Origin of the sequence: Nocardioides aestuarii (genome assembly GCF_039527245.1) — a bacterium.
GTDB classification, from domain to species: Bacteria; Actinomycetota; Actinomycetes; order Propionibacteriales; family Nocardioidaceae; genus Nocardioides; species Nocardioides aestuarii.
This window is the reverse complement of sequence record NZ_BAAAJT010000002.1, coordinates 3,340,026-3,452,576: the sequence shown is the minus strand read 5'-3', so window position 1 is coordinate 3,452,576 and position 112,551 is coordinate 3,340,026. Positions and strand designations below refer to the sequence as shown.

Genomic DNA, 112,551 nt, shown 5'->3' with positions numbered 1-112,551 from the left:
GTTCCTGGAGGGGGCGCAGCGCTGGTGGTCGGTCACCTCACTCGCGGTCCCCGCGTTTGCGACGTTGCTGGCGCGCCGCGCTGGCAACCGCGTCCAGGGGAAGCTCTACAGCGGTTGGGACGGCGCACCGACGACCCGACGGCTCCGGTACTCCTCAGACAGTTCGCCAGAGGAGATCGATCGACGCCACGAAAGGATCCGAGCGCTCCTAGGGGATGTCACCCTGCCCGACCAGGCGGAGGAGACGGCACACCCGGAGGCCAGCGACCGGAGGTACGCCGACGCGGTCAACCGGCTTCGCCCCTTGGTACGGAACCACCCTGAGCTCGGCATGTTGAACCTGGAGAACCGCAACTACGGCTTCGCCAGGAACCTGTTCGGGTTGAAGGGTCTAGGCGTTGCGGGCGCGTGGGCGGGTCTGGCGGCTTCCATCACGATCGCGGTTCTCATGTGGCTGGTTCGTCACGATCCTGCGGCAGCGACGATCGCCGCCCTGCCCGCCGGGGTCTCCCTGGTCACCATCTTGGCGTGGCGCACCGTCGACGAGGACTACGTCCGCCCGAGCGCCGAGGCGTACGCCGACCGGCTCGTCGAGGCGCTCGACATCCTCCCCGCCCGCCAGTCATGAGCTCGCGTGTGTGTCGCGCAAGGCGGCGGCCCGCGCCTCAAGGGTTTCCACCTGGGCAGCTGGCCGGTCGGCCCGGAGCCGGTGAAGCTCGGCGAGTAGCACCAGCACCTCCCCCCGGTCCGGGAACGGCACGACGCTGATCTCGGTCGGCTGGGTCGCGTATCGCCACAACTGCTCTTCGACCCGGTCGAGCCGGTCGCGGTCGTCTCTCAACACCTTCGCAGCCAGCCCGGGACGGCGTGGTCACCCTGGGGGTCTTGGACAGTAGTGACAGAGCCGGACCGTGAGGCGCAGCTGTGCGGAGCGCGTACATGCGGGGTTCGGCTCCTTACAACTGCCACGACTCCTTCGAGATTGAGGAGTTCTCGGCGTCGACCACCTCGTCCAGAAGCATCAACACCGCGGCGGCGAGGTCCTCGACCGCCTCGAACGGGACAGCGTCGTCCTCGGTCAAGCCCAAGTGGGTCACGAACAACGCCCGCTCTCGCCACCGTCGTCGTTCCTCCTCGCTGCTCATGTCACTCAGCGTGGCCTACACCGCTGACACGGTGTCGGCATCGTCAGACCATGCTGTCGGTCAGCAGCCATGCGCCATCAGAGCTGCCACAGCCCTCGTGGTCGTCACGCCTTCAGATTTGGTCATGACCGATCAATCCTGTGCTCCTTTTCCGCTGCTAGCGTACTACCGATGAACTCACCAAGCTCGTTGCCGAACATGGGAGTCCCGGCACGGGACGATCGGGACACGGTTGTCGCGAGGATCGTGGAGCGCCTCCCCGACCGGGTGGCGCGCGCACTCGGAGGAGACCGCGAAGCGCTGATCGGTCTGCTGTTGATTGCCGCGGACGTGGGCTGGCAGAGCCGGGCCGAGATCCTCGGCACAGTCGAAGAGGTCGCTGATGCCGCGCAGCAGTTCGCCGACTCGGTGGCTGACTGCTACTCCTCTCAGCAGCCACCATCCGACCGGCTCTGCGATGTCGGATTCGCGTTGGCATACCGCGTAGACGCCCTGGCGATCGAGGTCCTGCACCGTCGAGCCGGGGCCGGAACCCTAGGCAGTGCAGCACCGGTCCCGCCGATAGGACAGCTGGCACTGGAGGTCCGGCACACCGCTCGAGCACACGTAGCCGCGCTGCGCGATGCCGCCACCGCCGGCCATGTCCCCAACCGACACGATGTCGAAGCGGCCGAGCACCTTTACGGATCGGTGGTGCGACTGACCCGGGCAGCGTTGCAACGCGACATCCGAGCCACGCTCGGCAGCCTCGAGGCGCCGCCTGAACCTCATCGCGACTGACCCCTCCCGAAGCCGAGCGACACCCCTAGCCCTCCTGCGCACACCGCACGGGGGGCACCATGCACGTCGCTGCGACTCCCAATGCTCCGACGCGCTAGCGTCACCGCATGACCACCGCCGACGATGAGCGCCTGGCCACCGGCCGGCTGCTGTTGGGTCGGCGACTGCGCGAAGAGCGCATCCAACGAGATCTGCAGCTGACAGAGCTGGCAGCCAAGGCCGGCGTGTCCGTCGCCTTTCTCAGCGACCTTGAACGTGGCCGACGACTTCCCAGCCTCCAGACTCTGGACGCGCTGGCCCGCGAGCTCGGTACCTCCGCGGCCGCGATGCTGCTCGGCGTGTACCCCTGGGGCAGCGACGAACCCCCCTCAACCCCCCCGACCGCGCCGCCGGACGGTCGAGCTGGGCGCCGGGTTCGCGCTCGGCAGTAGCCCGCAAAGACATCCCTTTCCGGGCTGGTTCTTCTCACCCAGCGAATAACCGGCTAGGGTGGCGGAAGATTCCCCCGCGGATTCGCACTCCTTCCAACCACGTTCATCGGCGTCCGACGATGTCCAAGGAGGTCCGGCAATGACGACCTTGGTCACCTCTCATCCCTATGTGTCTCGGTGGGGCGGGTGGGGCTCGAACCCACGACCCAAGGATTATGAGTCCTCTGCTCTGACCGACTGAGCTACCGCCCCGGGGCGGGGAAAACCCTAGGCGAAGGACACCGGCAGCGGGTCGTCGAGTCGGTCCAACCACGCGTCCACGGCCCCGCCGAAGTCGTCGAGGTCGCCCGAGTCGAGGTGGGGCTCGATGCGGGCCCACGACTCCGCCCGCGCCAGCCGCCCGAGCCGGAGGGCCGGTGCGAGGGCACGGCGGAGCTCCGCGAGCGACGCCCGGTCGGTCCAGACCTCCAGTGCCGCGTCGGCGACACGGCGCATCCGGCCGTCGTCCGGTCCGGGGTCGCCGAGGTGCGAGGCGAGCATGTTCAGGGGCACCAGGAGCCCGGTGAGCGGGTGGTCCCACACGGCGTCGGCGAAGTCGAAGAAGCGCAGCCCAGCGGGGTCGTCGAAGGCGTTGTGCTCGTGGAGGTCGTTGTGCACGAGCGTGTCGGGCAGGCCCGCCGCACCGGCCTCCTCCCGCGCCCGTGCCACCCGGTCGGCGACCGACTCCGGCACCCGGCTCGCGGTCAGTCCCGTGGCGAGCAGGTCGGCGCCGTGGTCGGCGGTCGCCCTCGCCAGCTCCATGGCGCGCTGGACGAGCCGGACCCAGGCGTCGATGTCGTCGTCGCGCACCGTCTCGGCGAACACCTGGCCCTGGTCGGGCGTCAGCAGCAGTCCCCGACGGGTGTCCGCGGCCGCCACCGGCACGACGTACGCCGGGGCGAGGCGCGCCAGGACCGCCACGAGCTCCGCCTCGAAGGCCTGCCCCGGGCAGTTCTGCTTCGCCCACCAGGACCGGTCCCGGTCGTCGGTGGCCTGCCACACGACGGCCCACGGCCGCACCTTGGCGAGCTCGACGGTGACGTCGCTGTCGACCTGCTCCCCCACCCACCTGCCGACCTCGTCGGTGGTGGCCGCCCACTGCGTCATGGGTCGAGCCAACCGAACAAGGGGCTGTGCCAGCAACCCCGTCTGCGCCATGCTCGGACCATGACCACCGACACGCCACCGCCGCTGGAGCCGCTCGCCGAGGACTGGGAGCGCGCACTCTGCGTCGTCGCGCACCCGGACGACATGGAGTTCGGCGCCGCCGCCGCCGTCGCCCGCTGGACCGGCCAGGGCAAGCAGGTCGTCTACTGCATGGTGACCAGCGGCGAGGCCGGCATCGACGGCATGACCCCCAGCGAGGCGGGGCCGCTGCGCGAGGAGGAGCAGCTCGCGGCCTGCCGCGAGGTCGGGGTCGACTCGTGCGACTTCCTGCGGCTGCCCGACGGCGTCCTCGAGTACGGCGTCGCGTTGCGGTCCGCGATCGCCCGCGAGGTGCGGCTGCACCGCCCCGAGATCGTCATCACCGGCAACTTCCGCGACACCTTCGGCGGCCGCAACCTCAACCAGGCCGACCACATCGCCACCGGCCGGGCCGTCCTCGACGCCGTCCGTGACGCCGGCAACCGCTGGGTCTTCAACGAGCAGCTGGTCGGCGGGCTCGAGCCCTGGAGCGGCGTGCGCGAGGTCTGGGCCGCCAACTCGCCCGACGCCGAGCACGGCGTCGACACCACCGACACCTTCGACGCCGGGGTGGCCTCCCTGGAGGCGCACCGCGCCTACATCGACGGGCTCGGCTGGGAGGACTTCGACCCGCGCGAGTTCCTCGAGGGCTTCGGGCGCCAGACCGGCCAGCGCATGGGCGTCGCGATGGCGGCGCCGTTCGAGGTGTTCCCGATGGGCTGGGGCGGCTAGCCGTCCTGACCCGCTGCTCGTCCCCGCCGCGGGTAGCGTCGAGGGCGTGCAGCGCTCGACCCGCCGACGCGCCTACTTCTGGATGATGGGCACCTGCGTGGTGCTCATCCTCCTGGCGTGGAACGTCGTGCGCCTCTGGTCGGTCACCACGGCGGTGGTCATGAGCGTCGTCGCCGCGGTCATCCCGCCGGCGGCGGCGATCGTCGCCAACCTCGGCTCGCTCGCGCCGCCTAGGTCGTACGACGAGGTGTCGGGTAGCCTCGACCACGAAAGGGAGTAGTCCCCAACAGTCGCATCGACACACTGACCTCCGGGTCCGGTGCGGCAGGCCACCTCCGGGCGGCGGACGAGACTTTCGACCAGACACGTGACCGTCAACGACACGGACGCGCCTGGTCGAGGGTGCGTCCACGCGGAGTCCCCCGGCCGGGCCCGCCAGGAGGACCCCCATGGAAGCCTTTCTCATCTCGACCGCGGTGATCTTCGTCGCCGAGCTCGGCGACAAGAGCCAGCTGATGGCGATGACCTTCGCGTCGCGCTACCGCGCACGCGACGTCCTGATCGGCATCACCGCCGCGACCGCGATCGTGCACCTGGCCTCGGTCGCGATCGGGTTCTGGGTCGGCGAGGCGTTCGCCGACTACCAGGGCGTGATCGCCATCGTGGCCGGCCTGGCGTTCCTCGGCTTCGCCGCCTGGACGCTGCGCGGCGACGAGCTGACCGAGGACGAGGCCAGCAAGGCTCGCAACGCCACGGGCGCGGCGATCCTCGCCGTGGGCGTCGCCTTCTTCCTCGCCGAGCTCGGCGACAAGACGATGCTCGCCACCATCACCCTGGCCACCCAGCACGGCTGGTTCGGCACCTGGATCGGCTCCACGGTGGGCATGGTCGTCGCCGACGCGCTCGCGATCGTCGTCGGCGCCGCCCTGGGCCGCAAGCTCCCGGAGAAGGCGATCAAGTACGGCGCGGCCGCCGCGTTCGCCGTGTTCGGCGTGCTGCTGATCGTCCAGGGCGCCCTGGCCTGAGCATGCGAGAAGCCCTGACCGTGACGGTCAGGGCTTCTCGATGGGCTCCCCCGGTTGGACTCGAACCAACAACCCTCCGGTTAACAGCCGAATGCTCTGCCAGTTGAGCTACAGGGGATCGCGCGGTGTTGCGTCGCACAGGTTAGCAACGCGTCGAACCGCCGCGAAATCGAGGGTCCGACAGCCCGGGTCACGCCTGACCGAGCTCCTCGCGGGCGGTCTGCAGGGCGTCCAGGGCCGCCCGCCGTACGTCGGGATCCTGGGGGTCGACGCCCTCGTCGTACTCGTGGAACCAGGCGACCGGCTGGTCGCCGCGCGGCGCGCGGCGGGCGACGACTCGCAGCCCCCGGCGGCCGTGCACGGGCACGTGGCGCTGGAGGACCACGCTCGCGGTCACCCGTTCCCGCACCAGCTGGAGCAGGCGACCGGGCTCGTCGAACGTGAAGGTGTGCTCGACCCGGTCCTCCCCCCAGGTGCCGACCTCGCTGACCCGCAGCCGGTCCTCGTCGCGGTCCCAGTCGGCCGCCTCGACCCGCTCCCACGGCAGGCGAACCTCGCCGAGGTAGAGCGCGTCACGGGACCCGGCGACGACCGTGCCGTCGTGGGCCTCCGCCCACGCCAGCACCGACTCCCCCTTCGCCAGCGGCAGGTCGGGCCGGCGGCGTCGCCCGCTTCTCATCGGGTCCTCACTCCGTCGTCCCGACGGCCTTGTCGTGGAGCGTCCGGCGGTGGTGCTCGAGCGCGACCAGCTCGCCGAACATCCGGTTGTAGTCGGCGGCGTGGTCGACCGGGTTGGTCCGCTGGAGCCGCGACTTGAGGTCGGCGATCCGACGCATGGTGGTCAGCTCCTGGAGCCGGTAGACGTGGGCAGCGACGAAGGCAGCGTCGGGCACCTTGGCCGTCAGCAGCGGCTCGACCGTCAGCGCGCTGAGTGCCGAGGCGACGGACGGGTCGCCCGCGGCGTCGCCCAGCCGGCCGGCCCAGCCGTTGTCGGCTGCCCCTGACGTCGGCCCCCCGGACTCCGCGATGAGCTCCCACACCGCCCGGTAGGTCGGGTGGGTGAAGTCGTTGGCCCCGACGTCGCGCGAGGCGTTGCCGATGGCCGCGGGGTGCTGGAGGACCAGCTTGAGTGTCTCGCGCTCGAGCCGGAACCGCGGGTCGCGCAGGTCGGGCAGCTGCTGCCTCGGGCGCTCGTCACTCGTGGCCTGCTGGGCCGTCGGCGGGGGCGCCTGGCGCGAGGAGCGGTTGGCCGCGCGGCGCACCTCCTCCCGCGCCTGCTCGGGATCGACGCCGACCATGCCGGCGAGCTCCCGGGAGAAGGCGTCGACCTTCGACTTGTCGCGGATCGAGGAGACCAGCCGGGCAGCCTCCCGCACTGCGTCGACGCGACCGTCGGCACGGTCGAGGTCGTACTTGGCGACCACGTTGCCGAGCACGAAGCGGTAGAGCGGCACCCGCCGGGCGACCAGCTCGCGGACCGCCGCATCGCCCTCCTTCTGGCGCAGGTCGCAGGGGTCGAGGCCCGAGGGCTCGACCGCGACGTAGGTCTGGGAGACGAAGTTCTGGTCGCCCTCGAAGGCCCGCAGCGCCGCCTTCTGGCCGGCGGCGTCGCCGTCGAAGGTGAAGATGACCTCGCCGCGGAACTCCTCGTGGTCGTGGAGGAACCGGCGCAGCACCCGCGCGTGGTCGTCGCCGAAGGCGGTGCCACAGGTCGCGACCGCCGTCGGGACGCCCGACAGGTGGCAGGCCATCACGTCGGTGTAGCCCTCGACCACGACTGCCCGCGACGCCTTCGCCATCTCGCGGCGCGCGAGGTCGATGCCGTAGAGCACCTGGCTCTTCTTGTAGATCGCCGTCTCGGGAGTGTTGAGGTACTTCGCGTCGATCCGGTCGTCGTCGTGGATCCGGCGGGCCCCGAACCCGATGGTGTCCCCGGACGCGTCGCGGATCGGCCAGAGCAGCCGCCCCCGGAACCGGTCGTAGGCCGAGCGCCCGACGGCGACCAGGCCGGCCGCCACGCTCTCCTCGTCGCTGAAGCCGGCTCCGCGCAGGACCTTGAGGAGCGCCTCGCCGTCCTTGGGGGCGTAGCCGTTGCCGTAGGTCTGGGCGACGCTCCCGTCGAAGCCGCGGTCGAGCAGGAACTGGCGGGCGACCTGCGCCTCGGGCCCGCGCAGCTGCTCGGCGTAGAACTCCTGGGCGACGCGGTGGGCCTCGACCAGCCGGCTGCGCTGGGGCCCCCGCGGCCGGTCGTCACGGACGTCGCCGTCCTCGCGCCGCAGCTGCACGCCGTACTTGTCGGCGAGCCGCTCGACCGCCTCGGTGAAGGAGAGGCCGTCGATCTTGATGAGGAAGGTGATGACGTCACCGCCCTCCTGGCAGCCGAAGCAGTTGCCGGTCAGGATGTTGTCTTCGAGCGTGAAGGCGTGCCCGCCGGGCACTTCGGCGCAGTAGACCTCCTCCTCGCGCTCTGTCTCCTCGACGGACTGCACCACCCAGCCCCGGCGCGCGAACTGCTTGTCGGCCGCCTCGAACCTCCGACGGTGCTCGTCGATGAGGAAGAAGTCCGCGGGGAGGTCCTCGTTGATGAGGTGTACCCGGTGCAGCTCCGACGGCTCGGGCCCGAACCCGGTACGGACCTGCGTCGTGATGCCGTAGGTGCCGATTCCCAGCCGCGTGCAGACGTCGCGGACGAACTCGAGGTCGTGTCGGTCTGCCGAGTTGAGGATGACCGTGCCATCCGCGGCGACACAGCCGTCGGCGGCGAAGTATCCGGCGAGCCAGCCGAGCAGGTAGGACACCGACTCGTCCTGGTCAGGAAGCTCCTTGAAGAAGCGGGGCAGGTGATGGACCAGCAGGTTGTCGCCCGAGGCCGTGGTGTGGCTGTTGGGAAACCACTTGAGCATGGCCAGGTCTTTCGGCGGGCAGAGCAGCGCCATGGCTCCCGTACCGCTCCTGGTGCCGTCACCGTAGGTGAAGCCGTGTGCGATGCCGAAGGGTGACGGGGTGCTCTGGGCGATGCGGGTTGCCGGGAACTTCGGCACCAGCCGATCCCCACGCTTCAGATCGCGCGTCAACACCTCGCGACGCTTTCGCTGGTCCTTGCCGCTGCGCACGAACCATCGGTGACCGTCAGTGGCGAAGAGCTCCTTGGTCTGGCGGTTGCGGGTCACCGTGATCTTGTGAAGCCGCTGCACGCCGTAGGCCTTGAACGGAGCGTCCACCCAGCGCCCATCGGCCCCCAGCACGCGATGTGTCCCGCCCGCGAGCTCGGCGATCGGCCGAACGCCCTGCCAGGTGAGCACACGAGTCTCCGCGGCCAGGCAGTGGAAGAAGCCGCGGCTGGGGGTCACGTGGAAGGACGGCGACTTCTCGTCGTGGAAGGGGCAGAGCCCCTTCATCGAGCCGCCGCCGGCGTTGCGGAGGGTGACGTAGCCCGAGACGACCTCGTCGATGCGGGCCTTCTCGCGCACCTCGGCGATGTCGTCCTCGCGAATCCTCCCGGCCACGCCCGGAGTCTACGCAGCGACCCCGGAGCCGGGACGGGGGTCCACAGGCCTCACCCGCTCGGGGGTTGAACGCCGGCCTCGGACGCGGAACGGTGGAGGGATGACACCGACGGAGCAGACCGACGGTGCCGCCGAGCCCACTCTCGGGGCGCTGGTCCACGACCTGTCCACGCAGATCCCGGAGCTGGTGCGCTCGGAGCTCCGGCTGGCGCAGGCAGAGCTGGCGGAGACGGGGAGGCGCGCCGGCCTCGGCGCCGGGCTCCTCGGCGCTGCGGGCGTGACCGCGCTCTACGGCGTCGCCGTGCTGCTCGCAGCCGTCGTCCTCGCCCTGAGCCTCGTGCTGCCCGCCTGGGCCGCGGCTCTCGTCGTGGCCGTGGCACTGCTGGCCGGCGCGGGCGTGCTCGCGCTGCGGGGGAAGGGGCAGGTCGAACGGGCCGCGCCCGCGACGCCCGAGCGCGCCATCGCCGGCATCAAGGAGGACGTCGAGACCGTGAAGGGACACCACCCGTGAGCCACCGCCGACCCGAGCAGATCGAGGCCGAGATCGAGGCGCAGCGCGAGCAGCTGGCTGCGACCGTCGACGAGCTGACCCACAAGCTCGACGTCAAGGACCGGATGACCACCGACAACGGGCGACCACGTCCGCAGCTGGTCGCCGCGGCAGGGGCGGCGATCGTCGTCGTCGTGGCCGTGGTGCTCTGGCGACGACGCTGACCCCTCGACCGAAGGAGACCGACGTGAAGAAGCTGACCATCCTGATCGCGGGAGGCGTGGGCTACGTGCTCGGCACCCGCGCCGGGCGCGAGCGCTGGGAACAGATCAAGGGCGCCGCCGTCCGGGTCAAGGACGACCCGCGCGTGCAGGAGAAGGCCCAGCAGGCGGTGGACACCGCCAAGGCGCAGGCGCCCGTGGTGAAGGACAAGCTGGCGGAGGCCGCCGACTCTGCCCGGACCCGGGTCTCGTCGGACGGCGGCGACCCGGCGGCCGACCTCCCGGACGAGAGCCTGGTCAACCAGCAGGACCCCTACCCGAAGGGTGACCTGCCCTAGAGCCGGACGCGTCCCGTCCGGTTCCGGTGGCAGGGTGACGGGGTGAGCATCCCCACCGCCTCCTGGGGCCAGGCGCTCGCCTGGCGGTCGCAGCGCCAGCTCCTCGTGCCCCGGGGGCCGGTCGGGGCGACCGAGGTCGTCACCCGGCTCGGCGCCGTCCTCGCGATGGACGAGTCGCTCGCCGACCTCGCCGTGGCCGCCCGGTCGACCACGGCGCGAGGCGGCGACCTCACGCGGGCACTCGCCGACGGGAGCCTGGTCCAGGTCTTCGCCTTTCGTGGGGCGATGCACTACGTCTCCCCCGCGGAGGGCGGCTCCTACCTCGCCCTCCGCTGTGCGGGCCGCCAGTGGGAGCTGCCCAGCTGGGTCGAGCACTACCGGCTCTCACCCGAGGACTGGCCCGGCTTCCGGGCGACCGTCCGCGAGGCGCTGCGTGGGGGCCCGCTGACGGTGGCCGAGCTCGGCGAGGCGGTCTCCGCCCACCGGGCCTACCGGCACCTCCGCCCGACCTTCGAGGACGGCGCCGGGACGCTCCTGAAGCCGCTGACGTGGCAGGGCGACATGTCGCTGGGGCCGCGACGGGACGGACAGCTGACCCTCCAGTCGCTCGAGGGCAACCCGGCCTGGCGGGGTGTCCCGGACCTCGACGACGCAGGTCCGGACGCGATCCGTGCCTACCTGCGCAGCTACGGTCCCGCCACCCCCGACCACGTCCACCACTGGCTGGGCAGTGGCCTCAGCGCCGGTCGCCGACGCCTCGACCGCTGGTGGGGCGAGCTCGTCGACGAGCTGGCGGCGATCGACGTCGACGGCACCACGGCGTACGTCGTGACCGACGACCTCGAGTCCCTGTTGGCCTCGGCGCCGACGGGGAGCGTCCGGCTGCTGCCGGGGCACGACCAGTGGGTGATGGGACCCGGGACGAAGGACGAGCACGTGGTCCCCGCCGAGCTGCGCGACCTGGTCACGCGGAAGGCCAACCTCGTGGTCGCCGACGGCGTCGTCGCCGGCACCTGGAGCCGACGGGGTGGTGACGTCGAGGTGCGCTGGCTCGGGGACGGCACGCCGCCGCAGGCCGCGATCGACGAGGAGACCGCCCGGCTCAGCGAGTGAGGCGGCGATGCCACGCGACCGCGCTCGCATCGGTCAGCGAGGCGACCTGGTCGACCACGACGCGGGTCCGGGCGGCATCGTCGACGGCAGCCTCCCAGTCGTCGCGGAAGGGACGCTCCAGCTCTCGTGGCCGGTCGAGCAGGACCGCGACCAGCTCGGTCAGCAGCTCACGCTGGCGACCCATCGCGGCCACCCGGTCGTCGGCCTGCATGACGTAGAGGGCGGCGATGCCCTTCAGGACCGCCATCTCCAGCTCCGCCTCCGGCGGCACGACCAGGTCGGCGGCGTGGCGCACCGGCGTCCCCGACCTGCTCCCGACGACCACCGCACCGCAGAACCGGCCGATGAGGTCGCTCGTCAGGTTCTTGAGCGCCGCGAGGGCGGCCCGGGTGCCGTCGTAACGGTCGGTCGGCCAGCCCTCGACGACCCGGAGCCGACCGAGCGTGGCGTCGAGGACGGAGTCGCCGGCGTCAGGGACGTACCAGTCGCGGACGGTGGCCCACACGGCCTCCCGGTCGAGCCGGCTCAGGTCGATCCGCCCGGCGACGACGCCGTCCTCGATGTCGTGGACGGAGTAGGCGATGTCGTCGGCGAGGTCCATGACCTGGGCCTCGACGCATCGGCGTCGTCCGGGGGTGGCGTCACGCATCCACCGGAAGACCGGGAGGTCGTCGTCGTAGACGCCGAACTTCACCACCACCCGGGGCGACCCGTCGGCGTGGACGCCGGACGGCGGCGTGGCCTCCGCGAGCGGCCAGGGGTACTTCGTGCAGGCGTCGAGCGTCGCGCGCGTCAGGTTGAGCCCGGCGCTGCGACCCTCGGCGTCGACCGTCTTCGCCTCGAGCCGGGTGAGGATGCGCAGCGTCTGGGCGTTGCCCTCGAACCCTCCACACTCCCCCGCCAGCGCCGCGAGCGCGCGCTCGCCGTTGTGACCGAACGGCGGGTGGCCCAGGTCGTGGGCCAGCGCGGCGGTCTCGGCGAGATCGGGGTGGCAGCCCAGTGCCCGGGCGAGGTCGCGCGCGACCTGGGCGACCTCGAGGCTGTGGGTGAGCCGGTTGCGGACGAAGTCGTCGCTCTGGGGCCCGACCACCTGCGTCTTCGCCGCCAGCCGCCTCGAGGCGGCTGCGTGCACGACGCGCGCCCGGTCACGCTCGAAGGCGGTGCGCACGGGCGCGTCGACGCGCTTGGGGGGTTCGGGGACGAGCCGCTCCCGGTCGTGGACGTCGTAGTCGGCGTCGTGGGGGTCCGCAAATGCCATCGGGGCGACCCTAGTGGTCACCCCCGTCGGACCGGGCGACGTCCACCCGCCTCGCACCACCGGCGTACTGTCGAGGACAGCTCCCGACGTGGCCACCCCGGATCGCGCGGCGGCCAGAAGGCGGCTCGCATGTCCCCACCCGTTCCGCGGACGACCCCGCACCTGATGCCCGTCCGGCTGCTGCTGGCCGCCGGCTGTGAGGACCGGGAGCTCGACGGCGCCTGGTGGCCGCACGGCAGTGACCTCGAGCTCGAGCTGGCAGGCCTGGTCCAGCACTTCCCCGCTCAACGCAGCCGCATCGTCCTCGTCAGCGTGTCACGACCCGACTGGGCCCCGTTCCCCCGCCGCGCCGGGCTCGAGGGCGAGCACGTGGGAGTCGCGGCGAGCGACGGCGATCCGCACGTCGTCGGACTGACCCTCGCCGACGGCTCCCGGCTGCGCCTGCTGGTCGTCCCCCCGGACCTGCCGCTCGACCTCGCCGAGGGCGCGATGTTCACCTCCACGCAACCCGGCAACACCACGGTCGCCGGCGATCTCCTCCAGCGGGCGCAAGCACCCGACGAGCAGTGGCACGACCACGAGGAACCGTGGTGGGGACACGCCGTGCCCCCCTCCCACCGGTCGTCACACTGATGCGGCTGGTCGTGGAGGACCGCCTCGCCAAGGGCCCCGCGTGGTGGCTGGTCGACGACGGCAGGGTCGTGGCATGGGGCGGCAGCGGCTTCGACAGCATGGAGGCGGCACGCGAGGCCGCCCGGGAGGTCCGACGATCGGCGTCGGGCCTGGACTACCGGACCCAGGAGCTGCTCGACCACCACTGGCGCTGGGTCGCGTGGAGCAGCCCACGGTGCCGCGTCGTCGTGGGCATGGGGTCGCACCTCACGCAGGAAGCCGCACGGCGGGCGGCCGAGACCACGAGGCACGGGCTGAGCGCTGCCGCGGGCCCCGACCCGGAGGAGCAGGGCCCGCCGGACGCTCAGTAGGTCGTGACGTGCACGTGGTCGTAGTGGTTGGCCGTGACGGACCCGCGGTCCTCCATCGGACGCCATCCCTCGGACGACCGGTCGACCGACCAGATCTTCTGGCTGTAGATCACGTAGTTGACGCCGAGCTCCTGGTAGTGGGCACGGACGAACTCGGCGACGTCCCAGCCGGTCGCACCGCTGACCATGATGTCGATGGCCAGGCCCTGGGAGTGCTCACCGTCACCCCGGTAGGTGCCGTAGCTGGTGATCTCGGGGAAGGCGGCGCACACGGCCTCGTGGACGCCGATCACGTTGGGCTGGCCGTCGACGGACGTGCCGTTGGTGCAGGCACCGCCGAGGCCGACGTCCTCGGGCTCCGGCTCGGGCTTCTCCTCGGCGAGGTAGCCCGCGGTGACCCAGAGGGAGTCGCCATCGACGACGACCTCGACGCGGTCGAGGGCCGTGCGGCCGGTCACGAGCACCTTCTTGCCGGACTTGAGCAGCCCGACCTTCTCGGAGGTCTTCTCCTCGGGCGTCGTCCAGAGGTTGAGCTCGGTGGTCGCCCACCGGTGGGTGTCCGCGCCGCGGACCGCCTTCTCGGTGGCCTCCGCGGTCAGCATGCGGTCGACCTTGCTCTCGCGGTCGATGCGGTTGCTCGACCGCGACACGACCGGGGCGCGGTCGGAGATGTCGACGGTGGTGCTGATCGAGCCGGCAGCCGAGGTCGGGCTGCTGGCCGCCTGGAGCGTCGGGCTCTCGGGTGCCGCGACGAGGACGCCGGTGCCGACGCTGGCGACGGTGGCCATCACGGCCAGTCCTCCGGCGACGTACCGGGCCCTGGGCAGGGTGAAACGGGTGGGGCGGGCATCGGTGTCCCGCTTGTGGCGATGGTGTGCCACAGCGCTGATCCTTTGCTGTTGCTGACGGGGGTACACCGCCACGGCTCGTGGCCCGAGAGACGGCGCGAAGTCCTGAGTCAAGCACAGCAGTCAAGCGCCGGACCAATCATCAGCCCGATTTCCCCAGGTGTGTCGCGTCACGTCGTCGTGACCGCGCCGTCACCGCAGCGTTATCCGCCCGTGACCTCCGCGGCGTCCTCACGGATCCCGGCGCCGGTCCCGTCGGTGTCGTCCAGCCATCCCTCGGGCAGCACCACGCGCTCCCGCGGCGACCCCTGCCGGCCTCGTGGCGCCCCCAGCTCCGAGACCGGGAACGGCTCGTCGGGGTCGAGTCGCGACAGCAGCTCGTCCAGGGCAGCCAGGCTGTCGACCAGTGCCAGCGAGCGGCGCATCTCGCCACCGGCGGCGAAACCCTTGAGGTACCAGGACACGTGCTTGCGGAACTCCTTGCAGCCCCGCTCCTCCCCCATGTGCCTCACCAGCAGCTCGGCGTGGCGGCGCATCATGTCGCGGACCTCGCCCAGCGTGGGCAGGACCTGGGTCTCGCGGCCGGCGAAGGCGTCGGCGAGGTCGCGGAAGAGCCACGGCCGGCCGAGGCAGCCGCGACCCACGACGACACCCGCGGCACCGGTCTCCTCGACCATCCGCAGCGCGTCGGCGGCCTCCCAGATGTCCCCGTTGCCGAGGACCGGGATGTCGACGTGCTCGACCAGGCTGCCGATGGCGTCCCAGTCGGCGCGGCCCGAGTAGGCCTGCGCGACCGTACGCCCGTGCAGGGCGATCGCCGCGACCCCCGACTCCTGGGCGATCCGGCCCGCGTCGAGGTAGGTGAGGTGGTCGTCGTCGAGGCCCTTGCGGGTCTTCATCGTGACCGGGACGTCGTAGGGGGCCGCCGCGTCGACGGCGTGCTCGAGGATCTCGGCGAGGAGCCGCCGCTTCCACGGCAGCGCGCCGCCGCCGCCCTTGCGGGTGACCTTGGGGACCGGGCAGCCGAAGTTGAGGTCGACGTGGGCCACACCGTGCTCGGCGCAGAGGATCTCGACCGCCTTGCCGACGTAGCGCGGATCGGTGCCGTAGAGCTGCACCGAGCGGACCTGCTCGCTCTCGTCGAAGGCGAGCATGCTGCGCGTCACCTCGTCGCCCTCCACCAGGCCGCGCGAGGTGATCATCTCGCAGACGTAGAGCCCCGCGCCCTGCTCGGCGCACAGCGTGCGGTAGGCCGCGTTGGTGATCCCCGCCATCGGCGCGAGCACCACCGGCGTGGGCACCGTCAGGGAGCCGAGCTGGAGGGCCGCCGCAACAGACATGCGCCCATTCTCCGACCCGGAGGCCGGAGCCGACCAATCGTCAGCCGTCGGACTTCTTCTTCTCGTCCTTCTTGTCGTCCGACTTCTTCTTGTCGTCCTTCTTCTTGCCGGCGTCGGCGGGGACGACCTCGCCCTCCCAGATGATCGGGTTGAACTCCTGCTCGGGCCGGAAGCTGACCGCCTCGAGCGCAGCCTTGTCCGGCGCGAGGTAGACCATGCAGGCCTTCATCGTGGCGCCGGGCTTGAACTTGTCGGGGAAGGCAGCCGACTGGCACGGCTTGAAGGAGCCGCTGAAGAGCGAGGACTCGATCAGGCGGTTCTGGTCGTCGACGCCGTAGAGCGGCACCGGGAGCGCGCCCTTCTTGGACCCGAGGTCGGTGTCACCGACGTTGGTGACCGTGGCCCGCACGAAGTAGGGAGCGGTCTGCTTGATCTTCTTGGTGAGCTCCCAGCCCACGAACTGCTTGAAGTCCGCCTGCTCCATCGAGGTCACCTTCACCTCGAGCGCGCCCACCTTCTTCTGGTCGGGCTGCCAGGCGACGGTGGCCGTGTCGCCCAGGCTCAGCACGGCACCCTGGGCGGTCAGCTCGACGCCCTCGGGGACGTCGAGGTAGGGCTCGGCGGGGGTCTCCGAGGCCGTCTCGCCGACCGGCGAGGTGCCCTCGTCGGGCGTCTCGCCGGTGTCGCCGCTGCACCCGGTGAGGGCGAGCGTCAGGACAGCGGGGAGGACGAGCAGGCGGGCGGGCAGGCGCATTCGGTCATTGTGCATGGTCACTGGTTCAGCACCCCACGAAACGCTGCGCGAACCAGGACGTGATCGAGTCGAGGCCGATCCGCTCCTGGGCCATCGTGTCGCGCTCGCGGACGGTCACCGCGTGGTCGTCGAGGGTGTCGAAATCGACCGTGACGCAGTAGGGCGTGCCGATCTCGTCCTGGCGCCGGTAGCGGCGGCCGATCGCACCGGAGTCGTCGAAGTCGACGTTCCAGCCGGCCGAGCGCAGCTCCATGGCGAGGTCGCGCGCCTTCGGCGAGAGGTCGGTGTTGCGCGAGAGCGGAAGCACGGCCACCTTGACCGGAGCGAGCCGCGGATCGAGGCGCAGCACGGTGCGCTTGTCGACGCCGCCCTTGGTGTTGGGCGCCTCGTCCTCGTGGAACGCGTCGACGAGGAAGGTCATCAGGCTCCGCGACAGGCCGGCCGCCGGCTCGATGACGTAAGGCGTGTAACGCTCGCCGGCCGCCTGGTCGAAGTAGGTCAGGTCCTGGCCGGAGTGCTTCGCGTGGGTCGTCAGGTCGAAGTCGGTGCGGTTGGCGATGCCCTCGAGCTCGCCCCACTCCGAGCCCGCGAACCGGAAGCGGTACTCGATGTCGACGGTGCGGGTGGAGTAGTGGCTCAGCTTCTCCTGCGGGTGCTCGTAGTGGCGCAGGTTGTCGGGGTCGATGCCGAGGTCGACGTACCACTTCGTGCGCTCGTCGATCCAGTACTGGTGCCACTCGGCGTCCTCGCCGGGCTTGACGAAGAACTCCATCTCCATCTGCTCGAACTCGCGGGTGCGGAAGATGAAGTTGCCCGGTGTGATCTCGTTGCGGAAGGACTTGCCGATCTGGGCGATGCCGAAGGGCGGCTTCGCGCGCGAGCTGGTCACGACGTTGGCGAAGTTGACGAAGATGCCCTGCGCGGTCTCCGGACGCAGGTAGTGGAGCCCGGACTCGTCCTCGATGACGCCGAGGTAGGTCTTGAGCAGGCCCGAGAACTGGCGCGGTTCGGTCCAGGCGCCACGGGTGCCGCAGTTGGAGCAGGCCAGGGTCGACAGGTCGACCGTGTCCGGGTCGTCGATGCCCTTCTTCTCGGCGTACTCCTCCTGGAGGTGGTCGGCACGGAACCGCTTGTGGCAGGACTGGCACTCGGTGAGCGGGTCGGTGAAGGTGTCGACGTGACCACTGGCCTCCCACACCTGCTTGGGCAGGATGATGGAGGAGTCGAGGCCCACCATGTCGTCGCGCATGGTCACCATCGAGCGCCACCACTGGCGCTTGATGTTCTCCTTCAGCTCCACGCCGAGCGGGCCGTAGTCCCAGGCCGAGCGGGTGCCGCCGTAGATCTCGCCGCACGGGTAGACGAAGCCCCGGCGCTTGCAGAGGGAGACGACGTGGTCGACGGTGGAGGGAGGCGGCTTGGCCACGGGGAAGTGCTCGCTTTCGGCAGGGCGCGGCCGCCTGGATTGACGACCTGGCCTCAGCCTAACGACCGGGCGGACGCGTCATTGAGGTCCCTCCCCGGCTCGGCCCACTCGTAGGCGCTCGGCTCGTCGACGGCCCGGTAGAGCACCGGTACGGCGTGCAGCTTCACGTCGTAGGAGGACAGCGCGCGACGGTAGGCGCCGGTGCTCTCCCAGGTGCTGGTGAGCACCCACAGCGTCGGCTCGTCGAGGTTGCGGCCGATGCGGCTCTCGAGGTGGCCCGGTCGGTCGGCCAGCGCCTGCCGGGCGCGCTCGAGGTCGACCCGGAAACCCTCGGCCTCGTCCTCCGGCACACGGAACCTGTTCACGACCAGCACCCGACCAGCATGGCAGGCGCCGGATTGACAATCATTCTCAACATGCTGAGAATCGTTCTCATGTTGTCGCCCGCCACCCGTGCTCGCCACCCTCGCCGTGCGCTCATCGCCCTGACCGCCGTCTCCGCCGCGGTCACTCTCGGCGGGTGCGGCGCGTTGCAGGACGGCGCCGGGGGCGACGGACGCGAGGTCGTCGCGTCCTTCTACCCCCTGGCCTGGGTGACCGAGCAGGTGGCGGGCGACGACTGGACCGTCACCAACCTCACGACCCCCGGCGGCGAGCCGCACGACCTCGAGCTCGGCATCGGCGCCACGGCCGACGTGGCCGACGCAGACCTCGTGGTCTACCTCGACGGCTTCCAGCCCGCCGTCGACGACGCGGTCGCCACCAACGCCGGGGGCGAGACGCTCGACGCCGCCGACGTCGTCGACCTGCAGCCCGTCACCGACCACGCCGGGGACGACCACGCCGAGGAGCACGACCACGGCGACCTGGACCCCCACTTCTGGCTCGACCCGCTGCGCATGGCCGACCTCGGTGACGCGGTCGCCGACGAGCTCGCCGCGCTCGATCCCGACGGGGCCCCGGACTACCGCGACCGGGCGTCACAGCTGCGGTCGCAGCTCGAGGACCTCGACGGCGACTACGAGTCCGGGCTCGCCTCCTGCGAGCTGGACACCGTCGTGGTCAGCCACGACGCGTTCGGCTACCTCGCGCGCTACGGACTGCACCTCGAGCCGATCAACGGGCTCTCCCCGGACGCCGAGCCCAACCCCGCCACCTTGGCGGAGCTGGCCGGAGTCATCGAGGATGAGGGCGTGACCACCGTCTTCTCCGAGCGCCTCGCGAGCCCGGCGCTCGCCGAGACCCTCGCGAGCGACCTCGACGTCGACACCGGCGTCCTCGACCCGATCGAGGGGCTGACCTCCGAGACCACCGACGAGGACTACCCCTCCCTCATGCGCGAGAACCTCGACGCCCTGCAGGAGGCGAACCGCTGTTGAGCGACCCGGTCCTGTCACTCCACGAGGTCCGGCTCTCCCTGGCCGGGCGCCCGGTCCTGCACGGCGTGGACCTCGACGTCTCCTCGGGCGAGTTCGTCGCGCTGCTGGGCGCCAACGGCTCGGGCAAGTCGACGCTCGTGCGGGCCGCGACCGGGCTCCGGCCGGTGTCGTCGGGCACGGTCGAGCTCTTCGGGACACCGCTGCCGGCCTTCCGTGACTGGTCGCGGGTGGGCTTCGTGCCCCAGCGCGTGGGCGCGGCGTCCGGCGTCCCCGCGTCGGTGAGGGAGATCGTCACGTCGGGTCGGCTCGGGCGGCGGCGCCTGCTGCGCCCGCTCGGCGCGAGCGACCGGCGCGCGGTCGCCGACGCCCTCGACGTCGTGGGCCTCACCGACCGGGCGACCGACAGCGTCGCGACCCTCTCCGGGGGCCAGCAACAGCGCGTGCTCATCGCCCGCGCCCTCGCCGGCGAGCCGGACCTGTTCTTCCTCGACGAACCGACCGCGGGCGTCGACCTCGCCCACCAGCACGCGCTCGCCGACTGCCTGGGCACGCTGAAGGAGCGCGGCGCCACGGTGGTGCTGGTCGCGCACGAGCTCGGGCCCATGGCGCCGCTCGTCGACCGGGCCGTCGTCATGCGTCACGGCGAGGTGGCCTACGACGGGCCGCCGCTCGACGAGGAGACGCTGCACGCCCACCACCACCCACGGCTCCACCGCCACGACCACACGCCCCACGTGGGGTCACCCCTCGACTCGCTGGAGGAGCGTCGGTGATCGACCTGCTCTCCCACCCCTTCATGCTGCGCGCGCTGCTGGCCGCGGCCGTGACCGGTCTCGCGGCCCCCACGATCGGGACCTACCTGGTGCAGCGCCGGTTGGCGCTCCTCGGCGACGGGCTGGGGCACGTCGCCGTCTTCGGCGTCGCCGTCGGTCTCTTCACCGGCACCTCGCCGACCTGGGTCGCGGTGCTGGTGGCGATCCTCGGTGCGGTCGCGATCGAGGTCATCCGCGAGCGCGGCCACACCAACGGCGACGTCGCGCTGGCCCTGCTGTTCTACGGCGGCCTCGCCGCGGGCGTGCTGGTGACCGGGCTGGCCGGCCAGAACGCCTCGACGCTCCAGAGCTTCCTGTTCGGCTCGGTCACGACGGTCTCCTACGCCGACGTGATGACCACGCTCGCGCTCGCCGTCGTGGTGGTCCTGCTCTGCGTGGGCCTGTCACCGCAGCTCTTCGCCGTCGCCCAGGACCCCGAGTTCGCCCGGGTCGCCGGAGTGCGCGTGCGGCTCTACCACCTGCTGATCGCGGTCCTCGCCGCGGTCACGGTGACCGTCGCGATGCGCACCGTCGGCCTGCTCCTCGTCTCCGCCCTCATGGTCGTGCCGGTGGCGACCTCGCAACAGCTCACCCGGTCCTTCCGCGGCACCCTCGGCCTGGCCATGGGCCTCGGCCTGGTCGCGGCCGTCGGCGGACTGCTGCTGGCGGCCTTCCTCTCGCTCGACTTCGACCTCGACGTCGCACCCGGACCCGCGATCGTGCTGCTCTCGCTCACCGGCTTCGCCCTGGCCTGGCCGGTCGGCGCGTGGCTCCGTTCCCGCGAGGTGGCCCGTGCCTGACCACTCCCCCGGCCAGCCGCTCCGGCTGACCCGGCAGCGCCAGGCCGTGGCCGACGCGCTCGAGGACGACGACCAGTTCCGCAGCGCCCGCGAGATCCATGCGGTGCTGCGCGAGCGTGGCAACGCCATCGGGCTCGCCACGGTCTACCGCACCCTGCAGCTCCTGGCCGACCACGACGAGGTCGACGTCATCCGGTCCGCGGACGGCGAGGCCGGCTACCGCCGCTGCTCGGACACCCATCACCACCACCTGGTCTGCCGCACCTGCGGCGCCACGGTGGAGGTGGAGGGACCGGCGGTCGAGCGCTGGACCCGCGCGATGGCCGAGGAGCACGGCTACGACGAGGTCAGCCACACCCTGGAGATCTTCGGCGTCTGCGCCCGCTGCCGCTGACCCGCGGCCCGGTCAGCCCCGGCCGTCGACAGGGACGCGGACGCGGAACGTGCTTCCCCGGCCGACCTCGCTGTCCACCTCGATCCTGCCGCCGTGGCTCTCCACGATCGACTTCGTGATCGAGAGCCCGAGCCCGACTCCCTGGATGCTCTGCTCCTCCGCGTGGCGCGAGCGCCAGAAGCGGGTGAAGAGGCGGTCCCGGTCGGCGGCATCGATGCCGATGCCGGTGTCGGCCACGACGAGCTCGACCCGGGACCCGTCGACCTGCAGCCGCACGTCGACCCGGCCGTTGGGCGGGGTGTACTTGATCGCGTTGGACACCAGGTTGTCGACGACCTGTCGGATCCGGTCCTGGTCGACCATCACGACCAGGCGCTCGGGCCCGGTGTAGGACAGGTCGATGTGGGTCGCCGTCGCGGCCGGCGCCGCAGCGGCGACCGCCTCCCCCACGATGAGGGCGAGGTCGGACCGCACCCGGTCGACCTGGATCGGCCCCATGTCGATCTGAGCGCTGTGCAGCAGGTCGACCACGAGCCGCTGCAACCGCTCGGCGTTGCGGATGACGACCGCGAGCTGGCGCACGGCGTCGGCCGGCAGGTCGTCCCGGTCGAGCAGCAGGTCGGAGTAGCCGCGGATCGACGTCAGGGGCGTGCGCAGCTCGTGGGACACCGACGAGATGAAGTCGTCCTTGACCCTCAGTGCGCGCATGAAGTCGGTGACGTCGTTGTAGGCCAACGCCGCGCCGGCGAAGCTCCCCCGGTCGTCGCGTACGGCGCGGGCCGAGACCGACAGGGCCCGGGACGTGAGCGGATCCTCACCGACCCAGATCCGGCAGTCGTCGAACTCCTCGCCCTCCAGCGCCCGGACCGTCGGCATCTGGGCCCGCGTGAGCATGCTGACCCCGTCGGGACCGAACACGTGGCCGAGCTGGCCGGCGCGTCCGGCGTGTCCGTCGGGGTAGGCCAAACGCATGAAGTCGCGGTGGCGACGGTTGACGGCCTGGTAGGCGCCCTCACGGTCCAGCAGCACCAGCCCGACGTCGACCGAGTCGAGGATGGCGTCACTGACGCGGCGCTGGTGCTCGATGACCTCGAGGGCCGCGCTCAGCTCGGCGCTGTGGTGCTCGGTCTCCTCCTGCTGGACCCGGACCTGCTCGAAATTGGACGCGATGGCGAGCGACGCCCACGCGGCCACCAGTGGCACCAAGGTGGCGGCGGCCAGGTTGGTGGGGGTCAGGCCCACCTCGGACAGGCTGGGGAGGCCCACCAGGACGAGGCCGGCGACCAGGGTCACCGCAGCGCCCGTGCGACCGAGGAGCCGACCCAGCCAGAAGGCGGGCAGCACGATGAAGACCGAGCTGCTGGCCGTGGGGTCGTCGACCGTCAGGAGCCCGACAGCCGCGATGTCGAGGAGCGGGAGGAGCGCGGACGCCCACACCGGGAGCCGGTCCCACGGGAGCAGCGCCGCCAAGGCGCTGGCCAGCAGGGTGACCACGACCGCCAGCCCGATCGAGGAGGTCGTGCTGAGCACGAACGATTCCCCGCCCACGGTCCGCAGCACGATCCCCATGGCGAGGAGCAGCGCGAAGACGCCCTGCAGGGCGTGCGGCTGGGGGTCCGCGGCGAGGAGCAGCCCGCCACCGACGCGCGACGCATCACGACGCGTGTGGTCAGTCACCACGCTTCCTCTTCTTTCCGGACTGTCCCCCCGGACAGGCACAGCCTGACAGACCACGAGGCGCGCCGGGAGGCTTTCGGGCGTTCGGGTCGCTCGCGTCCGGCGCGGTCTGACATCCTGCCGGGCGTGAAGCGCAGCGTGCGGTCCCCTGCCCCCCACCCCTCCGGTGCGCGGCCGCCGGCGGTGCCGAAGGAGCTCGTCCCCCGCCACGTCGCGGTGGTGATGGACGGCAACGGCCGGTGGGCCAAGGAGCGGGGACTACCCCGTACCGCCGGTCACGAGCAGGGCGAGCACTCGCTCTTCGACGTCGTCGAGGGCGCGATCGAGATCGGGGTGAAGGCCGTCTCGGCCTACGCCTTCTCCACGGAGAACTGGTCGCGATCGCCCGACGAGGTGAAGTTCCTCATGGGGTTCAACCGCGACGTGATCCGGCGGCGACGCGACGAGATGCACGAGCTCGGCGTACGGGTCCGGTGGGCCGGGCGCGAGCCGCGGCTCTGGAAGTCGGTCGTCAGGGAGCTCCGCGTCGCCGAGGAGCTGACGCGTGACAACGACGTGCTCACGTTGACGATGTGCGTCAACTACGGTGGCCGTGCGGAGCTCGCCGACACCGCCCGGTCGATCGCCCGCGAGGTGGCGGCCGGTCGGCTCAACCCGGAGAAGGTGGACGAGAAGACCTTCGCGCGCCACCTCTACGTCCCGGAGCTGGCCGACGCCGACCTGGTCTGGCGCACGTCCGGTGAGCAGCGGCTGTCCAACTTCATGCTGTGGCAGGCCGCCTACTCCGAGTTCGTCTACTCCGACGTGCTCTGGCCCGACGTCGACCGCACCCACTTGTGGCAGGCGATCGAGACCTACGCGCGGCGCGACCGCCGGTACGGCGGTGCATGAATCGCCGGGTACCCGGTGATACCTGCAGCCGACCCGCTCAGCTGCGCTCGAGGTACTCCAGCGAGCGGAGTCCGCGCTCGAGGTGCCAGGCGACGTAGGCCGCGACCAGGCCGCTGGCCTCGCGACGGTGGCGGGGATCGGTGGCGTGGACGACGGGCCACTCACCACTGAGCAGGGCACCGAGGAGCCGGAGCGTCTCGGCCGCGGGCGAGGCGGACCCGGGCAGCCGGCAGTCGGCGCAGAGGGCTCCACCCGCCGCCGGGTTGAACCACCGGTGGGGACCCTCGTCACCACAGCGGGCGCAGTGGTCGAACGACGGGGCGTAGCCGGAGACCGCCAGTGAGCGCAGGAGGTAGGAGTCGAGCACCTGCCCCGGCCCGTGCTCGCCGCCGGTCATCGCTCGCAACCCACCGACGAGCAGCAGGAACTGCTGCACGGAGGGCTGCCTCTCCTCGGTGACCAGACGGTCGGCCGTCTCGAGCATGACGCTGCCCGCGGTGTAGCGCTCGTAGTCGTGGCCCAGGCCCGAGGCGAACGGGGTCACCGTCTCCGCCTGGGTGACGACGTCGAGGCTGCGACCCTCGGCGAGCTGGAGGTCGACGTGGGTGAACGGCTCGAGCCGCGACCCCCAGCGCGACGAGGTCTTCCGGACGCCCTTGGCCACCGCGCGCACCCGCCCGTGCTGACGGGTCAGCAGGGTGATGATCCGGTCGGCCTCCCCCAGCTTGTGGGTGCGGAGCACGACCGCCTCGTCGCGGTAGAGCACCCCGCCATTCTGCCGTGCTCAGCCCACGGTGCGTCGCTGGCCGGCGCGTGTCCCCCAGCACTCGAGGGCGAAGTCGGCCGCTTCCCGGTCGAGGCGCTCGGGACGGGCGCGCCACTCGAGGATGCTCGTGGCCTGGACGAACCGGGCGTCGGGCAGCTCGTCGGCGAGCATGGCCGCGTCGGCCGCCGGGTGGATCGGGTCGGCGGGGTGACCCACGACGAGCGCGGGCGCGGTGATCGCCCGCCGCTGCCGGGCCGAGGGCGCCACACGCCCGAAGAAGATGCCGTGCACGGTCGCGGCCATCGCGCCCGGCCGCTGGTCGCACGTGTCGAGCGCGATCCCGGCCCAGAAGGGCACCAGTCCCCGGGGGACGGGTCTGGTGGCCCAGCGCAGGGCGTGGACGGTCACGGGCAGGAAGCGCGCGGCGAAGAGCAGGGGGGCGAAGGCGAGGATGCCCGCCTCCACCGCGTTGTCGAGCACCGGCATCTCCACGAGCAGCCCACGGACCCGTTCCGGGGCGATCGCGGCGACCTCGAGCGAGACGTTCGCGCCGAGCGACGTCCCGCCCACGACCGCCTGGTCGGCGCCGAGGTGGTCGAGCAGCGCGACGACCTGCTCCCCGAAGGCCGTCATGGAGTAGACCAGTGGGTCCTCGGGCCGGTCCGAGCGCCCGTGGCCGAGGAGGTCGAGGGTGACGACGTGCAGCCCCTCGGCCGCCAGCGCCCGGGCGAGCGGCTGGTGCATCCGTCGCGGCATGAGCTGGCCGTGGACGAGTACCACCCAGGCGTCGCCCGCGCCGTACTCGGTGTACTCGAGGCGGTCGCGCCCGGCCTCGCCCTCGAGGAAGAACTGACCGATGCGCTCGGAGACCAGCATCCGTGCAGCATAGGCGGGGAGGTGACCTGTGACGTCAAGGCGGGAAACCACCACGTCCACAGGTTTCATCCACCACACTGGTCCCATGACCGTGGGAGGGCGTCTCCGCACGCCCGTCGCGCTCGCGGTCGGGCTGGCAGCGGTCTACCTGCTCGGCACCGGCGCCGTCTGGTTCACCCCCACGCACGGGTCCGTGGCCTACTGGTGGCCGGCCGCGGGTGTCTCGGTCGCGCTGGTCGCACTGGTACCCCGCGCGTGGTGGCCGACCGCGGCCGCCGGCATCGCCGCTGTCTCGATGCTGGCCAACGTCTCCGGGGGCCGTGCGTGGGAGGTCGCCGCCGCCTTCGGCGTCGCCAACGCCGTCGAGGCGGTCGTGGCCGGCCTGATGCTCAAGGACGAGCGGGGCCGGCTGATCCAGCTCGACGACATGCGCCACTTCGTGCGTCTCGTCGCCGCCGCCGTCGCCGGCGCCGCGTCCATCGGTGTCCTGGCAGCCCTCACCGTCGTCGTGGCCGACGGCGGCTCATTCGCCGAGACCCTGCGCAACGTGTTCACCTCCCACGCCGCGGCGACGCTGGCGATCGTGCCGGTCGCCATGACCTGGCGGTTGCGGACGGCGGTCGGCGCCCGGTGGGAGTACGTCGTCCAGATCTCCCTGCTCACCGCGGTCACCCTGACCGCCTTCGTCCCCGAGCACAGCCTCCCGGTGGCTGCGATCGGCATGCCGTTCCTGGTCTGGGCCGCCCTCCGGCTCGACCCGCGGACCGTGGCGCTGGAGCTGCTCGCCAACGCGGTCGTCACGATCGTGCTGACCGCCGCGGGGCGCGGGCCCTACGGCGACGCGGGTCCCGACGGCCCCTTCCCCCTGCAGGTCGGCGCGAGCCTCGTCCTCGGCTACATCCTCACCGTGGCCCTCGTGGCCCTCCCGCTCACGCTCGCCGTCACCCAACGGGCGCGCGTCCTCGAGGAGCTGACCGGCAGCGAGCGGCTCTTCCGGCGCAACTTCACCGAGTCGCTCACCGGCATGCTGCTGCTCGCCCAGCGCGGCAACCGCCTCGAGATCATCGACGCCAACAACACGGCCCGCGAGCTGCTCGACGAGCCCGGCCACAGCGTGGTGGGCCGCTACTTCGACCGCGTCCTCAAGGCTCCGGGCGAGCTGCGGGGCGTCACCCAGACCATGCTCGAGGGGGAGCTCGACGGCTGGCGCGGGCGGGTGCAGCTGGCGCACCGGCCCGGCAGCCAGGTCGAGATCTCGATCTCCCAGATCTCCACCCAGCCCGAGGTCACCTTCGCGGCCCAGCTGCTCGACGTCAGCGCCCTCCACCAGTCGATGGCGCGTGCGCAGGACGCGGAGCAGCTGGCGACGACCCTGCTCGACACCGCCCGCTGCATCATGATGCTGACCGACCTCGACGGCACCGTCCTCCGGGTCAACCAGGCCACCACGGTGCTGACGGGCTTCTCCGAGGAGCAGATCCTCGGCCACCCGTTCTGGGCGACCGTCGTCGTCGAGCACCGGGCCGACGCCGTCAAGGAGATGTTCGCCGAGCGCAGCGCCCTCGCGCCCCACCGCGAGACCGACGTGCGCACGATCGGGGGCGAGCAACTGCGGGTGGTGTGGAGCACGGAGGTGATCCGGGACGACGACGGGCGGGCGCGCTTCGGCGTCCTCACCGGGGTCGACGTCACCGCAGAGCGCGCCAGCGCCGGCCTGACCGCCAACCTCTTCCAGGCGGGCATCTCGACGGCGATCATCGGCCTCGACAGCCAGGGCCGCATCAAGCTGGTCAACCCCGGGGCGGCCTCGCTGCTGGGTGCGACCACCGAGGACCTGCGTGGTCGGCCGTTCACCGAGCTGCTCGACCCGACCGAGCTCGCCGAGCGCGGCAACGGGGAGTCGGGGTGGCGCGCGCTAACGGCGTCGCTGGACGGCTCGGGCGAGTCGCTGGCCCGGGACTGGACCTGGCTCTCGCGGCAGGGACGACGGCGCACGGTCGAGATGACGCTGAGCGGTGGTGGCAGCCAGTTCGGGCCCCAGGCGGGCTTCCTCGTGCTGGCACGCGACGTCACCGAGCAGCGCCACGGGCAGATGATGCTGATGGCGGCCCTGGAGAAGGAGCGGATGGCGGCCGACCGGCTGCGCCAGCTCGACGCGGCCAAGAACGAGTTCGTCTCCACCGTGTCCCACGAGCTGCGCACCCCCGTCACCAGCATCGTCGGCTACACCGAGATGCTCGCCGACGGCAGCCCGGTCCCGCCCCACGACCAGCAGATGCCGTTGCTCGACACGATCGCCCGCAACGGCGCTCGCCTGATCACGCTCTGCAACGACCTGCTCGCGCTGGCAGGGCTCGACACCGGCGGGACCGTGTGGGACCGCTCCGTGGTCGACCTCTGCGACATCACCCGCCACACCGAGGACTCGATGCGGCCGCTGCTCCGCGACCGTGACCTCACCCTCGACGTCGAGCTCTCCCGGACGCCGGTGAGGGTCCTCGGTGACGCCGTCCAGCTCGAGCGGGTGGTCCTCAACCTGCTGAGCAACGCCGTGAAGTTCACCCCCGACGGCGGGCGGGTCTCGGTCCGCGTCTGGGCCGACGGGGACGAGGCACGGCTGGTCGTCGTCGACACCGGGATCGGCATCCCCGAGGCGGAGCAGGACTCCCTGTTCCAGAAGTTCTTCCGGGCCTCCTCGGCGCAGGCGATGGCGATCCAGGGCACCGGGCTCGGACTCTCGATCGTCGCCGGGATCGTCGCCGCCCACGGCGGCCGGATCGGAGTCGAGTCCGCCCCCGGCCGCGGGTCGACGTTCTCGGTCAGGTTCCCCCTTCACCAGGACTGACCGCCCTACGATCCCGGCATGAGGCTCCTGGCGCTCACCGGACTCGTGGTCCTGCTCACCACCAGCGGCTGCTCCGGCCCGGAGCCGGCTCCCACACCGTCGCCCGAGCCCTCCCCCAGCGCGACCGCCGAGATCGTGGCCATCACCCCCTCGGCGAAGATCGACGTCGGTGCCGGGCCGGTCGGCGTCGCCGCCGGCAACGGCGCGGTCTGGGTGGTCTCGGCGCAGGACGAGAGCGTGTCACGCATCCCCTCGGGCGCCCGTCGCCCCGACCTGGTCGTCGACGCGCCGGGCGTGCCGCTCCGCGTCACGGTGGCGTACGACGCCGTGTGGGTCACCGCCTTCGAGGCGGGCCGGCTGCTCCGACTCGACCCGGGCACCGGCCGCACGGTGGCCCGGGTGGCCACCGGCGCCGGACCCGAGGGCGTCACGGCCGGCCTCGGCTCGGTCTGGGTGGTCGCCCAGGACGCCGGTCGGCTGCTGCGGATCGACCCTGCGGCCGACCGGGTGGTCGACCGGGTCGACATCGGCGCCGGCGCCCGGCTGGTGACGACCGGGCTCGGCGCGGTGTGGGTCTCCCACTTCGTCGACGACGAGGTGCTGCGGGTCGACCCACGCTCCGGTGACGTCGCCCGGTCGGGCCCCGTGTGCCACGGACCGCAAGGACTCCTCGTGGCGGACGGGCTGGTGTGGGTCGCGTGCACGTTCTCCGACCAGGTCGTCGGTCTCGACCCCGACACGCTCGAGGTCGTCGAGGACGTCGCGGTCCCCGGTTATCCCGACACCGTCGTCGCCGGACCCGGCGGCACCCTGCTCGTCGTCGCCGAGCAGGGGCCGACGCTGGCCGTCGTCGACCCGGCGACGGGAGCGGTCGCGGAGCAGGTGCTCGACGACCTGGCCCCCCTGGGCGACCGCGCCAACCTCGACGCGGCCGTGCTCGACGGACGGGTCTGGGTGACCTCCCACTCCACCGACCGCGTCCACCGGCTGTCGGTGCGGTGACCCCTAGCCGCGGGTCCGGTTGACCGCGCTGATGACGGCCTTGAGGCTCGCGGTGACGATGTTGGCGTCGATTCCCACACCCCACATCACCACGGAATCACCGTCGGCGTCGGTCAGCGAGCACTCGACGTAGGCCGCTGCCACCGCGTCGCCACCGGAGGACAGGGCGTGCTCGGCGTAGTCGAGCACCCGGACGTCGTAGTCCTGCGGCAGGCCGTTGATCGCGTCGACGAAGGCAGCGATCGGCCCGTTGCCGGCGCCCTCGAGCGTCCGCAGCTCGCCGTCGACGTAGACGTTGACGCTGAGGGCGTCGCGCTCCCCCGCCGCGCTGGAGGTGTGGACGGAGTTGAGCTGCAGCGGCGCCTCCCGGGTGAGGTACTCGGAGGAGAAGACGTCCCAGATCGTGTCGGCACTCATCTCGCCGCCGTCGGCGTCGGTGCGCTCCTGGACCACCCGGCTGAACTCGATCTGGGCGCGGCGGGGCAGGTCGAGCTTGTGCTCGGCCTTGAGGATGTAGGCCACGCCGCCCTTGCCGGACTGGCTGTTGACCCGGATGACCGCCTCGTAGGTCCGGCCCACGTCCTTGGGGTCGATCGGGAGGTAGGGCGCCTCCCAGTCGACCTGCTCGACCGGGACGCCCTGGTCCCTCGCCTGCCGCTCGAGGTCCTCGAGCCCCTTCTTGATGGCGTCCTGGTGGGAGCCGGAGAACGCGGTGTAGACGAGGTCACCGGCGTAGGGGTGGCGCGGGTGGACCGGCAGCTGGGTGCAGTACTCGACCGTGCGACGGATCTCGTCGATGTCGGAGAAGTCGATCTGCGGGTCGACCCCCTGGCTGAACAGGTTCATGCCGAGCGTGACCAGGCAGACGTTGCCGGTGCGCTCGCCGTGGCCGAACAGGCAGCCCTCGACGCGGTCCGCGCCCGCCATCATCGCCAGCTCGGTGGCGGCGACAGCGGTGCCGCGGTCGTTGTGGGGGTGGAGGCTGATCGTCGTGTGCTCACGCCGGGTGAGCTGGCGCGAGAACCACTCGATCTGGTCGGCGTAGACGTTGGGCGTCGACATCTCGACGGTGGCCGGCAGGTTGAGGATGATCTCGCGGCCGTCCTCGGGCTGCCAGACGTCGGAGACCGCCTCGCACACCTCGACGCTGAACGGCAGCTCGGTCCCGGTGAAGATCTCCGGGCTGTACTCGTAGCCGATCACGGTCGTGCCGAGGATGTTCTCGGTGTGCTTCATGACCAGCTCGGTGCCGCGGACCGCGATGTCCTTGACCTCGTCGTTGCTGGCCCGGAAGACCACGCGGCGGAAGAGCGGGGCGAGCGCGTTGTAGAGGTGGATGTTGGCGTGGTGGACACCGACCAGGCTGTGCACGGACCGCTCGATGAGGTCCTCGCGGGCCTGGGTCAGCACCGAGATGGTGACGTCCTCGGGGATCCGGTCCTGCTCGATGAGCTGGCGCACGAAGTCGAAGTCGGTCTGGCTGGCGCTGGGGAAGCCGACCTCGATCTCCTTGTAGCCCATCCGGACCAGCAGGTCGAACATCTTCATCTTGCGGGCCGGCGTCATCGGGTCGATGAGGGCCTGGTTGCCGTCACGCAGGTCGGTGGAGAGCCAGCGCGGGGCCTGCGTGATGGTCTGCGACGGCCAGGTGCGGTCGGGCAGGTCGACGGGCTCGAACGCGTGGTAGCGCTGGACCGGCATGCCGGAGGGCTGCTGGGTGTTGATCATGGGTGCCTTCGCTCGGTTGCGGTGTCTGCGCCGGCAACGCGAACTCTCCGCAACGAGGGGGCCGGCTGGATCAGCCCTCGGTGCGGCAGCGAAGCAGGAGGCTGCGGCTCGTCATGATGCCCCCAGCATAGCCACGGGCCGGCACGGCGGGTGGCGGCCGGCTCACATGACGGGCGGCCGGCGCGCGACGTACGCCGCGGGCGGCTGTCCGACCAGGCGTCGGAAGTCGCGGGTGAAGTGGGCCTGGTCGTACCACCCGTGCTAGGCCGCGAGGTCGGCCAGCGAGCCGTCGTAGCCGGCGTCGAGCGCCGCGACCGCGTCGTGCATGCGATAGCGGGCGAGCACCCACTTCGGGGTCGCGCCGACGTAGCGCGCGAAGAGCCGCTGGAGCCGACGGGTGCCGAGTCCGTGGCGCTCCTCGACCTCGGCGACGGACAGCAGGCTGCGGTCGGCCAGCATGTCGCCGACGACGCGGAGGACGAGGTCGTACGCCGCGTCCGGCTGCTCGGGGACGACCTGCGCCAGCGCGACGCCCAGGACCGCGCGGCACTCGTCGTCGGGGACGTCGGGTCCCAGCTCGGCGAGCGTGGCGACCACACCCGCGGGCAGCACCTCGCGGGCGGGCAGCGTGCGGTCGCGCCACCGCACCGCATGACCGCCCGTGAGGGCCGCCAGCCCGCCGGGTCGGAACTTGGCGGCGAACACCCACCCGTGACCGGTCAGGTCGACGTCGAACCGCCGGGTGACCACACCGGTGACCACCACGGGGTCGCCACCCACCCCGGCGCGCGTCGCTCCCCGCTCGACACTGACGGTGCAGGCCGGGTGGGGCAGCGTCTGGCTCGGGTGGTGGGTGCCGTGGGGCAGGTCCCACCGCAACGACCACAGGTTCTCCACGTAGCCGGCGAGCGCCCCCTCGGCGGCGTACCGCTCGAGCCTGGTGAGCCGGGCCAGCTGCTCGGGACGCAGCACCCCGGAGTCGGTGGACGTCGCGTTCGTCCAAGTCACCGTCGGCCGCCGGACACCAGGATGGCAGGACCACCACGACGAGAGGACCTGACATGACCGACCCGATCGCCCGCCTGGCGATGGTGACCCTCGACTGCCGTGACGCGGAGGCCTCGGCGCGCTTCTGGTCCGAGGTCCTGGGATGGGAGCTGGTGGCGGCCGGCGACGGCTACGCGATGCTCTCGGGCCCCGACCACGCGCTGGGCTTCGGCAGCCTCCCCGACCACGAGCCCCCCTCCTGGCCCGACGAGCACGGTCGCAAGCAGTTCCACTTCGACCTGGCCGTCGACGACCTGGCGGAGGCCGAGGAACGCTGCGCGGCCCTCGGCGCCAGCGCGGTCGCCCCCCAGCCGGGCGAGACGTGGCGGGTGATGGTGGACCCGGGCGGCCATCCGTTCTGCCTCACGAAGGCCGAGAACTGGGGCTGACCGACCGGGTCCCACGCCGGCACTCAGGCCGACAGGCACTCCTGCAGGGCGCCCATGAGGCTCTGGGTGCCGGCTTCCTGGTCGTCCATGAACACGGCCACGAGGAACTCGTTGAGGACCTCGTCGCTGAGGTTCTCGTCGATGCAGGCCGCGGCTTCCTCCGGCACCGAGTCACCGAGCTGGTCGGTGAAGATCTTCTTGATGTCCGCGCAGTCCTGCATGACACCGGCCGCGGCCTCGGCGTCGGACTGCGACATCTTGACCGAGTCGATGCCGTCGCTCTGCTCGAGGTCCTTGGTGATGATCTTGTACTCGATGAGCTGGTCGGTACCGATCTCGTCGACCATCCCCTCGCCCAGGCAGTCCGCCTGCTCCTGGGTGACCTGGAACGTGTCGTCGTTGCCCTCCATGACGCCGGCGGCGACTGCGTCGGCGGCAGCCTGGTCGTCATTGCCGCACGACGTGAGCGCGAGGGCGAGGACGGCGGCGACGCCGATGGTCCGGATCTTCATGGCAGAACCTCTCGTTGTGATGCTGACCCCCGCACCCTAGCCCGGCCCCGCAGGGCGGCTGCCCGCCCCTGTCAGCGGCGCCCCTCGTGGCCGGAGCGACCGCCGCGGGCGGTAGCATCGCGGCCGCACCACGGGCGACGAGAGGCGAGGAGGACGCGTGCGCAGGCTGGTCGTCCCCACGGCTCTGCTGCTGGCCTCGACCGCTGCCTTGTCGGGGTGCGGCGAGGAGCCGCAGGGGTCCGACACCGACCCCTCGCAGGTCGACTCCGTCACGGCCCCGGAGCTCGGTGCCTGCCGGGTGCTGGGTCCCGCGGACGTCACCCAGCCGAGCAACGCCACCCGCACGGTCGACTGCGCGGACCCCCACACCGCGCAGACCTTCGAGGTCGGCGAGTTCCCGGACGACCTCGCTCGCGCCGAGGTGGGCGACCCGGCGCTCGGTGAGCACGCCTACCGCGAGTGCACGCTCAGCTTCGGCGAGTTCATCGGTGGCGACGAGAGCCTGGTCATGCGCAGCGTCGTCAGCTGGGCCTGGTTCCGCCCGTCAGAGAAGGCGTGGAACGAGGGAGCGCGCTGGTTCCGCTGCGACATCGTCGGAGGCAGCGACCGCAGTGCCGAGTTCGTCGACCTCCCCGAGGACGCCGCCGAGATGCTCGACGGCCGGGTGAAGGACCACTGGCTGGTCTGCGCCGAGGGGCCCACGGTCGCGTCCAACCGGGTGCCGTGCACCGAGCCCCACGCCTGGCGAGCGGTCAGCACCATCAAGGTCGGCGAGCCGGAGGACGACTACCCGGGGGACCGGCTGGTCGAGGTCAGGACCCGCGACTTCTGCGACCAGTCGGTGGGGGCGCTCCTCGACTACCCCGTCTCCTACGACTTCGCCTACACGTGGTTCCACGAGGCGGAGTGGGAGGTCGGCAACCGACGCTCGGTCTGCTGGGCCAAGACGGAGCGATGAGGAGGACGGCGGTCCTGCTGCTGACGGCGGTGCTGGCCGCCGGGTGCAGCACGACGCGGACCCCCGCCCCACCGGCACCGTCGACCTCCTCCGCCGCGCCGACCGAGGCACCCACGCGCGCTGCCCCACCTCCCGCCGCACCGCGCGACGGCACCTGTCACGACCTCACCTACACGGAGGCCGTGGCTCCGACCGCGCGCTCCTCCGACGTCGCGTGCGGCGACGAGCACACGTCCCAGACCTTCCACGTGGGCACCCTCGACCGGGTCGTCGGCGGCCGGCTGCTCGCCGTCGACGCACGGCGACTGCAGGACGAGGCGGCCGCGGAGTGCCCGGACCGCCTGGCCGAGCTCCTGGGTGGCACGGAGGAGCAACGCCGCCTCAGCATGCTCCGGTCGGTGTGGTTCACGCCGACGGTCGGACAGTCCGACCGGGGCGCCGACTGGCTGCGCTGCGACGCCGTGGCCGTGGCCGGCCCCGAGACGCTGCTGCCACTGGCCGGCCCGCTGGGCGGCGTGCTCGACACGGAGGCGGGGCGCGAGCGCTACGGCATGTGCGGCACCGCCGAGCCCGGGACCGGCGGGTTCGAGCGGGTGGCCTGCGCGACCCGGCACAGCTGGCGGGCGTTGCGCACCGTCGGGCTGCCTGACGGCGACTACCCGGGCCAGGAGGTCGCCCAGGCAGCCGGGGAGACGCCGTGCACCGACGCCGGCCGGGCGGCTGCCGACGACCCGCTCGACTTCCAGTGGGGCTACGAGTGGCCGACGGCGGAGCAGTGGGCAGCCGGGCAGACCTACGGGATCTGCTGGGCGCCGGACGCCTAGAAGCCCAGCTTGCGGAGCTGGCGCGGGTCGCGCTGCCAGTCCTTGGCGACCTTGACGTGCAGGTCGAGGTAGACCGGGACGCCGAGCAGCGCCTGGATCTGCTCGCGCGCCGTACGCCCGACCTCGCGCAGCCGGGAGCCGCGGTGACCGATGACGATGCCCTTCTGGGAGTCGCGCTCGACGTAGAGGTTGGCGTGGATGTCGAGGAGCGGCTTGTCGGCCGGCCGGTCCGCGCGCATCCGCATCTCCTCGACGACGACGGCGATCGAGTGGGGCAGCTCGTCGCGCACGCCGTCGAGGGCCGCCTCGCGGATCAGCTCGGCAGCGAGGTGCTCCTCCGGCTCGTCGGAGAGCTCGTCGTCGGGGTAGAGCTGGGGGCCCTCCGGGAGCATGCCGACCAACAGGTCGGCGAGCAGGTCGACCTGGTCGTCCTTCACGGCCGAGACCGGGACGATCTCGCGCCACTCGGTGCCGGTCTCGCGCCCGAGCTCGACGATGTCGAGCAGGTGCTCGGCGATCCGCTCGGGCGAGGCGAGGTCCGTCTTGGTCACGATCGCGACCTTCGGCGTACGCCGCGCCTTGGCGAGCTCGGTGACCAGGAACCGATCGCCGGGGCCGATCTTCTCGTTGGCCGGGAAGCAGACGCCGACCACGTCGACCTCGTTCCACGTCGTGTGGACCAGGTCGTTGAGCCGCTCGCCGAGCAGGGTGCGCGGCCGGTGGAGGCCGGGGGTGTCGACGAGGATCAGCTGGGCGTCGGGACGGGTGACGATGCCCCGGACGACGGTGCGGGTGGTCTGGGGCTTGTCGGAGGTGATGACGACCTTCTGGCCGACGACCGCGTTGGTGAGCGTCGACTTGCCCGCGTTCGGCCGTCCGACGAAGCAGGCGAACCCGCTGCGGTAGGTCTGCTCGTCACTCATCACGTGCCCTGTCGTAGTCGGCCCAGATCTCGTCGTCGGTCTTGCCCGCTGCCTTGCCTGCCCGCCAGATCGGGCCGGGGTCGACCGCCCGGGGCTGGCGCTGCTTGACACCGCGCCAGTAGCCCATCACGTCGTAGGCCGAGGCGGGCAGCCGGCGCTCGCGCATCAGGTGCTTGCGGATCGCCCGCATCTGGGCGGACTCCCCCGCCATCCAGAAATAGCCGTCGCCCGCGGGCCAGTCGATGCCCTCGACGACCTCGGCGAGGGCGCTGGCCCCGGCGGCCGGCGGCGTCAGCCAGGTCACCTCGGGCCCCTCGGGGAGATAGCCGGCCAGGTCGTCGGGGACCTCCGCCCAGATCCGGGTGGGGACTTCCGCCTGCTCGGCGATGCGTGCCATCGCGGGCATCGCCGTGAGGTCGCCGACGAGCATCAGCCAGGCGGCCTCGGCCGGCGGGTCGAAGGATCCCCTCGGCTCCGTGATCGTCACCGCGTCGCCGACGCAGTCGCGCTTGGCCCACTCGGTCACCAGCCCCACCTCGTGGACGACCACGTCGAGCACCATCTCGCCGGGCGCGTGGCGCCGTACGGTGTAGTAGCGGGACTGGAACTGTCCCGGCACCACCAGCCCGACCCACTCGTCGGCGATCCCGGTGGACGCGAACGCCTCGAGGCCGGTGAGCGTCAGCCGGACCAGGTGCGGCGACACCTGCTCGCGGTCGGCGACGACGGCGTCGTAGGTGCGGGCTCGGGCAGTCACCGACCGAGGCTATCGCCGCTCGCCGCCCCGCTCCCAACTGCGGCGGCGTCGACATGTAACGCCGGGTTAGTGCTTGTTCCTCCTAGGGCATACCCCAGTGGAAGAGGTCTCAACCCGGCGTTACATGCAGAGCTCCGAGCCACGAGTCGTCCCCAGACCGCCTGCCGGGCCGCTCCTGCACAGGGGTTGCAGCCCGCGCCGCACCGGGGCCGGGCCATCGGGAACGTTGGCGTGGTGCTTCATCGCGTCCGCCCGCACCTCGCCCGCCAGCGGGGCCTGATCACCCGCTCCCAGCTCGTCTATGCCGGGCTGACTCCGCTCGAGATCAGGCGGCTGCTCCGTACCGGCTCGCTGGTGAGGATCCAGTACGGCGTGTACGCCGACGGTGATCTCTGGCAGGAGCTGGACCCGTGGCGAGGGCGACCACTGCTGGCAGCCCGGGCGGCCACCTACGTCCTCCGGTGCGACGGTTATGCCTTCAGCCACGACTCTGCGGCGCTGGCCTGGAAACTCCCGCTCCCGGACGCGCGCACGGCCCTGACCCACGTCTCGCGGCGCAAGGTGCACGGCGATGCGGTCCGCAACGGCGTCAAGCACCACCTCGCCCCGTTCGGGACCGACCAGGTGCGCCACCTCGAGGGGCTGCGGGTCCTGGACCTGCCCCGAACAGCGCTCGACCTCGGGCGCGAGCACGGTCTGCTCGCCTGCGTCGCCGCGTGTGACGCCGTGCTGTCGCGCGGCGTCACTCGTCGCCGGCTCTCCGAGACGCTCGCACGGATGTGGTGCTGGCCCCAGAGCACGGTGATGCGGGAAGCCATCGAGCTCGCGGACGGCGGCGCCGAGTCGTGGCTGGAGTCCGAGGGCCGGCTCTTCGTGATCGGGCTCGGCATCGGACGCCCGCGTACCCAGCTGGGCCTGACCGACGGCAGTCGCACCGTCTTCGTCGACGCCATCGTGGGTCGTCACGTCTTCGAGTTCGACGGTGCGGTGAAGTACACCGCGGACAACCCCTCGGGACGGCCGCCGGCCGAGGTGCTTCGCGAGGAGAAGGTCAGGCAGGACTTCATCAGCGGCTTCAAGCTCGGTGTCTCCCGCGTCACGGCCCACGACTGTCGCGCCGGCCGGGCGGCCGCAGAGCGTCGGGTCATGCGTGAGTACGTCGACACGTGCCACCGCTTCGGGACCGACCGGTCCGACCTGGCGCCGTACGTCGTCACCGCCGCCGCTGACGGCCTCCGTCGTCGGCTGTAACGCCGGGTTGGTGCTTGTTCCACCCAGGGCATACCCCAGTGGAAGAGGTGCTAACCCGGCGTTACAAGCAGCAGCGCGCCCCCCTCACCAGGAGGGGCGGAGGGGGAACCCGTCGTCGCCGTCCTCGGTGGTGCGTGCGGCGAGGACGTGGTGGAGCTGGATCTCGTTGCGCTCGAAGGCCAGCCGGGAACCGGCCATGTAGAGGCCCCACACGCGCGCGGTCCCCTCGTCGACCTCGGCGACGGCCTCGTCCCAGTGGTCGACCAGGTTCTGGCACCAGCCGGCCAGGGTGAGCGCGTAGTGCTTGCGGATGTTCTCCTCGTGGACGACCTCGAGCCCGGCGTTCTGCACCTCGGTGATGATCCGCCCCGAGCCGGTCAGCTCACCGTCCGGGAAGATGTAGCGGTCGAGCACCTGCCCGGTCGGCTGGCGCCGGTTGTGGTGGCGGGTGATGCAGTGGTTGAGGAGCCGGCCGCCGGGCTTGAGCCGGTCGCGCAGGAAGCCGAAGTAGGCCGGGTAGTTGCGCACCCCGATGTGCTCGGTCAGGCCGATCGAGCTGACCGCGTCGAAGTCGGACTCCGCCACGTCGCGGTAGTCGAGGTGACGCACCTCGGCGAGGTCACCGAGCCCCTCCCGGTCGATCGCCTCCTTGGCCCAGGACGCCTGCTGCGTGGACAGCGTCACGCCGAGCGCGCGTACGCCGTACTCGCGCGCCGCATGGCGCACCATCCCGCCCCACCCGCAGCCCACGTCGAGCAACCGCTGACCGGGCTGGAGGCCCAGCTTGCGGCAGACCAGGTCGTACTTCTCGGCCTGGGCCTCCTCGAGCGTCGCGTCGGCGGTCGGGTAGACCGCGCAGGTGTAGGTCATCGACGGACCCAGGACGAGCTCGTAGAAGCGGTTGGAGACGTCGTAGTGGTGGTGGATCGCCTCGGCGTCGCGTCCCTTCGAGTGGCGCAGGCCCTCCACGAGCCGTCGCCACCGCGGGATCGCCTCCTGCGGGGGCGGGGCCGGCGGCCGGAGGTTGGACAGGCCGAGCGACCGGACGACCGCCAGGGCCTCGGCTGCCGTCGGCGTCCGGAAGGACAGGTGGTTCTGGAGCAGCCGCATGGCCTCGTAGGGATCGCCCGGGTGGACCCCGTGGAGCTTGAGGTCGCCGGCGACGTAGGCCCGCGCCATGCCGAGGTCCCCCGGCGCCGTGAGCAGGTAGGCCAGACCGCGTTGGTTGACCAGCTCCAGGCCGAGCTCGCTGTCCGCCGGTCCGGCGGCGCTGCCGTCGTAGGCCGTGAACCGCAACGGCATCCCGTCGCGGAGCAGGGAGTCGACCGCCTCGGCGATCGTGAGGGTCGCAGTCATCGTCGTCGCACCGCCTTGTCGTAGAGCGTGGTCAGTCTGTCGTCGGGGTCGAACTGCTGCTTCACCCGCGACAGGTGGGGTCCGTCGTAGAGCGAGTCGAAGGTCGCCCGGTCGTAGAACGTCTCGGAGTAGAGGCTCTTGTGGCCGCCGAGCTCGTGGACCACGCGCTCGATCGCCCGGTTGCGCGGCGAGTCCGGCGCGTCGGGACCGACGTGGACCGTGCCCCAGAACCCGACGTTGACGTAGCACCGGCCCGGTTCGAGGGGGTAGGTCGGCCACGCGCGGTGGGCGACGACGGGACACAGCCACACCGGGCGCATGCCGACCTCGGCGTCGAACCACGCCAGGAACTCGGCGAGGCGCTCGACCGGCACCTCGACGTCCTGGACGACCCTTTCGCGCTGCGGCCGGCCCGCGCGCCGGTCCAGCCGGTCGGCGATGTCGTAGCGCCGGTCGAGTCCCAGCAGGCGCATGTAGACGTCGGACCTGCGCCAGCGGCGCGGCCAGAGGCGGCGTACGACGGGGTGCTGGGCGCCGAAGGCCCGGCTGCACCAGAACCAGTCGGTGTCCCACCGCCAGAGGTAGTCGTGCATCGTCAGCAGGTCGCGGTCGCGACGCTCCAGCGAGCGGTAGTAGACCTGCTGGCCGGTGTAGTCGGACGTGGGTCCGTCGTCGTCGGTCCAGGTCGCGAGGGTCAGGACGTGCTCCCCCGGGCCGAAGGAGACCCCGTCGAGCCCGTCGACCCGGACGCCGTCGTGGGTGTGTCGTGCGACGACCTCCGCCGTCAGCGCCGCGAGGTCGTCGGCGTCGTCGAGGCGGACGTGGCGCAGCTCCACCCGGCCGGGGACCGGCTCCAGCCGGATCACGAGCCGGGTCGCGTAGCCCAGGGAGCCGTAGGAGTTGGGGAAGGTGTCGAAGAGGTCGTCGCCGGGGCGGACCGTCACGACGTCACCGGACCCGGTGAAGACGTCCATCTCGAGGACGGACTCGTGCGGGAGGCCGGAGCGGAAGCTCGTCGACTCGATACCGAGCCCGCTGACCGCACCGCCGAGGGTGATCGTCCGCAGCTGCGGCACGACCAGGGGGACGACGCCGTGGGGCAGCGTCGCCGCGACCAGGTCCTCGTAGGTGCACATGCCCTGCACCTCGGCGGTGAGCGCTGTGGCGTCGACCGCCAGCACGCCCGTCAGGCCCGACACGTCCAGCCCGCCGGTCGCCGGCTGCCGGGCCCGGAAGAGGTTCGTGGTCGGTTTCGCCAGCCTCACCGGGGCGCCGGGCGCCAGCGCGTCGTACGAAGCCCGGAGTCGAGCCACGGCGGACTCGTGAGCTCCTCTCGTGAGTGTCTCTCCCACGGAGTCCAACCTACTCGCCCCCGAAATCGACTCGAACCGGTCTGGACCACCAGCCCCACTGGTCCAGACCGATCGGTGAAGAAATCGCCGATGCCGGGACGGATCGAGACCTGTGTGCCGGGGGTGCCGGACGGGTCGGATGTGGGGATCGGGCACTCCGGGGTTGGTGGTGCCTGAGGGGGCCAGAGGGGCTCGGTGGGCCAGGTGAGGTCACCGGCCCGTAACGAGCTGACTCCCCGCACCCGAGAGGGGCGGGGAGTCATCATCGCCCGTTTTCGGGGCACCGCTCGTGGGATCCGGGGGGAACGGACGTCCTGCGAGCTTCCATGCGGGTGGCCTCCGGGTGGGGGCGCGGAGTGGGATTGCCACCGTTGTGTGACCAATTTTTACACCCTCCGAGCCACTCGCGCGGGTGATTCGCGAATTGCGACAGGTGGTCTATTCGTGCACGTGGCAGGCGTGGACGTGTTTGTCAACGAGAACAGGACAAGTCACGCAACTCTTCACGATTTGCCTCGGGATGCTTCAGACTTGGCACACCCCCGTCACCCGGTTCTCGAAAGGGAAGATCCCATGTCTCGCAACGCCAAGATCAAGCTCGCCGCTCTCGCCACCGCTGCCCTCACCACGTTCGGTTCCGTGGCCGCGACCGCCGCGACGGTCTCCGTCGACGCCGGCAAGAACGACAAGAACGTCGGCGGCAGCTGGTGCTGCTGACGTAGCTCCCTCCTCCTGGTCAGCTGACCAGGGGACCCCCGTCGGTGGTCGCTGACGCCAACTCAACACAGCGGTCCGCGCCCTTCTTGCGCGCGGACCATCTGCCCAGCCGCCCCCTCCGTGGGGCGGCTTTGCAGCGCGCGGCGAACACCGGTGACACCGAGACTCCCCCGTCCTGGCCGATGATCAGTCGATCGCCAGCTGGTCGATCGCCAGCTGGTCGATGGCCGCCTGGTCGATGGCGGCCTGGTCGACGGCCGCCTTGCCAACCGTGGGACGGCTGCGGAGCCCGACGGAAGCCGCCGCGCTGCGATAAGCGGTACGGGCCATCTCGTTGTCGCCGATGTCCTCCAGGAGGCCAGCGAGCTCGAACCACATCTGCGCCGCGTCACGGTCGGCACCCGTGCTCGTCAGCAGCATCACTGATTGCCTGTAGAGCTCCCGGGCCTCATCGAGCATGCCCATGGCTGCGGCGGCCTGACCCTGGATGGTGCTGGCGCCCGCGGCAACGTCCGGCGACACCGTGATGGTGTCGGCGACGATCTGACTGGCACGCTCGCGCGCTGCGGGGTAGTCGCCGGCCAGCAGGATGGCTCTTGCCCTGATGAGCTGGGCACGGGCCAGGTCGATGGCGCTCGCGCTCGAGGTCTGCAGCTCGCTCTCCGCGTGGTCGAGGTAAGCCGATGCGGACTCCACCTGCGGCGGGTCGAGCTGGAGCTGGAGGTCGGCGACGGCGAGTCGCAGCCGGGCGAGGTTGCGACCGTCGGCGCCCTCGGCCAGGAGGGCCAGGGCGCGCTCGGCCAGCGGCAGGGCGTCGCGGACCGCGCCGCGGTCGGCCTCCATCATGCTCGCGTTCCAGTAGGCCGACGCCTTGGCGATCGGCGAGTCGAGGGTGTCGGCCTTGTCGATCGCCCGGCGGCATATCCGCACGGCCTGACCCGTGTCGCCGCGCTGGTAGTGGGCGGCGGCCACCGTCACGGCAAGCTGCACCGACTCGTCGGTGGCCTCCAGCGGGGTGCCGTCGAGCCGGACCAGCAGTCGCTCGCCGCAGTCGATCGCCTGGTTGAGGTCACCGGACTCGCGGTAGCAGCGGCTCAGGGCGATGGCGGCCTTGACCGCCAGCAGCGACGGCGCGTCGGAGGCGACGATCGGCTCGAGCTCGAGGATCGCGTCGTCGATGCTGCCCTGCTGCTCGAGCGCCCGGGCGATCAGGAAGCCGGCCCGCGCCGCCAGGTCGGGGTGGGGCATGGCGACGGCACGGTCGCGAGCCTCGCGGGCACGGGACTCCGCCTCGACGACGTCGCCGGACTCGAGCGAGAGCTCGGCGTAGTCGAGCGCCAGCGTGAGCTTGTCCTGCTGGCGCGCCGTCGGGCCGCGGAGCAGCTCGTCGATGGCGATGCCCAGCCTGGAGGCGAGGGACTCGAGCACGGCCGCGTTGGGTCGACGCTGGCCCGACTCCAGGCGCGAGACGTAGCCGACCGAGCACAGCTCGCCGGCCAGGTCGGTCTGGGTCCACCCCTGGGCAAGGCGTGCTGCGCGCAGCCTCGACCCGAGAACGCGGGGGTCGATCTCCTGCAACAGCACCGAGTCGCTGGCTTCCATACGGTCGATTGTGACTGACTTGCCAGCAATCTGGGCAAGGTTCCCGACAAGTCACAGCAAGCGTGGAGAACGTCGGGGGCCCTCAATAGAGTTGTAGTTGCCCGGGGGGAACCGGGCGTCACGCGAGCGTCCGGAGATGCTCGCGTGACGTGTTTCTGGAGCTGTTTGCGCAGGTCAGGGGCCATTTGGGCCCCTGACCAGCGCGGCTCAGGCAGGCGGCTCGCCAGCCGTCCCGGAGCGCAGCTCCCGCCCCGTCGGATCACCGATGTGGAGCACCACTCCAGGGCCTCCGAGATCGACCACCGCGGCCGACCCGGCTAGACCACCCGGGTCCGCTGTCAGCACCACGGCCGCCTCCAGTCCGCGCGACCCCGAGGCGACCGCCATGGCGACGCAGACCTCGAGTGCGGAGACCTGGAGCGAGGGCAGGTCCACGGTCGCCGCGGCGTAGGTCCGGCCGTGGTCGTCGCGCACGGCGGCGCCCTCCGCGGCCCCGGTCCGGGCCCGGGTGGCGCGGGCGAGGGTGACCAGCTTGCGGTCCTCGGACGAGAGGTCAGTCATCGTTCTCCTCCACGGGGTCGTGGGCCGTACGACGGATCAGGACGGTGCCGACGCGGTTGCGGCGGCCGGCGACCTGCTCGGCCTCGAACCGCAGGCCGTGGGCCTCGACCGCGGAGCCGGGGATCGGCACCCGGCCGAGGTGCTTGGCCATCAGCCCGCCGACGCTGTCGACGTCCTCCTCCTCGACGTCGAACCCGAACAGCTCGTCGAGGTCGTCGACCGGATAGCGCGACGACACCCGGGTCGAGCCGTCCTCGAGCACCTCGACCTCGACCTCCTCCTCGTCGTACTCGTCGGTGATCTCGCCGACGATCTCCTCGAGGACGTCCTCGATGGTCACCAGGCCGGCGGTCCCGCCGTACTCGTCGACGACGACCGCGACGTGCTGGCGCATCGCCTGCATCTCCGAGAGCAGGGCGTCGACCGGCTTGGAGTCGGGAACGTAGATCGCGGGCCGCATGACCTCCTCGACCCGCTGGGTGAACTCGACGTCGGGCGCCTCGAAGTCGCGGCGGACGACGTCCTTGAGGTAGGCGAACCCGAGGATGTCGTCGAGGTTGTCGCCGATGACCGGGACGCGCGAGAAGCCGCTGCGCAGGAACAACGACATGGTCTGGCGCAGGTTCTTGTGGCGCTCGATGTAGACCACGTCGTTGCGGGGCACCATCACCTCCCGCACGATCGTGTCGCCGAGCTCGAAGACGGAGTGGATCATCCTCCGCTCACCCGACTCGATGACCGCACTGGCCTCGGCGAGGTCGACGAGCTCGCGCAGCTCCGTCTCGGTCGAGAACGGGCCCTCCCGGAAGCCCTTGCCGGGGGTGACCGCGTTGCCGATCGCGATGAGCAGCCGCGGCAGCGGGCCCAGGATGCGGGTGATCGCCGTGAGCGGCCCGGCGCTCCACAGGGCGATCCGCTCGTCGTGCTGGCGACCGAGGGTGCGGGGCGCGACCCCGATCGCGACGAAGGACACGACCAGCATGATCGCGATCGTGGTCAGCGCCGTGGCCCAGAAGTCGCCGTCGTAGACGTCGCGGACCAGTCCGCCGACGAGCACGATCGCGGAGACCTCGCACAGCAGCCGGAGGAGCAGGGCGGTGTTGAGGTAGCGGGGGGCGTCGTCGAGGAGCGCGACGAGTCGGCGGGCGCCCGTCCTGCCCTCGTGGGCGAGCTCCTCGGCGCGGGCGCGCGACGACGACGACACGGCGGCGTCGGCCGCGCTGAAGACACCCGCGAGCACGACCAGCGCGGCGGCTGCGAGCAGCAGCCACACGTCACCACCGCTCACGGGGTGTCGGACCGGCGCCAGTCGGCCAGCAGCTCGTCCTGCAGCCCGAACATCTCGCGGTGCTCCTCCGGCTCGGCGTGGTCGTAGCCGAGCAGGTGGAGGATGCCGTGGACGGTGAGCAGCTCGAGCTCGGCCAGCGTGCCGTGTCCGGCGGCCTCACCCTGACGGACCGCGACGGCCGGGCAGAGCATGAGGTCGCCGAGGACGCCCTCCTCGGGCTCCTCCCCGACCAGCCCGGGACGCAGCTCGTCCATCGGGAAGGCGAGCACGTCCGTGGGGCCTTCCTTCTCCATCCACTGGCCGTTGAGCTCGGCGATGGTGTCCTCGTCGACGGCCTTGATGCACAGCTCGGCGAGGGGGTGCACCCGCATCCGGTCCATGACGAACCGGGACAGCTCCGCCAACCGGTGGACGTCGAGCTCGTGGCCCGACTCGTTGAGGATCTCGATGCTCATGGGCGCGGGCGGTTCTCCGGGCTCGTGGGGCGGGTGGCGTCGTACTCGTCATAGGCCGCGACGATCCGGCCGACGAGCTTGTGGCGCACGACGTCGTGGCTGGTGAGGCGGTTGAAGACGACGTCCTCCACACCGGTGAGGATCTCCTCGACGACCTTCAGGCCCGACTTCGTCCCGCCGGGCAGGTCGATCTGGGTGACGTCGCCGGTCACCACGATCTTCGAGCCGAAGCCGAGACGCGTGAGGAACATCTTCATCTGCTCCGGCGTCGTGTTCTGGGCCTCGTCGAGGATCACGAAGGCGTCGTTGAGGGTGCGCCCGCGCATGTAGGCCAGTGGCGCGACCTCGATGGTGCCCGCGGCGAGCAGCTTGGGGATGGTCTCCGGGTCGAGCATGTCGTGGAGCGCGTCGTAGAGGGGCCGCAGGTAGGGGTCGATCTTCTCGCTGAGCGTGCCGGGCAGGAACCCGAGCCGCTCCCCCGCCTCGACCGCGGGACGGGTCAGGATGATCCGGGTGACGTTCTTCGCCTGCAGCGCCTGGACCGCCTTGGCCATGGCCAGGTAGGTCTTGCCGGTGCCGGCCGGGCCGATGCCGAACGTGATCGTGTGCTTGTCGATCGAGTCGACGTAGCGCTTCTGGTTGAGCGTCTTGGGCCGGATGGACCGACCGCGGTTGGAGAGGATGTTGAGCGACAGCACGTCGGCCGGTCGTTCGGTCGTCTCGGCCCGGAGCATCGCCAGGACCCGCTCGACGGTCTCGGGCGTGAGGCCCTGACCGGTGCGGATGATGGTCACGAGCTCGTCGAGGGTCCGCTCGGCGAGGGCGATCTCGCCGGGGTCCCCCTGGAGGGTGATCCGGTTGCCGCGGACGTGGAGCTCGGCGTCGAAGGCGCGCTCGAGCAGGGCGAGGTGCTCGTCGCCGGGACCGAGCAGGCTCACCATGTCGATGCTGGTGGGGACCACGACGGTGTGCCGGGTGGTGGCCCGGGTGTCGTGCGAGGCGTTCTGGGTGTCACTCATATGGCCCCCATGCTACGCAGCGGTGCGGCAGCCGCCCCACTCGACAACGCGTCAGGGACGCGTGACCTGGAGGATGCCGAGGCACATCTCGTCGGTGGTGCCCTCGCCCCACATCACGTAGCGCTCCTCCTGGCCCTCGAACGCCGGCAGCCGGTCGCGCAGCCACTGCCCGTGACGACAGGTCACCCGCACCTGGTCGAACGCGTCGAGGTGGACGGGCCGGATCGAGCGCGCGCCCTGGTCGTCGAAGTCCCAGACCGGGATGTCGAGGATCGTGCGCGCCTGCGGCGTCCCGGGGTTGACCTCGATCGAGATCGAGCGCCCGAGGAGGTGCATGTGGCCCGCCACGCCCTGGATCGTCAGCGGCTCCGGCACCGACCTGGTGCACGACTGGACGTTGCCGGGCTGCTCCTCCCCCGGGCACAGGATCCGCAGCGCGTCGGAGGTGTTGGCGGCCTGCAGCCCGAACCGTGCCTGCAGGTCGGCCTGGGCGGCGTCGCGGTCGCAGAGGTCGGAGGCGTCGTGACCGGGCCGGCAGGGCAGCTCCACCGGCGCGGGCAGCAGCATCGTCCCGAGCGTCTGGATGCCGGGACCGGGCTTCGCGAGCCGCAGCTGGGTGGCACTGGTGTCGGGCTCGCTGCCGGCGAGCAGGTTGTAGTGGACCTGCATCACCACGCGACTGCCGGCCTCGAGCTCGGTGCCGAGACCCGGCCGTAGCACCGACTCACGGCCGCCAGGGGCCCACGCGCCCAGCCACTGGGCGTCGCCGAGGTCGGTGAAGCCGCCCACGCCCGATCCGCCGAAGCAGGTCCAGCCGGGTCCGTCCTCGTCCGCGTCGACCTGCTCGGCGTCGGCGACCTGGTCGGGCGTCACCCGGAACAGGATCACGTGGTGGACGACGTCGGGGTTGCCGGGGAGCACCTGGGTCCCGGTCAGCATCGCGTCGCGGCGGAGCCCGGGGTCGAGGAGGAAGCACCGGTAGTCGTCGGTGCCCTCGCCGTAGGGCGCCTCCGGGGTGTAGGCCTCGGGCATCGTGAGGGTCATCCGCCGCTCACCGTCGCGCAACGGGCGCGACCTCACCGGCTCCGACGGGTGGTCGTGGCCGGACACCCCGGTCGTGACGTCGGGCTCCGGGGCCGAACGCGGGACCTCCTCGTCGGGCCCGCACCCCACGAGCAGCGCGGACACGAGGGCAAGCGCGGTCGCGGCCGCACGCAGGCGCGCCACGGGTCTCATCCCGGCGGCCAGGTCATGGCACGGCCGCCGAGGACGTGGAGGTGGGTGTGGAAGACCGACTGGCCGACCCCGGCACCGGTGTTGAACACCAGCCGGTAGTCGTCGAGCCCGTCGGCCGCGGCGACCTCGGCCGCGGCGGCCACGAGGTCACCGACCAGGGCGGTGTCGGCCGCGGCGGTCGCCGCGGCGTCGGAGGCGTGCTCGCGGGGAACGACCAGGACGTGCGTGGGGGCGACCGGCGCGACGTCGCGGAACGCGACCACCCGGTCGGTGCTCAGGACGACGTCGCCGGGGATCTCCCCGGCGACGATCTGGCAGAAGAGGCAGTCCTCGGCCGTGGTCATGCGCCCATGCTAGGGCGCGACAGGCCCTAGGAGACGGCGACCTCGACGTCGGTGTCCTCGGAGGTCTCGATGGCCCGGACGGAACCCGGGAGCCGGCTCGGCAGCTCCACGACGAACGTCGACCCACGACCGAGCTCGCTCTCGACCGTCACCGTGCCGCCGTGGGCGGCGACCACGGCGTGGACGATCGCGAGGCCCAGACCGGAGCCCTGACGCTGCTGCACCTCGGTCTGGTGGCTCCGGAAGAAGCGGGTGAAGAGCCGCTCGCGGTCGGTCTGGGAGATGCCGATGCCGGTGTCGCCGACGACGATCCGGTTGGTCGCGCCGGCCTTCACCGAGACGATCACCCGTCCGCCGTCGGGCGTGAACTTCGCGGCGTTGGAGAGCAGCTGGTGGACGACCTGCTCCACGAGCCGGCTGTCGCACTCCTGGTCGACGGCGTCCGGGGGCAGTCGCAGCGCGAGGTCGAGCTGCCGCTCCCCGAGGCCGGCCCGCACCGCGTCGTACGCCGTGGTCACGACCGACCGCAGGTCGACGTCGTCGCGCTGCAGCTCGAGCTCGGGGTCCTCGACGCGGGTCAGGGTCAGCAGGTCCTGGATCAGCAGCAGCATCCGGTGGCCGCTCCGCTCGATCCGGTCGACGAACGACCGCGCGCTGTCGGACTGGCCCTCGAGCTCCTCGTGGAGCATCTCGGCATAGCCGATGATGCTGGCCATCGGTGCCCGCAGCTCGAGGCTCATCGTCGCCAGGAACTGCTCGGTGCCGCTCTCGGTGCGGACCAGGTCGGTCACGTCCTGACCGACGAGCAGGAAGCCGACGCGGTCGCCGCTCCCGTCGCGGATCGTGGAGATGCTGAGCGAGAGGAAGCGGCGCTCGCCGTCGGGGCGGAAGAAGGGCCACTCGAGGGGCTGCTGCTGCTGGCTCGCCACGAGCCCGGCCGCGACGGCGGCGAACCCGGGGTCCGTGCGCATCGCGAGCGCCCAGGAGGCGACTTCCGCCTCCTCCAGGAAGAAGGCGGGCGAGCGCCCCACCGCGGCGGCGGCGGAGACGCCGAGAATCCGTTCGGCGCCGGGGTTGAAGCGCGTGATGTGCCCCTGCTCGTCGGTCGCGACGAGAAGGTCGGAGGTGACGGCGGTGAACAGGTCGTCGACCAGCGTCGCGGTCGCGTCGGTGTCCTGCTGGGCGACGCCGAGGTCCTCGGTGAGGCGGCGGGAGGCCCAGACGCCCGCCACGGCCGCGGCCAGCACGAGGAACGCCGCGGCCAGCAGGCCGGACGCGAGCGCTGCCTCGCCGGGCTCGTAGGCGAGCGACGCGGCGAGTGCGATGACGACCGCGGCGGCCAGGAGGGCAGGCGCGATCAGGAGCCGGGGGCGTGAGGTCAAGTCGGGGTCTCCTTCCGGACGGGGGGTATCCGGTCAGGGCTCTGCGCAGAGATTAGGCGGCGCGGGCCGCCGCCGTCCGCCGAATCGCTGAGGCCGCCGTGTCAACCGGCGGAGGCCGCTGCGCGTCCCACTAGCGTGCTGACCCATGTCCTGCCTGCCGCGCTGCCGCCACGGCTCCCCGTGAGCCCGCCGGCCGCCTGGGACGCCGACGAGGCGCTCGAGCAGCTCTACGCCGCCCACTGGCGCTCACTCGTCCGGCTGGCGGTCCTGCTGGTGCGCGACCAAGGACTCGCGGAGGACGTCGTCCAGGACGCCTTCGTGGCGGTCCACTCCCGCTGGCGCCGGCTCCAGGACCCCGACCGGGCTCTCGCCTACCTCCGCCAGGCCGTGGTGAACGGGGCGCGATCAGTGCTCCGCCACCGCAGCGTCGTCGCGCGCCACGCCCAGCGCGAGGCCGCGCGTCCCGGTCCGGACGCCCCCGGCAGCGACGAGCCGCTGCTCGCCGGCGAGCAGGCGCGGACGGTCCTGGACGCGCTGACCGCCCTGCCACGACGACAACGCGAGGTCCTGGCGCTGCGTCACTACGCCGGGCTGTCGGAGGCCGAGATCGCGGACGCCCTCGGCATCAGCCGCGGCTCGGTCAAGAGCCATGCGTCGCGCGGAGCCGCTGCCCTCCGCTCGATGCTCACCCACGACCCGGAGGACCGGTCATGAGCACCGACGACGAGCTGGGCCGGCTGCTCCACGACGCGGTCGCCGACGTCGAGCCGACCGACCGGCTCGGTGAGCTGCGGGCCCGCACGGCCACGACCCGCGGGACCGGTCTGCGCTGGGGCGCCGCCCTCGCCGCGGCGGCCGTGGTCGCGATCGTGGCCGGCGTGGTCGCGACGACGGGCCCGGACGTCGCCCGGGAACCGGTGGCGACCGGCCCGAGCAGGACGCCGAGTCCCACAGCCGACGCCGGGCGGGCCGTGGCGGCGTACTTCGTGGGCGAGACGCCGCGCGGGCCGCGGCTCTACCGCGAGTTCCAGCGGGTCGCCTCCCCGACCCCGGGGCTCTCGGGACTCGAGCTCCTCGAGTCCGGTCCCGTCGACCCCGACTACACCACCGAGTGGCCGGCCGGGTCGTTCCGCCTCGACCGGATCTCCGACCCCGAGGACGGCACCGTCCACGTCTGGCTCTCGCAGGGCGCCCCGTCACCCTCCGAGCTGGCGATGCAGCAGGTCGTCCACACGGTCAGCGCCGGCTTCGGCGAGCCGCTCACGGTCGTCTTCCACCGCGGAGCCGAGCAGTCGGAGCCCGTGGCGGCGCTGCCCCAGCTGGAGGTCCTGGCCCTGGTCAACCTCTCCGACCCGAGCGAGGGGCAGATGGTCGGCGACGTGCTCGCCGTCGAGGGGCGGGCCAGCTCCTTCGAGGCAAACGTCCCGTGGCGGATCGAGGGGACGGACCTGTCCGGCAGCTTCACCGCGGAGGGCTGGACGGGCGCGCGCCTGTTCCCGTTCTCGGGCGACGTCGACGTGTCCTCCCTCGATCCCGGCACCTACACCCTCATCGTGGAGACCGACGACCCCTCCGGCGGAGCCGAGGGTCCCGGTGCCACGTCCGACAGCCGCACCGTCGTCGTCCCGTGACCCAGAGAGGCAGACCGATGCACACCCGACTTCCCCGCACCTTGCTTCCCGGCGTAGCCCTCGTCGCCGCCGGACTGCTGGTCCTCGGTGGCTGCGGCGACGACCCGTCCCCCGCGTCGGGCGACACCTCGCCGACCCGGGGCACGGACCGGCCGGACCGACCGGGCAAGGGCGACGACCGGCCCTCGGTCGCGCCGACGTCGGAGGGTGGTGGCGCCGCCACCACCGTCCCGGTCTACTTCGTCGGTGACACCGAGCGCGCCGGTCCCCGCCTCTACCGCGAGTTCCAGCGCGTCGACGGCGACCCGCTCGTCGCCGCGGCGGGCCTGCTCACCGCCGGCGACAGCCTCGACCCCGACTACCGCACGCTCTTCCCCGGCGGTGCCTTCGCCGCGGTGTCCTACGACGCCGGCCGGCTCGTCGCGACCCTCGCCGACGACGGCTGGACGACCCGGGCGCCCGGGATGTCGCGCTCGGAGGCGCGGGTGGCGGTGCAGTCGCTGGTCTACACGCTCCAGGGCGTCCAGCAGGAGCGCGCGCCCCTCGTCGTCGAGGACGCGGGCGGCTCCCCCACGACCCTCTTCGGCGTCGACACCAGCGGCGGCGTCGCCGCTGCGCCGCCGCTCGACGTGCTGTCCCACGTCAGCCTCACCAGCCCCGAGGAGGGCGCATCCGTCGACGGCGGGACGCTCGAGGTCTCCGGGGTCGGCAACTCCTTCGAGGCCAACCTCGGCTGGGAGGTGCGCCGGGGCGACGAGGTCGTGCTCGACGGCTACGCCACCCTCGAGGGCTGGATGGAGGAGAAGCTCTTCCCCTTCGAGGCCTCGGTCGACGTCTCGGGCCTCGAGCCCGGCGACTACACGTTCTGGGTCACGACCGACGACCCCGCCGGCGGCACGGAGGGCGTCGGGGCGATGACCGACGACCGGTCGTTCACGGTGGGGTGACGCTCAGCGCCACCGCGGGGTGCGCGACAGCAGGGCGGCACAGGCGGCGACCCCCGCGGTCGAGGTGCGCAGCACCTCGGCGCCGAGCCTGACCGGCACGGCGCCGGCCTCGGCGAACGCGCCGACCTCCTCGTCGGTCAGACCGCCCTCGGGTCCCACGACGACCACCAGCCGGCCGGCGACCGGCACCTCGACGTCGGCGAGGGCCGCCGTCTCCGCCTCGTGGAGGACGACCGCGAGATCGGCTCCCTCGATCAGCTCGAGGACGTCGCCGGTCAGGGCCAGCTCGTCGACCTCGGCCAGCCAGGAGCGCCGCGCCTGCTTGGTCGCCTCGCGGGCCGTTGAGCGCCACCGGGCCAGCGACTTCACCGCCCGCTCGCCCTTCCAGACCGCGACGCTGCGTTCGGCGGCCCACGGCACGATCCGCGCGACGCCCACCTCGGTGAGCACCTCGACCGCGAGCTCCCCGCGGTCGCCCTTGGGGAGCGCCTGCACGACGACCAGCTCGGGCTCGGTACGCGGCACGCGGCGGAGGTCGTCGACGGTGAGGGTGAGCTGCCGCTTCCCGGTCGCCCTGACGGCGCCCTCCACGAGGGTGCCGGCGCCGTCGGTGAGCTGGAGCCGCTCCCCCGCCCGCACCCGGCGCACTGCGACGGCGTGGTGGGCCTCGTCGCCGGTCACCTCCACGTCGTCGCCGACGACCACGTCGGCGAGCGAGGTGACGAGGTGGACCGGGAGCGACATCAGTGCTGCTGGTTGAAGGCGTCGCGCAGCCGGCCGAACACCGACTTCTGCGCCGCACGCACCTGACCGGTCGGCTGCTCCTCCTGGCGGATCGCCGCGAGCTCGCGCAGCAGCTCCTCCTGGCGGGCGTCGAGCCGGCCGGGGGTCTCGACGACGACGTGGACGACGAGGTCGCCGCGTCCGCCGCGGAGCCCGGGGACGCCGCGACCGCGCAGCACCCGCTCGGACCCGGACTGGGTGCCGGGCTCGATCTCGAGCTCGAAGCTGGTGACCAGCTCCGGGTCCTCCCCCGTGGCCACGTCGGCCTCGAGCGTGGGCAGCGTCAGGGTCGTGCCGAGCGCGGCGGCCGTCATCGGCACCGTCACGGTGCAGTGGAGGTCGTCCCCGCGGCGGGTGAAGGTCTCGTGGGCGACGACGTTGACCTCGACGTAGAGGTCGCCGGCCGGTCCGCCACCCGGTCCCACCTCGCCCTGCTCGGTCAGCTGGACGCGGGTGCCGTTGTCGACGCCCGCGGGGATCTTCACCGTCAGGGTGCGCCGGGACCGCACGCGGCCGTCGCCCGAGCACTCGCGGCAGGGGTCGGGGATGATCGAGCCGAACCCGCGGCAGGCGGCACAGGGCCGCAGCGTGCGGACCTCGCCCAGGAACGACCGCTGGACGTGGGCGACCTCGCCCACACCCCGGCAGGTCTCGCACGGGACGGGCTCGCTGCCCGGCGACGCGCCGCTGCCGCTGCACGTCGAGCAGACGACGGCGGTGTCGACCTTGAGCTCGCGGGCGACGCCGAACGCCGCCTCGGCCAGGTCGACGTCGACGCGGATGAGCGCGTCCTGGCCACGGCGTACGCGCGACCGGGGACCGCGTCCCTGGGCCGCGGCACCGCCTCCGAAGAAGGCGTCCATGATGTCGGTGAAGGAGAACCCGGCCCCCTGCCCGAACCCGCCGCCGGCGGCGCCGCCGAACGGGTCGCCGCCGCGGTCGTAGGCTGCCCGCTTCTGCGGGTCGGACAGCACCTCGTAGGCCCGCGAGACCTCGCCGAACTTCTCCTTCGACGCCGGGTCGGGGTTGACGTCCGGGTGGTGCTGGCGGGCGAGCCTGCGGTAGGCCTTCTTGATCGCATCGGCGTCCGCGTCGCGGCTCACGCCCAGGATGTCGTACAGGTCCTGGCTCAAGGTCGTCCTTCGTCGTTGGTCGTTCGGGTGTGGGTGTGGCTCAGGCCTCGTCGAGGATCCGCGACACGTAGCGCGCCACGGCGCGCACGGCCGCCATCGAGCCGGGGTAGTCCATGCGGGTCGGGCCGACGACGCCGAGCGTCGCCAGCGCCTCGTTGCCGGGCCCGTAGCCGGTCGCGACGACGGAGGTCGACGCCAGCTCCTGCAGCGGGCCCTCGTGACCGATGCGCACGGTGAGGGTGTCGCCCGTGGTCGCCTCGCCGAGCAGCGTGAGCAGCACGACGTGCTCCTCGATCGCCTCGAGGAGGGGCCGTACGTCGAGGTCGAAGCTCGCCCCGTAGCGGGCCAGGTTGGCGGCCCCGCCGACCGCCACACGCTCGTCGGAGCGATGGTCCGACATCGCCTCGGCGAGGACCTCGGCCACCGGCGCGGTCGCCGGCGCCTCGGTCGCCAGCCGGCGCAGACCGGTCACCGCGTCGGCGATGATCTCGCCGGTCGCGACGGTGTTGCACCGGAGCCGCAGGTCGGCGAGGGCGGCGTCGTCGAGGTCGGTGGCGAGCTCGACGACCCGCTGCTCCACCCGGCCCGTGGACAGGATCAGCACGGCCAGCACCCGGCTGGGTGTGAGCGCGACGATCTCGATGTGACGCACGGTGCTGCGGCTGAGGGTGGGGTACTGCACGACCGCGACCTGGCGGGTGAGCTGGGCGAGCAGCCGCACGGACCGCTGCACGACGTCGTCGAGGTCGACCGCACCGTCGAGGATCGTGGCGATCGCCCGGCGCTCCGCGACCGACATCGGCTTCAGGGTCGCCAGCCGGTCGACGAACATGCGGTAGCCCTTGTCGGTCGGCACCCGGCCGGCGCTGGTGTGGGGCTGGGTGATGAAGCCCTCCTCCTCCAGCGCCGCCATGTCGTTGCGCACCGTGGCGGGTGAGACCCCGAGGCCGTGCCGCTCGACGAGAGCCTTCGAGCCGACCGGCTCCTCGGTCGCGACGTAGTCCTCGACGATCGCGCGAAGCACGGCGAGCCTGCGGTCGTCCTGCACGCGGGCACCTCCTCGTCGTCGTCTCGGGCCGGTCCGGCTCTGGCACTCGGCCGACCGGAGTGCCAAGCCTACTAGGCTCTCTCAGGTGAGCAGAGTCGTGAGCCCCTTCCGTGAGGTCGGTGATCGCGTGTGGGTCGCGCGCCACGACTGGTTCGACGTCAACGTGACGCTGGTGGGCGGGGAACGAGGCCTGCTCCTCGTCGACACCCACGGGTCCGGCGCCGCCGCACGAGAGGTCGTCGCCGACGTGCGTGCGCTCGGCGCCGGCGACGTCGTGGGCGTCGTCAACACCCACTGGCACTTCGACCACACCTTCGGCAACGCCGAGGTCCGCGCGGCGTACGGCGAGGTGCCGATCACCGCCCACGAGCAGGCCGCCGCCGAGCTGGCCGCGGGAGCGGAGGAGATCCGGGAGCGCTACGCCGCCGGCGACGACCCCCACCGTGACGACGTGCTCGCGACGACGGTGGTCGGGCCCGACGACCTCTTCTCCTCCGTCCGGGTCCTCGACCTGGGCGACCGGGCCGTGGAGCTGCTCCACCCCGGGCGCGGCCACACCGCGGGCGACCTCGTCGTCAACGTCGCCGACGCCGGCGTGCTCCTGGCGGGCGACCTCGTCGAGGAGTCGGGGCCGCCGTCCCTGGGCCGCGACTCGTGGCCGATGGAGTGGCCGCTCACCCTTGACCTCGTCCTCGACCTCGTCACCCCCGGCACGGTCGTCGTCCCGGGCCACGGCGCGCCGGTCGACCGCGACTTCGTGACGCTCCAGCGCGACGACCTCGGCGTCGTCGCCGAGACCATCCGCGACCTCGCGTCGCGGGGGATCCCCGTCACCGAGGCACTGGGGGCCGCCGAGTGGCCCTTCGAGGCCTCGCTGCTGGCCGACGCCGTACGGCGCGGCTACGAGCACCTCCCCCGCAGCCAGAAGCGGCTACCGCTGGTCTGAGCCCGTCGCCAGGTGGGCGCTCATCTGCTTGAGCACCGCCTGGAGCGACGCGATCTGCTCGTCGTCGAGGCCGGTGGCGTCACGGGCCAGGCACGACAGGCGCGGCGCCTCCGCCCGCAGCCGCTCACCGCGCGGGGCCAGCCCGACCTCGACGACGCGCTCGTCGCTGGCACGCCGCGCACGCGTCACGAGCTCGGCGTCCTCCATCCGGCGCAGCAGCGGGGTCAGGGTCCCGTGGTCGAGCCGCAGCCGGGTCGCGAGGTCGCCGACGGTCACGTCGTCGTCCTCCCACAGCACCATCAGCACGAGGTACTGGGGATAGGTCAGGCCCAGCTCGCTCAGCGCCGGGCGGTAGACGGCCGTGATCGCCCGGGACGCGGCGTAGAGATCGAAGCAGAGCTGCGCCTCGAGCCGGGGCGTCTCGGTGGGGGCCATCCGACCATTGAACCAAGCCCCAGATATCTTGTGCACAAGACACAGACCCCGGGTCGTCCGGCTCTCGGACTTCCGCACGCCACGGGACGTGACGTGCGTCCCCCAGTCCTTCCGGGCGGCCCGGCCCTCCCCCGGGATGAGGCGCCGACGGACGAGGCCGGACTAGGTTCGGACCATGAGCGAGTCCGAGAGCGAGACCAGCCAGACCGACGCCGACGGCGCCGACGGCATCGACGACGAGCAGCTGCCCGAGGATCTCCAGCCCGGCGAGGACAACCCGCTCGCCGAGGCTCCCGACGAGGAGGAGCTCCCCGACGACCTCGACGTGCTGGGCGGCAAGGGCGCCGAGCAGGACCACGAGGACGCCGAGGACGCCGGGGAGTCCTGAGCCCCCCGGCGCGCCGGGCGCGGTGGCGGGCGCGACCACGCCTAGCGTTGACCCGGTGACCTCCCGCGACCGCTACGGCTCCGACGTCCTCGCCAGCGACTGGCGCGCCCCCCGCAACGGCCGCGCCGTGGAGGCGCCCGCTGTCCAGGGCGAGGTGGTCGAGGAGGTCGAGACCGACTTCTGCGGCGAGATCGTCGCGGTCGACCGCGACCTCCACACGGTCACCCTCGAGGACCGGCGCGCACGGCGGCGTACGTTCCCGCTGGGTGCGGGCTTCCTGCTCGAGGGCCGACCGGTCATCCTCACCGCACCGGTCACGCGGACGGCGCCGGCCCGGGCCACCCGCACCGCTTCAGGCTCGGTCGCCGTCCACGGCACGAAGGCGCGCGTCGCCCGCCAGAGCCGGATCTACGTCGAGGGTCGCCACGACGCCGAGCTGGTCGAGAAGGTCTGGGGCGACGACCTGCGCATCGAGGGGGTGGTCGTGGAGTACCTCGGGGGTGTCGACGACCTCGCCGCCCACCTCAAGGACTTCCGCCCGGGCCCCGGCCGCCGGGTGGGCGTGCTCGTCGACCACCTCGTCCGGGGGTCGAAGGAGCAGCGCATCGCCGACGCGATCCGCCGCTCGGACGTCGGCCCCCACGTCCTCATCACCGGCCACCCCTTCATCGACATCTGGCAGGCCGTCAGCCCCGACCGGCTCGGCATCGGCGCCTGGCCGGCCGTGCCGCGGGGTGAGGACTGGAAGAAGGGCACCTGCCAGCGCCTGGGCTGGCCCCACCGCGACCAGGCCGACATCGCGCGGGCGTGGAAGCACGTGCTGGGCGGGGTCCGCGGGTTCCAGGACCTCGACCCCGCCCTCCTGGGACGGGTGGAGGAGCTGATCGACTTCGTCACCGCCGAGTGACCTCCCTCGAGGCCCGTGACGACTAGATTGGACCCATGAGCGACCCGTACGGTGCCCCGCAGCAGCCGGCTCCGCAGTCGGCCGACGACAACACCTGGGCCATGGCGGCCCACATCGGCGCCCTGGTGGCGGCGTGGTTCGCCTTCGGATTCCTCGCACCCCTCGTCGTGATGCTGGTGAAGGCCGACTCGCCCTACGTGCGCCGCCACGCGGTGGAGTCGCTCAACTTCCAGATCTCGATCCTCATCTACGGTGTCGTCGGCACGATCGTGGCCTTCGTGCTCGCGATCGTGACCCTCGGCATCGGGCTGCTGGTGATCGTGCCGGTCGCGATCGCCGCCGGCATCGCGATCCTGATCGTGATCATCCTGGCGACGATGGCCGCCAGCCGCGGCGAGGACTACCGCTACCCCCTGACGATCCGCTTCATCAGCTGAGGCGCGCGAGAAGCCCGGACCCCAGCGAGGTCCGGGCTTCGTGGCCGTGCGCTTCAGAAGCGCTCGATGTCGAGGTCGCGGGGCGGTTGCATGTGGCCCTCCACGTCCTCCTCGTCGCCCTCCAGGACCATGCTCGTCCTGATGTGACCCTCCACGTCCCCCTCGTCGCCCTCCAGGACCGTGCTCGTCCTGATGTGGCCCTCCACGTCCTGCTGGGGCTCGTCCCCGGGGAAGATCTCCATGTTCTGCCTCATGATGCGCTCCTGGTGGTGTGGCCGGCGAGGCCTTGGTGGGTCGGACCCGAGCGGGTCCGGATGACTGCATCGTGCTCCTGCTCCTGCGAGAGTTCTGTCGGGTCGCTGACACAACGCACGGTCATGTCGGTGACGGGTCCGCGTTGTCCGACACCGCCTGCAGCACCGACTTGAGCTGGAAGGGCGTCAGCGTCGGGTGCTTGCCCAGCACCAGCGCCGCCATGCCGGTGACGTGCGGGGCGGCGAAGCTGTTGCCCGTCGCCACGATCGAGCCGCCACCGGACCAGGCGACGTCGACGTCGATGCCGTGGGCGCCGAACTCGACCGGCGGACGGGGGTTGTAGGCGAGGCTCATCGGGCCCGAGCCCCGCCGCGCCGCGACGGAGACGACCGACGAGTACTGGGACGGGTAGGTGGGCCCGGGCTGGTTGTTGGCGGCCGAGACCAGCAGCGTGCCGCCGAAGTAGGCCTCGTCGGCGACCTCGTGGAGGGGGGCGAAGAGCTTCTCGCTCTTGCTCGACAGGGAGAGGTTCACCACCGACATCCCCTGGTCGACCGCCCACGCGATGCCCGCGTGGAGGAGTGCCCCGTGGCCCTTCAGGTTGGCCCCCAGGACCCTCACGCTGTAGATCTCGGCCTCCGGGGCCAGGGACCGGATGATCGCGGCGCACGCCGTGCCGTGACCCACCAGGTCCTCATGGGGCCCGGGCACCACCCGGAACCCGCCCGGGGCCGAGGTGTCGACCTCCAGCGCCACCCCGCCGGAGATCCCGCCCACGCGAGCGTGACCGCCGTCCACCCCGCTGTCGACCACGGCGACCTTGACCCCGGCACCGGTGGACCCGGCGAAGGCCCAGTCGCGCACGTCCGGCAGCGGCAGGGACAGCACCGTCGCCAGCTGTCCTCCGTGGAAGGCCGCCGACCACGCCGGGAGCACGTTCACGGGCCCAGGTCCTCGACCGCGTCCAGGACGCGACGCCCCAGGGCGGCCAACCGGGCCTGGTCCTCGGTCCCTGGTGTCCCGTCACCAGTGGCCACCAGGAGGCCCATCACCGCAGCCAGCGTGCCGAGCACGGCCAGGGTCCACTCCCGGTCGGCGACGACGCCGGGATCGAGCACCGACACCACCCCGGACGCCTCCCCGTCGGCGTCGAAGAGGGGCGCGGTGAGGATGGTCGTCGGGACGTAGTGGGTGGACTCCGCGACGTCCCGGGCGAACCGGGCGTCCGCGGCGACCTCGCTGACCACCATGGGCTGCCCGGACATCGCGGTCCAGCCCGCGATGCCGCGGCTGACCGGCAGTGAGACGCCCACGATCTCGTCGGCTCCGACGCCGTCGGCGACGACGTAGACGAGGGTGGATCCGTCCTCGTCGACCAGCGCGAGCGAGCAGGCGGCCGCGTCGTAGAGCGCGCGGACGGCGGCCACCGCCGTCCGCAGCGCGGCCCGGTCGCTCACGCGCCCGCCCCGAGGGATGCTTCACTGGCGCCATGGAGTGGTCGCTGCTCGCAGCGCTGGACGAGGCCGAGCGGCAGCAGGTGCTGGCGACCACGCGCCGGCGCAGCTTCACGACCGGCGAGGTCCTCGTCCACGAGAGCGACCCCGCCGACAGCCTCCACCTGGTCGAGTCGGGTCGGCTCGCCGTGCAGGTCACGACGGCGGACGGCGACACGGCCACGATCAACGTCCTCGGCCCCGGGAGCTACTTCGGCGAGCTCTCCCTCCTGGACGGCCGCGCACCGAGGCGCTCGGCGACCGTGCTCGCGCTCGAGCCCTCCGTGACCAGGGTGCTGGGCGCGACCGCGTTCGCGGACCTCCGCAGGCGGCACCGCGCCGCCGACCACATGCTCCTGGTGCTGCTCGCACGCCGGGTCGAGGAGCTGTCGTCGCGCCTGGTCGAGGCCACCTACGACGCGCTGGACCAACGGGTCCACCGGCGCCTCCACGAGCTCGCCGCGATGTACGCCGTGGGCCCGGGCCCGGTGACGGTCCCCCTGAGGCAGGAGGTGCTGGCCGAGCTGGTCGGCGGAAGCCGGCCGAGCGTCAACCAGGTGCTCCAGCGCCTGGCGGCCGAGGGCGTGGTGAGCCTCGGTCGTGGCCGGGTGGTGGTGCTCGACCGGGACCGGCTGGCCGAGCGCGCCGGCTGACCGGGCGGTCACGTCGGCACCCCTGACAGGGCCGCGTCCAGCTGCTCCAGCCAGCGGGCAGCGGCGAGGCGCTCGTACCCGGCGCGTGCGGCACGGAGGGGCTCGCCGGCCTCCTCCGCGCGACCCTGCCGCACCAGCCAGGTGCCGAGGTCGGCGTGGATCCGCGCGGCCCAGGTCTCCGACTTCCACGAGCGGGCCTGGCGCAGGGCCTCCCGGAAGTCGCCCTCCACCCGTTCCGGGTCGGCGCCCCCGTGCTGAGCGTGCAGTGCGCGTGCGCGGTGGTAGCTGCTCAGCGTCCCCGCGGGCAGCCGGACACGTGCCTCGTTCGCGTCGACCAGGTGCAAGAGCCGGGCCAGCCCCTCATGGGCGCCCAGGTCGGCGAGCAGGTCCACGGCGACGGCGTAGACGCAGGGGAAGTCGTCGACGAAGCCGACCAAGGCGTGCATCCTGTCGGCGGCGCGCAACGCCGTGTCGACGGCGTCCGGGCCGCGGTCTGCCTGCTCGATGGCGGTGACCAGCTCGCGGAGCGAGCGGCTGCCCTCGTCCTCGCCGCTGGCCTCCCGCAGGTACTCCTGACCCGGCGACCAGACGCCGCCGCGGGCTCGGAGCAGCACGGAGCGCACGAGCTCCAGGTAGGGGGCGTAGAGGTCGTCGACCAGCCCGCCCTCGTCGGCGAGCTCCTGCGCCCGGTCCCAGTCGCCCCGGCCGAGGAGACACGTCATCAGGTTGATGGAGGTGACGCTCAGCCAGGCGTGGTCCCCGAGGGTGCGCGCGACCGCGAGCCCCTCGGTGCCGAAGTCGTCGGCCTCGGCGAGGTCGTCACAGTTGCAGTCGGCGCAGAGGTTGGACAGCACCGCCGCCAGCACCGCGGAGTCGTGCAGCTCGCGCGCCACCTCGGCCTGGCCCTCGAGGAGCAACCTGCCCAGGGCCCGCGCGCCGCTCGCCTGGAAGTGGAGGGCGATCAGGCCGAAGCTGAAGGCGATCTGGCCGCGGTCCCCCACGTACTCGGCGAGCCGGGCCAGCTCGGCCGCCTCCTCGAGGAACTCCTCCCCGTTCCGCATCCTGCTGCTGGCCCGTACGCGCATCAGCTCCAGCTCGACCTCCGGGAGGTCGCCCCGGGCACGGACCAGCGCGTAGCGGGTGTCGGCGAGGTCCCGGGCGTCCTCGTAGCGACCGACGCTCGTCATCGAGCGTCCCAGGATCGCCACGGCGAGCCCGGCGCCCTTCTCGTCCCCCAGGGACTCGTAGAGGGCCAGCGCGCGCTCGGCGTGCTCCACCGCCCCGTCGTGGCGCCCCGCCAGGTCGAGCGCCCGGGCGAGGTCGGTCTCCACGCCGGCCCGGTCAGCCGGCTCCACGCACCGGTCGAGCGCCTCGGTCAGGTGGGCGGCGGCCTCCCGGGGCGCTCCGAGCGCCTGCGCCCGGGCGGCCGCGTCGCGCAGCGCGACGACGGCCCGGTCGGCCAGGGTGGCCGCGTCGCCGGCGTCCGGCGCGGCGTCGAGCGCCTCCAGCAGGTGCTTCGCCACGATCGGCGCCCGCTCACCCGCGGCGGAGGCATCGGCCATCAGTGCCTCGACGACCGCGAGGTGACCCTGCTTGCGGTCCTGACGGGAGAGCGTCCCGTAGGCCACCTGCCGGACCGCTCCCTGGACGAACCGGAACTGCCCGTGCTCCGTGGTGAAGCGGTTGGACTCCCGGCTGACCAGCTGCAACCGGACGAGCGCGTCGAGCGCCTGCTGCACGTCGGGGACCTCGGGGCACAGCCGCGCGATCAGCGCCCGGTCGAACGCGTCACCGATCACGCTGGCACGGTCGAGGACCTGGCGCTGCTCGGTGTCGAGGGTGTCCAGGCGCGCGGCGATCAGCGCCTGCAGAGACGCGGGTGCACCGATCGAGTCGAGGTCGAGGGTGTCCGGGTCGGCCAGCACGTACTGGCCCCCGCGCGGCACGACGAGGTCGCGGTCGATGAGCGAGCGCACCGTCTCCACGGCGAAGAGCGGCACCCCGTCCGACCTGTCGACGAGCGAGGTCCGGGCGGCCTCCGGCAACCCGGCGAGCAGCCCGTCGAGCAGGCGTCCCACGTCGGTGTCGGACAGCGCCTCCAGGTGCAGCACGGTGGCCCGGCGGTTCGTGGCGAGCCCGGGATTCGTCTCGAGGAGGCCGGGGCGGGTGAGGAGCAGCACCAGGCAGCCGAAGTCTCCGACCGAGAGCAGGTAGTCGAGGAACTGGAGCAGGCTGTCGTCGGCGTGGTGGGCGTCGTCGATGACGAGGACCACCGGGTGCTCGTCCTCACCGGTGCGGTGGAGGAACGTCGTCCACGCCGAGAACAGGTCCTCACGGGAGGGGCTTCCCACGGTCCCGATCCCGAGCAGCGCGCCGAGGCGGGGCCGCAGCCACTCGCGCTCCTCGCCGTCGGGGACGTAGCGGGTGAGCCCGAGCTCGAGCAGGGCGTTCTCGTCCTCCTCGTCGACCCCGGCGTCGGCGGCGAGGAGCAGCAACCGGGCGCGGATGGCCTCCGCCAGCGCGTAGTAGGCCACGCCCTCGCCGTAGGCGAGGCACCGGCCGCTGTGCCAGCGGGCCACGTAGTTCAGGCCGTCGACGTACTTCTCGAACTCCCAGCCGAGCCGGGTCTTGCCCACGCCGGCCTCCCCGTCCACCACGAGCAGTGCCGGGCGCCGGCTGTCCTCGATCCCGTGGAACAGCTCCTTGACGAGACGGAGCTCGCGGTCACGGCCGACCAGCGGTGCCTCGAGCCCGTCGGCACGCTGGGCCCCGCCGACACCCGCCACGACCGCCCGGACCGCCCACAGCGGCACCGGGTCCGCCTTGCCCTTCAGCACGTGGCTCCCCGCGTCGGCGTACGAGATGGCCGACGAGGTCAGCAACCGCGTGGTCTCGTCCACCCAGATCTGTCCCGGCGAGGCCGCCGCCTGCACCCGGGAGGCGGTGTTGACGGCGTCGCCGGCGACCATGCCCTGGGCCTCGGCCCCCACGGAGACAGCCACCTCGCCGGTGACGATGCCGACCCGCATCGCCAGGTCGGGGACACCCACCTGCGCGCCCATGGCCTCGATGGCGCTGATCAGCTCCAGCCCGGCGCGCACCGCGCGCTCGGCGTCGTCCTCGTGGGCGGTCGGGACCCCCCAGACCGCCATCACCGCGTCGCCGATGAACTTCTCCACGGTGCCGCCGTAGCGGGAGATGATCCTCCGGCACTCGTCGAAGTAGGCCGTCAGCAGCTCGCGGACATCCTCCTGGTCCCGGGTCTCGGACAACGCCGTGAAGCCGACCAGGTCGCCGAAGAGCACGCTCGTGACGCGGCGCGCCACCGAGGGTCCCCCGGCCGCCGCGGCCCGCGGCTCCCCGCCCGCGGCCGCTGTCGGCTGGGGCGCCCCGCAGGACAGGCAGAACCGCGACCCGGACGGCAGCTCGACCCCGCAGCTGACGCACCCCGGGGCCGGCTGCGCGGCACCGCAGGCGAGGCAGAACCGGGCGCCCGCAGGTAGCTCGGTGGCGCAGGTCGCGCAGGTGCTCGCCATCAGGCCCCCAACCGCCGGCGCACCACGGCCTCGGCGACCAGACCGGACTCCCGGTGCCCGCTCACCGCCTCGAGGAAGGCGGCACGGGCGAGGGTGACCACCACGGTGGGCTCCAGCGCCGTGACCGTCGCCGTGCGCGGGACGTCGCGCAGCAGGCCGATCTCGCCGAAGTACTCGCCCACCGACTCCTCGCGCAGCACCCTGCCGGCCTGGGTGACCTCCACGCGCCCGGAGGCGACGACGTAGAACAGGTCGGACGGCTCTCCCTCCCTGACGAGGACGTCGCCCCGGTCGTAGCGCCGCTCCTCGAGCGACCGGGCCAGCTGCTCCGTGGTGGCCGGATCCAGCGGGGCGAAGAGGTCCAGGCCCCGGACGAGGGCGAGCCCCGGGGGCTCCACCATGCGGGCGTCGAAGCGGATCATCGCCGGCAGTCCGACGAGCGCCAGCAGCCCGACCGGGATCGCGATCACGACGAGCGTGGTCCGGAGCGACGTCACCTGGAGCAGCAGGGGGACCAGCAACGCCCCCACCGCCATCGTGGCGATGAAGCACGACTCGACGGCGCCGAAGACGCGTCCCAGCAGCTCGTCGGGAGCGATCCGCTGCAGGATCGTGTCCAGGTTGACGTCGACGAGCGGGTTGGCGATCCCGATCAGCGCGGCGGCGATCAGGCACGAGAGCCCGGTCGGCCACAGACTCACCAGGAGCAGGGGCAGCGACCACATCACCACGCCGACGGTGAGGTCGCGGCCCAGTGTCGGCCGGGAGGCGCGAGCAATGGCCAGCACGCCGCCGACGACCGAGCCGACCCCGATCACGGCGTTGAGGAGACCGAAGCCGGTGTCCGGCGAGCCGAGGATGTCGTCCGCCATGACCACGAGCAGCACCGGCAGCGCGCCGGCCACCACCGTCTGAAGACTGACCTGCAAGGTGGTCAGCAGGAGCACCCGGTCCCGGCCGATGAGCACGAAGCCGGCGAGGGTCTCCTTCACGAACCCCTCGGTGGCCGGATCGTCCGCACCGCTCTCCGCCCCGCTCCTTGCCTCGTCGGTGCCGGCCCCGCCCCGGCCGGGGGCACCGTCCGTGGAGATCCGGCTCACGAGCGCCAAGGACCACAGGAAGGTCAGGACGTTGGCCATCAGCACGACCGGGACGTCGGTCGCCACCAGCAGGGCCGCGGCCAGCGCCGGACCCACGAAGGCCGCGAGGCTGTCGATCGTGCTGTGGACACCGTTGGCCGCCGACAGCTCGGCCGGCGTCCTCGCGAGGCTCGGCAGCAGTGACCGTTGCGCGATGAGGAACGGTGACGCCAGCAACGAGGCGAGGGTGGCGCACACGAACACCACGAGGGGCAGCACGTCGAGCGCCACGAACACCGCGGCGACCGTGACCAGCAGGGCGCGCACCCCGTCGGTCAGCATCATCAGCCGCTTGCGCGGCCAGCGGTCGGCGAGGAGCGCACCCAGCGGCGTGGTCAGGGCGCCGAGCACCAGTCGGACGCCCATCCAGACGCCCACCGCGCTCGCCCCACCGGCGTCGTAGGCCCAGACGATGATGGCCGTGGCGTAGGCCCAGTCGCCGACGGCCGAGCCGAGGAAGGCCAGCTGGACCCGGCGGAGGTCGGGATTGCCGAGCACGGCGCGCCAGGCGCTCTGGCGGCCGGGCCGCCCCGCTGCTGACTGCCCTTCGTCCGACGCCATGCCGGTTTCCTCGGCCAAGGCTGCCTCCCCTCGCCCTCGCCGTACCCGGTCGGCGTCCCCGTGAATGTAGACCCCGTCGCACCCCGTGGTGGAGGGCGTGACCAGAAGTCGTCACCGTGGTGAGACGGCGGTCTGGACCGGTCCGGGCCCCGCGAGGTGCCTCAGGGGAGCAGGTCGCGCACGACGGCGTCGGCCAGCAGCCGGCCGTCTCGCGTGAGCACCAGTCGTGGCGCGTCGGCCTCGAGCAGGCCACGCTTCACGAGGCCGGTCACGGCTGCTCGCCCGGCGGGGTCCAGCACGTCGCGGTCGAGGCCGTCTCGCAGCCGCAGCTCGAGCAGCACCCGCTCCACCCGCCGGTCCTCGGCTCCCAGCACCTCGCGGGCGTGGGTCGGGCTGGCCCCGGCCGACAGCCGGTCGGCGTAGGCCGCGGGGTGCTTGACGTTCCACCAGCGGGTGCCACCCACGTGGGAGTGGGCCCCGGGGCCGATGCCCCACCAGTCGCCGCCGTTCCAGTAGAGCAGGTTGTGGCGACAGCGCGACTGCTCGTCGCGCGCCCAGTTGGACACCTCGTACCACCCGAGCCCGACGGCGCCGAGCCGCTCGTCGGCCACCACGTACTTCTCGGCCAGGTCGTCGTCGTCCGGCGCCGGCACCTCGCCCCGGCGTACGGCGCGTGCCAGCGCGGTGCCCTGCTCCACGATCAGCGCATAGGCCGACACGTGGTCCGGTCCGCAGGCCAGCGCGGCCTCGAGCGAGGTCTCCCAGTCGCCCAGCGTCTCGCCCGGGGTGCCGTAGATCAGGTCGAGGCTGACCTGCTCGAAGCCTGCGGACCGGGCCCACTCCACCACGGCAGGGACCCGCAGCGGGTCGTGGGTGCGGTCGAGGGTCGCCAAAACGCGGGGCACCGCGGACTGCATGCCGAACGAGACGCGCGTGAAGCCGACGTCGCGCAGCTGGTCGAGGTCCCACGCCGCCACCGAGTCGGGGTTCGACTCGGTCGTGATCTCGACGTCGGGGGCGAAGCCGAACTCGGACGCGATGGCGGCGAGCACGGCCCCGAGGTCCGCGGGCGGCAGCAGGGTGGGCGTCCCGCCACCGAGGAAGACCGTGGACACCGGCAGGTCGACGTCACCGAGCACCCGGCGGGCCAGTCGCACCTCGCTGATCGCCGACTCGGCGTAGGACGACCGGGAGGCGCCCGGGCCGAGCTCCTCGGCGGTGTAGGTGTTGAAGTCGCAGTAGCCGCAGCGCACCGAGCAGAACGGCACGTGGACGTAGAGGCCGAACGGCCGTTCGCCCAGCCCCGCCAGCGACTCCTCGGGGAGCCGGCCGTCGGCGGGGGCGGGGTCGCCGGGTGGCAGGGCGCTGGGCACCGCGACATGCTGTCACGGCGAGCCTCAGATCGGCACCTTGAGCGTCGCCACGTAGCCGTCGTCGACCGAGCCGGTCACGGTCGCCATCTGGAGCGAGCAGCCGTCGGCGAAGATGCCGTCGGAGTCGAGGCTGACGGCCGCCAGGTTGGACACCGACTCCTCGTAGCCGTCGGTCGCATAGACCTGCTCACAGATCTCCTGCGGCAGCGCGAGCTGCGAGGTGCGCAGCTTGCTGGACGCGCTCGTGGCCGTGTCCACGGACTCGTAGACCTCGAAGTGGACGTGCGGCCAGCGGCCGGCGTAGCACGCCGGGAAGATCGTGGTGAAGGACAGCCATCCGTCGTCATCGGCTTCCTGCACGCCGCGCAGGTAGTTCTCGTCGACCGCGTCTCCGTCGTACATCGAGTAGTTGCCGGCGCGGTCGCAGTGCCACGCGTAGAGCGCCGCCCCGGGAAGCACCGTCACGTCGTCGCCCGACAGGTCGTAGACCTTGAAGCGCAGGGTCAGCGGCACCCCCTCGGCGACGCCCGACGCGGAGCCGAAGCTCGAGGTGATGTCCTGGCGCACGATGCCCTCCTCGCTGAGCACGTTGGGGCCGTTGGAGCCGTCGCCGGGATAGGGACCGGCCGTCTCCTCGGGGATCTCGCCGTCCGCGACCTCGACCGAGGAGTCGCCGCCCATGGCGCCTCCACCGGGGCCACCCCCACCGTCGGGCGGCGCGCCCGCAGGCCTGCCCTGAGACGACGCGGCAGCGCTGCTGCCGCTGTCGCTCGAGCACGCGGCGAGGGCCCCAGCCGCGCCGAGTCCGCCCAGGACCCCCAGCAGGCCGCGGCGCCCCAGCCCCTTGCGCTGGAGGGTCCGGACGTCGTGCTGGAGGCCGAGGTCGTGCTCGTGGATCTCGTCGGGATCATGGGTGCGGTGGTGGTCGGTCATGACCACCACCTCACCCGGCGTGGCTGTGGGTCCCCTGTGGGGAGCCGGTGGTCAGCCGTAGAACGCGTCGATGGTGTCCTTGTAGTTGTCCTCCACGACGGTCCGCTTGACCTTCATCGAGGGCGTGAGCTCGCCGGACTCGATGGTCAGGTCGTGGTCGAGCAGCTCCCACTTCTTGATGGTCTCCCACCGGTTGAGCTTGCCGTTGAGCTCCTCGACGTAACCCTCGACCATCGCCCGGCACTGCTCGGAGCGGACGATCTCGGTGTAGTCACCGCTGACGCCGTTCTCCTGTGCCCAGCCGGCGATCGCGTCGGGGTCGAGGGTGACCAGGGCGACGCAGAAGTTGCGCTCCGCCCCGAAGACCATGAACTGGCTGGCGTAGGGGCAGATCGCCTTGAACTTCGACTCGATGGCCGGCGGGGCGATGTACTTGCCGCCGGAGGTCTTGAAGAGCTCCTTGATGCGACCGGTGATCGTGAGGAACCCGTCGGCGTCGAGGGAGCCCTTGTCACCGGTGTGGAGCCAGCCGTCGGCGTCGAGCGCCTTGGCGGTCTCCTCGGGGAGGTTGTGGTAGCCGTCCATCACGTGCGGGCCGCGGAGCAGCACCTCGTCGCCCTCGCCGAGCTTGACCTCGGCGCCGGGGACGGCGGGACCGACCGTGCCGATCCGGTTGTCCGCGGGCCGGTTGACCGTGGCACCGGCGGAGTTCTCGGTCATGCCGTAGCCCTCGAGGATCACGATGCCCGCGGCGTTGAACCACTCGGCGATCTCGCGGTTGAGCGCGGCGGAGCCCGAGATGAAGAACCGCACCCGCCCGCCGAAGCGCTCGCGGACCTTGCTGAAGACCAGCTTGTCGAAGAGGCCGTGCTGGAGCCTGAGCGGCAGCGGCACCGCCTTGCCCTCCTGCTTGAGCTTCTCCACCTGGAGGCCGACCTTGAAGGCCTGGTGGAAGATCTTCTCCTTCGCGCCACCCTCGGCGGCCTGCATGGTCTGGATCCGGCCGTAGGCCTTCTCGAAGATGCGCGGCGCCGCACCCATGAAGGTCGGCTTCACCTCGGCGCAGTTGTCGACGATCTTCTCGACCCGGCCGTCGACGGCGGTGGCGAAGCCGCACGCGAGCTGGGTGGAGAGCAGCACCTTGCCGAACGAGTGGGCCATGGGCAGCCACAGGAACTGCAGGTCGTCCTCGCCGAGGATGTCCAAGGCCTTGATGGCGCCGCCCTCGAACACCCACGAGGAGTGGCGCAGCCGCACGCCCTTGGGACGACCGGTGGTGCCCGAGGTGTAGATGAGCGTGGCCAGCTGGTCGCTCGGGATGCGCTCCGCGGTCTCCTCGATGACGCCCGGGTGCTCGGCGAGGTAGGCGTCGCCGAGCTCACCCAGCGCCGCCAGGTCGATGACCCAGTCGCCGTCCGTGGTGCCCTCGAACGTGACGACCTTCGTGACGTGGGGCAGCTCGGACTTGCGGGCCCTGAGCTTGGCGATCTGGGCGTCGTCCTCGGCGAAGACGACGCGGCACTCGGAGTCGGACAGGATGTAGGCCGTGTCCTCCTCGTTGGTGCTCGGGTAGACGGTCGTCGTGGCGCCGGCGGCGCACATCACCGCGAGATCGGCCAGGATCCACTCGTAGCGCGTGCCGGAGGCGATGCCGACGCGCTGCTCGGGCTCGATCCCGAGGGAGAGCAGACCAGCGGCGAGGCGCGACACCTCCTCCCCGGTCTGGCGCCAGGTGAGCGACTCCCACGACTCCCCGACGGGGTAGCGGAACGCCTCGCGGTCGGGTGAGGTCGACACCCGCTCGAGGAACTGGACGGCCACATTGGCCGGGAGGGAGTCGACGAAGCTCGTGTCGTGGGTGAGGGGCATGGCTCCTGGGCTCCTGGGCTACTCCGGCGGGCCGAGGGACCGCCCGTGGACAAAGGGTTGGCGAGTAACCTAGATCACGACGTTACGCAGCGGTAGCAACACCCCGGAAACGGTCGGTCCTCAGCGCCGCGCGGCGACGTAGGCCTCGGCCTTGCGTCGGGCCTCCTCCACGAGGTCGTCCACCACGAGCAGGTCGGGCAGCAGGGTGCGGTCGGTGCTGAGGGCACGGAACATGTGGGCGACCGTGATCCCGTGCCCCGGACGGTGCACCACCTCGACCTCGTCGCCGGCCCCGAGGTCGCCCTCCTCCACCACGCGCAGGTAGGGCCCGGGCCGGCAGTCGGCGGTGAAGCGCTTGACCCACGCCGTGTTGTCGAAGCCCTCGTGACCCATCCATCCCTTGAAGTCGTTGCAGGGCGTGCGGATGCTCGCGACCTCGAGCACGGCCGTGCCGATCCGCCACCGCTCCCCCACCTCGGCCGCGTTGACGTCGTAGCCGGAGGTGGTCAGGTTCTCTCCGAACCCCCCGTCGCGCACCGGCTGGCCGAGTGCCTCGGTCCAGCGGTCGAGGTCCTCGCGGGCGAACGCGTAGACGGCCTGGTCGACACCGCCGTGGTGCTGGGTGTCCGAGACCTGGTCACCCTCGAGGCCGAGCCGGGTCGCCCGCACCCGCCCCGGGACGGGCTGCTTGTCGATCGACGTCCGGCCGAGCTCGGCGAAGTCGCTGGGGCGGGGCGTGCCGACGTTGACGGAGCGGATCAGGAACGTCACGCCCCCATCCCACCACGGGGCAGGGTCAGTCCTGCACCGCTTTTGCGATCGTGAGCGCCACGGTCACGGCGTCCCGGTCCTCGTCCTGGGCGCCCCAGTGGGCGTTGAGCACCTCCCGCACCACGACCCACGCGCGGGCTCGGTCCTCGTCGAGCCCGCCGGCGTCGACCAGTGTGTGGAACCGCCGCCGCAGTCCTTCCCGGACGTCGCCGGCGAGCTCGTCGAGCCGGTTGTGCAGCATCGGGGCGACCTCGTAGTGGCGGTCGCCGTTCATCGGCTTCGGGTCGATCGCGAGCCAGGCCGCCCGGTCGGCGGCCAGCACGTTGCCGTAGTGGAGGTCGCCGTGGACCACGTGGGCTGCCGCGTCGGGCTCGGCGAGCAGGTCACCCGCGAGCGAGGTCGCCTGCTCGACGAGCCGGCGCGGAACGGGTCCGTTGACCGGGAGCCCGGCGAGGGCCGCCACCCACCGCTCGACGTACGAGCCCACCGAGCGCAGCTGCGGCAGCGCGGGAACGTGGAGCGACGCCCACAGCCCGGCGACCACCTCGCAGGCCTCGAGGTCCCAGAGGTCGGACAGGTCGGTCGTGTGGAGTCGCTCCAGGAGCAACGCGCGCCGGCGCGGGTCCGCCCGCAGCAGGCGTACGGCGCCGCGCCCGTGCCAGTGCTGCAGCGCGAGCGCCTCGTGCTCGGACTCGGTGTCGCCGTCGAAGCTCACCTTGAGGACGGCCTCCGTCCCGTCCTCGGCGACGACGGGGACCACCAGCGAGCAGTAGCCGTGCATCGGCTCGCCGTCGAGGCGCAGCGACCACTCGTCCAGGAGCCCGTCCAGACGGCGCGGGAGCCGGTCGACGAACACCGCCCAGGCCGGTCCCCGCTCCGCGAACGCGCGGACCTCGGCAGGGATGTCGGGCGTGGTCACGGCCACGAAACTAGGACCCGCCGACAACTTCTCGCCGGCCGGGGCCGTCGCACCGGGCATGACCTTCTCTCGGAACCCCCACCCCTCGCGACGCACCGTGGTGGCTGCCGCCGGCGGCTCCCTGTCCCTCCCCCTGTTGCGCACCCCCGCACACGCTGACCCCGCCCCACGGCGAGGTGGCCTCGACCTGCGCTGGCTCGGCACGACGGGGTGGCGCTTCGAGCACGAGGGACACGTGCTGGCCGTCGACCCCTACCTGACCCGCTTCCGCACCGGGCTCGCCGCCGGTGCCTTCGACCCCTCGACCCCCCTCCGCGTGGACGAGGAGGCCTGCCGCGCCGTCTCCGACGTGCGGACCGTGCTGGTGACCCACAGTCACTGGGACCACGTCGCCGACGTGCCCCACCTCGCCGTCCGCGACGGGGCCCGCGTGCTCGGCAGCCTCACCACCGCCTCCCTGGTCCGGGCGATGGGAGTGCCGGAGGCGAGCACCTCCACCCTCCGCGGCGGGGAGCAGCTCGACCTCGGCGAGTACGTCGTCCATGCCCTGCCGGCCCTCCACAGCCGTACGGCGTCGTGGTCGGTGCTGTTCCCCGGGGTGCGCACGACGGTGCCCGAGCCTCCAGCGACGATCAGTGACCTGCCCGAGGGCGACACGCTCGGCTTCCACGTGCGCCCGTGCTCCGGTCCCTCCGTCCTGGTCCTCGGCGCCAGCGACGTCGACGACCGCGCACTCCAGGGGCTACGACCTGACGTCGTGACAGCGCCCGTCCCGAGCAACGACGCCACGCACGACTACCTGCCCCGGCTGCTGGAGGCACTCGGGCGGCCGCCCGTGGTGGTGCCGTCACACTGGGACGACTTCGAGAGCCCGTTGTCCAACCCGCCGAGGCCCGCCACCCCCGACCTGGCCCGCCGCCTGGAGGCCTTCGAGCTCGACGTACGGCGGATCTCGCCGCGCAGCCGGGTCGTGCGGCCGCGCTACCTCGAGCCGCTGCCGCTGTGACGGGCTACTTCTTGCCCGACTTCTCCGCCGGCTGGGTGGTGGACAGAGCAGCCACGAACGCCTCCTGGGGGACCTCGACGCGGCCGACCATCTTCATCCGCTTCTTGCCCTCCTTCTGCTTCTCCAGCAGCTTGCGCTTGCGGGTGATGTCACCGCCGTAGCACTTGGCGAGGACGTCCTTGCGGATGGCCCGGATGTTCTCGCGGGCGATCACCCGCGCGCCGATGGCGGCCTGGATCGGGACCTCGAACTGCTGCCGCGGGATCAGGTCCTTCAGCTTCCCGGCCATCATCACGCCGTAGGAGTAGGCCGCCTCGCGGTGGACGATCGCGGAGAACGCGTCGACGGGCTCGCCCTGGAGCAGGATGTCGACCTTGACCAGGTCGGCGTCCTGCTCGCCGGAGCGCTCGTAGTCGAGCGAGGCGTAGCCCTTCGTGCGCGACTTCAGCTGGTCGAAGAAGTCGAAGACGATCTCGCCCATCGGCAGCGTGTAGCGCATCTCGACCCGGTCCTCGGAGAGGTAGTCCATGCCGCCGAGCGTGCCGCGCTTGGTCTGGCAGAGCTCCATGATCGTGCCGATGTAGTCGGACGGGCTGAGGATCGTGGCCTTCACGACCGGCTCCCGCACCTCGGCGATCTTGCCCTCGGGGAACTCGCTCGGGTTGGTCACCTCGATCTCGGTCCCGTCCTCCATCAGCACGTCGTAGACGACGTTGGGGGCCGTCGAGATCAGGTCGAGGTTGAACTCGCGCTCGAGCCGGTCGCGGGTGATCTCCATGTGGAGCAGCCCGAGGAAGCCGCAGCGGAAGCCGAAGCCGAGAGCACCGGAGGTCTCCGGCTCGTAGGTCAGCGCCGCGTCGTTGAGCTGGAGCTTCTCCAGCGCCTCGCGCAGGTCGCCGAACTGGTCGCCGTCGATGGGGTACAGCCCGGCGTAGACCATCGGGTTGGGGTGCTTGTAGCCGCCGAGCATGTCGGTGGCGCCGTGGTGCTGGGTCGTGACGGTGTCACCGACGCGCGACTGCCGCACGTCCTTCACCCCGGTGATGAGGTAGCCGACCTCACCCACGCCGAGCTCGCCCGCCTTCACCTGCTCCGGGCTGATGACGCCGACCTCGAGCATCTCGTGGGTGGCGTTGGTCGACATCATCTTGATCCGGTCGCGGTGGGTGAGCTGGCCGTCGACGACCCTGACGTAGGTCACCACGCCGCGGTAGGTGTCGTAGACCGAGTCGAAGATCAGCGCGCGCGCGGGTGCGTCGGCGTTGCCGACCGGGGCCGGGGTCTGCCGCACGATCTCGTCGAGGAGCGCCGCCACGCCGTCGCCGGTCTTGGCGCTGGTCAGCAGCACCTCCTCCGGCTCGCAGCCGACCAGGCCGGCCAGCTCCGCGGCGTACTTCTCCACGTTGGCGCTGGGCAGGTCGATCTTGTTGAGCACCGGGATGATGTGGAGGTCGGCCCCCATGGCGAGGTAGAGGTTGGCCAGGGTCTGCGCCTCGATGCCCTGGGCGGCGTCGACCAGCAGGATCGCGGCCTCGCACGCCTCGAGGCTGCGCGAGACCTCGTAGGTGAAGTCGACGTGGCCCGGGGTGTCGATCATGTTGAGGACGTAGGTGCCCGGCTCCGCACCGGCCGCGTTGCCCGCCTCGACGGTCCACGGCATCCGCACGGCCTGGCTCTTGATGGTGATCCCGCGCTCGCGCTCGATGTCCATCCGGTCGAGGTACTGCGCGCGGGCGGCCCGCTCGTCGACCACCCCGGTCAGCTGGAGCATCCGGTCCGCGAGCGTCGACTTGCCGTGGTCGATGTGGGCGATGATGCAGAAGTTGCGGATGATCGCCGGATCGGTGTGGCCGGGACGGGGCGCGGCGGCGGGGCTGCTCACGGGCTCGGGTCGCTGCTTTCAGGGTCGCGGGACTGAATGGTCCAGACGATTCTTCCACGGGGCGTGACCTCGGCCTGCATCGTGCGTTGACCTCGCGGGGAGGCAGTAGCAGCACCGTGGTGCGCCCATGCGAGAACCGGGGGGTTCCGGCGCCACCACGGGCGGTCTCCTACGGCCCCGCCACGCCGGGGGGTGTGGCGGGGCACTCGCCCCGGGCCGTCGAGGCGGGAGGATGACGTCATGCCGTCCGTCCCTCCCCCGACCCGCGACACCGCCGTCCGGCTCGAGTGGCACGTCCTGCCCCGCCCGCTGCGCGACGCCGTTGCCGCCCGCTGCGGATCGCCCGTCGTGGCTGCCCACTCCCGGACGCGCGGCTTCACCCCCGGGTTCGCCTCGGTGCTGGAGTGCGAGGACGGGTCGCGGCACTTCGTGAAGGCGGCCTCGCTGCGGGCGCAACGGATGTTCGCGACCGCCTACCGCGAGGAGGCCCGCAAGCTCGCAGTCATCCCGGCCGAGGTGCCCGCGCCCGCGCTCCAGTGGGTCATGGACGACGAGTGGGTCGTGCTCGGCATCGACCACCTCGAGGGCCGCCATCCCGCACGTCCGTGGCGCCGCGAGGAGCTCGACGCCTGCCTCGACTCGCTCGAGGTGGTCGCGACGGAGCTGACCCCGCCGCCCGAGGGGCTCGTCGTGTCCGACGCCGTCGACGACCTCGCCCCGTTCCTCGAGCACTGGGAGGTCGTCCGCACTGCACCGCCCGACCTGCCGCTCCTCGCCGAGCACCTCGACGAGGCCGTCGAGCTCGCCCGGGGGTACGCCGCGGTGGTCGGCGGCGACACCGTGGTCCACTCCGACCTGCGTGACGACAACGTGCTGATCGACGGCGCCGGCCGCGCCTGGTTCTGTGACTGGAACTTCCCGGTGAGGGGTGCGTCGTGGCTCGACTCCCTGCTGTTGCTGATCGGGCCCCGGGGCGACGGGCTCGACGTGGACCAGGTGATCGCGGCAAGGCCGTTGCTGCGCGACGTGCCCGCCGACGGCCTCGACGCCGTGATCGCGCTGGTCACCGGCTACTTCCTGAAGTCGATGGCCGACCCGGTGCCGCCCACCTCGCCGCGGGTCCGTGACCACCAGCGGTGGCAGGCGGAGGTGTGCTGGGAGTGGCTCTGCCAGCGTCGCGGCTGGGGCTCGTGATGATTTTGTTGGCCTGATCGGCCGCTGCTAACCTTGCACGTCGCTCGCGGCTGCTGCCTGCGAGCCCACCATCTCAGCTCCATCCACCACCGACCGAAGGCTTCATCAGTGGCGAACATCAAGTCCCAGATCAAGCGGAACAAGCAGAACGAGAAGCGTCACGAGCGCAACAAGGCCGTCAAGACCGGCCTCAAGTCCGCCGTGCGCAAGTTCCGCGAAGCCGCCGACGCCGGCGACAAGGACGCCGCTGTCACCGCCGGTCGTGACGCTGCCCGCAAGCTCGACAAGGCCGTCTCGAAGGGCGTCATCCACAAGAACCAGGCCGCGAACCGCAAGTCGGCCATCGCGAAGCGGGCCGCGTCGCTCTGACGCCCCGCCGCACGACGAGGACCCGCTTCGGCGGGTCCTTCGTCATTTCCCGGGGGTGTCAGTGGTCGCGAAGACCGGTCACGGTGAGGACCAGCCGCTCCAGCGTGTAGGACGCGTCACTGGCCGCCCCCTTGATGTCGGCGTCGGCCTGGGCCACGGCACGGATCACCCGGGCGATCCCCGCGTCGGTCCAGGCACGCGACTGGTCGCGCACCGTGCGCACCTTCCACGGCGGCACCCCCAGATCGCGCGCCAGGTCGGCGTCGCGCTGGCCACGGCCCGCGGCGAGGTAGCGCGCGATGCTGCGGGCACTGCCGGCGAACGCCGAGGTGACCAGCACCGGCGCGGTCCCGGTGTCGAGCGCCCAGCGCAGCTCCTCGAGCGCGGAGGAGCGCCGACCCCAGAACGCCGCGTCGGCCACGGCGAACGACTTCGCCTCCGCGCGACCCCCGAAGTACTGCTTCACGTGGGCCGCCCCGAGGGTGACCTCGGGAAAGTCGCTGACGAGCTGGTGGCCGGCGGCGGCGAGCGAGCGCAGGTCGTGGCCCACCGCCTGCACCAGCGCCGACGCGGCCTCCTGGTCGATCCTCCCGCCGGCGGCACGTACCTCGGCGACGACGAACCCGGCGAACTCGGACGCCTTGAGCTCCGCCGACTTCACCTCGGTCACGCTCGCCTGCTTGCGCAGCCTGGTGAGGACGCCGCTGCCCTTCTGGCCGCCCCCGTGGACCAGGACCAGGGCCACGTCGTCGACCGGCGACGCGGCGTAGCCGAGGAGGCCGTCGACGGACTCGTCGGGGAGGTCCTCGAGGCCCCGCACCACGACGCAGCGGGTGGCGGAGAACAGCGAGGGGGCGGACAGCTCACCCAGGGAGGCGGCCGTCAGGTCGACGGCCCGGGTCTCGGACTGCTCCGCCTCGGCGTCGTGGCGTCGCACGACCTCCCGGACCTGGGACACCGCCCGCTCCCCGAGGAACTCCTCCTTGCCGGTCACCAAGGTGATGCGGCCGAGGACGTCGGAGGCGCGGGGACCAGCCATGAGGGCGACCCTATCGGGACGTGGCGACACCGAGACCGCCCTCCTCGACGGTCACGGCGACGTCGCCGTCGAGGTCGGTGCGCAGGGCCTCCGCCCCCGTCCCGACCAGCGGGTCGAGGGCGTCGGGCGAGGGGTGCCCGTAGTCGTTGTCGGCTCCCACCGACACCACGGCCACCCGGGCGCCGAGCCCGGTCAGCCACCCGACGTCCTGGTGGCGGCTGCCGTGGTGGGGCACCTTCACGACGTCGACCGACAGCCCCGGCCATGCGCGCGCGATGGCCGCCTGGCTCGGGGGCTCGACGTCGCCGGTCAGCAGCAGCCGCACTCCCCTGACCTCGACCAGCAGCACGACGCTGGCGTCGTTGGGGTTGTCGGGATGGGCCGCGGGCGGCGGCCAGAGAACCTGCAGCGTCAGCTCCCCCACCCTCCGGGTCGTGCCGTACGACGCCGAGCCGGTCGTCTCGGTGGCGCCGACGACCCGCCCGTCGGCGACCCCGACGCGGCCGTCGACGTGGTCGGCGTGGGGGTGGGTCAGGACCAGCAGCGGCACCCGCGCGACGTCGAGCCGGTCGAGGCACCGGTCGACGAGTGCGGGGTCGGGGCCGGCATCGACGACCACGGCACTGCCCGGCCCCGCCCGTAGCACCAGGGCGTCACCCTGGCCGACGTCGCAGGCGACCATCACCCAGCCGTCGGGCGGCCAGCCCGGCGTGGGTGGCCGCACGAGCACGCTGACGACGACGAGGAGGCAGCAACCGACGCCGCCCACCGCACGGGCCAGCAGCCGGGGCAGCAGCAGGGCGAGGCCCCCGACCAGCAGCGTGAGGACCGCCAGGGCGACGGGACCGGTGCCCCAGTCGAGCGCGGCCGTCGGGAGAGCAGCGCCCCGGCGGGCGACCGCGACGATCCAGGCGACGCACCAGCCGGCGAGGGTGCCGAGCAGGCGTCCGGCGGGGTCGGAGATCAGTCCCACCAGGCCACCGACCAGGCCGAGCACGGTCGCGGGCCCCACGGCCGGGGACACCAGCAGGTTGGTGCCGACCGCCACCAGGCTCACCTGGGCGGAGAGCGCGGCGACGACGGGCGTGCACGCGAGCTGGGCCGCGAGCGGGACGGACACGGCCTCCGCCACCCAGCGGGGCGTCCACCGGGCCAGGGCGTCACGCAGCCCCGGACCCAGCATGAGGATGCCCCCGGTGGCGAGGGTCGAGAGGGCGAAGCCGGGCGACAGCGCGAGCGAGGGATCGAGCAGGAGGAGCCCGACGACGGCGACCCCGAGCGCGCGAGTGCCACGACGGCGGCCGTCGACGCCCATGCCGACGAGGGCGACCGTCCCCATCGCGGCCGCCCGGACCACGCTGGGCTCGGTCCGCGCCAGCAGGACGAATCCGACGATGCCGACGGCGCCCACGACGTAGTGCCCGCCGCCCCGCACGCCGCACCACCGGCCCGCCAGCAGCAGGAAGCCGACGACGAGGGTGAGGTTCGTCCCGGACACGGCGAGCAGGTGGGTCAGGCCGGTGACCCGGAAGTCGTCGGCCAGCGCCTCGTCGAGGGCCGCGTCGTCGCCGACCACGAGGGCCGGCACCAGCGCCGCCTGTGCGTCGGGGCGGTGGGCCACCGAGTCGCGCAACGACCCGCGCACCGCCGCCGCGCCCCGCCACCAGGGACCCGGGGCAGCGACCACCGACGGCTCCCCTGTCGCGGCCGCCACCGCCGACAGCGGGTCGCCCCGCTCCTCGGCCGGTGACAGCCGGGCAGTGAGCCGGACCCGCGCACCGAGGGGCACCCCCGTCCACGACGCGTCGGCGAGCAGGAGCACCGGCGCCCGGACCTCGTAGGCGACTCCTCGGCCCGCCACGCGCACGACCGTGGCGCGCAGCACGACGCCGTCGGTGAAGCCAGAGCGCAGGGCCCGCGGGTCGGAGGTGATGACGGCCTCGGCCTCGACGACGGCCCGCTCGGCGGCGAGCCAAGCGACCGGGTCGTGGGCCACGCGTGCCTCACGGACCGTGGCGCCCGCGGCGACGGCGCCGAGCACCAGCACCGCAGCGACCAGGGCTCGGCTCCCCCGCCACCGGGCCGCCAGCAACCCGACCAAGAGGACCAGCGCGGTCACCGGACCCGGCAGCAGGACGCTCAGGCCGCCCGCCCACGCGGCGAGTGCGAGGGCGGGCATCCGCAGGTCGGTCACACCGTCACGAAGGGGGTGATCGTCGCCAGGGTCGCGTCACCGATCCCGTCGACCTCCAACAGCTCGGAGACCGCGGTGAACCCACCGTGCTCCTCACGCCACGTCATGATCGCCTGGGCCGTGACCGGTCCGACCTCGGGCAGCGACTCGAGCAGGGTGAGGTCGGCGGTGTTGAGGTCGACCAGCGCGGCGCCGGGCGCACCGGCCGATGGGGGGACCGCGGTGGCAGGGAGGCCGGTCGCAGGAGCCGCGACCCCGACCACGACCTGCTCGCCGTCGACGAGCAGCCGCGCGAGGTTGAGCCCCGAGAGGTCGACGCCGGGCCGCGCGCCGCCCGCCTCCTCCAGCGCGTCGACCACCCGGGCACCGGCCTCGAGCACGACGATGCCGGGGCGGCGCACCTTGCCGGTGACGTCGACCGTGACCGTCTCCTGCTCCGTCCGGTCGACCGGGTCGGGCGGTTCCTCCGCGGCGGGCGCGGCCAAGGGCGTGGCGACCGCCACCGGCGCCGGCGGAGGGACCGGCACCGGCTCGGAACGCAGCACCCACCAGGCGGTGACGCCCAGTCCCAGCGCCACGACCACGGCGACCACGGCCAGCGGACCGGGTCCGAGCGTCACGCGCCCCTGCAGCGGCTCGGGCAGCCACCGGTCACCGCCCCGGTGACGCCGGGCGGCGTGGCGTCCCGGCACCGGCAGCGGGTCCGGCAGCGGGTCCGGCAGCGGGTCGGGCTGGGGCGGCGGCCCGGCGGGGCCGTCCGGTCCCCCGCCGCCACGCACCGCCGCCAGCTCGCGGTCGAGCAGGTCGAGGCGGCGCGCCACGGCGGCGCGCTCGGGACGCTCGGGACGGATCGGCATGGCCGCGACGCTAGGTCGGCGTCGTCCGCCGCCGCCGGGCCGACGGAGCCGGCTGTGGAGAACCCGGTCCGACGTGGAGTTGTGGACGGAGGGTGGCTCAGCCGCGCGGGTCGCGGGGCCGCGAGGAGACGCACACGGCGAGCATGCCCGGACCGACGTGGGCACCGAGCACCGCGCCGACCTCCCCGCACTGCACCTCACGACCGTCGAGGTTGTCGGCGAGCCGTTCGGACAGCCGGTCCGCGAGCTCACCGGCGCGTGCGTCGGCGGCGAGGTGGGCGACGCCGACGTCGACGAGGTCCTCACCGGCAGCAGCGACCGCGAGCTCCTCGAGCCGGGTGAGCGCCCGGCCGGTCGTCCGGACCTTCTCCAGCGTCGCGACCCGCCCCTCGGTGATGGTCAGCAGCGGCTTGACCGCCAGCGCGCCACCGAGCAGCGCGGCCGCAGCGCCGATCCGGCCGCCGCGGCGGAGGTACTCGAGGGTGTCGACGTAGAACAACGAGGTGGTGCGGGACGACCGCTCGCGCGCGGCCTCCGCGGCCTCCTCGGGTGTGCCTCCGGCATCCAGCACGTCGGCGGCCGCGAGGACCGCGAAGCCCGTGGCGATCCCCACCTGCCGGCTGTCCACCGTGATCACCGGCACGGAGGCGTCGCGGGCGGCGAGCTGCGCCGACTCGAAGGTGCCGCTCATGTCTCCCGAGAGGTGCACGGAGACGATCGCCTCGGCGCCGTCGGCCGCTGCCTGCTCGTAGACCTCGAGCATCACGGCGGGCGCGGGACGCGAGGTGCTGACCGGCCGGAACTCGCGCAGCGCCTCGGCCACCAGCTCCGGGGTCGCGCCGTCCGCGCCCTCGTCGTGGACCTCGGCGCCCACGACGACCTGCAGCGGCACCACGACGATGCCACGTTCCGCCGCGACCTCGGGCGGCAGCGAGGCCGTCGAGTCGGTGACGATCACGGTCCGGGCCATGCCCGGACCCTATCCAGTGGCTGCGCCCACCGGCCGCGGCCGGGCGTCCACCGGCGGGCGTGGTGCTCGCCGACGCGCGGTGACCGTCGCCAGGCCCACCCCCACCAGGGCGACCGCGGCGCCAGCGAGCTCGACCGGGCTCGGCCGCTCGCCCAGGAACACCCAGCCGCACGTGAGCCCGACCGGCGGCACCAGCAGGACGAACGGCACCACGGCGCCGGCCGGGTGACGTGCCAGGAGCGAGTTCCAGATGCCGTAGCCCAGCAGCGAGGCCCCGTAGACGGTGTAGGCGGTGCTGACGGCGGCCGTCGTGGAGAACCCGGAGAGGGCGGACCCCACCTGGGCCGGCCCGTCGACCAGCAGCGACAGCGCCAGCGCCGGGACCGGGACGACCAGGGCCGACCAGACCACCACCGAGAGACCGCCGCTGATGCCGGCGCGCCGGCTGACGACGTTGCCGACGGCCCAGGACAGCGCGGCTCCGAGGATGACGACGACGGGGAGCACGGCGTCCGCCGAGCCCCGGGCGCTCGCCACCACCAGCAGGCCTGCGCTGCCCACGAGCGCGCCCACGCCCTGCCGCCGGGTCGGGCGCTCGCCCAGCGCAAGAGCGGCCAGCGCCATCGTCAGCACGACCTGCGCCTGGAGCAGCAACGAGGCCAGTCCGGAGGGCAGGCCGAGTGCCAGCGCGAGGTAGAGGAGCGTGAACTGCCCCAGGCTCATGAAGGCGCCGATCGCGACCACCTCACGCATCCGGCCCCGCGGCCTCGGCACGAAGAGCACCAGCGGGAAGGCGACCAGGACGAACCGGATCGCGACGAACAGCAGCGGCGGCACCTCCGCGACGCCGACGTCGATCGCGACGAAGTTGCCACCCCAGACCAGCATCACGAGGACGGCGAGCAGGGAGTGACGCAGCGGCATACATCCAGTCTCGAACGTCGGATCATGAAGCACCAGCGAACGTTCGTGTGGTGATTCGTTTACGCTGACTTCATGATCGACCCGGTCGCCCTTCGGTCGCTGGTCGCCGTGCGCGACCACGGCAGCGTCGTTGCGGCCGCGGCCGCCCTGGGGTTCACGCCCTCCGCGGTCTCCCAGCACGTCAAGCGCCTCGAGGCGCAGAGCCGGCAGCCGATGCTCGAGCGGGTGGGTCGCGGCGTGGTGCTCACCGAGCGCGCCCGACAGCTCGCCGACCGGGGAGCCCGGCTGCTCGCCGAGCTCGACGGCCTCGACCGGCTGGTGCAGTCACCCGACGACCTGGTGGCCGGCACCGTGCGACTCGCGACGTTCGCCACCGCCTGCCGCGGGCTGGTCGCCCCGCTCCTCCCCCGGCTCGCAGAGGCGGCGCCCCAGCTCCGGCTGCAGGTCCTCGAGGACGACCCGCGCGAGGTGGTCCTCGCCGTGGCCCGCGGCCGGGCCGACCTCGGCATCGTCCACGACTGGACCTCGGTGCGCCTCGACCTGCCGGCCGACGTCGACGCCACCCCGCTGCTGGTCGACCGCGCCGACATGCTGGTCCACCGCGACCACCGGCTCGCGGGCCGCCGCCGCGTGACCCCCGCCGACCTCGTCGACGAGCACTGGGCGATCACCCCCTCCGGGACGATCTGCCACGACTGGCTGCTGGAGATGTACGCCCAGCACGGCATGCGACCCGACCTGCGCTACGAGGCCGACGACTACGCCACCCACGTCGCCCTGGTCGCCGAGGACGTCGCCATAGCGCTGGTGCCCCGCCTGGGGCGGGTCGTGCTCCCCGACTCGGTCGTCGCCATCGAGGTCGAGGACCCCACGCCGGAGCGGACGGTGCAGCTCATCTGGCGGCACGCCGGTGCGACCAGCGCCGCCCGTGCCCTCGTCCAGCGCGAGCTCGAGTCCGTCGTCGCCGACCGCTGGTCCTGACCTGCGGCCGAGTCGCAGGTCCGGGACCGTCGAGTCGCAGACTCGTGACCGCCGAGTCGCGGGCACGCGTCACTCGCGCGCGACTCGCGTGTCACAAACCCACGACTCGACCAGTCAGACGACGATGTTGACGAGCTTGGGGGCGCGGACGATGACCTTGCGGACGGGCGCGCCGTCGATCGCCTTCTGCACGGCGGGGTCGGCCAGGGCGGCGGCCTCCAGATCGGCGTCGGAGACGTCCGGGGAGACCTCCAGCCGGGCGCGGACCTTGCCCTTCACCTGCACGACGCAGGTGACGGAGTCCTCGACCAGCAGTGCCTCGTCGACGGTCGGCCAGCCGGCGTTGGCGACGCTGGGCTCGTGGCCCAGGCGCGCCCACATCTCCTCCGCCGTGTACGGCGCCACCAGGCTCAGCAGCACGGCGACGGCCTCCACGGCCTCCCGGACCGCCGGGTCGGCGCCGCCGGGCCCGGAGTCGATGGCCTTGCGCACGGCGTTCACCAGCTCCATGGTCCGCGCGACCATCACGTTGAACCGGTGCCCCTCGACCAGCTCCGCGGCCTCGTGGACCGTCCTGTGGGTGACCTTGCGCAGCGCCTCGTCACCGGCGCTCGCGTCGACGCCCACCTCGGAGGTCACGTCGCCGGCCAGCCGCCACGCGCGCTGCAGGAAGCGCAGCGACCCGGCGGGCGACACGTCGGCCCAGTCGATGTTGTCCTCGGGCGGGCTGGCGAAGACCAGCGTCAGCCGCACCGCGTCGACGCCGTAGTCGGCAAGTTGTCCCCCCAGACTGACGCCGTTGCCCAGCGACTTGCTCATCTTGCGGCCGTTGTTGATGACCTTGCCCTGGCTCAGGTAGGCCGCGAAGGGCTCGTCGAAGTCGACCAGGCCCAGGTCGCGCAGCGCCTTGGTGAAGAACCGGGCGTACAGCAGGTGCAGCACCGCGTGCTCGTCGCCGCCGATGTAGATGTCGCACGGCATCCAGGCGTTGACCAGGTCGGAGTCGAACGCCCGGGTGTCGTCGTGGGGCGAGCAGTAGCGGAACATGTACCAGGACGAGTCGACGAAGGTGTCCATGGTGTCGGTGTCGCGGGTCGCCGGGCCCCCGCACGTCGGGCACTCGACGTCCACCCAGTCGGTCGCCGCCCCCAGCGGGGAGACGCCCTTGGGCTTCAGGTCGGCGCCACGCAGCTCGGGCAGCGTGACCGGCAGCTGGTCGTCGGGCACGGCGACCTCGCCGTCGACCGGGCAGTGGATGATCGGGATCGGGGCACCCCAGTAGCGCTGCCGGCTCAGCAGCCAGTCGCGCAGCCGGAAGTTGACGGTGCCGCGGCCCAGCCCGCGCTCCTCCAGGAACGCGATCGTGGTGCGCTTGGCGTCCTCGACCGACAGCCCGGACAGGTCGATGTCGTCGTTCGCGGAGTTGATCGCCGGGCCGTCACCGGTGAAGGCCTCGCCCTCCCAGTCCTCGGGCGGCTGCACCGTGCGCACCACCGGCAGGCCGAAGACCTGGGCGAAGTCCCAGTCGCGCTGGTCCTGGCCGGGGACGGCCATGATCGCGCCGGTGCCGTAGTCGGCCAGGACGTAGTCGGCCGCGTAGACCGGGATCTCGGCGCCGGTCAGCGGGTTCGTCGCCGTGACGCCCAGGTCGACGCCGGTCTTGGGCCGCTCGGTCGACTGCCGCTCGATCTCGGTGCTGCGGCGCACCTCCTCGCGATAGGCCTCGAACGCCGGGCGCCGCGCGTCGGTCACCAGCTCGTCGGCCAGCGCCGCGTCGGCCGCGACGACCATGAAGGTCGCGCCGAACAGGGTGTCCGGCCGGGTCGTGTAGACCGTCATCGGCTCCTCGCGTCCCGCGACGACGAAGTCCACGTGGGCGCCCTCGGAGCGGCCGATCCAGTTGCGCTGGGCGTTGACGACCTTGGTCGACCACGTCGACTGCAGGTCGTCCAGGCTGTCCAGCAGCTCCTGGGCGTAGGCCGTCGTGCGGAAGTACCACTGCGTCAGCTCGCGCTTGGTCACCTCGGCGCCGCAGCGCTCGCAGGCGCCGTCGACGACCTGCTCGTTGGCCAGCACCGTCTGGTCGTTGGGGCACCAGTTGACCGGCGAGTTCTTCCGGTAGGCCAACCCCTTCTCGCGCAGCCGCAGGAACAGCCACTGCGTCCAGCGGTAGTAGTCCGGGTCGGAGGTGTTGAAGCGCCGCGTCCAGTCGAAGCTCACGGCGTACTTCTGGAAGGACTCGAACTGGGTGTCGATGTTGCCGTAGGTGTAGTCGGCCGGGTGGGCGTCGTTGCGGATCGCCGCGTTCTCCGCGGGCAGGCCGAAGGAGTCCCAGCCCATCGGGTTCATGACCTCGTAGCCACGCTGGCGCCAGTAGCGCGCGATGACGTCGTGCAACGCGGTCACCTCGGCGTGACCCATGTGCAGGTCGCCGCTGGGGTAGGGGAACATCGTCAGCGCGTAGCGCTTCTCGCGCTCGCCGGAGAGCACCGCGGCGTCGTCGGCGGTGAAGGGCTGCAGGTCCTCCCAGCCCTGCTGCCACCGGGCCTCGACCTCGTGGACGTCGTAGTGCTGGTCGTCCGCGGTCCCCGTCTGCTCGGGCTGCTCGCTGTGCTGCTCCATGGTCCCTCTCGTCTCGTTCCCTGCTGCCTCGGCTGGTCGGCACATGAAAAAACCCCTCGAGCACGAGGGGCAGCCGCGTCGGGTGGTGCGTGACCGACGCGGCTAGGTAAGGAGCAGGGACCTGCGCATGCAGCCATGGTAGCGAACGCTCACGCCCCTCGCTCCCACGCGTGCCCGCGCACCACCTCGGCGACGGTGATGGAGTAGTCCTCGTAGTAGGACGAGCGCCCGGCGCGCTGCGCCTCGACGTGGTCGGGGTGGCGGGCCCAGGCGGCGTGGCTGGCGGCGTCGGCGAAGCGGACGACCGTCACGCGTTCGCCGTCGTCGGCGGTGAAGACCTTGTGCTCGACGTAGCCGGGCATCGTCCGTGCGATCTCGCTCATCCGCACCGCGTGGTCGGCGTAGGCCGCCGCGCCGTCGTCGCGCAGCCGCGACCGGAAGACGGTCATCACCTCGCCGGTGCTCGCGGGCCGGGACGTCATGTGGCCAGACTAGGGTCACGACATGACCGTCAACGAGATGTTCCGGCTCGACGACCGGGTCGCGATCGTGACCGGCGCCTCCAGCGGGCTCGGGGTGGCGTTCGCGCAGGCGCTGGCCGAGGCCGGCGCCGACGTGGTGCTCGGCGCCCGACGCGTCGAGCGGCTCGAGGAGACCGCCGCCCTGGTCCGGGCGGCCGGTCGCCGGGCCGTCACCGTCGCCACCGATGTCGCTGACCCCGACTCCTGCCAGGCCCTGGTCGACGCCGCGGTCTCCGAGCTCGGTCGCGTGGACGTGCTGGTCAACAACGCCGGTGTCGGCACGGCCGTCCCGGCCACCCGGGAGACCCCGGAGCAGTTCCGCCAGGTCATCGACGTCAACCTCCACGGCTGCTACTGGATGGCGCAGGCGTGCGGGCGCGTCATGCAGCCCGGTTCCAGCATCGTCAACATCTCCAGCGTGCTGGGCCTCACCACGGCCGGGCTCCCCCAGGCGGCGTACGCCGCGTCGAAGGCCGGCCTGATCGGCCTCACCCGCGACCTGGCCCAGCAGTGGACCGGGCGCAAGGGGATCCGCGTGAACGCGGTGGCGCCGGGCTTCTTCGCCTCCGAGATGACCGAGCAGTACCCCGAGGGCTACCTCGAGGCCCAGCAGCAGCGCATCCCCATGGCCCGCAAGGGGGACCCCGCCGAGCTCGCGGCGACCGTGGTCTGGCTGGCATCACCGGCCGGTGGCTACGTCACCGGCCAGACCCTCGCCGTCGACGGCGGGATGACGATCACCTGACGTCGGAGTCCCTCACCTCCGCGTGGCGTCGCAGCCACCACAGGCCGACGAACGGCAGCACCAGCGGCACGAAGCCGTAGCCGATGCCGAAGTCACTCCACACCGTCTGGTCCGGGAACCACTGCGGCTCGACCAGCGACAGCGTCCCGACCACGACGACGCCCACGGCCTCGAAGGCGAGCGCGCCCCCGGCGACCCGGTGGGCCGTCCGCGACGTCCGGCGCAGCGCGAGCGTGGCGACGAGGTAGACGACGGCCGCGACGGCCGAGAGCGAGTAGGCCAGGGGCGCCTCGTCGAAGCGGGTGGAGAGCTGGACCGCCGAGCGCGCGCCTGCCGCGACCGCGAAGACGGCGTAGACGGCCACCAGCACCTGACGTCCGGTCGAGTGCCTCACCGCGTCTGCACCAGCCGCACGACGCAGACGGCGACGGCCAGCAGCGCGACGGCGACGACCCACCCCGAGACCGGCTCCGGCTCCGGGGCGTCGTCCACCGCGTTCGGGCGCATCGTGAGCGCGGGCACGAGCCCGACCGCCGCGAGCGCGTAGCCGAGATGGGTGACCATGCTGTCGGGCCGGTCCGCGGAGCCGGCGCGCAGCAGCAGCCCGAGGTCGGCGACCACGAAGAAGACGACCACCCCCTCCGCGGCGTACGTCGCGAGCCGGACCGGCCGGTCGAGCGACGTGACCCGGGTGCTGACGGCCGCGGCGACGGCGAGCAGGACGAGGGCGGCCGCGAGCGACCAGGCGAACAGCGTCACGGACGCAGGCTAGCGACGACCGTGACGGCGGGTCGGGCTACCCCTGGTCGGGCCGGATGTTCTGGTTGAACCGGAAGCGGTTGTCCGGGTCGTAGCGGCGCTTGAGGTCGACCAGTCGGTCGTAGTTGTGCGCGTAGTTCGCCCGGATCCGGGACTGGTCGTCCTCGGCCATGAAGTTGACGTAGCCGCCTTCCTCGGAGTGGGGCGCGGTCGCGGCGTAGTAGTCCTTGACCCAGGCGGTGTTGGCGTCGTTGTCGGCAGGGTCCGGCCACATCCCGGCGATCACGGTCGCGAAGCTCGCGTCCCGGTAGGCGAACGCCGTGTCGGCGGAGCCGACCCGGTGCGCCGCGCCGTTGATCGGATAGATGTGCATGGTGGAGTTCACCGCCGGCACCCGAGGACCGTGCTCCAGGTGCGCGGCGATCACGTCGTCGGACAGCTCGGTGACGAAGCTCGCCTTCCAGTAGTGCTGCAGGCCGGGCGGCACCAGCGCGTCGAACGCGCTGTTCAGCGCCGGGTAGGGCATCACCCCGACGTGCTCGGCGACCGTCGGACCGACGTCCCGGACCGGCTCCAGCGCCTTCGCTCCCTCCTCGGGGTCGCCGGCCCAGCAGGCGACGAGCGCGACGAACGGCTCGCCGTGCCGCTCCTCGGGGATGAACGGCAGCGGCGGCGCGATCTGGTAGGCCGGGAAGCAGCCGAGCTTCTCCGGCGCGTCGACGATGAAGTCGCGGTAGAACCGCAGCAGGTCGCCGGCCCGGTCGAGCTCGAAGAACATCGGTCCGCCGTAGATGTCCTTGACCGGGCTCATCCGGAACTCGAAGGACGTCACGACGCCGAAGTTGCCGCCGCCACCACGGATCGCCCAGAAGAGGTCGGCGTCCTGCTCCTCGCTGGCGACGTGGAAGCTGCCGTCGCCGGTGACCACGTCGGCCGAGAGCAGGTTGTCGCAGGAGAGGCCGAGCCCGCGGGTCAGGTAGCCGATGCCGCCGCCGAGCGTCAGCCCACCCACGCCCGTCGTGGAGATGATGCCGCCGGTCGTGGCGAGCCCGAACGGGTAGGCCGCCGCGTTGAGGTCGCCCCACGTCGCTCCGCCCTCCACCCGAGCGGTCCGGCGCACCGGGTCCACCCGGACGCCGCGCATGGCGGACAGGTCGACGACGAGGGCGTCGTCCGCGGTGCCGAAGCCGGGCACGCTGTGCGACCCCCCGCGCACGGCGACCGGAAGGTCGTGCTCGGCGGCGAACCGGACCGCGGCCATCACGTCGCCGGTGTTGGCCGGCCGGACGACGAGCGCCGGGCGGCGGTCGATCATGGCGTTGTAGACGCGGCGTGCGTCGTCGTAGTCGGCGTCCCCCGGACCGGTGACCGTCCCCCGCAGGGACTCACCCAGCTCGGCAGTGGCAGTGGCAGTGGCAGGCATCGTGCGCTCCTCGTCTCGCCACCGGCTGGTCGGTGCCGAGCGGTCCCGAGCGCGCCTGCCCCGCCCGTCGATCGGCGGTCTGCGGTGGTGGTGCAAGGACGTCCTTGACGTTAGACCTGCCCGTCCTGCACGGCAAGGGCGCCGGCACGAACGACGAAGGCCCCGCTCTGGCGAGCGAGGCCTTCGGTGCCGGTGGAGCTGAGGGGACTCGAACCCCTGACCCTCTGCATGCCATGCAGATGCGCTACCAGCTGCGCCACAGCCCCGGATGGTTGCCCTGCGACAACCCGGTGAACGTTAGTACATCGCCGGTGACGACGCGAAATCGGGGGTCGCGTTCCAGGCGTCCAGCCGGAGCGGTCGGTCGGAACCGTCGGTGACCAGCACGGCGACGGCACAGTTGGTCATGCCGCGCAGGCCTCGGACGACGTCCTCGGGCCACCCGAGGAGCGTCGCCACGGCCACCCGGAGGCTCGCGCCGTGGGTCACCGCGACGCCCGTCCCGCCGGGGGCGGTGGCCTCGAGCAGCTCGCGCGCGGCGGGCACGATCCGGTCGTGGACGTCCGCGGTCGACTCCGCGCCCGGCACGGCGCCGTACTCGCCGCGGTTCCAGGCGTCGTGCTCGGCCGGGAAGCGCTCGGCGAACTCGGCCATCGTCAGGCCGGTCCGCTCCCCGAGGTCGTACTCCCGCAGCCGCGGGTCGACCCGGGCGGTGAGACCGGTCGCCTCCTCGACGTGGGCCGCCGTCTCGCGGGCGCGAGCCAGGTCGCTGGTCCACAGCACCGACGGCGCGAAGGTCGCGGCGACCCACGGCCCGGCGAGCCTCGCCTGGGCCTGACCCACCTCGTCGAGCCCGACGTCGGCGTGCCCCTGCCCCCGGCCGATCGCGTTCCAGGCCGTGCGGCCGTGGCGCAGCAGGACCAGGCGGCGTGCGTCAGGCACCGGCGGGACCGGCGGTCACGTCGGCCGGCAGGTCGATCGTCGGGCAGTCGCGCCAGAGCCGCTCGAGGGCGTAGAACTGGCGCTCCTCCTCGTGCTGGACGTGCACGACGATCTCGCCGTAGTCGATCAGCACCCAGCGGCCGTCGCGCTCCCCCTCACGGCGGACCGGCTTGGCGCCGATCTCGCGCAGCTTGTCCTCGACCTCGTCGACGATCGCCTTCACCTGGCGGTCGCTGCCTCCCGAGGCGATGACGAAGGCGTCGGTGATGGCCAGCTGGTCGCTGACGTCGAAGGCCAGGATGTCGGTGGCGAGCTTGTCGGACGCCGCGCGGGCGGCGGCGGTCACGAGCTCGACGGCTCGGTCGGTGGCGGTCATGCTGCTCCGGTCGGATCTGGGTTCTGGACGTAGAGGTGGTGCTTGGCGACGTACTGCACGACACCATCGGGTACGAGGTACCAGACGGGCTCACCCTTGCGGGCCCGCTCGCGGCAGTCGGTGGAGGAGATCGCCAGCGCGGGGATCTCGACCAGCGTGACGCGGTCGTGCGGGATGTCACCCAGCATCGAGGGTGTCATGTCGTAGCCGGGACGCGTGCATCCGACGAAGTGGGCCAGGTCGAAGAGGTGGTCGGCGTCGCGCCACGTGAAGATGTCCGCGAGCGCGTCCGCGCCGGTGATGAAGTAGAGCTCTGCGTCGGGGAGCTCGGCTCGCAGGTCACGGAGCGTGTCGATCGTGTAGGTCCGCCCGTCCCGGTCGATGTCGACGCGCGAGACCCGGAACCGCGGGTTGGCGGCCGTCGCGATGACCGTCATCAGGTAGCGGTCCTCGGCGGGCGAGACCACCCGGTCGGACTTCTGCCAGGGGTCCCCCGTGGGGACGAAGACGACCTCGTCGAGGTCGAACCAGGCCTGCACCTCGCTCGCGGCGACGAGGTGGCCGTGGTGGATCGGGTCGAACGTGCCACCCATGACCCCGACCCGGCGGATCGGGGTGGCCTGGGCAGCAGGACCGTTCAGCGCTCGACCTCGTCGCGGGCGGGGCTCAGCTGTGCTCGCGGCCGCCGCCGAAGGCGACCAGCGCACCGATGAGCGCGAGCAGGAGGACCAGGACGCCGCCACCGATCGCCCAGCTCAGGGCGTGGCTGACCTCGTGGGCGGACTCTTCGGCGGCCAGGGTCACGGCGGTGACGATGCTCGACATGACGCTCATGCTATCGGGCCGACTCCGCGGTCAGCGCACGTGGCCGTCGCCGGTCACGACGTACTTCGTCGAGGTCATCTCCGGCAGGCCCATCGGGCCCCGCGCGTGGAGCTTCTGGGTGCTGATGCCGATCTCGGCGCCGAAGCCGAACTCACCCCCGTCGGTGAACCGGGTCGAGGCGTTGACGAGCACGGCCGCCGAGTCGACGGCGGCGACGAAACGTCGGGCGGCAGCCTGGTCGCGGGTCAGGATCGCCTCGGTGTGGCCGCTGGAGTGGCGGTGGACGTGCTCGATCGCGGCGTCGAGGTCCGGGACGACGGCGGCGGAGATGTCGAGCGAGAGGTATTCGACGTCCCAGTCGTCCTCCGTGGCCGGGACGACCCCCTCGTACGCCGCGAAGGCGGCGTCGCCGTGGACGGTCACGCCCGCCTCCTGCAGCGCCGCCACGACGCGCGGCAGGAAGGTCTCGGCCACGTCGGCGTGGACCAGCAGGGACTCGGCGGCGTTGCAGACGCTGGTGCGGTGGGTCTTGGCGTTGAGGACGATCGCGAGGGCCTGGTCGAGGTCGGCGGCCGCGTCGACGTAGACGTGGCAGTTGCCGACCCCGGTCTCGATGACGGGGACCGTCGACTCCTCGACGACCGACCGGATCAGGCCCGCTCCCCCGCGCGGGATCAGCACGTCGACCAGGCCCCGCGCCCGCATCAGCTCCTTGACGCTGTCGTGGGAGTGGCCGGGCACGAGCTGGACCACGTCCGCCGGCAGCCCGGACCGCTCGGCACCGGCGCGCAGCACCTCCACGACCGCCGCGTTGGAGGAGCGTGCGCTCGACGACCCCCGCAGCAGCACCGCGTTGCCGGACTTGAGGCAGATGCCGGCCGCGTCGGCGGTCACGTTGGGGCGGGCCTCGTAGACCATCCCGACGACCCCGAACGGCACCCGGACCTGGCGCAGCTCGAGCCCGTTGGCCAGCACGCTGCCCCGGACGACCTCGCCGACCGGGTCGGGCAGGCCCGCGACGTCGCGCAGGCCCTGCGCCATCGCCTCGACCCGCTCGGGGGTGAGCCGGAGCCGGTCGAGGATGTTCGGCGGCGTACCGCCGGCCTCGGCGCGCCGGAGGTCGTCGGCGTTGGCGGCGAGCACCGGCTCGGTGGCCGCCACCAGGTCGTCGGCCATCGCGATCAGGGCCGCGTCCTTCTCCGCACGGGTGGCGAGGGCGAGCGTGCGGGAGGCCGCGCGCGCACGTTCGGCGACGCGCCGGAAGGTTTCTGCCACGAAAACAGCCTAGAGGGGCAACCTCGGGGCGATGCTGTGCGTCCATGTACGTGATGGGGGACACACGGGCGTCCTCCCTTGCCCGGAAGAAGGCACCATGCCAGCTCAGCACCACCGCCGCACGGCAGCCGTCGGCCTCGCGGTCGCGGCCCTCGCCGCCGGCGCGCTCACCACGTCGCCCAGTGCGACGGCAGCACCTACCGAATCGCCGATCCGGCTCATGGCCCCCGACTCGATCACCGTGCGCAGCCACGACGGCTACGTCTACTCCGACTTCGGCCTCGAGATGGCCGCCCAGAACCAGGACTTCGAGATCCGGGCCAACCGCGCCAGCTATGACGACCCGATCGTCGCCGTGTGGAAGTCGGCCGGCGGCGACGTGCCGATCGAGGGCGAGGGCACCACGATGTCGTCGTGGCAGGGTCTCGACGGCTTCCTGAAGGTCGTGGTCCGCAAGGTGGGCCGCAAGCGCCCGGTCTCCACGCAGGACGGCATGACCGGCTGCTTCAACTCGTGGAGCTCCCGCGCCGTCGCGCCCGACCACGCCTCGGGCAACGACTACCCCTGGAACTGCCCCTACAACCCCTACACCCAGGGCTCGGTCATGGGCATCGCCAAGGGCTTCGCCGTCTCCGCACTCGGCGACTACGGCTACTACGCGAGCAAGATGAAGCCCGGCGACTACCGGGTCAAGGCGACCATCGCACCGGCGTGGCAGGAGTTCTTCGGCATCTCCGCCGAGGACGCCACGTCCGTGACCGCCGTCCGGGTGCGCAAGGGCCGTGACGGCTGGCGACCCGCTCAGCGGACCGCCCCCGACACGGCGTCCGGACAGCAGCTGGAGGAGAACCCGGGGGCTCCGGCCCAGGAGTCGGCCGGAGCGCTCGCCAACGAGTTCGCTCCCGACCTCGAGGCGCTGCCGGCGTTCGGCATCGGGATGAACCGCAAGGGCACCGCGGTCCGCTTCGGCGCCAACGTGTGGAACGGCGGCAACGGTCCGCTGGTGGTCGAGGGCTTCGAGCCCGACACGGCCGCCGCCCGCGCCAAGCACGAGGGGGAGGAGCACCTCGACGCCTACCAGTACTACTTCGACGGCAACGGCGAGATCACCGGCCACGACCTCGTCGGTGAGTTCACCTTCCACGAGGGCAACCACAACCACTGGCACTACGAGGACTTCGCGGCCTACACGCTGCTCAACGAGGACATGACCGAGGCCGTCCGCTCGTCCAAGGTCTCGTTCTGCCTGGCCAACACCGACGCGATCGACTACACGATCGAGCACGCCGACTGGCGGCCGGAGAACACCGACCTCTCCAGCGACTGCGGCGGCCGCGGCGCGACCTACCTCCGCGAGGTGCTGAGCGCGGGCTCCGGCGACACCTACTACCAGTACCGCACCGGCCAGGCGTTCCGCGTGGGCAACCTGCCCGACGGTGACTACTGGATCTCGGTCGAGGCGAACCCGTTCGGCCGCCTCCAGGAGCTCGACACCGAGAACAACCAGAGCCTCCGCAAGATCACGCTGTCGACCAACAAGCGCGGGATCCGCAAGGTGACCGCCGAGCAGGTCGGCGTCATCCAGGAGGACTGGGGCTACTACCGCAGCATGCGCAACGCGGGCTGACCCCCGCCGAGACGCAGCCGGCCCCCGTCACCTCACGGTGACGGGGGCCGGTCGCTGGTCGAGCGGGTGTCAGCCCTTGCGCTCGGTGACCTTGTCCGCGGCGGCAGGCAGCACGGTCTTGAGGTCGCCGACGACACCGAAGTCGACGAGCTCGAAGATCGGCGCCTCCTCGTCCTTGTTGACCGCGACGATGGTCTTCGAGGTCTGCATGCCGGCGCGGTGCTGGATCGCACCGGAGATGCCGGCCGCGACGTAGAGCTGCGGCGACACGGTCTTGCCGGTCTGGCCGATCTGGAAGGAGTGGGCGATCCAGCCGGAGTCGACCGCGGCACGCGAGGCGCCCACGGCGGCACCGAGGCTGTCGGCCAGCTTCTCGACCGGCTCGAAGTCTCCCCCGGTGCCGCGGCCACCGGCGACCACGATCGCGGCCTCGGTCAGCTCGGGACGACCCGAGGACTTCCGCGGCTGGGAGGCCACGATCTGGGCCTTCTTCGCCGACTCCGACACGGTCGCCGCGAACTCCTCGACCGCGGCCGCACCCTCGGCCTCCTCCGGCGTCGCGGAGTTGGGCTTCACGGTGATGACCGGCGTACCCGTGGTGACCTTCGCGGTCACGGTGTAGCTGCCCGCGAAGACCGACTGGGTGGTCACACCCTCGCCGTCCACGTCCACGGCGTCGGTGATCAGGCCGGAGCCGATCTTGATCGCGAGCCGGCCCGCGACCTCCTTGCCCTCGATCGTCGAGGGGATCAGCACCGCCGCCGGCGAGGTCTTCTCGACCAGCTGCTGGAGGGCCTCGGCCTTCGGCGCGACGAGGTAGCCCTTGATCTGGGCGTCGTCGACGACGTAGACCTTCTCGGCGCCGTACTTCTTGACCTTCTCCGCAACGCCCGCCCCGTGGTCGCCGGAGCCGATGAAGACCGCGGAGGGCTCACCGAGGCGCTTGGCGATCGTGAGCAGCTCGTAGGTCGGCTTCTTGACCTCGCCGTCGGCGTGGTCGATCAGAACCAGAACTTCAGACATGTCCCTATCTCCTCGTCAGCCGGCTCAGATGAACTTCTTGGACGCGAGGAAGTCGGTCAGCGCGCCGGCGCCGGACCCGTCCTCGTCGGTGACGACCTCGCCCTGGCTGCGCGGGGGACGCTCGGTGGTGTCCTGCACCTCGCTCCAGGCGACCGAGAGGCCCACCTCGCCGGCCTCGACACCGAGGTCGGACAGCGCGTAGGTCTCCACCGGCTTCTTCTTCGCCGCCATGATCCCCTTGAAGGAGGGGTAGCGGGCCTCGCCGGACTGGTCGGTCACCGAGACCACCAGCGGCATGGTCGCGCCGATGACCTCGGTCGCGGTGTCGCCGTCACGCTTCACCCGGACCTGGTCGCCCTGGGTCTCGATCACGGACGCGAAGGTCACCTGGGGCAGGTCGAGGCGCTCGGCCAGCATCGCCGGGACGACGCTCATCGCACCGTCGGTCGACGCCATGCCGCACATGACCAGGTCGGCGTTCCCGATCCTCTCGACAGCCTTGGCGAGCACCAGGCTCGTGGCCACCGCGTCGGAGCCGGCAATCGCCTCGTCCGTCACGTGGACGCCGGCGTCGGCACCCATCTGCAGCGCCTTGCGGACCGCGTCGATGCCCTTCTCGGGACCCACGCAGAGCGCGGTCACGGTCACGTCCTCGGGGGACTCGGCCTTCTCCTTGATCTGGAGCGCCTGCTCGACGGCGTACTCGTCGAGCTCGGACAGCAGCCCGTCCACTCCGTCACGGTCGACCGTCTTGTCGGACTCGAAGTGCCGGTCCGCTGTCGCGTCGGGCACGTACTTCACACAGACAACGATGTTCATGGTGATGGCCGGGTCGGCCCCTCCTGTGCTCTCGGGATGCGGTCGAAGTTACCAGCGGGAAACTTGTGCGGGTACCGGCGGCGGCGGTGGGATCGCTCACACGTCGGCACCGACGGGTCAGGGGCGGACGATCCGGTCGACGATGCGGCCGACGACGAGGTAGGCCACGGCACCGATACCCCAGTTGACCAGGGCGTTGCGGACCTCGGCGCTCTCGCCGCCGAACTCGAAGATGCCGTTGCGGCGCGAGAAGACGCCGAGGTCGACCGCGTCCGCGCCCCGGACCACGAAGGCCACCAGCGGGTTGTCCTCGTTGGCGCCGAGCGCGATCAGCAGGGCACCGACGGCGAGGAACAAGGCGCACACGACGAACACGAGCCAGAGCAGCTGGGCCACCCGCAACCGTGCCGCGGCCACGCCGCCCGCACCCCCGGTGACGGACTTCTCCTCGGTCTTCTGCGCCATGGCGCGGATCCTACGACCTCTCAGCGACCGGTGAACTCGGCCTTGCCCGGGCCGTTCTCCACGAACGAGCGCATGCCGATCGCGCGGTCGTCGGTGGCGAAGAGGGCCGCGAACTGCTGGCGCTCGATCTCGAGGCCGGTCTCGAGGTCGACCTCGAGCCCGCGGTCGATCGACTCCTTCGCAGCGCGGACGGCGTACGACGCCGCGCCGGTGAACTGGCGCGCCCAGGCGAGCGCCTCGTCGTAGACCTGCTCTGGTGCGACCACGCGGTCGACGAGGCCGATCCGCAGCGCCTCGTCCGCCTTGACGAACCGGCCGGTGAAGATCAGGTCCTTCGCGGTGCTCGGCCCGACCAGCCGGGTCAGCCGCTGCGTGCCGCCGGCCCCGGGGATGATGCCGAGCAGGATCTCGGGCTGGCCGAGCACGGCGTCCTCGGCCGCGAACCGGACGTCGGCGCAGAGCGCGAGCTCGCACCCACCACCCAGCGCGTAGCCGGTGACGGCAGCGACGACGGGCTTGGGGATCCGGGCGACCGCCGTGAACGCGGACTGGAGGCGCCCCGAGCGCTGGACCATGTCCGTGTAGGACATGTCGGCCATCTCCTTGACGTCGGCGCCCGCGGCGAAGACCTTCTCGCCGCCGTAGACCACGACGGCCTTGACGTCGTCGCGGTCCGTGGCCTCCGCGGCCGCGGCCCGGATCTCCTCCTGGACCTGGACGTCGAGGGCGTTCATCTTCGGCCGGTCCAGCCGCAGCGTCGCGACTCCGTCGGCGACCTCGAGGCGCACGAATTCACTCATGCTCCGCACTGTAGTGAGACGGCCATGGGGTTGGATGGGCCGGGTGAGCCTCAACACCTGGCGCTGGAGCGACCACGACGAGACCGCACCGGTGTGGCCGGGTCGCCACCAGGTGCTGGGCGCGACGTGGACCGAGGAGGCGACGAACTTCGCCGTCCGCTCCCCCGAGGCGACGGCCGTGTGGGTGTGCCTGTTCGACGACGACGGCACCGAGACCCGGCACCGGCTCACCGAGCACACCCTGGGCGTGTGGCACGGCGCCATCCCCGGCGTCCCCGTCGGGCAGCGCTACGGCTTCCGCGTCGACGGTCCCTGGGACCCCGCCCACGGACGCCGCTTCAACCCCGAGAAGCTGCTCCTCGACCCCTACTCCCGCGCGATCAGCGGGGACCTCACGCCCGGACCCGACCCGCTCCCCCACGACCCGCGTCGCCCCTCGCGGCGCAGCAGCGTCGACTCCGCCGGCGCGATGCCCCGGTCCGTCGTCGTGCACGACACCTTCGACTGGGGCGAGGACCGGGCGCTGCGCACCCGCTGGCGCGACACCGTCATCTACGAGCTCCACGTCAAGGGCTACACCGAGCTCCACAACGAGGTCCCCGAGCACCTGCGCGGCACCTACGCCGGGCTCGGCAGCCACACCGTCACGCGCTACCTCAACGACCTCGGGGTCACCGCGGTCGAGCTGCTCCCCGTCCACCACTTCTTCACCGAGCCCGGCGTCGCCGACCGCGGGCTGGTCAACTACTGGGGATACAACTCGATCGGCTTCCTGGCCCCGCACGCGGCGTACTGCTCCACCGGCGACCGTGGCCAGCAGGTCGCGGAGTTCAAGCAGATGGTGAAGAACTTCCACGCGGCCGGCATCGAGGTCTTCCTCGACGTCGTCTACAACCACACCGCCGAGGGCGGTCAGGACGGCCCCTCCTACTCCTTCCGCGGCCTCGACGACCCGGGCTTCTACAAGCGGTCCGGGACCCCCCGCGACGCCTACTGGGACGTGACCGGATGCGGCAACACGGTCGACTCGACCGACCCCGGCGCCCTGCGGCTGATCCTCGACTCGCTGCGCTACTGGGCGACCGAGATGCACGTCGACGGCTTCCGCTTCGACCTCGCCTCGGCGCTGGCCCGGACCGGGCACGACATCGACATGGCGGGCGCGTTCCTCACCACGATCGCCCAGGACCCGGTGCTGCGTCACGTGAAGCTGATCGCCGAGCCGTGGGACGCCTCCATGGACGGCTACCGCGTCGGGTCGTTCCCGCCGCCGTGGACGGAGTGGAACGACCGCTACCGCGACACGGTGCGCGACTTCTGGCGGGGTGCGTCGGCCGGCGTCCGCGAGCTGGCGAGCCGGATGGCGGGATCCTCCGACCTCTACGCCGACGACGGGCGCTCGCCGTACGCCTCGGTGAACTTCGTGACCGCCCACGACGGGTTCACGATCCGCGACGTCGTGTCCTACGAGGCCAAGCACAACGACGCCAACGGCGAGGACAACCGCGACGGCTCCAACGACAACCGGTCGTGGAACCACGGCGTCGAGGGCGAGACCGACGACCCGGAGATCACGGCGCTGCGACGCCGCCAGGCCGCCAACATGATGATCACGCTGTGCCTCTCCAGCGGGTCACCGATGATCACGGCGGGCGACGAGCGGGGCCGCACGCAGCGGGGCAACAACAACGCCTACTGCCAGGACAACGACGTCTCGTGGCTCGACTGGCGACCCGACGACGCCTGGCTCGACGTCTACGACCAGGTCAAGGCCGCGCTCCGGCTGCGCCGCGAGCACCCGGCGCTGCGCCAGCGCCACCACTTCGCCGGCGCCCCCACCATCGAGGGCGGTCCGAAGGACCTCGCGTGGTTCCACCCGCGCGGGGAGGAGATGACCGCGCAGGACTGGCACGACGACGCGCTCCAGGCCCTCGGCATGTTCGTCTCCGGCGACCCGCTGCGCTCCCCCGGCCCCCGGGGCGAGCAGCAGCGCGACGCGTCGTTCATGATCTGGTGCAACGCCTCGGCCGACGCCGTCGAGGTGACCCTCCCGGAGAACGAGTGGGTGCGGACCGGCGAGGTCGTGCTCGCCACCGACCCCGCCCTGCCGGCCGGCACGCCCGTCGAGGCCGGCGGGACGATCACCCTCTCCCCCCGCTCCCTCGCGGTCCTCCGTCAGAGCCGGTGAGCGGGCGATTCTCTGCCCCTGGAACGCACTGACCGGGCACTCCCTGGGTCAGGGAGTGCCCGGTCGGCCGCTTCTGTGGGCACGGGAGTGCCCGGTCGGCGTCAGGCGGGGAGGGCGATGACGCCGAGCTCGGCCGGGGAGGCCAGCAGGTCGTTCTTCGGGATCACCCGGACGGTGTAGCCGAAGGAGCCGCTGCGGCCCAGGGTCAGGTCGCCGTCGTAGCGGTGACGTCCGCCGGCATAGCTCTCGACCGGCGACAGGCTCTCGGTCGCGCTGGCCACGAGCGTGTCCTCGGCGTCGATGACGCCGTGGACCAGCTGGACGTCGACGTCCTCGGGCGACAGGTCGCCGAGCGAGACGAAGGCCCGCACCGACAGCACGCTGCCGATCTCCGGCGCGTCGCCGACGCCGCTGCTCTCGACGTGCTCGACGCGCACGCCGTCCCACGCGCCCCGGACCCGCTGCTTCCACACCGACAGCTCGGCGGCACCGCTGTAGTCGGAGTTGAGGCGGCGACCGGTGACGGCGGCCGGCGTGTAGAGCTTGCGCACGTAGTCGCGGACCATCCGGGTGGCGAGCACCTTGGGACCGAGCGACTTCAGCGTGTGGCGCACCATCTCCAGCCAGCGCTGCGGCACGCCGTCGGCGCCCACGTCGTAGAAGCGCGGCGCGACCTCGTTCTCGATCAGGTCGTAGAGCGCACCCGCCTCGATGTCGTCACGGCGGTCCGGGTCGTCGATGCCGTCAGCCGACGGGATCGCCCAGCCGTTGCTGCCGTCGTACCACTCGTCCCACCAGCCGTCGAGGATCGACAGGTTGAGGCCACCGTTGAGCGCTGCCTTCATGCCGGAGGTGCCACAGGCCTCGTAGGGGCGCAGCGGGTTGTTGAGCCAGACGTCGCAGCCGGGGTAGAGCGGCTGCGCCATCGCGATGTCGTAGTTGGGCAGGAAGACGATCCGGTGACGCACCTCCGGGTCGTCGGCGAACTGCACGAGCTGCTGGATCAGCCGCTTGCCGCCGTCGTCGGCGGGATGGGACTTGCCGGCGATGACCAGCTGGATCGGTCGCTCGGGGTGGAGCAGCAGCCGCTTGAGGCGCTCGGGGTCCGACAGCATCAGCGTGAGCCGCTTGTAGGACGGGACGCGGCGCGCGAAGCCGATCGTGAGCACGTCGGGGTCGAGGGCGGAGTCGATCCACGAGAGCTCGGCCGGGGCCGCGCCGCGCTTGGTCCAGGACTTCGTCAGCCTCTTGCGCGCGTCCTTGATCAGCTTCTCGCGCAGCACGCGCTTGGTCGCCCAGACCTCGGTGCCCTCGATCTTGTCGACCGCGGCCCAGAAGGAGTCGCGCGACGCGGCGTCCATGTCGGCACCGTGCTCCTCGGCCAGCTCGACGACCTCGCGGCCGACCCAGGTCGGGGCGTGCACGCCGTTGGTGATCGACGTGATCGGGACCTCGGCCTCGTCGAAGGCGGGCCAGAGGCCGTTGAACATCTCGCGCGACACGTGGCCGTGGAGCTGGGAGACGCCGTTGGCGCGCTGGGCGAGGCGGAAGCCCATGACCGCCATGTTGAAGACCGACGGGTCGCCACCCTCGTAGTCCTCGGCACCGAGGGCGAGGATCCGCTCGACGGGTACGCCGGGCACCGGCGAGGCGCCGCCGAAGTACTGCTCGACCAGGTCGCGCCCGAAGCGGTCGATGCCGGCCGGCACCGGGGTGTGGGTGGTGAAGACCGTCGAGCCGCGGCTGACCTCCAGCGCGGTGTCGAAGTCGAGGCCGGGACCGCCCTCGGCGACCGACAGCTCGCGGATCCGCTCGAGGCCGAGGAAACCGGCGTGGCCCTCGTTGGTGTGGAAGACCTCGGGCTCCGGGGCCCCGGTGATCCGGCTGTAGACCCGGAGCGCCCGGACGCCACCGACGCCGAGCAGCAGCTCCTGGCGCAGCCGGTGCTCGCTGGTGCCGCCGTAGAGCCGGTCGGTCACCTCGCGGAGGTGGTCGGGGTTCTCCTCGACGTCGGTGTCGAGCAGCAGCAGCGGCACCCGGCCGACGCTCGCGACCCAGATCCGCGCGACCATCTCGGCGCCACCGGCGACCGAGATCCGGACCAGCGCGCGGGAGCCGTCCGGCTCGTGGAGGAGCGACAGCGGCAGCTCGTCGGGGTCGAGGACGGGGTAGGTCTCCTGCTGCCAGCCCTCGCGCGAGAGCGACTGCTTGAAGTAGCCCTGCTTGTAGAGCAGGCCGACGCCCACGATCGGGACGCCGAGGTCGGAGGCGGCCTTCAGGTGGTCACCGGCGAGGATGCCGAGGCCGCCGGAGTACTGGGGAAGCACTGCGGTGATGCCGTACTCCGGCGAGAAGTAGGCGACCGCCCGGGGCAGGTCGGCGTCGCCGGAGCGCTGGTACCACTGCTCCCCGGTGAGGTAGGCCTGCAGGTCGTCCGAGGCCGCCCCGAGCATGTCGAGGAAGGCACCGTCGGCCGCTAGCTCGTCGAGGCGCGCGGAGTCGACGGCACCCAGCAGGCGCACCGGGTCGTGCCCGGTCGCTTCCCAGAGGTCCGGGTCGACGGCCTCGAACACGTCCTGGGTCGGCGGGTGCCAGGACCAGCGGAGGTTGCCCGCGAGGGTCCCGAGCGCGGCCAGCGGCTCGGGCAGGACGGGACGGACGGTGAAACGTCGGATCGCACGCACGGCGGCACGGTAGCGCCGAAATGTGAACGATCCAAGCCGAACGGCGATAACCGATGACCGATCGCTCCGTTAGGGGTGCCATGACTGCCAGCGCACCTCCCGGGTCCCGCCGGGCCACCCTCGCCATCACCGGGACCACCCTCCTGGTCGCGGCGCTCCTCCCCGGCCTGACCCAGCTCCCGGCCCTCGCCTCCAGCGCCCCGCCGGCGCCCTCCGGCCCGGTCGGCGACGCCGTCACGACCTGGGGCGACGCCGTCCCTGGCCTCGCCGACCTCGACGTGCGCGGCGAGGCCGGCCCGACGGCCGCCCAGCGCGAGGCAGCACGCTCGCTCGGCGCCGTCGACCTCGCCTGGAACCGCTTCGGCACCCCGGCCTCCATCCTCCCCGCCGACGGCGTCCTGGCGCCGGCGTCGTCCGCCGACCCGGTCGTGGCCGCCCGTGACTGGGTGCGCGACAACGCCGCGGTCTTCGGTCTGACCGACGAGCAGGTCGACGACCTCGAGCTCGTCGGCGACCAGCAGATGGCGCAGAGCGACGGCCACGCGGTGCTGCTGCGGCAGCGCTTCGGCTCCCTCTCACCTGCGCTGGGCAGCATGGTGACCGTCGGCGTGGCCCACGGGGAGATCGCCTACGCGTCCTCCTCGATCGCGCCGACCGGCGCGAGCCCGGCCGACGCCGTCCTCTCGCCCCTCCAGGGCTGGCTCGCGGCCGCCCGCGACGTCGGGCGCACCGGCCTCGACGCGGGACGGATCGACGTCGCCACGGACCGGGCCACGCGGGCGATCGACGGCGCGGCCGCCACCGTGCCGTGGACCCGCCTCGACGTCCCCGGGTTCGCCCAGGAGCAGCAGGTCCGGCTCCGCGCGCTGGCGCTGGCCGACGGCTCGGTCCGACCGGTCTTCGAGGCCAACGTCGTCGACGTCGACCAAGGCGTCGCCTTCGCCTACACCTCCATGGTCGACGCCGTCACCGGCGACGTGCTCCACCGGCAGAACCAGGTCGAGCAGTCCCAGGCGACCGAGGCGTTCCAGGGGTCGCTCGACGGCACGGACTGCGGTGAGCAGCACCCCTTCGAGCTCACCGACGACGAGACCCGGCAGGTCACCGCCGTCGTGTCGGCGGTCAACCTCGGCAACGACGCCGAGATCAAGCTCCTCGACCCCGAGGGCGTGGTGCTGACCTCGGCCGACCTCCTCACCAGCCCGGAGGTGCTCACCTACGCTCCCCCGCAGCCGCTGCCGGCCGGCATCTACTCGATCCAGGTCTGCCCCTTCGGAGGTACGCCGTGGCTGCCGCCCACGAGCTACGGCGGCATCGTGTCGACCTCCGACCAGGAAGGGGCCGAGGTGGGCGACGTGCCCTACCCCGCGTGGCGGATGTTCCCGGCCAACCCGGCACTGAACTGGTCGCCCGACCACACCCCGTCGAACGACCGCGTCGCCTGCTGGCGCGGCGTACGGCGCGACTACTGCGACCTCGAGACCGGCTCCGTCGCCCAGCCCTACGGCGCGCCGTGGGACCACAGCTACGAGACCGACACCCCGACGCTGACGACGATCGGCAACAACGCGACCACCCACGAGGCCTGGGGCAGCCCGCTGACCCCGGGCGGAGCGTTCCAGGCGCCGGTCTCGCCGACGCGGGAGTACCTCGACGAGTTCACCGACACGTGGAACAACAGCCGGTGCGACCCGACCTCGCTCGTCCCGGGTGGCAACGACATCCTCCCGTCGGTCACGAACCTGTTCGTGGCCCACAACCGGATGCACAACTACAGCTTCGCCCTCGGGTTCACCGAGAAGAACTGGAACATGCAGCAGGTCAACGTCGACAACCCCGACCTGGGTCGGGACGGCGACCCCGAGGTCGGCAACGCCCAGGCCGGCGCGCTCACGGGCGGCCAGCCGTCCTACCTCGGCCGTGACAACGCCAACCAGATCACGCTCCAGGACGGCGTCCCGGGCATCACCAACCAGTACCTCTTCCAGCCGATCGCCGGCGCCTTCTACTCCCCGTGCGCCGACGGCGGGCTCGACATGAGCATCGTGGGCCACGAGTACACCCACGCCATCAGCAACCGGATGATCGGTGGTCCCGACGAGGGCATCACGTCCGAGCAGGGCGGGGCGATGGGCGAGTCGTGGGGCGACCTGGTCGGCGCCGAGTACCTCTTCGCGCACGGCTACGACAACGGCACCAACCCCTGGACCGTGGGCCCCTACGCCACCGGCAACACCAAGGCCGGCATCCGCGACTACGCGATCAACAAGAACCCGCTGAACTACAGCAACTACGGCTTCGACTCGACGGGCCCCGAGGTGCACGCGGACGGCGAGATCTGGAACGCCGTGCAGTGGGAGGTGCGCCAGGCGCTCGTGCGCAAGTACGACGCGGCGTACCCGTACGCCAACGACGCCCGCCAGCTGAAGTGCTCGCAGGGCACGCGGCGCACCAGCCCGCTGCGGCCCGTCTTCTGCCCCGGGAACCGTCGCTGGCTGGCCCTGATGTTCGACGCCTTCCTGCTCCAGCAGGGCGCGACGTCCTTCGTCGAGGCCCGCAACGCGATGATCGCGGCCGACCGGATGCGCTTCGACGGCGCGAACCGGAAGGTGCTGTGGGACGCCTTCGCGCGCACCGGGCTCGGCCGCGGCGCCCGCACCACGCCGGACGACACCGACCCGACGGCGAGCTTCGCCTCCCCGACCGCCGACAACGGGCGCATCCGCTTCGACACCAGCGGCCGCGGCAAGGTCTACGTCGGCCACTACGAGGCACGCTCCAACCCGGTCGCCGACACGCTGCCCGGCACGAAGCAGGGAGCGACGGCCACGATGACCCCCGGGCGCTACGAGATGCTCTACGCGTCGAAGTCCCACGGGTTCCGCCGGTTCACCCTCACGGTCCGGCCCGGTGACGACCGCACGGTCGACGTACGACGCCCGCGCAACCTCGCGGCTGCCGCCTCGGGCGCCGAGGTGATCGGCAGCAGCGCCGGGTCCCTCAACGCCGGAGCGCTCATCGACGGCACCGAGGACACCAACTGGGGCGGGGTCAACGCCGACGGTGCGAACGTCGACGAGACCAGCCCATGGGTGGCGGTCGACCTCCGCGGCGGCACCCACCGCATCCGCCGGGTCGACGTCAGCGCGATGCTCAACCCCTCGCCGCCGGACGGCTCCGAGGTGCCGCTGCTCGCCGGCGAGGACGCCGAGGACCCCGACTCCGGTTCGCGCTTCACGGCGCTGCGCCGGTTCGCGCTCGAGCGGTGCGTGAGCGAGTGCGCGAGCGACTCGGCCACCTGGCGGCGGTTCTACACCTCTCCCGCCGACGCCTTCCCGTCGCTGCGGCCGCGTCCGGTCGCGCCGACGCTCACCCTGCGGTCCTTCGACGTGCCCGACGTGAGGGCGGCGGCGATCCGCCTCGTCGCCCTGGAGAACCAGTGCACCGGGTTCCGGGGCTATGCCGGCGAGCAGGACGCCGACCCCCTCAACGTGACCGACTGCAAGGAGGGGTCCGACCGCGGGTCGATCGTCCACGCGGCCGAGCTGGCCGTCTACTGACGGGAGGGCGGGGTCCTCACCCGGAGGGGACCCCGCCTTGCGTCCGCTGCGGCGACCCGCAAGGGTTGAGCAATGGTCGGACGCATCCCCGTCATGAACGTCATGCCCTTGGTCGACCTCGGTCGACAGCCCGCCAAGGCGACCGTCGGCGAGCCCTTCCCGGTGACCGCCTCGGTGTTCCGCGAGGGGCACGACAAGCTCGGTGCCGAGGTGGTGCTCAGCGGTCCCGACGGCGTACGTCGTGCGCCGGTGCGGATGGTCCCCGACGGCGGGGACATGCCCGACCGCTACGTCGCGTGGGTGACCCCGGACGTCGAGGGCGCCTGGACGTTCGAGGTGCAGGCGTGGTCCGACCCGATCGCCACGTGGCAGCACGCGATCGGCCTGAAGGTGCCCGCCGGCGTCGACGTGGAGCTGATGTTCACCGAGGGCCGCCTCCTGCTGGAGCGGGTCATGGCCGACGGTCTGGAGCCGGCCGACGCCGAGGCGGTCGCGGCCGGTGTCGAGGCCGCGCGCGACACCAGCCGGCCGGCTGCCGCCCGGTTGGCGGCGCTGCAGGCCCCCGACCTCGAGCGGGTGCTGCGCGACCACCCGCTGCGCGAGCTCGTGACGGTCGAGGGCCCGTTCCCGGCGTACGCCGACCGCGGCCGCGCGCTGTTCGGGAGCTGGTACGAGTTCTTCCCGCGCTCGGAGGGCGCCACGCAGGACGAGAAGACCGGGAAGGTCACCAGCGGAACGTTCCGGACCGCGGCGAAGCGTCTCGACGCCGTGGCCGCGATGGGCTTCGACGTGGTCTACCTGCCCCCGATCCACCCGATCGGCGAGGTCAACCGCAAGGGCCCCAACAACACCCTGACGCCAGGTCCCGACGACACGGGCTCGCCCTGGGCGATCGGCAGCAAGGACGGGGGCCACGACGCGGTCCACCCCGACCTCGGCACCCTCGACGACTTCGACGCCTTCGTCGCCCGGGCACGCGAGCTGGGCCTCGAGGTCGCCCTCGACCTGGCGCTGCAGGCGGCCCCCGACCACCCGTGGGTCACGACCAACCCCGAGTGGTTCACGACCCGGGCCGACGGCACCATCGCCTACGCGGAGAACCCGCCGAAGAAGTACCAGGACATCTACCCGATCAACTTCGACAACGACCCCAGCGGCATCTCGGGAGAGGTGCTGCGGATCGTCCAGCACTGGATGTCCCACGGCGTCCGGATCTTCCGCGTCGACAACCCCCACACCAAGCCGGTCGCGTTCTGGGAGTGGCTGCTGCGCGAGGTGCGCTCGACCGACCCGGACGTGCTGTTCCTCGCCGAGGCCTTCACGCGGCCGGCGATGATGCGCGGCCTCGGCGCCATCGGCTTCCACCAGTCCTACACCTACTTCACGTGGCGCACCGCGAAGGCCGAGATCGAGGACTACCTCGTGGAGCTCTCCTCGGAGACCGACCACATGATGCGGCCCAACTTCTTCGTCAACACCCCCGACATCCTCCACGCGTTCCTCCAGTACGGCGGGCCGGCGGCGTTCAAGATCCGAGCCGCCCTGGCCGCGACCGGGTCGCCGAGCTGGGGCGTCTACGCCGGCTACGAGCTCTACGAGCACGTGGCGGTCAAGCCGGGCAGCGAGGAGTACCTCGACTCGGAGAAGTACCAGGTCCGGGTCCGGGACTGGGACGCCGCAGAGCGCGAGGGACGCACCCTCGCGCCCTACCTCACCCTGCTCAACCGCGTACGCCGCCAGCACCCGGCGCTGCAGCAGCTCCGCGACCTGACGGTGCACCGCACCGACGACGACCACGTCCTCTGCTTCAGCAAGCGCTCCGGGGACGACATCGTCATCAGCGTCATCAACCTCGACCCCCACGGGACCCGGGAGACGATGGTCCACCTCGACCTGCCGGCTCTGGGGCTCGAGTGGGGCGACTCGCTCGCCGTCCACGACGAGGTCACGGACCAGACCTGGTCGTGGAGCGAGCACAACTACGTCCGCCTCGACCCGCACGACGAACCCGCCCACGTGCTGACCGTGAGGAGCGCCCGGTGACCCCGCCACCCGACGCCGCTGCCCCCGACCAGGTCGTGTCCGTCGGCGACACCCCCGACTGGTTCAAGACGGCCGTCTTCTACGAGGTGCTGGTCCGGTCCTTCCGCGACTCCGACGCCGACGGCACCGGCGACTTCCAGGGCCTCATCGAGAAGCTGGACTACCTGCAGTGGCTCGGCGTCGACTGCCTCTGGGTCCCACCGTTCTTCACCTCACCCCTGCGCGACGGCGGCTACGACGTCGCGGACTACACCGACATCCTCCCCGAGTGCGGGACGGTCGAGGACTTCCAGCAGTTCCTCGACGAGGCCCACCAGCGCGGCATCCGCGTGATCATCGACTTCGTCATGAACCACACGAGCGACGCCCACCCGTGGTTCCAGGAGTCGCGGCGTGACCCCGACGGCCCCTACGGCGACTTCTACGTGTGGTCCGACACCGACGAGCTCTACGAAGAGGCGCGGATCATCTTCGTCGACACCGAGCCGTCGAACTGGTCGTGGGACCCGGTCCGGGGCCAGTACTACTGGCACCGCTTCTTCCACCACCAGCCGGACCTCAACTTCGACAACCCGAAGGTCCACGACGCCATGATCGAGGCGATGGACTTCTGGCTCGCGATGGGCCTGGACGGGTTCCGGCTCGACGCCGTGCCCTACCTCTACGAGCGGCCGGGGACGAACGGCGAGAACCTGCCCGAGACCCACGACATGCTCAAGAAGGTCCGGCGCTTCGTCGACGAGAAGTATCCCGGCACCGTGCTGCTGTGCGAGGCCAACCAGTGGCCGGCCGACGTCGTCGAGTACTTCGGCCCCGAATATGACGACGAGTCCCAGCGCTGGATCGGCACGGAGTGCCATATGGCCTTCCACTTCCCCGTCATGCCCCGCATCTTCATGGCCGTGCGCCGTGAGTCGCGCTACCCGATCTCGGAGATCATGGAGCAGACGCCGGACATCCCGGACGGCTGCCAGTGGGGCATCTTCCTGCGCAACCACGACGAGCTGACGCTCGAGATGGTCACCGACGACGACCGCGACTACATGTGGTCCGAGTACGCCAGCGACCCCCGCATGAAGGCCAACATCGGGATCCGGCGACGCCTCGCCCCCCTGCTCGACAACGACGTCAACCGGATGGAGCTCTTCCACGCCCTGCTGCTGTCGCTGCCGGGCTCCCCGGTCCTCTACTACGGCGACGAGATCGGCATGGGCGACAACATCTGGCTCGGTGACCGCGACGGCGTGCGCACGCCGATGCAGTGGACGCCGGACCGCAACGCCGGGTTCTCGGCGGCCACCCCCGGCAAACTGCACCTGCCGCTGATCCAGGACCCGGTGACCGGCTACCAGAGCGTCAACGTCGAGGCCCAGCTCGAGAACTCGTCCTCCTTGCTCCACTGGACGCGGCGGATCATCCACGCCCGGCGCCACCACCCGGCGTTCGGCCTCGGCACCTTCACCGACCTCGGCGGCTCCAACCCGAGCGTGCTGTCCTACAGCCGCGAGCACGTCGACGACGAGGGTCGCGAGGACATCATCCTGTGCCTGAACAACCTGTCCCGGTTCCCGCAGCCGGTCGAGCTCGACCTGCGGCGCTACGAGGGCATGGTGCCCGTCGAGCTGCTGGGCGGGGTGCCGTTCCCGGCGATCGGCGAGCTGCCCTACCTGCTGACCCTCAACGGGTACGGCTTCTACTGGTTCCGGTTAACCCGACCGGCCACGAAGGAAGGCTCCACGTGAGCGTCAACGACACCGTCAAGGAGTTCATCGAGCAGGCCCGCTGGTTCGGCGGGAAGGGCCGTGACTTCGAGGTGGCGGGCTTCCGGCGGCTCGGCACCGTCGGCACCGACCCGCGCCTCGACCTCGACCTCGTCACCCTCGACTACGGCGACGAGCGCGAGTACTACCAGCTGCCGCTCGTCCACTACGCCGAGCCGCAGGAGCACCTCGAGCACGCGCTGGTCGGCTCCTGGGACGGGGGCCACGTCTACGACGCCGTGCACGACCGGGCCGCGATGGCCCACCTGCTGGCGTCGTTCGACACGCCGCCCACCGAGGGGCCACTGCGCTTCGAGCGGCTCCCGGGGCACGACCTCGACCTCTCGACCCACTCGACGCTCTTCAGCGGCGAGCAGTCCAACTCGTCGCTGGCCTTCGGCGACGACGCCCTGCTCAAGCTCTTCCGCAAGATCACGCCGGGCCGCAACCCGGACGTGACGATCCACGACGTGCTGACGCGCGCCGGTTCCGACCACGTGGCCGCCCTCTACGGCTGGCTGGAGACCGACTCGCTGGTCGAGGGACAGGTGCTCCAGCTCGGGATGCTCCAGCAGTTCCTCCGCACGGCCACCGACGGATGGGACCTGGCACTGGCGAGCGTGCGCAACCTCTTCGTCGAGGGCGACCTCCACGCCGACGAGGTGGGGGGTGACTTCGCGGGTGAGGCGGCCCGGCTCGGGGTCGCGCTCCGCGAGACCCACGAGACGCTCGCCGAGCACTTCCCGCGCGAGACCCGTGACGCCGCGGCCCAGTCGGCGCTCGCGACGGCGATGGGCGAACGGCTCGACGCGGCCGTCCGGGTGGTGCCCGAGCTCGCGGAGCACGCCCCCGCCCTGCGCGAGGTCTTCGGTCGCGTCGCCGACCTGTCGGACGTCCCGATCCAGCAGATCCACGCCGACCTCCACCTCGGCCAGACGCTGCGCACGGTCAAGGGCTGGAAGATCGTCGACTTCGAGGGCGAGCCGGCCAAGCCGCTGGCCGAGCGCGTGCTCCCCGACTCGCCGTGGCGTGACGTGGCCGGCATGCTCCGCTCCTTCGACTACGCCCCCCGGGTGGTGGAGCGGACCCACGACGACTCCGACCCGGACGCCGCCGACCAGCGCGCCTTCCGGGCCCGGGAGTGGTCCAAGCGCAACCGCGAGACCTTCCTGCTCGCCTACGCGGACGGCCCCCTCGGCGTGGACGAGCAGCTGCTGCTCTCGGCCTACGTCGCCGACAAGGCCGTCTACGAGGCCGTCTACGAGGCCCGCAACCGACCCAGCTGGGTCTCCATCCCGCTCGACGCGATCGCGAAGGTGGTAGCCGCATGACTTCCTCACCCGTCCCTGTCCCCTCCGGCGAGCTCGACCAGATCGTCCGCGGCGAGCACGGCCACCCCCACGCGGTGCTCGGCCCTCACACCCACGACGGGGCGGTGACGGTCCGGACCCTCAAGCCCCTCGCGACGTCGGTCACGGTGGTGACCGGCGACGACCGCCACGAGCTCACCCACGAGCACGAGGGCGTCTGGGTCGGTGTCCTCCCGCTCGACGAGGTCCCGGACTACCGGCTCCACGTCGCCTACGACGCCGGCCCGACGCTCGAGCTCGACGACCCCTACCGGTTCCTGCCGACCGTCGGCGAGGTCGACGTCCACCTCATCAACGAGGGCCGCCACGAGAACCTGTGGCAGGTCCTGGGCTCCCGCGTCCACCACTACGACGGGCAGGTCTCCGGCACCTCCTTCGCCGTCTGGGCGCCGTCGGCGCGCGGCGTCCGGGTGAAGGGCTCGTTCAACAGCTGGGACGGTCGTGAGCACCCGATGCGCCAGCTCGGGACGTCCGGGGTCTGGGAGCTCTTCGTGCCGGGCGTGGGGTCGGGGGCCGTCTACAAGTACGCCGTGCTCGGCGCCGACGGCCAGTGGCGCGAGAAGGCCGACCCGATGGCCTTCCACACCGAGGTCCCGCCGCAGACCGGCTCGGTCGTGTTCGAGTCGACCTACTCCTGGGCCGACGACGACTGGATGACCTCCCGCGCCTCGAAGCAGCCGCTGGCCGAGCCGATGTCGACCTACGAGGTCCACCTGCCGTCGTGGCGCCGCCGCGACGGCCGCTCGCTGTCCTACGCGGAGGTCGCCGACGAGCTGGTCGACTACCTCACCGACCTCGGGTTCACCCACGTCGAGTTCATGCCGGTGATGGAGCACCCCTTCGGCGGCTCGTGGGGCTACCAGGTGACCTCCTACTACGCCCCGACGGCGAGGCTCGGCGACCCCGACGGGTTCCGCCTCCTCGTCGACCGGCTCCACCAGGCCGGCATCGGCGTCCTGGTGGACTGGGTGCCGGCCCACTTCCCGAAGGACGAGTTCGCCCTCGCCCGCTTCGACGGCACTCCGCTCTACGAGGACCCCAACCCCTCGCGCGGCGAGCACCCGGACTGGGGAACCTACGTCTTCAACTTCGGGCGCCGCGAGGTGCGCAACTTCCTCGTCGCCAACGCGCTCTACTGGCTCGAGGAGTTCCACGTCGACGGGCTCCGAGTCGACGCCGTCGCGTCGATGCTCTACCTCGACTACTCCCGGGAGCCCGGCCAGTGGAGCCCCAACGTGCACGGCGGTCGCGAGAACCTCGAGGCGGTGCAGTTCCTCCAGGAGGTGAACGGCACCGTCGGGAAGCGGGTGCCCGGCGCCATCACGGTCGCAGAGGAGTCGACGTCCTGGCCCGGAGTCACGAAGCCGACCTCGGAGGGCGGCCTGGGCTTCTGGCTGAAGTGGAACATGGGCTGGATGCACGACTCGCTCGGCTACGTCGAGCACGACCCGGTCCACCGCGCCTGGCACCACGGCGAGATGACGTTCTCGCTCGTCTACGCCTGGTCGGAGCACTACGTCCTGCCGATCAGCCACGACGAGGTCGTCCACGGCAAGGGATCGCTGCTGCGCAAGATGCCCGGTGACCGCTGGCAGCAGCTGGCGAACCTGCGGGCCTACCTGGCCTACATGTGGGCCCACCCCGGCAAGCAGCTGCTGTTCATGGGCGCAGAGATGGGCCAGGAGTCGGAGTGGGCCGAGTCCCGCGAGCTCGACTGGTGGCTGCTCGACCACCCCGAGCACCGCGGCGTGCAGTCGCTCGTGCGTGACCTCAACCGCGTCTACCGCGAGACCCCCGCGCTGCACGCCACCGACGCCGACCCGAACGCCTTCAGCTGGCTCGACGCGAACGACGCGGAGCGCAACACGTTCTCGTTCGTCCGTCGCGGTGACGACGGCTCCCCGGACCTGGTGTGCGTCGCCAACTTCGCCGCGCAGCCCCACCACGACTACCGGCTCCCGATGCCGGCGGCCGGCGAGTGGGAGGAGGTGCTCAACACCGATGCCGAGGGCTACACCGGCTCGGGCGTCGGCAACCTCGGGACCGTGGCGGCGGTGGAGGGAGAGCACGCCGGCCAGCCGGCCCACGCGACGATCGTCGTGCCCCCGCTGGCGACGGTCTGGTTCCGCCGCCGCTCCTGACCGCGCGGCGTGTGCCTGAGCGTGCGCCAGGGCGCACGCTCAGGCACACGCGGCGAGCATGGGCGCCGCGGCTAGGGTGACGGCGTGACGACTCCCCCGCCCGACCCCCGTGTCGAGACCGTCGACGAGGGCGTGGCGCGGGTCAGCTGGGCCGACGACCTGCACCGCGACGACCTCTGGGCGGCGGTCGAGGTCGTCCGGCGGGCGATCGACGACGCGCTGGCCGTCCACGGCCGGGTGGAGGCCCACGTGG

The 112,551-nt window shown here is 72.1% G+C and carries 109 protein-coding genes, 3 tRNA genes and 1 pseudogene (2 of these 113 running past the window's edge); 45 read left to right on the top strand and 68 right to left on the bottom strand.

Features of this window, described 5'->3' with window-relative positions:
• Positions 1–628: the 3' portion of a hypothetical protein gene (locus ABD091_RS17360; protein ID WP_343920769.1), read on the top strand. It extends 173 nt beyond the left edge of the window; the window shows 628 of its 801 coding nt (coding positions 174–801); its start codon lies beyond the left edge, outside the window; the stop codon is at positions 626–628.
• Here the strand turns inward: ABD091_RS17360 and ABD091_RS17355 are convergent.
• Complete coding sequence (locus tag ABD091_RS17355) at positions 623–844, bottom strand: hypothetical protein (protein ID WP_343920767.1); 222 nt, start codon at positions 842–844, stop codon at positions 623–625. The two genes, ABD091_RS17360 and ABD091_RS17355, sit on opposite strands and share 6 nt — an antisense overlap.
• 112 nt (positions 845–956) lie before the next feature.
• A complete protein-coding gene (locus ABD091_RS17350) occupies positions 957–1,145 on the bottom strand; it encodes a hypothetical protein (RefSeq protein WP_343920765.1) in 189 nt (62 codons plus the stop codon).
• Between the two features lie 171 nt (positions 1,146–1,316).
• Here ABD091_RS17350 and ABD091_RS17345 point away from each other — a divergent pair, with 171 nt between their 5' ends.
• Both ABD091_RS17345 and ABD091_RS17340 read left to right on the top strand, forming a co-directional pair.
• Positions 1,317–1,925 (top strand): hypothetical protein, encoded by a 609-nt coding sequence (locus ABD091_RS17345; RefSeq protein ID WP_343920763.1) that lies wholly within the window; start codon positions 1,317–1,319, stop codon positions 1,923–1,925.
• Positions 1,926–2,032: 107 nt separating this feature from the next.
• Positions 2,033–2,356 carry a helix-turn-helix domain-containing protein gene (locus tag ABD091_RS17340; protein ID WP_343920761.1) on the top strand — a complete coding sequence of 108 codons (324 nt, stop codon included), beginning with the start codon at positions 2,033–2,035 and terminating at the stop codon, positions 2,354–2,356.
• Between the two features lie 178 nt (positions 2,357–2,534).
• Here the strand turns inward: ABD091_RS17340 and ABD091_RS17335 are convergent.
• Together ABD091_RS17335 and ABD091_RS17330 are read right to left on the bottom strand one after the other, a co-directional pair.
• Positions 2,535–2,608 (bottom strand) — tRNA-Ile (locus tag ABD091_RS17335).
• A gap of 15 nt (positions 2,609–2,623) precedes the next feature.
• Positions 2,624–3,502 carry a hypothetical protein gene (locus tag ABD091_RS17330; protein WP_343920759.1) on the bottom strand — a complete coding sequence of 293 codons (879 nt, stop codon included), beginning with the start codon at positions 3,500–3,502 and terminating at the stop codon, positions 2,624–2,626.
• A 60-nt stretch (positions 3,503–3,562) separates the two neighbouring features.
• On the opposite strand from ABD091_RS17330, the gene ABD091_RS17325 reads away from it, so the two are divergent.
• From ABD091_RS17325 to ABD091_RS17315, 3 genes are all read left to right on the top strand, one after another.
• The gene (locus ABD091_RS17325) at positions 3,563–4,312 is read left to right on the top strand and encodes a PIG-L deacetylase family protein (RefSeq protein WP_343920757.1); all 750 of its coding nucleotides are present in this window, start codon (positions 3,563–3,565) and stop codon (positions 4,310–4,312) included.
• Positions 4,313–4,358: 46 nt separating this feature from the next.
• Positions 4,359–4,592: a DUF3099 domain-containing protein gene (locus tag ABD091_RS17320; protein ID WP_343920755.1), complete on the top strand. Its 234-nt coding sequence runs from the start codon at positions 4,359–4,361 to the stop codon at positions 4,590–4,592.
• A 169-nt stretch (positions 4,593–4,761) separates the two neighbouring features.
• Entirely contained in the window at positions 4,762–5,337 is a 576-nt protein-coding gene (locus ABD091_RS17315) for a TMEM165/GDT1 family protein (protein WP_343920753.1), read from the top strand.
• A 45-nt stretch (positions 5,338–5,382) separates the two neighbouring features.
• On the opposite strand, the gene ABD091_RS17310 is transcribed toward ABD091_RS17315, so the two are convergent.
• From ABD091_RS17310 to ABD091_RS17295, 4 genes and pseudogenes are all read right to left on the bottom strand, one after another.
• Positions 5,383–5,455, bottom strand: a tRNA-Asn gene (locus tag ABD091_RS17310).
• Positions 5,456–5,527: 72 nt separating this feature from the next.
• Entirely contained in the window at positions 5,528–6,016 is a 489-nt protein-coding gene (locus ABD091_RS17305) for a hypothetical protein (RefSeq protein WP_343920751.1), read from the bottom strand.
• Positions 6,017–6,023: 7 nt separating this feature from the next.
• Positions 6,024–8,240, bottom strand: coding sequence for a DNA primase (gene dnaG, locus ABD091_RS17300; protein WP_343920968.1), 2,217 nt, complete (start codon positions 8,238–8,240; stop codon positions 6,024–6,026).
• Positions 8,241–8,657: 417 nt separating this feature from the next.
• A pseudogene (locus ABD091_RS17295) lies at positions 8,658–8,843 on the bottom strand (CHC2 zinc finger domain-containing protein); the annotation flags it as partial.
• A gap of 100 nt (positions 8,844–8,943) precedes the next feature.
• Here ABD091_RS17295 and ABD091_RS17290 point away from each other — a divergent pair.
• From ABD091_RS17290 to ABD091_RS17275, 4 genes are read left to right on the top strand one after another with little or no spacing between them, the layout of a single operon-like run.
• A complete protein-coding gene (locus ABD091_RS17290; protein ID WP_343920749.1) occupies positions 8,944–9,354 on the top strand; it encodes a phage holin family protein in 411 nt (136 codons plus the stop codon).
• Positions 9,351–9,557: a DUF3618 domain-containing protein gene (locus tag ABD091_RS17285; protein ID WP_343920747.1), complete on the top strand. Its 207-nt coding sequence runs from the start codon at positions 9,351–9,353 to the stop codon at positions 9,555–9,557. The genes ABD091_RS17290 and ABD091_RS17285 overlap by 4 nt, the downstream gene beginning before the upstream one ends.
• Before the next feature lie 23 nt (positions 9,558–9,580).
• On the top strand, positions 9,581–9,892 hold the full coding sequence (locus ABD091_RS17280) for a hypothetical protein (RefSeq protein ID WP_343920745.1): 312 nt from the start codon (positions 9,581–9,583) through the stop codon (positions 9,890–9,892).
• A 42-nt stretch (positions 9,893–9,934) separates the two neighbouring features.
• Positions 9,935–11,005, top strand: a complete 1,071-nt coding sequence (locus ABD091_RS17275) for a DNA glycosylase AlkZ-like family protein (protein ID WP_343920743.1) — start codon at positions 9,935–9,937, stop codon at positions 11,003–11,005.
• Here ABD091_RS17275 and ABD091_RS17270 read toward each other — a convergent pair.
• Positions 10,995–12,263: a deoxyguanosinetriphosphate triphosphohydrolase gene (locus ABD091_RS17270; protein ID WP_343920741.1), complete on the bottom strand. Its 1,269-nt coding sequence runs from the start codon at positions 12,261–12,263 to the stop codon at positions 10,995–10,997. The genes ABD091_RS17275 and ABD091_RS17270 overlap by 11 nt on opposite strands.
• 129 nt (positions 12,264–12,392) lie before the next feature.
• Between ABD091_RS17270 and ABD091_RS17265 the strand changes: the two genes are divergently transcribed.
• Entirely contained in the window at positions 12,393–12,896 is a 504-nt protein-coding gene (locus ABD091_RS17265) for a DUF5994 family protein (protein ID WP_343920739.1), read from the top strand.
• Positions 12,897–12,907: 11 nt separating this feature from the next.
• Complete coding sequence (locus ABD091_RS17260; RefSeq protein ID WP_343920737.1) at positions 12,908–13,246, top strand: hypothetical protein; 339 nt, start codon at positions 12,908–12,910, stop codon at positions 13,244–13,246.
• Here the strand turns inward: ABD091_RS17260 and ABD091_RS17255 are convergent.
• The 5 genes from ABD091_RS17255 to ABD091_RS17235 all read right to left on the bottom strand — a co-directional run bounded on the left by ABD091_RS17255 (position 13,240) and on the right by ABD091_RS17235 (position 17,979).
• Positions 13,240–14,034: a VldE C-terminal domain-containing protein gene (locus ABD091_RS17255; protein WP_343920735.1), complete on the bottom strand. Its 795-nt coding sequence runs from the start codon at positions 14,032–14,034 to the stop codon at positions 13,240–13,242. The two genes, ABD091_RS17260 and ABD091_RS17255, sit on opposite strands and share 7 nt — an antisense overlap.
• 263 nt (positions 14,035–14,297) lie before the next feature.
• On the bottom strand, positions 14,298–15,434 hold the full coding sequence (gene dusB, locus ABD091_RS17250; protein WP_343920733.1) for a tRNA dihydrouridine synthase DusB: 1,137 nt from the start codon (positions 15,432–15,434) through the stop codon (positions 14,298–14,300).
• Between the two features lie 40 nt (positions 15,435–15,474).
• Entirely contained in the window at positions 15,475–16,188 is a 714-nt protein-coding gene (locus tag ABD091_RS17245) for a hypothetical protein (RefSeq protein WP_343920731.1), read from the bottom strand.
• 25 nt (positions 16,189–16,213) lie between these two features.
• Positions 16,214–17,614, bottom strand: a complete 1,401-nt coding sequence (locus ABD091_RS17240; RefSeq protein WP_343920729.1) for a glycine--tRNA ligase — start codon at positions 17,612–17,614, stop codon at positions 16,214–16,216.
• Positions 17,615–17,667: 53 nt separating this feature from the next.
• A complete protein-coding gene (locus ABD091_RS17235; protein WP_343920727.1) occupies positions 17,668–17,979 on the bottom strand; it encodes an antibiotic biosynthesis monooxygenase family protein in 312 nt (103 codons plus the stop codon).
• Positions 17,980–18,048: 69 nt separating this feature from the next.
• On the opposite strand from ABD091_RS17235, the gene ABD091_RS17230 reads away from it, so the two are divergent.
• From ABD091_RS17230 to ABD091_RS17215, 4 genes are read left to right on the top strand one after another with little or no spacing between them, the layout of a single operon-like run.
• A complete protein-coding gene (locus tag ABD091_RS17230) occupies positions 18,049–18,993 on the top strand; it encodes a metal ABC transporter substrate-binding protein (protein ID WP_343920725.1) in 945 nt (314 codons plus the stop codon).
• The gene (locus tag ABD091_RS17225; RefSeq protein ID WP_343920723.1) at positions 18,990–19,766 is read left to right on the top strand and encodes a metal ABC transporter ATP-binding protein; all 777 of its coding nucleotides are present in this window, start codon (positions 18,990–18,992) and stop codon (positions 19,764–19,766) included. Before ABD091_RS17230 ends, ABD091_RS17225 begins: the two co-directional genes overlap by 4 nt.
• On the top strand, positions 19,763–20,605 hold the full coding sequence (locus ABD091_RS17220) for a metal ABC transporter permease (protein WP_343920721.1): 843 nt from the start codon (positions 19,763–19,765) through the stop codon (positions 20,603–20,605). The genes ABD091_RS17225 and ABD091_RS17220 overlap by 4 nt, the downstream gene beginning before the upstream one ends.
• Complete coding sequence (locus ABD091_RS17215; protein ID WP_343920719.1) at positions 20,598–20,999, top strand: Fur family transcriptional regulator; 402 nt, start codon at positions 20,598–20,600, stop codon at positions 20,997–20,999. Before ABD091_RS17220 ends, ABD091_RS17215 begins: the two co-directional genes overlap by 8 nt.
• Positions 21,000–21,011: 12 nt before the next feature.
• On the opposite strand, the gene ABD091_RS17210 is transcribed toward ABD091_RS17215, so the two are convergent.
• Positions 21,012–22,676, bottom strand: coding sequence for a sensor histidine kinase (locus tag ABD091_RS17210; RefSeq protein ID WP_343920717.1), 1,665 nt, complete (start codon positions 22,674–22,676; stop codon positions 21,012–21,014).
• A 126-nt stretch (positions 22,677–22,802) separates the two neighbouring features.
• On the opposite strand from ABD091_RS17210, the gene ABD091_RS17205 reads away from it, so the two are divergent.
• Entirely contained in the window at positions 22,803–23,567 is a 765-nt protein-coding gene (locus ABD091_RS17205; RefSeq protein ID WP_343920715.1) for an isoprenyl transferase, read from the top strand.
• A 37-nt stretch (positions 23,568–23,604) separates the two neighbouring features.
• On the opposite strand, the gene recO is transcribed toward ABD091_RS17205, so the two are convergent.
• The gene (recO, locus tag ABD091_RS17200; protein WP_343920713.1) at positions 23,605–24,333 is read right to left on the bottom strand and encodes a DNA repair protein RecO; all 729 of its coding nucleotides are present in this window, start codon (positions 24,331–24,333) and stop codon (positions 23,605–23,607) included.
• Positions 24,334–24,351: 18 nt separating this feature from the next.
• A complete protein-coding gene (locus ABD091_RS17195) occupies positions 24,352–25,209 on the bottom strand; it encodes an alpha/beta fold hydrolase (RefSeq protein ID WP_343920711.1) in 858 nt (285 codons plus the stop codon).
• Between the two features lie 85 nt (positions 25,210–25,294).
• Between ABD091_RS17195 and ABD091_RS17190 the strand changes: the two genes are divergently transcribed.
• A complete protein-coding gene (locus ABD091_RS17190) occupies positions 25,295–28,054 on the top strand; it encodes an ATP-binding protein (RefSeq protein WP_343920709.1) in 2,760 nt (919 codons plus the stop codon).
• 18 nt (positions 28,055–28,072) lie between these two features.
• A complete protein-coding gene (locus tag ABD091_RS17185) occupies positions 28,073–29,056 on the top strand; it encodes a Vgb family protein (protein ID WP_343920707.1) in 984 nt (327 codons plus the stop codon).
• Between the two features lie 3 nt (positions 29,057–29,059).
• Here the strand turns inward: ABD091_RS17185 and leuA are convergent, their stop codons facing one another.
• Both leuA and ABD091_RS17175 read right to left on the bottom strand, forming a co-directional pair.
• On the bottom strand, positions 29,060–30,784 hold the full coding sequence (leuA, locus tag ABD091_RS17180; RefSeq protein ID WP_343920705.1) for a 2-isopropylmalate synthase: 1,725 nt from the start codon (positions 30,782–30,784) through the stop codon (positions 29,060–29,062).
• 261 nt (positions 30,785–31,045) lie between these two features.
• The gene (locus tag ABD091_RS17175) at positions 31,046–31,792 is read right to left on the bottom strand and encodes a DUF6597 domain-containing transcriptional factor (RefSeq protein WP_343920703.1); all 747 of its coding nucleotides are present in this window, start codon (positions 31,790–31,792) and stop codon (positions 31,046–31,048) included.
• A gap of 53 nt (positions 31,793–31,845) precedes the next feature.
• On the opposite strand from ABD091_RS17175, the gene ABD091_RS17170 reads away from it, so the two are divergent.
• Positions 31,846–32,220: a VOC family protein gene (locus tag ABD091_RS17170; RefSeq protein ID WP_343920701.1), complete on the top strand. Its 375-nt coding sequence runs from the start codon at positions 31,846–31,848 to the stop codon at positions 32,218–32,220.
• Positions 32,221–32,243: 23 nt separating this feature from the next.
• Here the strand turns inward: ABD091_RS17170 and ABD091_RS17165 are convergent, their stop codons facing one another.
• Entirely contained in the window at positions 32,244–32,732 is a 489-nt protein-coding gene (locus ABD091_RS17165) for a hypothetical protein (RefSeq protein WP_343920699.1), read from the bottom strand.
• Between the two features lie 157 nt (positions 32,733–32,889).
• On the opposite strand from ABD091_RS17165, the gene ABD091_RS17160 reads away from it, so the two are divergent.
• Positions 32,890–33,690, top strand: coding sequence for a septum formation family protein (locus tag ABD091_RS17160; RefSeq protein WP_343920697.1), 801 nt, complete (start codon positions 32,890–32,892; stop codon positions 33,688–33,690).
• A complete protein-coding gene (locus ABD091_RS17155) occupies positions 33,687–34,514 on the top strand; it encodes a septum formation family protein (protein ID WP_343920695.1) in 828 nt (275 codons plus the stop codon). The genes ABD091_RS17160 and ABD091_RS17155 overlap by 4 nt, the downstream gene beginning before the upstream one ends.
• Here ABD091_RS17155 and era read toward each other — a convergent pair.
• On the bottom strand, positions 34,511–35,437 hold the full coding sequence (gene era / locus ABD091_RS17150; protein WP_343920693.1) for a GTPase Era: 927 nt from the start codon (positions 35,435–35,437) through the stop codon (positions 34,511–34,513). The genes ABD091_RS17155 and era overlap by 4 nt on opposite strands.
• Positions 35,430–36,194: a siderophore-interacting protein gene (locus ABD091_RS17145; RefSeq protein WP_343920691.1), complete on the bottom strand. Its 765-nt coding sequence runs from the start codon at positions 36,192–36,194 to the stop codon at positions 35,430–35,432. The genes era and ABD091_RS17145 overlap by 8 nt, the downstream gene beginning before the upstream one ends.
• A gap of 234 nt (positions 36,195–36,428) precedes the next feature.
• Here ABD091_RS17145 and ABD091_RS17140 point away from each other — a divergent pair, with 234 nt between their 5' ends.
• Positions 36,429–37,445, top strand: coding sequence for a type IV toxin-antitoxin system AbiEi family antitoxin domain-containing protein (locus ABD091_RS17140; protein WP_343920689.1), 1,017 nt, complete (start codon positions 36,429–36,431; stop codon positions 37,443–37,445).
• A gap of 84 nt (positions 37,446–37,529) precedes the next feature.
• Here the strand turns inward: ABD091_RS17140 and ABD091_RS17135 are convergent, their stop codons facing one another.
• Both ABD091_RS17135 and ABD091_RS17130 read right to left on the bottom strand, forming a co-directional pair.
• On the bottom strand, positions 37,530–38,801 hold the full coding sequence (locus tag ABD091_RS17135) for a class I SAM-dependent methyltransferase (RefSeq protein WP_343920687.1): 1,272 nt from the start codon (positions 38,799–38,801) through the stop codon (positions 37,530–37,532).
• Positions 38,798–40,114, bottom strand: coding sequence for an FAD-binding oxidoreductase (locus tag ABD091_RS17130; protein WP_343920685.1), 1,317 nt, complete (start codon positions 40,112–40,114; stop codon positions 38,798–38,800). Before ABD091_RS17130 ends, ABD091_RS17135 begins: the two co-directional genes overlap by 4 nt.
• Before the next feature lie 612 nt (positions 40,115–40,726).
• Here ABD091_RS17130 and ABD091_RS17125 point away from each other — a divergent pair.
• Entirely contained in the window at positions 40,727–40,870 is a 144-nt protein-coding gene (locus ABD091_RS17125; RefSeq protein WP_343920683.1) for a hypothetical protein, read from the top strand.
• A 186-nt stretch (positions 40,871–41,056) separates the two neighbouring features.
• Here the strand turns inward: ABD091_RS17125 and ABD091_RS17120 are convergent, their stop codons facing one another.
• The 8 genes from ABD091_RS17120 to ABD091_RS17085 all read right to left on the bottom strand — a co-directional run bounded on the left by ABD091_RS17120 (position 41,057) and on the right by ABD091_RS17085 (position 48,757).
• Positions 41,057–42,472, bottom strand: a complete 1,416-nt coding sequence (locus tag ABD091_RS17120) for a helix-turn-helix domain-containing protein (RefSeq protein ID WP_343920681.1) — start codon at positions 42,470–42,472, stop codon at positions 41,057–41,059.
• A gap of 207 nt (positions 42,473–42,679) precedes the next feature.
• Positions 42,680–43,033, bottom strand: coding sequence for a cytidine deaminase (locus ABD091_RS17115; RefSeq protein ID WP_343920679.1), 354 nt, complete (start codon positions 43,031–43,033; stop codon positions 42,680–42,682).
• Positions 43,026–44,306, bottom strand: coding sequence for a hemolysin family protein (locus tag ABD091_RS17110; protein ID WP_343920677.1), 1,281 nt, complete (start codon positions 44,304–44,306; stop codon positions 43,026–43,028). The genes ABD091_RS17115 and ABD091_RS17110 overlap by 8 nt, the downstream gene beginning before the upstream one ends.
• Before the next feature lie 11 nt (positions 44,307–44,317).
• Complete coding sequence (gene ybeY / locus ABD091_RS17105; RefSeq protein ID WP_343920675.1) at positions 44,318–44,776, bottom strand: rRNA maturation RNase YbeY; 459 nt, start codon at positions 44,774–44,776, stop codon at positions 44,318–44,320.
• Entirely contained in the window at positions 44,773–45,795 is a 1,023-nt protein-coding gene (locus tag ABD091_RS17100) for a PhoH family protein (protein WP_343920673.1), read from the bottom strand. Before ABD091_RS17100 ends, ybeY begins: the two co-directional genes overlap by 4 nt.
• A gap of 51 nt (positions 45,796–45,846) precedes the next feature.
• Positions 45,847–47,022: a hypothetical protein gene (locus ABD091_RS17095; protein ID WP_343920671.1), complete on the bottom strand. Its 1,176-nt coding sequence runs from the start codon at positions 47,020–47,022 to the stop codon at positions 45,847–45,849.
• A 5-nt stretch (positions 47,023–47,027) separates the two neighbouring features.
• Complete coding sequence (locus ABD091_RS17090) at positions 47,028–47,375, bottom strand: HIT domain-containing protein (RefSeq protein ID WP_343920669.1); 348 nt, start codon at positions 47,373–47,375, stop codon at positions 47,028–47,030.
• A gap of 26 nt (positions 47,376–47,401) precedes the next feature.
• A complete protein-coding gene (locus tag ABD091_RS17085; RefSeq protein ID WP_343920667.1) occupies positions 47,402–48,757 on the bottom strand; it encodes a PAS domain-containing sensor histidine kinase in 1,356 nt (451 codons plus the stop codon).
• A gap of 180 nt (positions 48,758–48,937) precedes the next feature.
• Between ABD091_RS17085 and ABD091_RS17080 the strand changes: the two genes are divergently transcribed.
• The 3 genes from ABD091_RS17080 to ABD091_RS17070 are packed head-to-tail and all read left to right on the top strand — an operon-like array spanning position 48,938 to position 51,335.
• Positions 48,938–49,471, top strand: coding sequence for a SigE family RNA polymerase sigma factor (locus ABD091_RS17080; RefSeq protein WP_343920665.1), 534 nt, complete (start codon positions 48,938–48,940; stop codon positions 49,469–49,471).
• Positions 49,468–50,388 carry a Gmad2 immunoglobulin-like domain-containing protein gene (locus ABD091_RS17075; RefSeq protein ID WP_343920663.1) on the top strand — a complete coding sequence of 307 codons (921 nt, stop codon included), beginning with the start codon at positions 49,468–49,470 and terminating at the stop codon, positions 50,386–50,388. Before ABD091_RS17080 ends, ABD091_RS17075 begins: the two co-directional genes overlap by 4 nt.
• Positions 50,389–50,405: 17 nt before the next feature.
• Positions 50,406–51,335, top strand: coding sequence for a Gmad2 immunoglobulin-like domain-containing protein (locus ABD091_RS17070; protein ID WP_343920661.1), 930 nt, complete (start codon positions 50,406–50,408; stop codon positions 51,333–51,335).
• 3 nt (positions 51,336–51,338) lie between these two features.
• Here the strand turns inward: ABD091_RS17070 and ABD091_RS17065 are convergent, their stop codons facing one another.
• The 3 genes from ABD091_RS17065 to hrcA are packed head-to-tail and all read right to left on the bottom strand — an operon-like array spanning position 51,339 to position 54,299.
• Positions 51,339–52,079 (bottom strand): 16S rRNA (uracil(1498)-N(3))-methyltransferase, encoded by a 741-nt coding sequence (locus ABD091_RS17065; RefSeq protein WP_343920659.1) that lies wholly within the window; start codon positions 52,077–52,079, stop codon positions 51,339–51,341.
• Complete coding sequence (gene dnaJ, locus ABD091_RS17060) at positions 52,079–53,251, bottom strand: molecular chaperone DnaJ (RefSeq protein ID WP_343920657.1); 1,173 nt, start codon at positions 53,249–53,251, stop codon at positions 52,079–52,081. The genes ABD091_RS17065 and dnaJ overlap by 1 nt, the downstream gene beginning before the upstream one ends.
• Before the next feature lie 40 nt (positions 53,252–53,291).
• Positions 53,292–54,299, bottom strand: a complete 1,008-nt coding sequence (gene hrcA / locus ABD091_RS17055; RefSeq protein ID WP_343920655.1) for a heat-inducible transcriptional repressor HrcA — start codon at positions 54,297–54,299, stop codon at positions 53,292–53,294.
• 85 nt (positions 54,300–54,384) lie between these two features.
• Between hrcA and ABD091_RS17050 the strand changes: the two genes are divergently transcribed.
• Positions 54,385–55,245: an MBL fold metallo-hydrolase gene (locus ABD091_RS17050; RefSeq protein WP_343920653.1), complete on the top strand. Its 861-nt coding sequence runs from the start codon at positions 54,385–54,387 to the stop codon at positions 55,243–55,245.
• Here the strand turns inward: ABD091_RS17050 and ABD091_RS17045 are convergent.
• A complete protein-coding gene (locus tag ABD091_RS17045; RefSeq protein ID WP_343920651.1) occupies positions 55,231–55,680 on the bottom strand; it encodes a MarR family winged helix-turn-helix transcriptional regulator in 450 nt (149 codons plus the stop codon). The two genes, ABD091_RS17050 and ABD091_RS17045, sit on opposite strands and share 15 nt — an antisense overlap.
• A gap of 175 nt (positions 55,681–55,855) precedes the next feature.
• On the opposite strand from ABD091_RS17045, the gene ABD091_RS17040 reads away from it, so the two are divergent.
• Genes ABD091_RS17040 through ABD091_RS17030 form a run of 3 tightly spaced genes read left to right on the top strand, consistent with a single transcriptional unit; the run spans position 55,856 to position 57,412 of the window.
• The gene (locus tag ABD091_RS17040; protein ID WP_343920649.1) at positions 55,856–56,068 is read left to right on the top strand and encodes a hypothetical protein; all 213 of its coding nucleotides are present in this window, start codon (positions 55,856–55,858) and stop codon (positions 56,066–56,068) included.
• A 55-nt stretch (positions 56,069–56,123) separates the two neighbouring features.
• Positions 56,124–56,975 (top strand): DUF3097 domain-containing protein, encoded by an 852-nt coding sequence (locus ABD091_RS17035; protein ID WP_343920647.1) that lies wholly within the window; start codon positions 56,124–56,126, stop codon positions 56,973–56,975.
• Between the two features lie 35 nt (positions 56,976–57,010).
• Positions 57,011–57,412, top strand: coding sequence for a DUF4870 domain-containing protein (locus tag ABD091_RS17030; RefSeq protein WP_343920645.1), 402 nt, complete (start codon positions 57,011–57,013; stop codon positions 57,410–57,412).
• Between the two features lie 53 nt (positions 57,413–57,465).
• On the opposite strand, the gene ABD091_RS17025 is transcribed toward ABD091_RS17030, so the two are convergent.
• The 3 genes from ABD091_RS17025 to ABD091_RS17015 form a co-directional block, all read right to left on the bottom strand.
• Positions 57,466–57,666: a hypothetical protein gene (locus ABD091_RS17025; RefSeq protein WP_343920643.1), complete on the bottom strand. Its 201-nt coding sequence runs from the start codon at positions 57,664–57,666 to the stop codon at positions 57,466–57,468.
• Positions 57,667–57,787: 121 nt separating this feature from the next.
• Positions 57,788–58,609 carry a S8 family serine peptidase gene (locus tag ABD091_RS17020; protein ID WP_343920641.1) on the bottom strand — a complete coding sequence of 274 codons (822 nt, stop codon included), beginning with the start codon at positions 58,607–58,609 and terminating at the stop codon, positions 57,788–57,790.
• Positions 58,606–59,124 carry a GAF domain-containing protein gene (locus ABD091_RS17015; protein WP_343920639.1) on the bottom strand — a complete coding sequence of 173 codons (519 nt, stop codon included), beginning with the start codon at positions 59,122–59,124 and terminating at the stop codon, positions 58,606–58,608. Before ABD091_RS17015 ends, ABD091_RS17020 begins: the two co-directional genes overlap by 4 nt.
• Before the next feature lie 32 nt (positions 59,125–59,156).
• Here ABD091_RS17015 and ABD091_RS17010 point away from each other — a divergent pair, with 32 nt between their 5' ends.
• Positions 59,157–59,813 (top strand): Crp/Fnr family transcriptional regulator, encoded by a 657-nt coding sequence (locus ABD091_RS17010; protein WP_343920637.1) that lies wholly within the window; start codon positions 59,157–59,159, stop codon positions 59,811–59,813.
• A gap of 8 nt (positions 59,814–59,821) precedes the next feature.
• Here the strand turns inward: ABD091_RS17010 and ABD091_RS17005 are convergent, their stop codons facing one another.
• From ABD091_RS17005 to ABD091_RS16975, 7 genes are all read right to left on the bottom strand, one after another.
• Positions 59,822–63,349, bottom strand: coding sequence for an adenylate/guanylate cyclase domain-containing protein (locus ABD091_RS17005; RefSeq protein ID WP_343920635.1), 3,528 nt, complete (start codon positions 63,347–63,349; stop codon positions 59,822–59,824).
• On the bottom strand, positions 63,349–65,049 hold the full coding sequence (locus ABD091_RS17000; protein WP_343920633.1) for an MFS transporter: 1,701 nt from the start codon (positions 65,047–65,049) through the stop codon (positions 63,349–63,351). Before ABD091_RS17000 ends, ABD091_RS17005 begins: the two co-directional genes overlap by 1 nt.
• Before the next feature lie 161 nt (positions 65,050–65,210).
• Positions 65,211–66,422: a radical SAM family heme chaperone HemW gene (hemW, locus tag ABD091_RS16995; RefSeq protein ID WP_343920631.1), complete on the bottom strand. Its 1,212-nt coding sequence runs from the start codon at positions 66,420–66,422 to the stop codon at positions 65,211–65,213.
• A gap of 24 nt (positions 66,423–66,446) precedes the next feature.
• Positions 66,447–67,355 carry an intradiol ring-cleavage dioxygenase gene (locus ABD091_RS16990; RefSeq protein WP_343920629.1) on the bottom strand — a complete coding sequence of 303 codons (909 nt, stop codon included), beginning with the start codon at positions 67,353–67,355 and terminating at the stop codon, positions 66,447–66,449.
• A 51-nt stretch (positions 67,356–67,406) separates the two neighbouring features.
• Complete coding sequence (locus ABD091_RS16985) at positions 67,407–69,224, bottom strand: AMP-dependent synthetase/ligase (protein WP_343920627.1); 1,818 nt, start codon at positions 69,222–69,224, stop codon at positions 67,407–67,409.
• 120 nt (positions 69,225–69,344) lie between these two features.
• The gene (locus ABD091_RS16980) at positions 69,345–69,995 is read right to left on the bottom strand and encodes an MOSC domain-containing protein (RefSeq protein WP_343920625.1); all 651 of its coding nucleotides are present in this window, start codon (positions 69,993–69,995) and stop codon (positions 69,345–69,347) included.
• A gap of 25 nt (positions 69,996–70,020) precedes the next feature.
• Complete coding sequence (locus ABD091_RS16975; RefSeq protein ID WP_343920623.1) at positions 70,021–70,914, bottom strand: aminoglycoside phosphotransferase family protein; 894 nt, start codon at positions 70,912–70,914, stop codon at positions 70,021–70,023.
• Between ABD091_RS16975 and ABD091_RS16970 the strand changes: the two genes are divergently transcribed.
• Positions 70,907–71,920: an MBL fold metallo-hydrolase gene (locus tag ABD091_RS16970; protein WP_343920621.1), complete on the top strand. Its 1,014-nt coding sequence runs from the start codon at positions 70,907–70,909 to the stop codon at positions 71,918–71,920. The two genes, ABD091_RS16975 and ABD091_RS16970, sit on opposite strands and share 8 nt — an antisense overlap.
• Before the next feature lie 4 nt (positions 71,921–71,924).
• On the opposite strand, the gene lepA is transcribed toward ABD091_RS16970, so the two are convergent.
• The gene (gene lepA / locus ABD091_RS16965) at positions 71,925–73,802 is read right to left on the bottom strand and encodes a translation elongation factor 4 (protein WP_343920619.1); all 1,878 of its coding nucleotides are present in this window, start codon (positions 73,800–73,802) and stop codon (positions 71,925–71,927) included.
• Positions 73,803–74,042: 240 nt separating this feature from the next.
• Between lepA and ABD091_RS16960 the strand changes: the two genes are divergently transcribed.
• Positions 74,043–74,996: a hypothetical protein gene (locus ABD091_RS16960; protein ID WP_343920617.1), complete on the top strand. Its 954-nt coding sequence runs from the start codon at positions 74,043–74,045 to the stop codon at positions 74,994–74,996.
• 108 nt (positions 74,997–75,104) lie between these two features.
• Positions 75,105–75,365: a 30S ribosomal protein S20 gene (rpsT, locus tag ABD091_RS16955; protein ID WP_343920615.1), complete on the top strand. Its 261-nt coding sequence runs from the start codon at positions 75,105–75,107 to the stop codon at positions 75,363–75,365.
• Between the two features lie 58 nt (positions 75,366–75,423).
• On the opposite strand, the gene holA is transcribed toward rpsT, so the two are convergent.
• The 5 genes from holA to ABD091_RS16930 form a co-directional block, all read right to left on the bottom strand.
• Positions 75,424–76,404, bottom strand: a complete 981-nt coding sequence (gene holA, locus ABD091_RS16950; RefSeq protein ID WP_343920613.1) for a DNA polymerase III subunit delta — start codon at positions 76,402–76,404, stop codon at positions 75,424–75,426.
• A 10-nt stretch (positions 76,405–76,414) separates the two neighbouring features.
• Positions 76,415–78,598: a ComEC/Rec2 family competence protein gene (locus ABD091_RS16945; protein ID WP_343920611.1), complete on the bottom strand. Its 2,184-nt coding sequence runs from the start codon at positions 78,596–78,598 to the stop codon at positions 76,415–76,417.
• Entirely contained in the window at positions 78,595–79,455 is an 861-nt protein-coding gene (locus ABD091_RS16940) for a ComEA family DNA-binding protein (protein ID WP_343920609.1), read from the bottom strand. Before ABD091_RS16940 ends, ABD091_RS16945 begins: the two co-directional genes overlap by 4 nt.
• Positions 79,456–79,552: 97 nt before the next feature.
• The gene (locus ABD091_RS16935) at positions 79,553–80,425 is read right to left on the bottom strand and encodes a DegV family protein (RefSeq protein WP_343920607.1); all 873 of its coding nucleotides are present in this window, start codon (positions 80,423–80,425) and stop codon (positions 79,553–79,555) included.
• Positions 80,426–80,434: 9 nt separating this feature from the next.
• Positions 80,435–81,349, bottom strand: a complete 915-nt coding sequence (locus ABD091_RS16930) for an EamA family transporter (protein WP_343920605.1) — start codon at positions 81,347–81,349, stop codon at positions 80,435–80,437.
• Between the two features lie 72 nt (positions 81,350–81,421).
• Here ABD091_RS16930 and ABD091_RS16925 point away from each other — a divergent pair, with 72 nt between their 5' ends.
• Positions 81,422–82,330: a LysR family transcriptional regulator gene (locus ABD091_RS16925; RefSeq protein ID WP_343920603.1), complete on the top strand. Its 909-nt coding sequence runs from the start codon at positions 81,422–81,424 to the stop codon at positions 82,328–82,330.
• 114 nt (positions 82,331–82,444) lie between these two features.
• Here the strand turns inward: ABD091_RS16925 and leuS are convergent, their stop codons facing one another.
• Positions 82,445–84,952: a leucine--tRNA ligase gene (gene leuS / locus ABD091_RS16920; protein ID WP_343920601.1), complete on the bottom strand. Its 2,508-nt coding sequence runs from the start codon at positions 84,950–84,952 to the stop codon at positions 82,445–82,447.
• Between the two features lie 149 nt (positions 84,953–85,101).
• Entirely contained in the window at positions 85,102–85,434 is a 333-nt protein-coding gene (locus ABD091_RS16915) for an antibiotic biosynthesis monooxygenase family protein (protein ID WP_343920599.1), read from the bottom strand.
• A 22-nt stretch (positions 85,435–85,456) separates the two neighbouring features.
• Between ABD091_RS16915 and ABD091_RS16910 the strand changes: the two genes are divergently transcribed.
• Positions 85,457–86,218, top strand: coding sequence for an SDR family NAD(P)-dependent oxidoreductase (locus ABD091_RS16910; protein WP_343920597.1), 762 nt, complete (start codon positions 85,457–85,459; stop codon positions 86,216–86,218).
• On the opposite strand, the gene ABD091_RS16905 is transcribed toward ABD091_RS16910, so the two are convergent.
• From ABD091_RS16905 to ABD091_RS16865, 9 genes are all read right to left on the bottom strand, one after another.
• Positions 86,211–86,612 carry a hypothetical protein gene (locus ABD091_RS16905; protein ID WP_343920595.1) on the bottom strand — a complete coding sequence of 134 codons (402 nt, stop codon included), beginning with the start codon at positions 86,610–86,612 and terminating at the stop codon, positions 86,211–86,213. The two genes, ABD091_RS16910 and ABD091_RS16905, sit on opposite strands and share 8 nt — an antisense overlap.
• Positions 86,609–86,977 carry a hypothetical protein gene (locus ABD091_RS16900; RefSeq protein WP_343920593.1) on the bottom strand — a complete coding sequence of 123 codons (369 nt, stop codon included), beginning with the start codon at positions 86,975–86,977 and terminating at the stop codon, positions 86,609–86,611. The genes ABD091_RS16905 and ABD091_RS16900 overlap by 4 nt, the downstream gene beginning before the upstream one ends.
• A 37-nt stretch (positions 86,978–87,014) precedes the next feature.
• Positions 87,015–88,400 (bottom strand): FAD-binding oxidoreductase, encoded by a 1,386-nt coding sequence (locus tag ABD091_RS16895; RefSeq protein ID WP_343920591.1) that lies wholly within the window; start codon positions 88,398–88,400, stop codon positions 87,015–87,017.
• A 193-nt stretch (positions 88,401–88,593) separates the two neighbouring features.
• Positions 88,594–88,666, bottom strand: a tRNA-Ala gene (locus tag ABD091_RS16890).
• Between the two features lie 31 nt (positions 88,667–88,697).
• Positions 88,698–89,342 (bottom strand): histidine phosphatase family protein, encoded by a 645-nt coding sequence (locus tag ABD091_RS16885; protein WP_343920589.1) that lies wholly within the window; start codon positions 89,340–89,342, stop codon positions 88,698–88,700.
• Positions 89,335–89,718: a ribosome silencing factor gene (gene rsfS / locus ABD091_RS16880; RefSeq protein ID WP_343920587.1), complete on the bottom strand. Its 384-nt coding sequence runs from the start codon at positions 89,716–89,718 to the stop codon at positions 89,335–89,337. The genes ABD091_RS16885 and rsfS overlap by 8 nt, the downstream gene beginning before the upstream one ends.
• A complete protein-coding gene (gene nadD / locus ABD091_RS16875) occupies positions 89,715–90,359 on the bottom strand; it encodes a nicotinate-nucleotide adenylyltransferase (protein ID WP_343920966.1) in 645 nt (214 codons plus the stop codon). Before nadD ends, rsfS begins: the two co-directional genes overlap by 4 nt.
• Positions 90,360–90,384: 25 nt before the next feature.
• Positions 90,385–90,543, bottom strand: a complete 159-nt coding sequence (locus ABD091_RS16870) for a hypothetical protein (protein WP_343920585.1) — start codon at positions 90,541–90,543, stop codon at positions 90,385–90,387.
• Positions 90,544–90,573: 30 nt separating this feature from the next.
• Entirely contained in the window at positions 90,574–91,818 is a 1,245-nt protein-coding gene (locus ABD091_RS16865) for a glutamate-5-semialdehyde dehydrogenase (RefSeq protein WP_343920583.1), read from the bottom strand.
• 97 nt (positions 91,819–91,915) lie between these two features.
• Between ABD091_RS16865 and ABD091_RS16860 the strand changes: the two genes are divergently transcribed.
• Positions 91,916–93,445 (top strand): lysyl oxidase family protein, encoded by a 1,530-nt coding sequence (locus ABD091_RS16860; RefSeq protein ID WP_343920581.1) that lies wholly within the window; start codon positions 91,916–91,918, stop codon positions 93,443–93,445.
• Between the two features lie 69 nt (positions 93,446–93,514).
• On the opposite strand, the gene ABD091_RS16855 is transcribed toward ABD091_RS16860, so the two are convergent.
• The 4 genes from ABD091_RS16855 to ABD091_RS16840 all read right to left on the bottom strand — a co-directional run bounded on the left by ABD091_RS16855 (position 93,515) and on the right by ABD091_RS16840 (position 96,552).
• Positions 93,515–94,468, bottom strand: coding sequence for an electron transfer flavoprotein subunit alpha/FixB family protein (locus ABD091_RS16855; RefSeq protein WP_343920579.1), 954 nt, complete (start codon positions 94,466–94,468; stop codon positions 93,515–93,517).
• Between the two features lie 24 nt (positions 94,469–94,492).
• Entirely contained in the window at positions 94,493–95,269 is a 777-nt protein-coding gene (locus ABD091_RS16850) for an electron transfer flavoprotein subunit beta/FixA family protein (protein ID WP_343920577.1), read from the bottom strand.
• 135 nt (positions 95,270–95,404) lie between these two features.
• Complete coding sequence (locus tag ABD091_RS16845; protein ID WP_343920575.1) at positions 95,405–95,752, bottom strand: hypothetical protein; 348 nt, start codon at positions 95,750–95,752, stop codon at positions 95,405–95,407.
• 20 nt (positions 95,753–95,772) lie between these two features.
• The gene (locus ABD091_RS16840; RefSeq protein ID WP_343920573.1) at positions 95,773–96,552 is read right to left on the bottom strand and encodes an enoyl-CoA hydratase/isomerase family protein; all 780 of its coding nucleotides are present in this window, start codon (positions 96,550–96,552) and stop codon (positions 95,773–95,775) included.
• Between the two features lie 43 nt (positions 96,553–96,595).
• Here ABD091_RS16840 and glgX point away from each other — a divergent pair, with 43 nt between their 5' ends.
• Entirely contained in the window at positions 96,596–98,740 is a 2,145-nt protein-coding gene (gene glgX, locus ABD091_RS16835; RefSeq protein ID WP_343920571.1) for a glycogen debranching protein GlgX, read from the top strand.
• A 101-nt stretch (positions 98,741–98,841) separates the two neighbouring features.
• On the opposite strand, the gene glgP is transcribed toward glgX, so the two are convergent.
• On the bottom strand, positions 98,842–101,424 hold the full coding sequence (gene glgP, locus ABD091_RS16830) for an alpha-glucan family phosphorylase (protein ID WP_343920569.1): 2,583 nt from the start codon (positions 101,422–101,424) through the stop codon (positions 98,842–98,844).
• A gap of 80 nt (positions 101,425–101,504) precedes the next feature.
• On the opposite strand from glgP, the gene ABD091_RS16825 reads away from it, so the two are divergent.
• The 6 genes from ABD091_RS16825 to ABD091_RS16800 all read left to right on the top strand — a co-directional run.
• Complete coding sequence (locus tag ABD091_RS16825; RefSeq protein WP_343920567.1) at positions 101,505–104,984, top strand: M36 family metallopeptidase; 3,480 nt, start codon at positions 101,505–101,507, stop codon at positions 104,982–104,984.
• A gap of 72 nt (positions 104,985–105,056) precedes the next feature.
• Positions 105,057–107,027 (top strand): alpha-1,4-glucan--maltose-1-phosphate maltosyltransferase, encoded by a 1,971-nt coding sequence (locus ABD091_RS16820; RefSeq protein WP_343920565.1) that lies wholly within the window; start codon positions 105,057–105,059, stop codon positions 107,025–107,027.
• Positions 107,024–108,769 carry a maltose alpha-D-glucosyltransferase gene (gene treS / locus ABD091_RS16815; protein ID WP_343920563.1) on the top strand — a complete coding sequence of 582 codons (1,746 nt, stop codon included), beginning with the start codon at positions 107,024–107,026 and terminating at the stop codon, positions 108,767–108,769. The genes ABD091_RS16820 and treS overlap by 4 nt, the downstream gene beginning before the upstream one ends.
• Complete coding sequence (locus ABD091_RS16810) at positions 108,766–110,118, top strand: maltokinase N-terminal cap-like domain-containing protein (protein WP_343920561.1); 1,353 nt, start codon at positions 108,766–108,768, stop codon at positions 110,116–110,118. The genes treS and ABD091_RS16810 overlap by 4 nt, the downstream gene beginning before the upstream one ends.
• A complete protein-coding gene (gene glgB / locus ABD091_RS16805; RefSeq protein WP_343920559.1) occupies positions 110,115–112,298 on the top strand; it encodes a 1,4-alpha-glucan branching protein GlgB in 2,184 nt (727 codons plus the stop codon). Before ABD091_RS16810 ends, glgB begins: the two co-directional genes overlap by 4 nt.
• Positions 112,299–112,382: 84 nt before the next feature.
• Positions 112,383–112,551, top strand: partial view of an NUDIX hydrolase gene (locus ABD091_RS16800; RefSeq protein ID WP_343920557.1) — the 5' portion only. It continues 608 nt past the right edge of the window; the window shows 169 of its 777 coding nt (coding positions 1–169); the start codon lies at positions 112,383–112,385; the stop codon falls past the right edge of the window.

Bases quoted from the DNA above. Each gene is read 5' to 3' on its own strand.
- ABD091_RS17350 (WP_343920765.1), bottom strand. From the start codon at position 1,145: ATGAGCAGCGAGGAGGAACGACGACGGTGGCGAGAGCGGGCGTTGTTC.
- ABD091_RS17345 (WP_343920763.1), top strand. From the start codon at position 1,317: ATGAACTCACCAAGCTCGTTGCCGAACATGGGAGTCCCGGCACGGGAC.
- ABD091_RS17340 (WP_343920761.1), top strand. From the start codon at position 2,033: ATGACCACCGCCGACGATGAGCGCCTGGCCACCGGCCGGCTGCTGTTG.
- ABD091_RS17330 (WP_343920759.1), bottom strand. From the start codon at position 3,502: ATGACGCAGTGGGCGGCCACCACCGACGAGGTCGGCAGGTGGGTGGGG.
- ABD091_RS17325 (WP_343920757.1), top strand. From the start codon at position 3,563: ATGACCACCGACACGCCACCGCCGCTGGAGCCGCTCGCCGAGGACTGG.
- ABD091_RS17315 (WP_343920753.1), top strand. From the start codon at position 4,762: ATGGAAGCCTTTCTCATCTCGACCGCGGTGATCTTCGTCGCCGAGCTC.
- ABD091_RS17305 (WP_343920751.1), bottom strand. From the start codon at position 6,016: ATGAGAAGCGGGCGACGCCGCCGGCCCGACCTGCCGCTGGCGAAGGGG.
- dnaG (WP_343920968.1), bottom strand. From the start codon at position 8,240: ATGCTCAAGTGGTTTCCCAACAGCCACACCACGGCCTCGGGCGACAAC.
- ABD091_RS17290 (WP_343920749.1), top strand. From the start codon at position 8,944: ATGACACCGACGGAGCAGACCGACGGTGCCGCCGAGCCCACTCTCGGG.
- ABD091_RS17270 (WP_343920741.1), bottom strand. From the start codon at position 12,263: ATGGCATTTGCGGACCCCCACGACGCCGACTACGACGTCCACGACCGG.
- ABD091_RS17265 (WP_343920739.1), top strand. From the start codon at position 12,393: ATGTCCCCACCCGTTCCGCGGACGACCCCGCACCTGATGCCCGTCCGG.
- ABD091_RS17255 (WP_343920735.1), bottom strand. From the start codon at position 14,034: ATGGCCACCGTCGCCAGCGTCGGCACCGGCGTCCTCGTCGCGGCACCC.
- dusB (WP_343920733.1), bottom strand. From the start codon at position 15,434: ATGTCTGTTGCGGCGGCCCTCCAGCTCGGCTCCCTGACGGTGCCCACG.
- ABD091_RS17245 (WP_343920731.1), bottom strand. From the start codon at position 16,188: ATGCGCCTGCCCGCCCGCCTGCTCGTCCTCCCCGCTGTCCTGACGCTC.
- ABD091_RS17230 (WP_343920725.1), top strand. From the start codon at position 18,049: ATGTTGTCGCCCGCCACCCGTGCTCGCCACCCTCGCCGTGCGCTCATC.
- ABD091_RS17195 (WP_343920711.1), bottom strand. From the start codon at position 25,209: ATGCTGGTCTCCGAGCGCATCGGTCAGTTCTTCCTCGAGGGCGAGGCC.
- ABD091_RS17190 (WP_343920709.1), top strand. From the start codon at position 25,295: ATGACCGTGGGAGGGCGTCTCCGCACGCCCGTCGCGCTCGCGGTCGGG.
- ABD091_RS17185 (WP_343920707.1), top strand. From the start codon at position 28,073: ATGAGGCTCCTGGCGCTCACCGGACTCGTGGTCCTGCTCACCACCAGC.
- leuA (WP_343920705.1), bottom strand. From the start codon at position 30,784: ATGATCAACACCCAGCAGCCCTCCGGCATGCCGGTCCAGCGCTACCAC.
- ABD091_RS17170 (WP_343920701.1), top strand. From the start codon at position 31,846: ATGACCGACCCGATCGCCCGCCTGGCGATGGTGACCCTCGACTGCCGT.
- ABD091_RS17165 (WP_343920699.1), bottom strand. From the start codon at position 32,732: ATGAAGATCCGGACCATCGGCGTCGCCGCCGTCCTCGCCCTCGCGCTC.
- ABD091_RS17155 (WP_343920695.1), top strand. From the start codon at position 33,687: ATGAGGAGGACGGCGGTCCTGCTGCTGACGGCGGTGCTGGCCGCCGGG.
- era (WP_343920693.1), bottom strand. From the start codon at position 35,437: ATGAGTGACGAGCAGACCTACCGCAGCGGGTTCGCCTGCTTCGTCGGA.
- ABD091_RS17135 (WP_343920687.1), bottom strand. From the start codon at position 38,801: ATGACTGCGACCCTCACGATCGCCGAGGCGGTCGACTCCCTGCTCCGC.
- ABD091_RS17125 (WP_343920683.1), top strand. From the start codon at position 40,727: ATGTCTCGCAACGCCAAGATCAAGCTCGCCGCTCTCGCCACCGCTGCC.
- ABD091_RS17120 (WP_343920681.1), bottom strand. From the start codon at position 42,472: ATGGAAGCCAGCGACTCGGTGCTGTTGCAGGAGATCGACCCCCGCGTT.
- ABD091_RS17115 (WP_343920679.1), bottom strand. From the start codon at position 43,033: ATGACTGACCTCTCGTCCGAGGACCGCAAGCTGGTCACCCTCGCCCGC.
- ybeY (WP_343920675.1), bottom strand. From the start codon at position 44,776: ATGAGCATCGAGATCCTCAACGAGTCGGGCCACGAGCTCGACGTCCAC.
- ABD091_RS17100 (WP_343920673.1), bottom strand. From the start codon at position 45,795: ATGAGTGACACCCAGAACGCCTCGCACGACACCCGGGCCACCACCCGG.
- ABD091_RS17090 (WP_343920669.1), bottom strand. From the start codon at position 47,375: ATGACCACGGCCGAGGACTGCCTCTTCTGCCAGATCGTCGCCGGGGAG.
- ABD091_RS17075 (WP_343920663.1), top strand. From the start codon at position 49,468: ATGAGCACCGACGACGAGCTGGGCCGGCTGCTCCACGACGCGGTCGCC.
- ABD091_RS17070 (WP_343920661.1), top strand. From the start codon at position 50,406: ATGCACACCCGACTTCCCCGCACCTTGCTTCCCGGCGTAGCCCTCGTC.
- ABD091_RS17065 (WP_343920659.1), bottom strand. From the start codon at position 52,079: ATGTCGCTCCCGGTCCACCTCGTCACCTCGCTCGCCGACGTGGTCGTC.
- ABD091_RS17045 (WP_343920651.1), bottom strand. From the start codon at position 55,680: ATGGCCCCCACCGAGACGCCCCGGCTCGAGGCGCAGCTCTGCTTCGAT.
- ABD091_RS17040 (WP_343920649.1), top strand. From the start codon at position 55,856: ATGAGCGAGTCCGAGAGCGAGACCAGCCAGACCGACGCCGACGGCGCC.
- ABD091_RS17030 (WP_343920645.1), top strand. From the start codon at position 57,011: ATGAGCGACCCGTACGGTGCCCCGCAGCAGCCGGCTCCGCAGTCGGCC.
- ABD091_RS17025 (WP_343920643.1), bottom strand. From the start codon at position 57,666: ATGAGGCAGAACATGGAGATCTTCCCCGGGGACGAGCCCCAGCAGGAC.
- ABD091_RS17010 (WP_343920637.1), top strand. From the start codon at position 59,157: ATGGAGTGGTCGCTGCTCGCAGCGCTGGACGAGGCCGAGCGGCAGCAG.
- ABD091_RS17005 (WP_343920635.1), bottom strand. From the start codon at position 63,349: ATGGCGAGCACCTGCGCGACCTGCGCCACCGAGCTACCTGCGGGCGCC.
- ABD091_RS17000 (WP_343920633.1), bottom strand. From the start codon at position 65,049: ATGGCGTCGGACGAAGGGCAGTCAGCAGCGGGGCGGCCCGGCCGCCAG.
- ABD091_RS16990 (WP_343920629.1), bottom strand. From the start codon at position 67,355: ATGACCGACCACCACCGCACCCATGATCCCGACGAGATCCACGAGCAC.
- ABD091_RS16985 (WP_343920627.1), bottom strand. From the start codon at position 69,224: ATGCCCCTCACCCACGACACGAGCTTCGTCGACTCCCTCCCGGCCAAT.
- ABD091_RS16960 (WP_343920617.1), top strand. From the start codon at position 74,043: ATGCCGTCCGTCCCTCCCCCGACCCGCGACACCGCCGTCCGGCTCGAG.
- holA (WP_343920613.1), bottom strand. From the start codon at position 76,404: ATGGCTGGTCCCCGCGCCTCCGACGTCCTCGGCCGCATCACCTTGGTG.
- ABD091_RS16940 (WP_343920609.1), bottom strand. From the start codon at position 79,455: ATGCCGATCCGTCCCGAGCGTCCCGAGCGCGCCGCCGTGGCGCGCCGC.
- ABD091_RS16935 (WP_343920607.1), bottom strand. From the start codon at position 80,425: ATGGCCCGGACCGTGATCGTCACCGACTCGACGGCCTCGCTGCCGCCC.
- ABD091_RS16930 (WP_343920605.1), bottom strand. From the start codon at position 81,349: ATGCCGCTGCGTCACTCCCTGCTCGCCGTCCTCGTGATGCTGGTCTGG.
- ABD091_RS16925 (WP_343920603.1), top strand. From the start codon at position 81,422: ATGATCGACCCGGTCGCCCTTCGGTCGCTGGTCGCCGTGCGCGACCAC.
- leuS (WP_343920601.1), bottom strand. From the start codon at position 84,952: ATGGAGCAGCACAGCGAGCAGCCCGAGCAGACGGGGACCGCGGACGAC.
- ABD091_RS16915 (WP_343920599.1), bottom strand. From the start codon at position 85,434: ATGACGTCCCGGCCCGCGAGCACCGGCGAGGTGATGACCGTCTTCCGG.
- ABD091_RS16910 (WP_343920597.1), top strand. From the start codon at position 85,457: ATGACCGTCAACGAGATGTTCCGGCTCGACGACCGGGTCGCGATCGTG.
- ABD091_RS16895 (WP_343920591.1), bottom strand. From the start codon at position 88,400: ATGCCTGCCACTGCCACTGCCACTGCCGAGCTGGGTGAGTCCCTGCGG.
- rsfS (WP_343920587.1), bottom strand. From the start codon at position 89,718: ATGACCGCCACCGACCGAGCCGTCGAGCTCGTGACCGCCGCCGCCCGC.
- ABD091_RS16870 (WP_343920585.1), bottom strand. From the start codon at position 90,543: ATGTCGAGCATCGTCACCGCCGTGACCCTGGCCGCCGAAGAGTCCGCC.
- ABD091_RS16860 (WP_343920581.1), top strand. From the start codon at position 91,916: ATGCCAGCTCAGCACCACCGCCGCACGGCAGCCGTCGGCCTCGCGGTC.
- ABD091_RS16855 (WP_343920579.1), bottom strand. From the start codon at position 94,468: ATGTCTGAAGTTCTGGTTCTGATCGACCACGCCGACGGCGAGGTCAAG.
- ABD091_RS16845 (WP_343920575.1), bottom strand. From the start codon at position 95,752: ATGGCGCAGAAGACCGAGGAGAAGTCCGTCACCGGGGGTGCGGGCGGC.
- ABD091_RS16840 (WP_343920573.1), bottom strand. From the start codon at position 96,552: ATGAGTGAATTCGTGCGCCTCGAGGTCGCCGACGGAGTCGCGACGCTG.
- ABD091_RS16825 (WP_343920567.1), top strand. From the start codon at position 101,505: ATGACTGCCAGCGCACCTCCCGGGTCCCGCCGGGCCACCCTCGCCATC.
- ABD091_RS16820 (WP_343920565.1), top strand. From the start codon at position 105,057: ATGGTCGGACGCATCCCCGTCATGAACGTCATGCCCTTGGTCGACCTC.
- glgB (WP_343920559.1), top strand. From the start codon at position 110,115: ATGACTTCCTCACCCGTCCCTGTCCCCTCCGGCGAGCTCGACCAGATC.